This is a genomic window from Marichromatium gracile (genome assembly GCF_004343155.1).
In the GTDB taxonomy this organism is placed as follows: Bacteria; Pseudomonadota; Gammaproteobacteria; order Chromatiales; family Chromatiaceae; genus Marichromatium; species Marichromatium gracile.
In genome coordinates, this window is sequence record NZ_SMDC01000011.1 from 1 (window position 1) to 113,366 (window position 113,366).

Sequence of the window (113,366 nt, forward strand, 5' to 3'; positions counted from 1 at the left end):
ACATCTGTTTCGGCGTGTTCAAGAACCGTCGTCCCTACCAGCCCGATTACGCTTCCGCGGCTTGACGGGAAAGACGGTATCTTTGCGGTTCAATCTCCTGGCCGCTGGCCGCTGGCCGCTGGCCGCTGGCCGCTGGCCGCTGGTCGCTGGTCGAATGCCTTCACCTCGCGGGGCGCTTTGCGCTTCAATCCAGGCCTTGCCCGGTGCGTCCCGCGCCGGGTGCTCGTTCACTCGTACAAGGAAACCGAACTCATGCACGATCGATCCCGTACCGGCGCCTCGGGTGCCATTGTCTTGATGTTGGTCCTGGCGCTGGGGGCCTCGGCGGCCTGGGGGCAGGCGCCCTCGGCGGCGCTCTGGGGCTATGGGGTCAAGCCCTGTGGCGAGTTCCTGGCGGTGGCGCCCGGGGCAGCGGCACCGACGGCGCTGGCCGACCCCGAGTATCTGCACTATCGCGAGTGGTTCGCCGGGCTGATCTCGGGGCTGAACCTTGCCACCGGCGGTGACGTGCTGCATGGCGCCGCGCTGGATGCGGCGCTGGCGCGGGTACAGGCCTATTGCGAGGCCGATCCCAGACAGGACTTCTTCAACGCCGCGCTGCGCCTGCTGCGCACTCTTCAAAAGGGTCAGCAATCTGACGGCTGAGTTCGGTCGTCACGAAATGGTCATATCGCGTTCATGGAACGTGCATCGCCGCCGACCACAATACGGCGCTGCCATTCAACGCCCACTGGGAGCTTTCCATGAACAAGACGCTCGTCGCCGCGGCCGTCACCCTTGCCGCGGCCTCCCTGTCGTCACAGGCCATGGCCCGCGACTCCATCTATATCGTCGGGTCCTCGACCGTGTTCCCCTTCTCGACCGCGGTGGCCGAGACCTTCGGTCGCAATACCGACTTTGCCACCCCCAAGGTCGAGTCGACCGGTTCCGGGGGCGGGCTGAAGCTGTTCTGCGCCGGTGTCGGCGTCGATCACCCCGACATCACCAACGCCTCGCGGCGGATGAAGGCCTCTGAGTTCGAGCGCTGCCAGGAGGCCGGCGTCGAGGACATCACCGAGGTCAAGATCGGCTACGACGGTATCGCCCTGGCCAACTCCCGCGAGGCCGATCAGTTCGATCTGTCGCTGCGCGACATCTGGCTGGCCCTGGCCAAGGACGTGCCCAACGAGGCCGGCGAGCTGATCCCCAACCCCTACCAGACCTGGAACGAGGTCAACCCGGATCTGCCCGAGGTCGCCATCGAGGTGCTGGGTCCGCCCCCGACCTCCGGGACCCGTGACGCCTTCGTCGAGTTGGCGATGGAGGGCGGCTGCAAGACCTACGACTTCATCAAGGCGATGAAGAAAGAGGACAAGTCCAAGTACAAGGCGGTCTGTCACGGCATCCGTGAGGACGGCGCCTATGTCGAGGCCGGCGAGAACGACAACCTGATCGTGCAGAAGCTGGTCGCCAACCCCGATGCGATCGGCATCTTCGGCTTCAGCTTCCTCGACCAGAACGCCGACCAGGTGCAGGGCTCCAAGGTCGACGGCGTCGAGCCGACCTTCGAGAGCATCGCCGATGGCGACTACCCGGTCTCGCGTTCGCTCTTTTTCTACGTCAAGAACGCGCACGTCGGCACCATTCCCGGCATCGAGGAGTTCGTCGCCGAGTTCACCGGCGAGCAGGCCTGGGGCCCCGAGGGTTATCTGGTCGACAAGGGCCTGATCCCGCTGCCCGACGCTATGCGCGCCGAGGTTGCCAGCGCCGCTCAGTCGTTCGCGCCGATGTCCCGGCCCTGAGTCGAGTCCTGAGCATCGCGACCAGGGATGGTCGCCCGTCCTGAATCGGCGCCCCGCGGGGCGCTGATCGTCGTTCGTCTAGCCTGCCGGGAACCCAATGCAAGACTGGATCCTTCTCCTCGTGCTGCTCGCGGTCATGACCGCGGCCTATCATCTCGGACGTCGCCGCGCGGTCATCGGCGCCGGTGGTCCGTCGCAGGTCCACCGCCTGCATTCGCTGCCCGCCTACTACGGTCTCTATGCCGCGCTCTGGGCGGGGCTGCCGGCGCTGTTGCTGCTGGCGCTGTGGGTCGGTCTGCAGGACCAACTGGTGCTGATGCTGCTGCAGGCGCAGCTGCCCGAGGAGATGACCGCCGGGCTCTCCGAGGGACGGCTCGGGCTGCTGGTCAACGACATCAGGAATCTCGCCTCGGGGGCGATGCTCTCGACCGAGATCACCCCGGAGTTGCAGGCCGCCGCCGATCAGTACGCCCGACTCGACCAGCTGGGACAGTGGTCGATGTGGACCGCGGTGCTGGCCCTGGCGCTGACCGGCGGCTGGGTCGCCTGGGGACGCACGCATCCAGGGTTCAAGGCGCGCAACCAGGTCGAGACCATGGTGATGGCGATCATGGTGTTGTTCTCCTCGATTGCCATCCTCACCACCCTGGGGATCGTGCTCTCGGTGCTGTTCGAGTCGCTGCGCTTCTTCTCCATGGTCTCGCCGCTGGAGTTCTTCCTCGGCACCCTGTGGAGCCCGCAGACGGCGCTGCGTGCCGATCAGGTCGGCGCCAGCGGGGCCTTCGGCGCGGTGCCGCTGTTCACCGGGACGCTGATGGTCTCGGCGATCGCCATGCTGGTCGCCGTCCCCATCGGACTGCTCTCGGCGATCTATCTCTCCGAATACGCGCCACGACGTCTGCGCGCCGTGGCCAAGCCGGTGCTGGAGGTGCTGGCCGGGATTCCCACGGTGGTCTACGGCTTCTTCGCCGCGCTCACCGTCGCCCCCTTCATCCGCGAGCTGGGCCAGTCGGTCGGGCTCGATGTCGCCTCCGAGAGCGCGCTCGCCGCCGGGTTGGTGATGGGGGTGATGATCATCCCCTTCGTCTCCTCGCTCTCCGAAGACGTGATCAACGCGGTGCCGCAGTCGCTGCGCGACGGCTCCTACGCGCTCGGCGCGACCGAGTCCGAGACCATCAAGCGGGTGATCATCCCGGCGGCGCTGCCGGGCATCGTCGGCGGCGTCCTGCTCGCCGTCTCGCGCGCCATCGGCGAGACCATGATCGTGGTGATGGCCGCGGGGCTGGCAGCCAATCTCACCGCCAATCCGCTCGACAGCGTCACCACGGTCACGGTGCAGATCGTCACCCTGCTCACCGGCGACCAGGAGTTCGACAGCGCCAAGACGCTTGCTGCCTTCGCCCTCGGTCTGACGCTGTTCGCCGTGACCCTGGTGCTCAACGTCGTCGCCCTTCACATCGTGCGCAAATACCGTGAGCAATATGACTGATCAGACCCCGGCGAGCGCGCCGAACCAGCGCACCATCGATGCCGTCAACACCAGCCTCAAGCGTCGCCGCGCCAAGGAGCGCCGCTTCCGTCGTCTCGGCGCTGCGGCGGTGGCCCTGGGCCTGCTGTTCGTGGCGCTGCTGTTCACCGACATCATCGCCAAGGGCCATACCGCCTTCCAGCAGACCTATATCAAGCTGCCGGTCGCGCTCGAGCGCGCGCAGATCGACCCCGAGGGCAGCGGCTCGGCCGAGGTCATCGCCCGCGCCAACTATCTCGGCATCATCCGCGCTGCGCTGCGCGAGCACTTCCCCGAGGTCACGGCCCGGCGCGACAAGCGCGCGCTCTATCAGATGGTGAGCGTCGGCGCGCCGCAGCTGCTGCGTGACCGGGTACTCGCCGATCCGGCGCTGATCGGCACCACCGCCGAGGTCTGGCTGCTCGCCGACGACGACATCGACATGGTGGTCAAGGGCTATATCGATCGCGACCTGCCCGAGTCCGAGCGTCGGGTCAAGGATCGCACCCTCGGCTGGATCGAGCGGCTGGAGGCCGAGGGGCGCATCGCCAAGCGCTTCAACACCATCTTCTTCACCAATGGCACCTCGCGCGAGCCCGAGCTTGCCGGCATCGCCGGGGCGCTTGCCGGGTCCTTCTACACCCTGGCGTTGACGCTGCTGCTGTCCTTCCCGATCGGCGTGGGCGCGGCCATCTATCTCGAGGAGTTCGCGCCGAAGAACCGCTGGACCGATGTGATCGAGGTCAACATCAACAACCTCGCGGCGGTGCCCTCGATCGTCTTCGGTCTGCTCGGGTTGGCGGTGTTCATCGGCATCTTCGGGGTGCCGCGCTCGACCCCGCTGGTGGCGGCGCTGGTGCTGACCCTGATGACCCTGCCGACGATCATCATCTCCAGCCGCGCGGCGCTGAAGTCGGTGCCGCCCTCGATCCGCGAGGCCGCGCTCGGCGTCGGTGCCTCGCCGCTGCAGACCCAGTTCCATCACGTGCTGCCGCTGGCGCTGCCGGGCATGCTCACCGGCGCCATCATCGGTATGGCCCAGGCGCTCGGCGAGACCGCGCCGCTGCTGATGATCGGCATGATCGCCTTCATCGTCGACGTGCCCGCCGGGTTCACCGATCCGGCGACCGTGCTGCCGGTGCAGATCTTCCTCTGGGCCGACAGCCCGGAGCGCGGCTTCGTCGAGCGCACCTCGGCCGCGATCATGGTGCTGCTCGCCTTCCTGATCCTGATGAACCTCGCCGCGGTGTTGCTGCGTCGCCGGTTCGAGCGGCGCTGGTGAGCCGGTGCCCTGTCCTGAGTTTTCCCCGAGGCTAGACCCGCTATGATTACCACGGTAGAAGAGATCCAACGGAGCACCACCGCGATGCGCTCGGGCGAGCTGGCGCGCTCGCAAGAATCGCGCGAGACCGTCGGCGATTACAGCGTGCCCGATGCGCGCATGCGCTGTCGCGACGTCGAGGTGTGGTACGGTGACAAGCGTGCCATCCACGGCGTCAGCCTCGACCTGGGACGCAACGAGGTGCTCTCGATGATCGGTCCCTCGGGTTGCGGCAAGTCGACCTTCCTGCGCTGTCTCAACCGCATGAACGACACCATCGACGGCTGTCGGGTCAGCGGCTCGATCCAGCTCGACGGTGAGGAGATCTACGATCGCGCGCTCGACCCGGTGCCGCTGCGCGCGCGCGTCGGCATGGTCTTTCAGAAGCCCAACCCATTTCCCAAGTCGATCTACGAGAACGTCGCCTACGGGCCGCGCATCCACGGCCTGACCAACAACAAGACCGAACTCGATGCCCTGGTCGAGACCAGTCTGCGCAAGGCCGGGCTGTGGGACGAGGTCAAGGACCGGCTCGATGCCCCCGGCACCGGGCTCTCCGGCGGTCAGCAGCAGCGTCTGTGCATCGCCCGCACCATCGCCGTCTCCCCCGAGGTGATCCTGATGGACGAGCCCTGCTCGGCGCTCGACCCCATCGCCACGGCGATCATCGAGGAGCTGATCGACGAGCTGCGCGCCAACTACTCGATCGCCATCGTCACCCACTCGATGCAGCAGGCCGCGCGCGTCTCCCAGCGCACCGCCTACTTCCACCTCGGCGACCTGATCGAGGTCGGCGAGACCAATCAGATCTTCACCAACCCCCAGCACCGCTTGACCGAGGACTACATCACCGGGCGCTTCGGCTGATCCGGCAGGGCAGGGACGCATCCAGCCCCTCGCCCCGGTGTCCGCGTGGGCGCCGGGATCGCTTCCCCCGTCCGCTCGCACCACCATGAGGCCCCAGATGACAGAGCCGACCACCCAGGCCCCCGCGGACCTCGCCCGCGGCCATACCGTCAGCCGCTATGACCAGGAGCTGGCCAAGCTGCGCGGCATCATCCTCGAGATGGGCGAGCACGTGGTCGAGCAGATCCAGGGGGCGGTCTCGGCGCTGGTCTCGCACGAGGGGAGTCAGGCGTTCCGGGTGCTCGACCGCGAGCCGCAGATCGACTTCCTCGCGCTCGACGCCGACGAGGAGGTGTTCCGGGTGATCGCGCGGCGTCAGCCCACGGCGATCGATCTGCGTATCGTGCTGGCGCTCTCGAAGATCGCCGGTGACGTCGAGCGCGCCGGCGACAAGGCCGCCCGCATCGCCCGTCAGACGATCGAACTCGATGCCCTCGGGCGTGGTGAGGAGCTGCTCAGCGCCAGGCTGCGCGAGGCGCTGGGCGCGCTCGACGCCTGCGCCTGCTGCATGTTCGAGCACAGTATCAATGGGGTTGCTCGCTTCGATGTGCGCGTTGCGCTCGATGTCTTCGAGCGCGAGCCGGCGCTCTACGAGGCCTCGCACGCGGTGCGCGCGCTGCTCGGCGACGAGGGGCAGGAGGGGTTGAGCGCGCGCCAGACCGTCTGCGTGCTCACCTGCGCCCACGCGCTCGAACGTATCGGCAACCATGCCGCCAACGTTGCCGAGCAGGTGATCTATGTCGCCGAGGGTCAGGACGTGCGCTTTCGCAATCGCGAGATCCTGATCGAGACCTTGCGTCATCGGATGCTGTAGCAGGCCGCCTGATTGTGCCGGATCAGGCGATGTCGGTTTTGCTCAGTGACACCATTGTTTTTGCCATCTGCCACCCAGACAATGGTGGGCGGGCCGGGACGCGCCGGCGGTGTCGACGCGCCGTCCGACCACTGCACTCACTGCGAAACAGGGGAGTAAGCATTCATGTCGAGTGAAGGCTATCACGAGCCCATCGATGAGCTGAGCGACGAGACCCGCGACATGCACCGGGCCATCGTCTCGCTGATGGAGGAGCTGGAGGCGGTCGACTGGTACAACCAGCGTGTCGACGCCTGCAAGGACGACGAGCTGCGGGCGATCCTTGCCCACAATCGCGACGAGGAGAAGGAGCACGCGGCCATGGTGCTGGAGTGGATCCGTCGCCGCGATCCGACCTTCGACAAGGAACTCAAGGACTATCTGTTCACCGAGAAGCAGATCGCCCACCACTGATCCGGTCCCGGCCAGTGGTCGGGAGGATCGAGCCGGCGAGGCGCCTTGGTGCCGACTGGTTCAATGAAGACGCCCCTGGCGATCACGCCAGGGGCGTCTTCATATTCGCCCTTGCGCTGGCATCGGGCGTGTCCCGGGGCCATCTCCACCGACATGAAGAGGTCGCGAGCGAAGGCGGGCCGGGTCTGTGCTCGCCCGTTGCCGGTGGCGCCAGCACCGCCGTCAGCGCGCCATCTGCGCGCCTACCCTCGATTGACGGCTGACGGCTGACGGCTGACGGCTGACGGCTTGACGGCTGCGCGCTACTTCTCGCGCGGATAGGGCCAGGCGAGGATACCGCCCTCGAGCACCTTGACGTTGCGGAAGCCGTTGGCCTTGAGCGCCGCGGCGGCCTCATAGCCACGCATCGAGACCTTGCAGTAGAGGATGATCTCCTGCGACTTGTCCGCGGGCAGCTCGTCGAGCCGTGAGCGCAGCGCGCCGACCGGGATCAGGTGCTCGCCGATGCCGAGGCGCTCCTCCTCGTACTCCTGCGGGGTGCGGGTGTCGATGATGAAGCACTCGGCACCGCTGTCGACACGCTGCTTGAGTTCGGCGGCCGAGAGCCCCTGCATGAGCCCCTTGAGCTTGTTCTCGAGCACGTGTGCCGAGACGATCACATGATCGAGCGCGAGCGAGTAGGGCGGGGCATAGGGCAGGTCGGCGTTGGCCAGCTCCTCGATACCGAGTCCGCCGCGGATGGCCATCGCCACGGTCGCCACGCGCTTGCTCGCATCCCCCGGACCGATGCACTGGAAGCCGAGGATGCGACCGCTGGCGCGCTCGGCCACCATCTGGCTGATCAGCACCTTGCCGCCCATGTAGCCGGGGATGTCGAGCCCGGAGATGGTCACCGTCTCGATGTCGTTGATGCCACTGGCGCGGGCCTGCTCGGCGTTGAGTCCGGTAAAGCCGATGGTGTAGTCGAACACCTTGCAGATACCGGTGTGGGTGATGCCGGGGAAGCGGGCGCTGTCGGGCTCGATCAGGTTCTGGCCGATCACCCGACCCTGGAGGTTGGCCAGGTCGCCGTAGGGCGCGCGCACCGCCTCGCCGGTGATCAGCGAACGGCACTCGACACAGTCGCCGGCGGCGTAGATGTCGGGGTCGGAGGTCTGCATCCGCTCGTTGACCCTGATGCCGCCGAGCGCGCCGATCTCCAGTCCCGCGGCCTCGGCCAGGGCGACGTTGGGGCGTACCCCGACGGCGACCACCGCCAGCTCGCAGGGCAGCTCGGTGCCGTTGTCGAGCTTGACCCCGGCGAGCTTGCCGTCCTCGCCGAGGAAGGCGGCCACGCCATTGCCGGTGATGATATCGGCGCCCTGGCGGCGCACCTCGTTCTCGACCAGGTGGGCGAGCTGGCGATCGAGGAAGGGCAGGATCGAGTCGGTCTTCTCGATCACCGTGGTCTGGATCCCGGCCAGGTGCAACGCCTCGCACACCTCGAAGCCGATCAGCCCGCCGCCGACGATCACCGCCTTGCGCACCTTGCCGGCATCGCGGATGGCGCGCAGCGCATCGGCGTCACCGAGCGACTGCAGGGTGTGGATGCCCTCGAGCTCGGTCCCCGGCACCGGCGGGCGCAGCGGGGTGGCGCCGGTGGCGATCACCAGCCGGTCGTAGGAGAGGGTGCGGCTCTCGCCGCTCGGCAGGTGGGTGCAGGTGACGGTCTTGGCGGCGCGGTCGATGTGCGTCGCCTCGGTCTCGACCAGCGCCTCGATCGCCTTGGCCTTCTGGAAGAAGTTGGGATCGCGGACGATGCCCGCCGGGGTGCAGATGAGCTGGTTGCGGTCGTCGAAGACCCCGCCGACATAGTAGGGGAAGCCGCAGGAGGCCATCGACAGGTCGGCCTCCTTCTGGATCAGGGTGATGGCGGCGTGCTCGTCGAGACGGCGGGCCTTGGCCGCGGCCTTGGGGCCGGCGGCCGAGCCGCCGATGACCACGATCTTGAGCGGTTGCGAGGGCATTGTCGGATCCTTCGGAAGGTAGGTGGTGGAACGCGTTCGCGTCGGTGCGCGAGAGGCGGGGGAGTGTGCCCGCAGGTCACCGGGATCGACGTGACGAATCGCAATCGGTTCCCGCTGACCCGGCGGCGGGCTGACTCAGGTCATCAGATTCTTGTCCCTGAGTCGCCACTGGAAGTGACTGAGCAGGCGTGAGCGCACCTTCTTCTCCTTGTGCTTGGCGGCGGCGGCGAGGCGCTTCTCGGCGACCCCGGCGAGGATCTCCTGCGCCCCCTTGGTGTTGTCGTCGGGTGGCGTGCGCTGGGTGTAGTTGCCGTTGGCGTCCATGTCCCAGGCGGTGCGCGAGTCGGCGAGTTGGACGTCGAGGATCAGCCGCAGCTCCTGGCGCAGCTCGGGGTCGTCGACCGGGGCGTGGACCTCGACCCGGCTGTCGAGGTTGCGGCGCATCATGTCGGCCGAGCCGATGAAGTACTCCTCCTCGCCGTCGTTGTGGAAGTAGATGATGCGCGCGTGTTCGAGAAAACGCCCGACGATCGAGACCACCCGCGCGCGCGCGCTGACGCCCGGCAGTCCGGGACGGAAGCGGCAGGTGTCGCGGATGATCAGGTCGACCTGCACCCCGGCGCGGCTGGCCTTGTAGAGTGCGCGGGTGATCTCGGGGTCTTCCAGCGCGTTCATCTTCATCTGGATCAGCCCGTTGCCGGCACGCTGGTGGTGGCGGATCTCGCGGTTGATCTTGTCGACGAGCACGCGCTTGAGGGTATAGGGCGCGGCGAGGATCTTGCGGTAGCTCGGCGGTGGCGAGTAGCCGGTGAGATAGTTGAACAGCTCGGTGAGATCCTGACCGATCTCCTCGTCACAGCCGAGCATGCCCAGATCGGTATAGAGCTTGGCGGTGCCGGGGTGATAGTTGCCGGTGCCGACATGGTAGTAGCGACGCAGCTGCGAGTAGTCGCGACGCACCACGAAGATCAGCTTGCTGTGGGTCTTGAGTCCCATGACGCCATAGTTGACGTGGATGCCCTCGCCCTCGAGCCGGCGTGCCCACTGGATGTTGGCCGCCTCGTCGAAGCGTGCCTTGAGCTCGACCAGCACCGCCACCTGCTTGCCGTTGCGCGCGGCCTTGATCAGCGAGTCGAGGATGGCCCCGGCGGAGGTGCGATAGAGGGTCATCTTGATCGCCAGCACCTTGGGGTCCTCGGCGGCGGTGCGCAGGAAGCGCTCGACCGAGGTGCTGAAGGGCTGATAGGGGTGCTGGAGCAGGATCGGCCCGTTCTCGCGGATGATGTGGAAGATGTTGCGCCGGTCGTTGGCGAGCAGCGGGTGGTCGACCGGACGGTGCGGGCGATCGTGGAGTTCGGGGCGGTCGAGCGCGGCGATCTCGAAGAGGTCGCGCAGCGCCATCATGCCCTCGATCTCGAAGACGTCGGCGACCTCGTCGAGCCCCAGCTCGGCGGCGAGCATGCCGCGCTGGATCGGTTGCATGCCGGGGTCGATCTCGAGCCGCACGATGGGGGCGAAGTGACGCTCGCGCAGCTCGGTCTCGATCATCTCCAGCAGGTCGTTGGCGGCCTCGGCGTCGGGCTCGACGATGGCGTTGCGAGTGACCCGGAACAGCGCGCAGGAGTCGATCTCCATGCCCGGGAAGAGCATGTCGAGGTTGTTGACGATGAGGTCTTCGAGGGTGACGAAGGTGGTGCTGGCGTCGATCGCGATCAGTCGCTTGGAGACGTCCTTGTTCACCGGCACCTTGACCCGCGCCATGTAGACCTCGCCGCCGCCGGGGAAGCGCAGCGTCACCAGCAGGTTGAGGGTGAGGTTGGAGATGAACGGGAAGGGGTGGGCCGGGTCCACCGCCAGCGGCGTGAGCATCGGGAAGATGTTGGCGCGGAAGTGTTCGCGAAGCCGCTCGCGGGTGTCCGCGGCGAGCGCGTCGTAACGCACGATGCGGATGTCGTGTCCGGCCAGCTCCGTCATCAGGGTGTCGTGGATGCGCTTGATGTCTGCCTCGAAGGCGCGCACCGCCGCCTGACACTCCCGCAGCTGCTCGCTCGGGGTGCGCCCGTCGATGCTGGGGGTGTGTACACCGGCGGCGATCTGCTGCTTGAGCCCGCCGATGCGCTTCATGAAGAACTCGTCGAGGTTGTTGCTGGCAATTGCCAGGAACTTGACGCGCTCGAGCAGCGGGGTACGTGGGTCCTCGGCCTCGTGCAGCACCCGGCGGTTGAACGACAGCCAGGTGAACTCGCGATTGAGATACAGGGCGGGATCGTCGAGATCGACCTCTTCGTGGATCGCCGGTGGCGGCTCGCCGATCGTCTCGATCGGGATCTCGGCCTCGACGGCCTGCGGATCTGCGCTGGTGCTCATTGCGTGTTCCCTGGCGATGCGACGTGAATCATGGAATCCAATCCCCCATTTTATCGCGAAAGTCCATGACCGTTGGGTTACAGCCCCCTGCGCCGACATTCGGGTATACAATCGCGCCATGCAGCACAGCGATCCCGACGACCTCTTCGACCGCGCAGAGATGCCGGTCGCTCCCTTTGAATTCAATGCCGATGTCGCCCGTGTCTTCCCCGACATGGTGCGCCGCTCGGTGCCCGGCTATGCCGATCTGGTCGCGCTCTGCGGGCTGGTGGCGCGGCGCGTGGCGCGGCCCGGCACCCGTTGCTACGACCTCGGCTGTTCGCTCGGCGCGGTCAGTCTGGCGATGCTCGCCCGTACCCCGTCCGGGGTCGGGATCGTCGCCGTCGACAATGCCCAAGCGATGGTCGACGGACTCGCGCGCCGGCTCGCCGAGGTGCCCGGGGGCGAGCGGGTCAGGGTGTGCTGTGCCGACGTGCGCGAGGTCGAGATCGTCGACGCCTCGGTGGTGGCGCTCAACCTCACCCTGCAGTTCCTGCCGCCAGAGGAGCGTGCCGGGCTGCTCGCGCGTATCCGTGCCGGGATGGTCCCGGGCGGGGTGCTGGTGCTGGCCGAGAAGGTGCGCCTCGACGATGCCGCCGAGGCCGCCTTCGTCACCGCACTGCACGAGGACTTCAAGCGCGCCAACGGCTACAGCGAGCTGGCGATCGCCGGCAAGCGTGCCGCGCTCGAGCGGGTGCTGGTGCCGGAACGCGCCGAGATCCACGAGCAGCGCTTGCGCGAGGTCGGCTTCACCCGCGTCACCCGACTCTATCAACATCTCAACTTCGTCGCCTGGGCCGCATGGACCTGACCCCCTTCGCCCCCTTTCTCGATCATCTCGCCGAGACCCCGCTGGCGCCCTGGCGCACTGCGCTGGCCGAGCGGGTCGCGCAGCGTCTCGGGCGCGCTGCCCACGGCGATCTGCCGCGCTGGGAGGCGGCGCTGGCGCAACTCCCCGAGCTGCCGCCGGGCGAGACGCTGCTGGACGCCGCCCGCGTCGGGCTCGATGGCGCGACCCTCATGCCCGAGCAGCGCGCCGCACTGCGCGAGGCGTTGATGGCCCTTCATCCGTGGCGCAAGGGCCCCTACAGCCTGCACGGTCTGCACATCGACACCGAGTGGCGCTCGGACTGGAAGTGGGATCGGCTGGTCGATGCCATCTCGCCGCTCGAGGGGCGGCTGGTGCTCGATGTCGGTTGCGGCAACGGTTATCACGGCTGGCGGATGCTCGGCGCCGGTGCCCGGCTGGTGCTGGGGATCGACCCCACCCAGCTGTTCGTGATGCAGTTCCAGGCGATCAACCGCTATCTCGGCAGCGAGCGGCTGAGCGTGCTGCCGCTCGGCATCGAGCACCTGCCCGCGCACCTGACCGGTTTCGACACCCTGTTCTCGATGGGGGTGCTCTACCATCGTCGCTCGCCGATCGATCACCTGGTCGATCTGCGCCGGCTGCTGCGTCCGGGGGGCGAGCTGGTGCTCGAGACCCTGGTGCTCGAAGGGGAGGATCAGCAGGTGCTGGTGCCGCCGGGGCGCTATGCGGCGATGCGCAACGTCTGGTTCATCCCCACGGTGGCCGCGCTGCGGGTGTGGGTGGCGCGCTGTGGCTTCGACCACATCCGCGTCGCCGACGTCAGTCCGACCACGATCGAGGAGCAGCGCGCCACCGACTGGATGCACTTCCAGTCGCTCCCGGACCAACTCGACCCGGACGACCCGACCCTGACCCGGGAGGGCCACCCGGCGCCGGTGCGCGCGGTGCTGGTGGCGCGCCGCGCCGCTTGACGATGCTGCCTTCGGCCCGCTGGGGTCGTTGGTTCTCATGGAGGACGAGGATGTCGATCCCCGAGGTGGTGACGGCGCAGTGGCGTCATGATTTCGCTGCTCACGGTGTCCCGATGGCGGTACTGCCGGACGGGTGTCGCGACCTGATCTGCGTCCAGGCGCGAGGGTTCGCGCCGCGCTGGATGGTGACGCCGCTGTTCGATCGCGCACACCTGCCGCGTCTGATATGTGCCGAGACGCGCATGGTCGGCTATCGACTGCATCCCGATGTCCGGCTCGATCAGGGCGCCTTGCTCGGTGCGGTGGCCGGACGCGACCCCGCCGATCGCATGGCGGTGGAGGCGGCGCTCGCGGCGCATGCGTGCCGCGATCCCGCGCTCGCCGATGCGCTCGCCTGTCTCGCCGATGCGCCGCGTCCGCTCGCCCAGAGCGCGCGGCAGTGCGGCCTGAGCCTGCGCAGCCTGCAGCGGCTCGTCGGCGAGCGCAGTGGCCGCCCGCCGGTCTTCTGGCATCAGCTCGCGCGCATCCGCCGCGCCGGGCGGATGCTCGACGGCGAGCGGCCGCTGGCCGAGGTGGCGTTGTGCGCCGGGTTTGCCGACCAGGCGCATCTGAGCCGGGCGTGTCGTCGCTGGTTCGGGCTCTCGCCGGCACGGCTGGCGCGTGCCCCCGAGCTGCGTTGGCAACTCGGGCAGCCGGGCTACGACGGCATGGCGACCGGCGAGCAGAGTTCGACCAGATAGCCGTCGGGGGTCCGGACATAGGCCGTCGTCTGCCCCCAGGACTCCTCTCGCGGTTCCTGGACCACCACGGCCCCGGCGGTGCACGCGCGCTCCAGGGTCGCGGCGACGTCGGTGGTCTCGATGGCGATCTCGAACACCGGCGCGTTCGGCTCCGGGGTGCCCGGCATCTTGCCGAGCTGGCGCATCAGTGCCCGCGAGGAGAAGGCGAGCCGGGTTTCGCCGGTGTCGAGTTCGCCATAGTCGCCGCCCTCGTCGACGAAGCCGGAGTCGAACCCGAAGGCGTCGTGGAAGAAGGCGAGGCTGCGGGCGACGTCCTCGACGTAGAGGATGGTGTATGCAAAGCGCATGGTGGCGATCTCCCTGGTGACGATGGAGCGGTCAGTGGATCATCGTGTGGGGTGTCCAGGCTTGAACGAATGCGCCAAGGTTCCTGTCGACACTTGGCGCGAATCCTTGAGGTGTTCCCGATCGAGGTGGTGCCGATGAGCCGTTTCCCCGAACAACTCAGGCGCAAGGAGCAGGGCGAGGAGGACAGCTATTTCGCGCGGCGCGATCGCGAGCTGGTCCAGGCGCTCGCCGCCGCGCCCCGGGTGGTCTCCGGCGGCCAGAGCGGGGTCGATCGCGCCGCGCTCGATGCCGCGCTGGCGTTGGGGCTGAGCTGCGGTGGCTGGTGTCCGCGCGGGCGCCGCGCCGAGGACGGCGTGATCGCCGCGCGTTATCCGCTGCGCGAGACCCCGAGCGCGGACTATCCCGAGCGCACCGCCTGGAACGTGCGCGACAGCGACGCGACCCTGATCCTTTGTCGCGGCGCGCCGAGCGGCGGCACCGCGCTGACGCTGCGGCTGGCGCGCGAGCAGGGACGGGCGCTGCTGGTGTGTGACCTGGAGGGCGAGCCGGCGATCGCGCCGGTGCTCGACTGGTTGGTGGGCGAGGGGGTGCGGGTGCTCAACTGCGCCGGGCCGCGCGAGTCCGGTGCGCCCGGCATCGAGTGCGCGGCCCGGGCCTGGCTCGCGGACCTGTTCGCCGCCTGGCGCACAGCCCTCGAGCATGCCGCCGGGCGCTGAGGTCGGGCAATCAGTCGAACACGCCCTCGGGCAGTTGCATGGTGATGCAGTGCAGGCTGCCGCCCTGGCGGATCAGCGGGCGGGCGTCGATCGGGATCACCTCGCGGTCGGGGAAGCACTCGCCGAGCACGGCCAGCGCCTCGGCATCGGCCGGATCATCGTAGACCGGGACCAGCACCGCGCCGTTGATCACCAGGAAATTGGCGTAGCCGGCGGGCAGTCGCTCGTCGTCCTCGTCGTAGACCGGGCGCGGGCTCGGCAGCGGCACCAACCGGTAGGGGTGGCCCTCGGGGTCGCGCAGTGCCTGGAGTTCGCGCTCCATGGCGGAGAGTTCGGGGTAGTCGATGTCCTCGGGGTCGTTGCTGCGCGCGTAGCAGAGGGTATCGGGGGCGCAGAAGCGCACCAGGGTGTCGATGTGACCGTCGGTGTCGTCGCCGCTGATCGCGCCGTGCTCGAGCCAGAGGAAATGACGGATGCCGAGCCGGATCGCCAGCGCCTGTTCGATGTCGGCGCGCTGGTGGTCGGGGTTGCGGTGGGGGTCGAGCAGGGTGCGGCTGACGGCGAGCAGGGTGCCCCGGCCGTCGGTCTCGAGCGCGCCGCCCTCGACCACCAGCTCGCACTTCTCCAGCTCGCAGTCGCCGAAGGTGCCCTGGTCGGCGACCGCGCGGGTGATGCGGTTGTCGAGTCCGGCGGGGTACTTGCCGCCCCAGCCGTTGAAGCGGAAGTCGAGCAGCAAGGGGCGGCCGCGCCCGGTGATCACGGTGATCGGGCCGTGATCGCGCGCCCAGGTGTCGTTGCTCGGCGCGGTGGCCAGGCGCAGCCGCTCGGTCTCGGCGCCGGCCTGCTCGCAGCGGGCGCGCACGGCGGTGGCGTGGTCCGGGTCGCGACAGACGATCAGCACCGGCTCGAAGGCACTGATCCGCGCCGCCAGCTCCGCATAGAGCGTCTCGACCGCCGTGAGTTGATCCACCCAGTCGGTCTCGTCGTGAGGCCAGGTGAGCATGACCCCGCTCTGGGGTTCCCATTCAGCAGGCAGTCGGCGCATGGTCGGTGTCTCGGCTGTGTTCAGCGATGCCGCGTCGCGCACTCCCGGCGACGGGCGAGAGGGCCGCTGTGGCACGTGATCCGGTGCGGCCGGTGTTTGCAAAGATTGTGTGGATTCGACGCCCGCTTGTAAATCCCGGCTCGCCAGCCGCCAGCCGCCAGCCGCGGGAAGTTTGAACCGCAAAGCCGCAAAGGGCGCGAAGGGATTCAAGCTGCCAGCCATCAGCGGCCAGCCGCCAGTGGATGGTCGGCCTCGACGATAGCGCCACTCCCCATTCGCTGTCAGCGACCGGTTGGCGTGCGTTTCCGACCAACACTCGAAGACAGGCAGCCACTGGCGGCTGGAGGCTGATGGCTGGAAGCTCTTCTCTCCTTTGCGTCCTTTGCGGCTTTGCGGTTCAATCTTCTGGCCGCTGGCCGCTGGCCGCTGGCCGCTGGCCGCTGGCCGCTGGCCGCTGGCCGCTGGCCGCTGGCCGCTGGCCGCTGCTGTTCCTACGTCGTCGCGGGCTTTGTGGTTTAATCCATCCCCATGTTTCATCCCCTGTCACTCTACATCGGTCTGCGCTACACGCGTGCGCGCCGTCGCAACCACTTCATCTCCTTCATCTCGGGGATCTCGATGGTGGGCATCGCGCTCGGCATCATCGCCCTGATCGTGGTGCTGTCGGTGATGAACGGCTTCCACAAGGAGATCCAGCAGCGCATCCTCGGCATGGCCTCGCATGCGACCCTGAGCGATCCCTTCGGTGGCGGCCTCGGCGATTGGCAGCCGCTGCTCGAGCAGGTGCGCGCGCATCCCGATGTGGTCGGCGCCGCACCCTTCGTCGAGGTCCAGGGGATGCTCGCCAACGGCTCGCGGGTGAGCGGGGCGATGGTGCGGGGGATCCTGCCGCGCGAGGAGGATCAGGTCGCCGAGCTGCGTCGTGACATGGTCTCGGGCTCGGTCGACGACCTCGTCGACGGTGCGTTCAATATCGTCCTCGGGCGCGATCTCGCCGGTTATCTGGGGGTCGCGCCGGGCGACAAGGTCACCGTGGTCACCCCGCAGGTGAGCGCCACCCCGGCCGGGGTGATGCCGCGGCTCAAGCGCTTCACGGTGAGCGGGGTGTTCTCGGTGGGGATGGCCGACTACGATCGCAACGCCGCCTTCATCCACATGCGTGACGGCGCGCGCCTGCTCGGACTCGGCGACAACGTCTCCGGGGTGCGACTCAAGCTCACCGACATGTGGGCCGCGCCGCGGCTGGTGCGCGAGATCGCCTACGATCTCGGCGGCGCCTATCGCGTCGTCGACTGGACCCAGGTGCACAGCAACTTCTTCAGCGCGCTGGCGATGGAGAAACGGATGATGAGCATCATCCTCTTTCTGATCGTCGCCGTGGCCGCCTTCAACATCGTCTCGACCCTGGTGATGGTGGTCACCGACAAGCAGTCCGATATCGCGGTGCTGCGCACCCTCGGTGCCTCGCCGGCGCGGGTGATGGGGGTGTTCATGGTGCAGGGCACCGCGATCGGATTGATCGGCACCCTGGTCGGGGTGGTCGCCGGTGTGGTGCTGGCGCTCAACGTCGAGCCGGTGGTGGCCTGGATCGAGGGCGTGTTCGGGGTGCACTTCCTCGATCCCTCGATCTACTACATCAGCGCGCTGCCCTCGGACGTTCAGCTCGTCGACGTGCTGCGGGTGGGCGGCGCGGCCTTCGCGATGTCGGTGCTGGCCACCCTCTATCCGGCCTGGCGCGCGGCACGGACCGACCCGGCGGAGGCGCTGCGCTATGAGTGATCCACGGACACCGGAGGCGGTGCTCGAGACCGCCGCCCTGACCAAGACCTTCCGCCAGGGACCCGCCGAGATCGAGGTGCTGCGCGGGGTCGACTTCCGCGTCGGCGCCGGTGAGCGGGTGGCCATCGTCGGCGCCTCGGGCTCGGGCAAGAGCACCCTGCTGCAGTGTCTCGGCGGACTCGACCGGCCGAGCGCCGGTCGGGTGTGCTGGCGCGGTCAGGACATCGTCGGGCTCTCCGAGGCGCGGGTGGGGCGATTGCGCAACCGTCATCTCGGCTTCGTCTACCAGTTCCACCACCTGTTGCCCGAGTTCACCGCGCTCGAGAACGTCGCCATGCCGCTGCTGATCGGTGGCATGCGCCCGCGCCTGGCGCGCGAGCGCGCGCTCAACCTGCTTGCCCAGGTCGGGCTGGCGCATCGTGGCGCCCATCGTCCGGCCGAACTCTCCGGCGGCGAGCGTCAGCGCGCGGCGGTGGCCCGCGCCCTGGTCACCGAGCCCGATTGTCTGCTTGCCGACGAGCCGACCGGGAACCTTGACCGCAACACCGCCGCCGCCGTCTACGAGCTGATGCTCGAACTCAACCGCGACATCGGCACCGCGCTGGTGATCGTCACCCACGACCCCGAACTCGCCGCGCGGATGGATCAGCGCTGGCGGCTCGACGAGGGCGCGCTGGTCCCGGCAGCGGCGGAGGTCGCTGCCCGGTAGCGGGCACGTCGACGCTGGATCTCGCGTATCAGCTTCCAGCGCCACAGCGTCTGGATGGCGAAATAACCACTCACCGAGCACAGCGTGGCGCAGACCAGCGAGCCGAGCAGCAGCGGCGCGAGTACCGCCAGCCAGTTGCGCCAGTCGATCCAGAAGTGCATGTCGAAGCCGACCACCGGCTGGTCGAGCAGCCAGCAGCCGAGCGCATAGGCGCCGTAGAACATCGGCGGGATGGTGATCGGGTTGGAGATCCAGATCAGGGTCAGCGAGATTGGCAGGTTGACCCGGGTGGCGATCGCCAGCCCCGCTGCCATGAACAGATGACCGAGCGGCGGCAGGTACATCACGAACAGGCCGACCGCGACGGCGCCCGAGACCGAACGTCGGTTGAGATGCCAGAGGTTGGGATCCTGCAGTAGCTTTCCGAAGATACCGAGCTGCCGATTTTCCAGGATCTTCCGGGGGTCCGGCATGACCCGTTTCAGCGATTTCTTCACACGGAGAGTCCGACTGGTCTCAGGTGCCGACGCAGGCGCCAAGTATAGGCCAGACGGGTGGCGTGGTGTGCGGATTGTCTACCCGGTCGCCGCCCGCTGGTGCTGATCGCCGCAGCGCTCGCCTTCGTCCTCGGTGTCCTGGCGGCGCTGCCGCTGCCGGTGCTGCCGCCGCCGGGCTGGTTGGTGGTGGCGGCGCTGGTGCTGTCGCCGGGGTGGCGCCGCCCCCTGGTTCGTCTGGCCGGTGTCGCGCTGCTCGGTTTCTGCTGGTCGCTGTGGCAGCTCTCCGTGCCGCTCTGCCAGCCGTTTCCCGATGAGCTGGTGCGCGTCCCTCTGGTCGTCGAGGGGCGGGTCGATGCGCTGCCGGTGCGGCGCGGCGGCGCCACCCGCTTCACCTTCCTGATCGAGCACGCCTCCGCTGCCGGCGAGTCGGTCGAGTTCACTGGCCGGGTCAGCCTGTCCTGGTATCGTGACGCCCCGCTGCTCAGTCCCGGTCAACGCTGGCGGTTGCCGGTCCGGCTCAAGCCCGTGCACGGCTATGCCAACCCGGGCGGATTCGACTACGAGCGCTGGCTGTTCGCGCGACGGGTGGTGGCGACTGGCAATCTGCGCGTCGGCGAGCCGCCGCGACTGCTCGATCCCGCTCCGTCTGGCTATCGGCTGGCGCGGTTGCGTCAGCGCCTCGCCGATCATCTCGCCGCAACACTCGGCGAGCGCCCGGCGCTCGGTGCGGTGCAGGCGCTCACCCTGGGGTTGCGCGATGCCCTCACGCCGCGCGACTGGGAGGTGCTCACCCGCACCGGCACCAACCACCTGCTGGCGATCTCCGGGCTGCATGTGGCGGTGATCGCAACCGCGGTATTCTGGCTGGCACGCCTGCTGTGGTCGCGCAGTCGGCGCTTGAGCCTGTGGCTCGCCGCGCCCCGCGCCGCTGCACTGTTCGCAGCGGGCGCGGCGCTCGGTTATGCGGCGCTCGCCGGTTTCGCGATCTCCACCCAGCGCGCGCTGATCATGCTCGCGGTGGTGCTCGGCGCGCTGTTCTGGCGGCGGCCATTGCGTCCCTGGCAGGGGTTTGTACTGGCGCTCGCCGGGGTGGTCGCGCTCGATCCGCTGGCGCCGCTCGGGGTCGGGTTCTGGCTCTCCTTCGGCGCGGTCGCGGCGATCCTGCTGGCGCTCACCGGACGCCTGCCGAGCCGCTCGCCGTGGCGGCGCTGGGGGCAGGTGCAATGGGCGGTGAGCATCGGGCTGTTGCCCTTGCTGTTGTTGCTGTTCGCCCGTGCCTCGCTGGTCGCGCCCCTGGTCAACCTGGTGGCGGTGCCGCTGTTCTCGCTGCTGCTGCCGCTGTTGCTGGTCGCCGCGGTGTTGAGTCTGCTGCCCGGGCTGGCGGCGCCGCTGCATGCCGTCGCCTGGCTGCTCGAGCAGGGACTCGCTGGTCTCGGCTGGATCGCCGATCAGCCCTGGGCGGCCTTCGCGCTGGCGGCGCGTCCGCCCTGGGTGTGGCTGGCCGCGACCCTGGGCGTCGCGCTGCTGCTCGCCCCGCGCGGACTGCCGGGGCGCTGGCTGGGTCTGGTGGGGCTGGCGGCGCTGGCGCTGGTGCGCCCGCAGCCGCCACCGCCGGGCGCATTGTGGCTGACCCTGGTCGATGTCGGTCAGGGGCTGGCGGTGGTGGCGCGCACCCATGAGCACACCCTGGTCTATGACACCGGCCCAGGGTTCGCCAGTGGCTTCGAGACCGGCAGCGCGGTGCTGGTGCCGCTGTTGCGCGCCCAGGGCGTCGAGCGGGTCGACCGGCTGGTGATCAGCCATGCCGACCGTGACCATGCCGGCGGGCTGGCGGGACTGCGCCGCGGCGTGGAGGTCAGGCGCGTCGATTCGGGCGAGCCGGCTGCGCTCGGCCTCGACGGCGTCGGGCGCTGTCGGGCGGGGCAGGGCTGGTCGTGGTCGGGGGTGCGCTTTCGCTTCCTATACCCAGTGACCGGGGGGGGCTCGGGCAACGATGCCTCCTGCGTGCTGCGCATCGAGGTCGGGGATGTCTCGGTGCTGCTCACCGGCGACATCGGCGCCGCGGTCGAGCGCCAACTCGTCGCGCGCCATGGCGCGGCCCTGCGCAGTCGCGTGCTGGTGCTCGCCCATCACGGCAGCGCCAGCTCGTCGAGCGCGGCGTTGCTCGATGCGGTTGAGCCCGAGCTGGCGCTGGTCGCATCGGGCTATGCCAATCACTACGGCTTCCCTGCCGAGACGGTGTGCGCGCGCCTCATCGCGCGTGACATCGAGACGCGAGGGACGGCGCACGAGGGCGCGCTGACACTGCGTCTCGATGCCGAGGGCCTGTCGATCGAGCCGGGTTGGCGCGCCCGCCACGACCGGCTCTGGCGCCACCGCCCCGCAGCCGGCTGCGCCCCGCGCTGCCCCTGGGCCTGCGGTCGCGCCCGTACCCTCTCGGCCTGGTTCGTGCCGCTGCCGGCCCCGCTCACCGCGCCGACCTGTCGGGAGCGAGCGCCGGCCATCAGCCGGACGGATTGAACCGCAAAGACTCAAAGAGCGCCAAGGGAAGGGAGTGTTGCGCTTGCAGTGATTCGTGATCGCGCCTCAACAGAGCGCTCGCACTTAAATCCTTTGTCTCCTTTGGGTCTTTGCGGTTCGTATCGGCGGCCGATGCCCCGATGGCTGGAGGTCGAGGGCTTCGAGTATCATGAAGGGTCAGTCTCGGCCCATTTGGGGCGAGGCCTTCAGTCACAGTCCGCGCCGAGGAGTTCGCCCTTGCTAGATCTGATGTACGCCGGCGGCTGGTTGATGGTGCCGATCATCGCCAGCTCCGTGGTCGCCACCGCGATCGTCATCGAACGCGCCTGGATGCTGCGCCGTGCCCGCATCATGCCGCCGGGGCTGCTGGCGCGGATCTGGCAGCTCTACCGCCTCGGTCAACTCTCCGACACCCAGATCGAGGAGATCCGCTACGGCTCGCCGCTGGGGCGGATGCTCGCCGCCGGTCTGGCCAATCGGATGCACTCGCGCGAGGTGATGAAGGAGGCGATCGCCGAGACCGGTCGCCAGGTGGTCGTCGAGCTGGAGCGCTTTCTCAACACCCTGGGTACCATCGCCGCGGTGACCCCGTTGCTCGGCCTGCTCGGCACCGTGCTGGGCATGATCGATGTCTTCGCGGTGATCATGGAGGCCGGCGTGGGCAATCCCGGGGTGCTCGCCGGGGGCATCTCCGAGGCGCTGATCACCACCGCCGCCGGGCTCTCGGTGGCGATCCCGACGCTGATGTTCCATCGCTTCTACGACAACCGCGTCTCGCGTCTGGTGGTCGACATGGAGGAGTTGTCGCTGCGTCTGATCGAGGTGATCAAGGGCGAGCGCGAGGATACCGTGGAGGCCGGGGCATGAACCTCCGACCCCAGCGCAAGACCCCGATCGACATCAACCTGACGCCCTTGATCGACGTGGTCTTCCTGCTGCTGATCTTCTTCATGGTCTCGACCAGCTTCAAGGACGAGGCGCGGCTGCGGGTGCAGCTGCCCGAGGCCGAGGGGGTGGCGGCGCCAGCCGAGGAGCCGCCCGAGACCCTGACCATCGTGATCGACGCCGAGGGGGTCTTCTTCATCGGCGAGCGACGGGTGCTCGGTGCCGACGCCGCGACCCTGGGTCGCGCGATCGCCGCCGCGCTCGCCGGGCGCGACAGCGCGCCGGTGCTGATCCAGGCCGATGCCCGCACCCCGCACCAGGCGGTGATGACCGCGCTTGATGCCACCGCGCGCCAAGGACTCAATCAGGTCGCCTTCGCCGCGACCCGCAACGGGGAGGCGCCATGAGCGACCCGCAGACACCATCCCCGGCGCCCGCTGCGGCGAGCGCCATCTATCGCCGCCTGCTCGGCTACGTCCGCCCCTACTGGCGGATGTTCTCCGTCTCCATCGTCGGCATGCTCGCCTTTGCGATCACCGAGCCGCTGTTCGCGGCGATGATGCAGCCGCTGATCGACGGCAGTTTCGTCGAGCGCGACGAGACCGTGGTGCAGATGATGCCCCTGCTGCTGGTCGCGCTCTTTCTCGGGCGCGGTATCGCCGGCTTCGTCAACAACTACTGTCTGAGCTGGGTCGGACGGCGGGTGGTGGCCGATCTCCGCCAGGAGATGTTCGAGCACCTGCTGCGCGCACCGACGCGCTATTTCGACAACACCGGTTCGGGCCATCTGCTCGCCAAGCTCACCTACAACGTCGAGAACGTCGCCACCGCCGCGACCTCGGCGGTCACCACCCTGGTGCGCGACGGCTTCACCGTGCTCGGGCTGATGGCCTACATGCTCTATCTCGACGCCGAGCTGTCGGTGATCTTCCTGCTCATCGGGCCGTTGATGGCCGGCGCCATCAAGTACGCGACCAAGCGCTTTCGCCGTCACAGCAAGCGCATCCAGGACCGCGTCGGCGAGCTCACCCATGTCGCCCAGGAGGTGATCGACGGCCATCGGGTGGTCAAGGCCTTCGGCGGTCAGGCGCGCGAGGCGCGTCACTTCGGCGCGATCAACGAGAAGACCCGTTCGCTGCAGATGAAGATGATCGCCACCGAGGCGGCGAGCGTGCCGCTGGTGCAGCTGATCTCGGCGATGGCGATCGCGGTGATCGTCTATCTCTCGACCATGCAGGGGCTGCAGGACAACATCTCGGTCGGCACCTTCATGTCCTTCATCGTCGCCATGGCACTGCTGCTGCCGCCGGTCAAGCGTCTGACCTCGGTCAACGCCCATCTGCAGCGCGGCATCATCGCCGCCGAGAGCCTGTTCGAGCTGCTCGACGCCGAGGAGGAGGACGACCGCGGGCGCGGCGAGGTCGAGCGGGCCGCCGGACGGATCGAGTATCGCGGCGTCACCCATCGCTACAGCCCGGACAAGCCGCCGGCGATCCGCGAGCTGGAGCTGATCGTCGCCCCGGGCGAGAAGATCGCCCTGGTGGGGCGCTCGGGCAGCGGCAAGAGCACCATCGCCAGCCTGTTGCCACGCTTCTACGACCCCAGCGAGGGCGAGATCCTGATCGACGGCACGCCGATCCGCGACCTCACCCTGGGCTCGTTGCGCCGTCAGATCTCGCTGGTCACCCAGGACGTGGTGCTGTTCAACGACACCATCGCCAACAACATCGCCTATGGCCAGCCCGAGCCGCCGAGCCGCGAGCGGCTCGAACAGGTCGCCGAGAGCGCGCACGCGCTGGAGTTCATCCGCGCCCTGCCGCAGGGCTTCGACACCGTGGTGGGGGATCGCGGCGTGCTGCTCTCGGGCGGTCAGCGCCAGCGTCTGGCGATCGCCCGCGCGATGCTCAAGGACGCCCCCATCCTCATCCTCGACGAGGCGACCTCGGCGCTCGACACCGAGGCCGAGCGCCATATCCAGGCCGCGCTCCAGGAGCTGATGGAGGAGCGCACCACGCTGATGATCGCTCATCGGCTCTCGACCATCGAGCGTGCCGACCGCATCCTCGTGCTCGATGCCGGACGGATCGTCGAGCAGGGCAGCCATCAGGCGCTGCTCGAGCGCAACGGCTATTACGCGCGGCTGCACCGGCTGCAGTTCCACGACGGTCTCGCGGTCGAGGACTGATGCGCTGGATCGATCCGGCCCGCGTCTGGTACGCCCGACACTGGCTCGGCGTGCTGCTCGCGCCCCTCGGCGCGCTCTATTGCGCGCTCGCCATGCTGCGGCGGCTGGGTTTTCGGCGCGGCTGGCTGGCGAGCACACGGTTGCCGGTGCCGGTGGTGGTGGTCGGCAACCTCAGCGTCGGCGGCACCGGAAAGACCCCGGCGGTGATCGCCCTGGCCCGACTGCTGCGCGAGCACGGCTGGCGACCGGCAGTCCTCACCCGCGGCTATGGCCGGCGCGAGGACGGGGTGCGCCGGGTCGCGCCGAGCGATACCCCCGAGGAGGTCGGCGACGAGCCGCTGCTGCTCGCGCGCCACGCCGGCTGTCCGGTGGTGGTCGGCGCCGATCGGGTGGCGGCGGGGCGCTTCGCGCTCGATCGCTGCGACTGCGACCTGTTGCTCACCGACGACGGGCTGCAGCACTACCGTCTGGCGCGCGATATCGAGATCGCCGTGGTCGATGGTCGCCGTGGGCTGGGCAACCGCCGCTGTCTGCCGGCCGGGCCGCTGCGCGAGCCGCCGCGCCGGCTCGAGGCGGTCGACCTGGTGCTCCATAACGGCGGTGAGGCGCCGCCGGGGGCGGGGCGGATGCGACTGGTGCCGGGCGCGGCGCTGGCGCTCGATGGGTCCGGGCGCAGCCGTCCGTTGGCGGCCTTCCGGGACCGGCGGGTGTGCGCGGTGGCGGGGATCGGCAATCCCGATCGTTTCTTCGCCATGCTCGAGACGCACGGTCTGATGCTCGACCCGCGCCCCTATCCCGATCATCACGACTTCACCGCCGCCGAGGTCGCGGCCTGGCCCGCGGGGCCGGTGCTGATGACCGAGAAGGACGCTGTCAAGTGCGCCCGGTTTGGTGGCGGTGATCACTGGTATGTCCCCGTCGAGGCTGAGTTCGATGCCGACTCGCTGGCGGGGCTGTTGACTCGACTGGCAAGGGTGAAGAGGCATGGCTAAGGGTTTCAAGGTGGTGATTCCGGCGCGTTACGGTTCCTCCAGGCTGCCGGGCAAGCCGCTGCTGGAGATCGCCGGGGAGCCGATGATCCGGCACGTGGTGGCGCGGGCCTGCGCCAGCGGCGCCGACGAGGTGGTGGTGGCGAGTGATGACGCGCGCATCCTCGATGCCTGCGCCGGACTCGGTGCCGCGACCCAACTGACCGCGACGGAGCACCGCAGCGGCACCGAGCGGGTGGCCGAGGTGATCGCCGCGCGTGGTTGGGAGGCCGACACCGTGGTGGTCAACCTGCAGGGCGATGAGCCCTGCATGCCGGCGGCGCTGATCGACCAGGTGGCGAGCGACCTGGGCGGGTGCGCTGGGGCGGGGATGGCGACCCTGGCCTCGCCGATCCGGCGGGTCGAGGCGCTGTTCGATCCGCACGTGGTCAAGGTGGTGACCGATGTCGAGGGCTTCGCGCTCTACTTCTCGCGCGCGCCGCTGCCCTGGCATCGCGACGAGTTCCTCGGCAGCCGCGCGAGCCTGCCCGAGTCGGTGACCTTCCTCCGTCACATCGGGCTCTACGCCTATCGCGCCGGGTTCCTCGAGCGCTATCTCGCCTGGCCGCCGGCACCGCTCGAGGTCGCCGAGTCGCTCGAACAGCTGCGCGTGCTGTGGCACGGCGAGCGTATCCATGTCGGCATCGCCGAGCGCACCCCCGGCCCCGGGGTCGATACCCGCGAGGACCTGGGGCGTGCCGAGGCGTGGATGAGCGCCGACGACTGACGCGTCGCCCTCAGTGGCGCCGTGCGAGGGTCGGGGTGAGGGTGTCGAGCAGTTCGCGCAGCGGTGCCGAGGGGCAGCGGTGACGGTCGAACAGCGGTACCTGCAGCAGGGTATTGCGTCGCTGGCGCGGCCGGCCGTACTGGTCGGCCTGGATCTCGGCGGCGTGCTCGTCGTCCGACTCGAGGATCAGCAACTCCTCGCCGGGGAGCAGGTCGATCAGTCGCCAGGAGGCGCCGCGCAGCCGACAGCGGCGCCCGAGCAGTGTGCGGACCTGGTGCAGCAGCGCCTCGCGGTCGTGCCTGCCCTGTGGGGTCGTGGGTCTGGTGTGCATCGCGCCTCCCGGGTGGGTGTAGCCTGTCGCCGTCTTCTCGGCCTCCGTGCCGCGTCTGTCCCTGTGCTCGATGATGGCGCCACCGGGTTGAGCTTTCCAGTCGCGGACTCCAGCACCTGACCTTGCGGGTCAATCACGCGGACAGGCCGCTGGAGGTCGAGACCATGAGTGCACCGATCATCCGTACCTTCGTCACCGTCTTCATCTGGACGCTCGCCATGCCCGTAGTCGGGGCCGATGCCGCCGCGGTCGGTGCCGCGGAGGCTGCTGGTGCCGGCGGTTGGTTGCGACTCGAGGGCGCTGCCCGCGCACCCGCCGGTCGCCGCCCGGCGCCGACCCGGCAGACGGGCACGCGGCTGCTCGAGCAGCGCCAGGACGAGCGGCGCGCCTGGCAGTCGCTGCGGCGTGAGTCGCGCGCCGCTTCCCCGTCCCTTGACGCGCCGGCGCGCGACAGCGGCGGCTGGCGGTTGCGGCTCGAGCGCCAGAGCGCCGCCCAGGCACGCCAGCGCGAGGCGCAGCGGCTCAGACGCGAGCGTGCCGGCGACTGAGTCCGGCGTCGGGCGCTGCTATGATCGGGACGGTGTCAGCCAGCGATAGAGGGAGTAGCGAGGTGAAACACGAGATCAAGGCCAGGGTTCTGTTCGTCTGCATGGGCAATATCTGTCGTTCGCCGACCGCCCACGGCGTCTTTCGTCAACTGCTGCGCGCCCGTGGGCTCGAACAGCTCGTCGAGATCGACTCGGCCGGCACCCATGCCTATCACGTCGGCGCGCGCCCGGATCAGCGCGCCAGCGACACGGCGCGCGCCCGTGGCATCGATATCCGCGACCTGCGCGCTCGGTGTGTCGGCGCCGATGACTTCGAGCGCTTCGACTATGTGCTGGCGATGGATCAGGACAACTACGCGCATCTCGCCGCGCTCTGCCCGCCCGGGCTGGAGTCGCGCCTGGGGCTGTTGATGGACTTCGCCCCGGACTATTCGCAGCGCGAGGTGCCCGATCCCTACTACGGCGGTCGGCGCGGCTTCGATCAGGTCTTCGACATGGTCGAGGCGGCCGCGCGCGGTCTGCTCGAGGATCTCAACGCACGTTTTCTGTGACCCCGGCGCCGTCGCCTTCGTCGTGGTCCGGGCGGCGCTCGGTGAGCGCGGCATAGCGGCTGTGATGACGGTAGCGTCGCAGGTCCTGGCGCAGCGATTCGGCCAGACGCAGTTCGAGATCCCGTGGGTGGATGCCGATGCGCAGCCATCCCCGGGCGCGCGCGCGGCTGCGGTTGATGCGGTTCCACAGCCGGACCGCGCGGGCGCGCGCCGCGGTGTCGGCCTCGTAGCCGAGCATCGGCACCGGCGCGAACAGTCCGCTCTCGGCCGAGAGCACCCCGGAGAGGTACTCGTAGCGCTCGAAGGGCAGCTCGGCGAGCGCCGAGCGCGCGATCCGGCCCATCGCCCAGGCCGGGGGTACATAGAGTTCGGGCGCGTCCAGCCCCTGATCGCCGAACCAGGCGTGACAGCGGTTGACCAGCGCGCCGATGCCCTCGGCATCGAGCGCCAGGTGCTCGGCGACGTCACGCGAGATGAGGCGCGCGTGCAGGCGGTGATACCAGCCGCCGTAGCGCTCGACGCGATGGTGCCAGCCGTGTCCGGCCAGCTCGTGGCCGCGTCGCTGCCACTGGCGTAGCCGCGCGAGGGCGGTGCGATCCCAGGCGCCGCCGGGGATCACCAGCAGGGTGACCGGATAGACCCGCTCGGCCTCGAGCAGGGCGAGCAACCGCTCGACCTGAGGCAGGGTCTCGGGCATCACATCATGCACCGAGACCAGGGTCCTGGGGGTGGTGTCGTCAGTCGCGCATGTCGACGCTGTGTCCATGATCGCCCGAGAGTACCGATAGCCAGTGTTGAAGGTTGCGGCGGTTGATCTCGATCGCCGCCGCGCGTGCCAGGTGCGCCTTGCGCTCGCGCAGTGCCGGGTCGAGCGCGCGGACCCGCGCCAGTGCCTCGGCGAGCGTCTCGTCCTCGCCGATCGCGTGCAGCCCGCGTCCGAGCAGCTCCCAACTGAGGATACCGCATGCCGAGGAAACCACCACGGTGCGCGCGCGCGCCATCGCCTCGAGCGCGATGGTGCCGAAGGACTCGACCCGGGAGGGCAGCACCAGGGCGTCGACCGAGTCGAGCAGGGCCATGATCTGGCCGCGCCGCACCCAGCCGAGGTGTCTGAGGTTGGGATGCTCGGCGCAGCGTTGCTCGAGCCAGGGGCGCAGCGGCCCGTCGCCGGCGACCAGGAATTCGATCTCGGGGAGTCGTTGTGCGGCCTCGACGATGCTCTCGAGGTTCTTCTCCGGGGCCAGTCGACCGGCGAACAGGACCCGCCCGAGTCGGGGTGCGACCGGTCGCGGCGGGCAGTCGAGAAAGCGCTTGGCGATCGGCGTGGCCATCAGCGCTGCGCGGTCGGCGCCGATGCGTCGTGCCACCTCGACCATCTCGTGGGAGTTGGCGAGCACCAGCTGGCTGCGGCGGAACAGCATGCGGTGGCAGGTGCCGAGATAGGCGTTGGCCACGCGCGCGCGCAGGCCGCTCCACTCGGGGAAGAGGTCGGTGAGCGCCTCGAAGTGGGTGTGGAAGCCGACCACCAGGGCGATATCGCGCCGCCCGGCCAGGTGCATGCCGAGCATGCCGAAGGGGCCGGGGGTGGGGACGACGATGGCGTTGGGACGCAGCCGGCGCAGTCGGCCGCTGACCAGCGGCCAGGAGGGCAGCAGCAGCCTCTGGGTCGGGTCGCCGGGGAGCGGGAAGGTCAGTCCGCCGTGCCAGCTGCCGCGGCGATAGCGTGGCGCGATCAACTCGACCCGGGCGCCGGCGGCGCGCAGATGATCGGCGAGGTCGCGATAGTAGGCGCCGACCCCGTTACGCTCGGGGGCGGCGTCGGAGAGGATGGCCACGCGTAGCCCCGAGGCGTCGATCGGGTCGGACTGCGCGGTGAGCTGGTCTGGGCACGAGGTGCTCAACATGGCAACGCGGTTTCCGTGGTTCGCGTGGGTGCCGGGGGTGCGGCGGATGGCGGCGCGTCCCGATCATCGATGGCACGCGCACACAGACGACGATAGCAGGCGCCGAGCTCGTGTTCGATACGCTCGGCGTCGAGTCCGAACTGCGCGAGGCTGTACTGGTGCGCGCTGCGATAGCGTCGGGCATGGCGCTGACGCTGCTGGAGGCGGGCGCGGTAGTCGGCGTCGAGCGTGAGTCCGAGCTGGTTGTAGATGGTCTCGATGCTCGGGCCGAGCTGCCCGCGCAGCTGCGTCATGGTCACCCAGGCACAGCGCTCGACCGGGACCTCGGCGAGGGTCTGTTCGAGGTTGTGGTAGTAGAAGCCGAGCTGCTCGATCATGCGTCGCGCGAACGCGGGCTCGACCGCGCCGACGCCGAACAGCTTGGCGCCGCCGGCGATCGAGCTCAGTTGCGAGGGCAGGGTCTCCTGCGGGGCGCGCAGACAGACCACGAAGCGGGCGTCGGGATAGCGCGCGCGCAGCGCCCCGGCGAGCGGGGCGAAGGCGGCGTTCTTCGACAGCAGTCGCTTGTCCGTGCCGTGGACGTAGAGATGGCGCTGCAGACAGCGATGATGGTGCTCGAGGAGCTGGCTGCGCAGCGGCTCGGGCATGTCGCGGTCGAAGCTGCCCATCCGCCACAGTCGGCTCGAGTCGGGGAAGGGGAGGATGAGGATGAAGCAGGCGAGCGCCGGCAGCAGTGCGAAGTAGTCCTCCTCGGGGTCATCGAGGCGCATGCTGTGGACCGCGTCCAGGGCGCCGAAGGCGTGGCGCTCGATCCGGCGCAACAGCCGGGCGAGCGGGGCGCCGAGCCGGGCGTCGAGTCGGCCGAGGCCGAGCCAGAAGCGGCGGGCGGTGATCGAGAGCGCGAACAGACACTCCCAGGTGGTGAAGGTGGTGACACCGGGATCCTCGGCCAGCACCCGGTGGAGATGGGTGGTGCCGCTGCGCGGTACGCCGAGGATGAACAGCGGCTCGCGGACCTGGACCCGGCGATAGTCGGGGTAGAGTAGCTCGTCGAGCGCCAGCCCGAGCCAGTGGATCAGCTGGACCAGGGCGAACAGCGGCACGAAGCCGAGCATCAGCAGGGGGCGGAGATAACCCGCCCGGCCGGCGCCGCGCCTGGGGAGGAGGGCGCGCAGGGCGAGCCCGAGGAGGTGCAGCTGGCTGGAGATGAAGAGTCTGAACATCGTCCGTCCTCAGCCCGGGCGCCGCCACGAGTGCGCCTGCGGGCTCCGGTGGTGCATGCGTGCGGGTCGCCGATGACGACCCGCACGGGTTCAGGGTAACCGCAGCAGGGCGGACCCTAGCACGCACGAGGTGACGATCGCGACCTCAGTCGCCGTCTTCCTGCGTGATCCGTTTCTCGCTCTCGACGGTGGCCGCGGGTCGCGGGGCGCGCTCCGGCGCTGCCGCTGGCGCCTCGGTGGCGGGTTTGGGCGCCGCGGGGGGCGTCTGTGGTCGCGACTCCGGGGGCGGTGTGGGCGCACTCGTCGCGGTCTCTGAGTGAGACTGCGCCTCGCGGGTCGGTTCGGACCTGCTCACCGTGGCGCTCTTGTGCTCGCCGCTCTCGGGTTTCGAGGTCGCCGCGGGTTGCTCCCCGGCGGGCTTCGGCCTGGGCGCCTCGGCAGTCGGCTTGTCCTTGCCCGACTCTGACTCCGGCTTGGCTGTCTCGGCGACCGGCTTGTCCTTGCCCGGTTCAGGCTTGGCTGTCTCGGCAGTCGGCTTGTCCTTGCCCGACTCCGGCTTGGCTGTCTCGGCAGCCGGCCTGTCCTTGCCCGGTTCAGGCTTGGCTGTCTCGGCGACCGGCCTGTCCTTGCCCGGTTCAGGCTTGGCTGTCTCGGCGACCGGCCTGTCCTTGCCCGGTTCAGGCTTGGCTGTCTCGGCAGCCGGCCTGTCCTTGCCCGGTTCAGGCTTGGCTGTCTCGGCAGTCGGCTTGTCCTTGCCCGACTCCGGCTTGGCTGTCTCGGCAGTCGGCTTGTCCTTGCCCGCTTCAGGCTTGGCTGACGCGGCGGTCGACTTGTCCTTGGCAGTCTCCGGCTTGGGCGCTGCGGCGCTCGATTGGCCCTGGGACGGCTCCGACTTCGCCCTCGCGGACTGTCTGTCGCTGTCCGACTGCTTGGCCTCGGCACCTGTCTGGGGCGCGGGCAGGAGCGCCTGTGGCTTGTGCCGGGTCTCGGTGGCCGGTGCCTCTGTCTCCGTCGCTGCATTGTGCTCGACGCGTGACTGGGTCGGTGCGCGTTCGCGGTCGTTGCCGTTGGGCTGCTCGTTGCCGCCGTTGGTGGGGGTGCTGCGGCGGCGGTTGCGTCCGCCGCGTCGCCGCCGGGTCGAGCGCGGTCGTTCGCCGGCACCATCCTGTTGTGGCGTCGTGTTCTCGCCGTTGCCCTTGGCCGTCTCCGGTGCCGACCGCTCCGTTCTCGCCTCGGTGCTGCGTCTGGACTGTTCCTGGGCCTCGTCGGCATCGCTGCGCTGCGGCTTGTTGGATTCACCACCCTGGGGTTGTTGCGGCTCGCGCGTGCGCTCGTCGTCACCCTTGCCCTTGGCGGCGCGACCGCCGTTCTCGTTGCGGCGGGGACGATTGCGTGTGCTGCTGCGTCGGCTGCGGCCCTCGCCGTTGCGCGCGCTGCGGCCGCTCTCCTCGCCTTCGCCGCCGCGCCCCTCCGGAGGGGTGCTGCGCTTGCGCTCGCGGGACTTGCTACCCTCGCCCTCGCCGCGGGGCTTGGCGTGGCCACGCTCGGAGTGGTGTTGAGATTCGCTCTGGGGGCTCGCCGGGGCCTCGATCTGGCGCGGTGCAAACAACCCGGTCCAGATCCGTTTGATCAGGCTCTCGGGCTCGCTGCGCTCGGGCTCCTGAAGTCCGGCCGGGGTCTTGGGCGTCGTCCGCTGCGGGTTCGGGCGCTGCTGCGGCACCGGGGTGGCGGGGGTGACCTGCTTGACCGCCGGCTCCTCGATACGCGGTGGCGCGGTCAGTCGGGTATAGCGCGACTCGGCCTCCGGCTCGGGCGGGGCCGCGGCGATCTCGTAGCTCTGTCGGCCCTCGTCCTGCTTGGTGACATCCTGGGTGCGGATGCGCTCGATCTGGTAGTCGGGGGTGAGCAGGTGTTCGTTCGGGACCAGCAGGATCTCGACCTCCTGGCGCTGCTCGATGTCGACGATGGTGCGGCGTTTCTCGTTGAGCAGGAAGGTGGCGACGCTGACCGGCAGGTGGGCGAGGATGCGCTGGGTGTTGTCCTTCATCGCCTCCTCTTCGATTATCCGCAGGATCGACAGGCCCAGCGAGTCGACCCCGCGGATGGTGCCCTGACCCTTGCAGCGCGGGCAGACCTGCTGGCTCGATTCGCCGAGCGAGGGACGCAGTCGCTGGCGCGACATCTCCAGCAGTCCGAAGCGCGAGATCCGCGCTACCTGGACGCGGGCGCGATCCTGCTTGAGCGCCTCGCGCAGCCGGTTCTCGACCTCGCGCTGGTTCTTCGGCGGGGTCATGTCGATGAAGTCGATCACGAACAAGCCGCCGAGGTCGCGCAGGCGCAGCTGGCGAGCGATCTCGTCGGCCGCCTCGAGGTTGGTGTTGAGCGCCGTCTCCTCGATGTCGGCGCCCTTGGTGGCGCGCGCCGAGTTGATGTCGATGGCGGTGAGCGCCTCGCCGTGGTCGATCACGATCGAGCCGCCCGAGGGCAGGCGCACCTCACGCTGGAAGGCCGACTCGATCTGGGTCTCGATCTGGTAGCGGGTGAACAGCGGCACCTCGTCGTCGTAGCGGCGCAGTTTCTTGATGTTCTGCGGCATCACCTGACGGATGAAGGTCTCGGCGCGTTCGTAGACGGCGGCGTCGTCGATGACGATCTCGCCGATGTCGGCGCGCAGATAGTCGCGGATCGAGCGGATGATGACATCGCTCTCCTGATAGATCAGGAAGGGCGCCTTGCGCTGCTCGCCGGAGGTCTCGATCGCCTTCCACAGCTGCAGCAGGTAGTCGAGATCCCACTGCAGTTCCTCGACGCTCTTGCCGACGCCGGCGGTGCGCACGATCAGCCCCATGTCCTCGGGGATCTCGAGCTGGCTCATGGCGTCGCGCAGCTCGCTGCGGTCCTGGCCCTCGATGCGGCGCGACACCCCGCCGGCGCGCGGGTTGTTGGGCATCAGCACCAGATAGCGCCCGGCCAGCGAGATGAAGGTGGTGAGCGCCGCGCCCTTGTTGCCGCGCTCCTCCTTGTCGATCTGCACCACCACCTCGCGGCCCTCGCGTACCGCCTCCTTGATGTTGATGCGCGAGCCGGGCTTGACCGAGTCGGGCTCGAAATAGGCGCGGGCGATCTCTTTGAGGGGGAGGAAGCCGTGGCGCTCGGCGCCATAGTCGACGAAGGCGGCCTCGAGGCTGGGCTCGACGCGGGTGATGGTGCCCTTGTAGATGTTGGCCTTCTTCAGTTCCCGGCCGGGGGATTCGATGTCGAGGTTGTAGAGCAGTTGACCGTCGACGGTCGCGACGCGCAACTCTTCCGGCTGAGTTGCGTTGATCAGCATTCTTTTCATGTTGTTCCTTCTCTCACCACGGCGCGTGTCCCGTCATGGGGGACGGTTCGCCGCGGACCCCCGGTGGCTGACCTGGGGGCGGCTCGGCGCGTTGCCGTTCGTCCCACGGTGAGCAAGGATCCGACGGCATCAGCACTGTCCGTTCGGTCGCCTCCAGACGGGACCCGGAACGGGCACGCGCGCATGAACTATCGTTGACGGGCGCTGGCGGGCGCCCGCGGGTTCTTGTCCCCGTCCATGCGGAGGGGGAGGTGTTCGGAGCGGCGAGGGTGGTGCCGGATGCGTTGGCCTGCCTTGGCGCACGGCGCGCGGAACGCAGAGGGTGTAGAATGCGCGATTGCTCGCTGCTCGAGTCCGCGCGCGATACCCAATGCTGCCCTCGGGCAGGCGTGGCTAAGATGTCGAAAGACGGCTTCCGGCGCGAAGGCGTCGTCCCGGCCGGTTTCGAGTGGGCGCGGACCAACCTTCGGCTGCGCTCGCCGCTCCCGGAATGATCGATATTCCACAGGCCAGCGCAAGCGATTCATGGTAGCAGCGAAGACTATTAGCATCAATTGAGCCAACAAGGCAAGGCTATCCCCTTTGAGTCCACCAGATTCCCATCCAGATCCCGCGTCCGCCAAGGGCGGTGCGGATACCGGGCCGCGTCTGGTCCGCGTCGATGCCGAGTCCGACGGACAGCGTATCGATAACTTCCTGCTCCGTTTCATCAAGGGCGTTCCGCGCAGCCATCTCTATCGCATACTCCGTCGTGGAGAGGTGCGGGTGAACAAGGGGCGGGTCAAGGCCAGCCATCGGCTGCGCGCCGGGGACATGGTGCGCATCCCGCCGCTGCGTCTGCCCGAGCAGCGCGCCCCGGCGCGCGCGCCCGAGGGCTGGCTGGCGCGGCTCGAGGGCGCGGTGCTCTACGAGGACAACCGGCTGCTGGTGATCGACAAGCCCTCGGGGCTGGCGGTGCACGGCGGCAGCGGACTGAGCTTCGGGCTGATCGAGTCGCTGCGCCAGCTCCATCCCGGGCGCGAGCTCGAGCTGGTGCACCGGCTCGATCGCGACACCTCCGGTTGCCTGGTGGTGACCAAGCGGCGCAGCGCGCTGCGCGAGCTGCACCGGATGATGCGCGAGGATGGCATCGAGAAGCGCTATCTGGCGTTGATCGGCGGCGAGCTGCCGCGCGCCGAGATGACCGTCGACGCGCCGCTGCGCAAGAACGTGCTGCGCGGCGGCGAGCGCATGGTCAGCGTCGATCCGGTCGAGGGCAAGGCCTCGCGCACCCGCTTCCGCCGGCTGCGGCGCTTGCGCGCCGGGTCGCGGGTGGCGACCCTGGTCGAGGCCACCCTGGTCACCGGCCGCACCCATCAGATCCGCGTCCATGCCGCCCATCTCGGCGCGCCGCTCGCCGGCGACCCCAAATACGGTGACGATGACTGGAACCGGGAACTCAGGGCGCTCGGGCTCGATCGCTTGTTCCTGCACGCCGCGGCGCTGAGCTTTCGCGCCGAATACATGAGTCGGCCGCTGCACGTCGAGGCGCCGCTGCCGGAGACGCTGCAGCGGCTGCTGGACGCACTGGAGGAGACCGCGTGAGTTTCGAGCTGATCGTGTTCGACTGGGACGGCACCCTGATGGATTCCGAGGCCCATATCGTCGATTGCATGCAGCGTGCCTTCGTCGAGCTGGGCCTGGAGCCGCCGCCGCGCGAGGCGGCGCGCGAGATCATCGGGCTGAGCCTGGAGCGGGGCACGCGGGAGTTGCTGCCGGGGGCCGAGCCCGAGGTCTATGAGGCGCTGATCCTCGCCTATCGGCGTCGCTTCCTCGGTGCCACGCCGAACGCCTCGGCGTTGTTCGCGGGCGCCGCCGAGGTGCTCTCGACGCTGACCGAGCGCGGCTGTCGGCTGGCGGTGGCCACCGGCAAGAGTCGCGCCGGGCTCGACAAGGCGCTGCGCGAGACCGGGCTGGGCGGTTTCTTCCATGCCACCCGTTGCGCCGACGAGACCTTCTCCAAGCCCCACCCGCAGATGCTCCTGGAGCTGATGGACGAGCTCGGTGCCAGTGCCGCCGAGACGCTGATGATCGGTGATACCGAGTTCGACATGCAGATGGCGCGCAACGCCGGGGTGGCGGGGTTGGCCGTGAGCTACGGGGTTCACCCCCCGGAGCGACTGCGCGCGCACCAGCCGCTGGACTGTCTGGACGCGGTGAGCGCGATCCCGGAGTGGCTGGCCGCGCGTGCGATGACCGAGATCTGAAGCAGGACGGAGACCGAGACCATGCAGTGGCGATTCTGGAAACGCTGGCGCAAGCCGCCGATGCCCGACCCCGACCAGCCCGGCTGGGAGCGGGCGCTGATCAACCATCTGGCGCTCGACTACATGCGTGAGCGCCGCCGCGCGCGGCGCTGGGGGCTGGTGCTCAAGCTGTTGATCCTGCTCTATCTGGTGGGGCTGGTGGTAGCCGCCTCGGTGCGCGACTGGGATCGGCGCATGGAGCTGACCGAGCCGCACGCGGCGCTGATCGAGATCGACGGGGTGATCGCCGCCGACAGTGACGCCAGCGCCGATCGGGTGGTCGGGGCGCTGCGCAAGGCCTTCGACAACGACAAGGTCGAGGGGGTGATCCTGCGTATCAACAGCCCCGGCGGCAGTCCGGTGCAGGCCGGTTACATCAACGACGAGATCGCTCGGCTCAAGGCGAAATATCGCGAGGCCCATGATGGCGACGACCTGCCGGTGTACGCAGTGGCCGCCGATCTCTGCGCCTCGGGGGGCTATTACATCGCCGTCGGCGCCGATGCCATCTATGCCGACAAGGCCAGCCTGGTCGGCTCGATCGGGGTACGCATCGGCAGCTTCGGGCTCGATCGCCTGCTCGCCGACCTCGGCATCGAGCGCCGGCTGCTCACCGCCGGCGCCAACAAGGGTATTCTCGATCCCTTCTCGCCGCTGCCCGAGTCGCAGCGCGTCTTCATCCAGGGGGTGCTCGATACCCTGCACCAGCAGTTCATCGCCGAGGTCCGGGAAGGCCGTGGCGATCGTCTCCAGGGCGGCGACGAACTCTTCAGCGGGCTGTTCTGGAGTGGCGAGCAAGCGCTCGAGCTGGGCCTGATCGATGGTCTGGCGAGCGCCGGGACGGTGGCGCGCGAGCAGCTCGGCACCGAGACCGTGGTCGACTACACCCAGAAGCGCGACCTGCTCGACTCCTTCGCCGAGCGGCTCGGTGGCGGCATGGCCGGGGCGCTCGGCGCCCTGTTCGGCGGGCTCGACGCCGGGGTGCTGCGCTGAGACCACCCCGGCGACGCGCACCGCGCATCGCCGGGGCAGACCGCGATCAGTTGCCCAGCGCCTCCTCGATCGCATCGAAGTCGAGCTGCTTGAGATAGTCCTCGAGCGCGCCCTTGTCATCCAGCCCCGTCCCCTGGGCCTGGACCACCAGCCGACTGCCGACCATCAGGGTGATCTCGTAGTCGCGCGTGCCGGAGGCGTGTTCGACCATGCCGCGATGGCCGGCGAGGGCATAGGGTTTGAGCTCGGGGTTGCCCTGCATCATCATCGGCATCGACAGCGCCATGGTCAGCATCGGCATCATCGGCGAGTCGGCCATCAGGCTGAGCGTCAGGTCGCTGCCGTCCTCGCGATAGTAGCGACGGCTCAGGTGGGTACCGGTGATCATGCTCGCCATGCCGCCGGACTCGGCCACCGCCTCATCGGCCTGCCAGCCGGAGAGCGGCTCGGGCAGCAGTTCGAGCAGGCCCGCGCTGATCTTCTCCTGGACCTCGGCGATGGCCGCCTCGAGGTGACCGATGGCCCCGCGCAGGGCGCCGTCCTCGTAGGCCGTCTCGGCCGCCTCGATCTGCTCGATCACCGGGTCGGCGGCGGCACTCGCCGTCAGGGGCAGGCCGAGGGCGAGGAGGGCGGCGTACAGCGGGCTGGTTTGTTTCATGCGATGGTCTCCATGGCGTGTTTCGCCACCCGATTATCCACCGAACCCGTGTCGTCGGCAGCCCTCCGTCAGACCTCGCCCGTTCGCATCCGCCCGGCCCAGTCGCGCGCGAACTGCCAGGCGGTGCGCCCGCTGCGCGAGCCGCGGCGCAGCGCCCATTGCAGTGCGGCGCGTTCGATCTCGGGCCAGTCCTCGTTCAACCCAGCGTGCTCCAACCGTTCCAGCCAGTGGCGCACCACCGCCAGGTACTGCGTCTGGCTGAAGGGGTGGAAGGAGACCCACAGTCCGAAGCGATCGGACAGCGAGATCTTCTCCTCGACCGATTCGCCCTGGTGCAGCTCGCCGTCGACCACCCGCGCCTCGCGGTTCTCGGAGTGGAACTCGGGCAGCAGGTGGCGGCGGTTGGAGGTGGCGTAGATCAGCAGGTTCTCGGGGGTGGCGGCGATCGAGCCGTCGAGCGCGGCCTTGAGCGCCTTGTAGCTCGACTCGCCGGGCTCGAAGGAGAGGTCGTCGCAGAACAGGATGAAGCGCTCGGGGCGATCGCGGATCAGCGCGAGGATGTCGGGCAGCTGCAGCAGGTCGTCACGGTCGACCTCGATCAGCCGCAGGCCCTGTTCGCGCAGCGCATTGAACACGGCCTTGACCAGCGATGACTTGCCGGTGCCGCGCGAGCCCCACAGCAGCACATTGTTGGCGCTGCGCCCGGCGAGAAACTGCTCGGTGTTGCGCAGGATCTCCTGCTTCTGCCGCTCCAGGCAGAGCAGGTCGTCGAGCGCGAGCCGGTGCGGCGCGGGCAATGCCTGCAACTCGCCGCCGTGGTCGCCGCGCCGGCGCCAGAGGTAGGCGTGGGCCGACCAGTCGGGTGTCGGGGTGTGGGGGACGAGCACCCGCTCGAGACGATCGATCAGGGTCTCGGCACGGGCGAAGAGGTGTTCGAGTTCGGACATGGGCATTCCTGGGGTGTGCGACGCCCGCCCGGGTGGGCGGGCGCCCGGTGTCGGATCTGCCCGGACGACCGGCGCCGTTGTGGCGGCGCCGGGGCGGGTCAGGCCGAGAGCTTGCGGTACTTGATGCGGTGAGGCTGGTCGGCGTCGGTGCCGAGTCGGCGGTGACGGTCGGCCTCGTAGTCGGCGTAGTTGCCCTCGAACCAGGTCACCTGCGAGTCACCCTCGAAGGCGAGGATGTGGGTGGCGATACGGTCGAGGAACCAGCGGTCGTGGCTGATCACCACGGCGCAGCCGGGGAAGGTGAGCAGTGCCTCTTCGAGCGCGCGCAGGGTCTCGACGTCGAGGTCGTTGGTCGGTTCGTCGAGCAGCAACAGGTTGCCGCCGCGCTTGAGCAGCTTGGCCAGGTGGACGCGATTGCGCTCACCGCCGGAGAGGTCGCCGATGCGCTTTTGCTGGTCGGAGCCCTTGAAGTTGAAGCGGCTGCAGTAGGCGCGCGAGGGCATCTCGTAGCGACCGACGACGATGTTGTCGGCGCCGTCGGAGATCTCCTCCCACACCGTCTTGCTGTCGTCGAGGGTGTCGCGGCTCTGGTCGACGCAGGCGATGTCGACCGTCTCGCCGACGCGCAGGGTGCCCGAGTCGGCCTGTTCCTGGCCGGTGAGGATGCGAAACAGCGTGGTCTTGCCCGCGCCGTTGGGACCGATCACACCGACGATGCCGCCCTTGGGCAGGTTGAACGAGAGGTTCTCGTAGAGCAGCCGGTCGCCGTAGCCCTTGCGCAGGCCCTCGGCCTCGACCACCAGGTCGCCGAGACGCGGGCCCGGCGGGATGTAGATCTCGTTGGTCTCGTTGCGCGACTGGAACTCCTGCGACTGCAGCTCCTCGAAGCGGGCCAGACGCGCCTTGCTCTTGGCGTGACGGCCCTTGGGGTTGCTGCGCACCCACTCGAGCTCCTGCTTCATGGTCTTGATGCGCGCCTGCTCCTGCTTCTGCTCGAGCTCCAGACGCTTCTCCTTCTGCTCCAGCCAGCTCGAGTAGTTGCCCTCCCAGGGGATGCCGTGACCGCGGTCGAGCTCGAGGATCCAGCCGGCGACGTTGTCGAGGAAGTAGCGGTCGTGGGTGACCGCGACCACGGTGCCGGGGTAGTCGTGGAGGAAGCGCTCGAGCCAGGCGATCGACTCGGCGTCGAGGTGGTTGGTCGGCTCGTCGAGCAGCAGCATGTCGGGGCTCGACAGCAACAGCCGGCACAGCGCCACGCGGCGGCGCTCGCCGCCGGAGAGCTTGGTGACGTCGGCATCCCAGGGCGGCAGGCGCAGCGCCTCGGCGGCGACCTCGAGGGTGTGGTCGAGGTTGTGACCGCCGCTGGCCTCGAGCAGGTTCTCGAGCTCGGCCTGCTCCTGGGCGAGGGCGTCGAAGTCGGCGTCGGGCTCGGCATAGGCGGCATAGACCGCCTCGAGACGCTCGCTCGCCTGCTTGATGTGGGCGAGCGCCTCCTCGACGTTGCCGCGCACGTCCTTGTCGGGGTCGAGCTGGGGTTCCTGGGGCAGATAGCCGACCTTGATCCCCGGCTGCGGACGCGCCTCGCCCTCGATCTCGGTGTCGAGCCCGGCCATGATCTTGAGCAGGGTCGATTTGCCCGCGCCGTTGAGGCCGAGCACGCCGATCTTGGCGCCGGGGAAGAAGGACAGGGAGATGTCACGCAGGATGGTACGCTTGGGCGGCACGATCTTGCCGACCCGGTTCATCGTGTAAATGTACTGAGCCATGAGGTCCTTGCGGTCGTTGTCGAGAGTCGGGTGATGGTCCGGGCGCGGTGGGGCGCCCGGGCCGAGGTGTTGCGCCCCGGACGAGGCACTCATTCTGCGCTGGCACCCGGGAAAAGTCCAAGCGCAGACGACCGCTCGCGACCGCTGTCCCGAGGAGTGAACGCGATGGCAGTAGCAACCCCGCCGGTACTCGGCTTCGTCGCCCCCAGCGGCAGCGGCAAGACCACCCTGCTGTGTCGGCTGTTGCCGCTGCTGCGCGCGCGCGGGCTGCGGGTGGGCTGTCTCAAGCACGCTCATCACCGCTTCGAGGTCGATCATCCCGGCAAGGACAGCTTCGAGCTGCGCGCGGCCGGCGCCGAGCAGGTGCTGGTGGCCTCGCGCCGGCGCTGGGCGCTGATGGTCGAGACTCCGGAGGCGGACGCCGATCCCGATCTCGACACCCTGCTCGCGCGGCTCGATCCGAGCGGTCTCGACCTGGTGCTGGTCGAGGGTTTCAAGCATGCCGACTATGCCAAGATCGAGGTCCATCGCAGCGCGCTCGGACTCGCGCCGCTCTATCCCGAGGACCCGGCGATCATCGCCGTGGCCAGCGACCGGCCTTCACTGCCGGCCCCGGCGCCGCCCCGGCTCGCGCTCGACGACCCGGAGGCAATCGCCGGGTTCGTGCTCGAGTGGTTGGCCGGGCTGGGGGGGCGGTGAACGGGGCAGGTCGGGTCAGCGCAGGTACTGACGCGCGAACTCGGCGGTCGGCAGTGGACGGCTGAACAGATAGCCCTGGTAGGCGTCGCAGCCGGCCTGACGCAGGAAGTCGCGCTGGGCCTCGGTCTCGACGCCCTCGGCGAGCACCCGCAGGTTGAGGTTGCGTGCCATGGCGATGATGGTCGCGGCGATCTCGGCATCGTTGCGGTCCTCGGGGATGCCCTGGACGAAGCTCTTGTCGATCTTGAGCTTGTCGATCGGCAGCCGCTTGAGATAGGCCAGCGAGGAGTAGCCGGTGCCGAAGTCGTCGATCGAGAGCGCGATGCCGAGCGCGCGCAACGCCTCGAGGATCTCCATCCCGCGTCGGTTGTGCTGCATGATGGTGCTCTCGGTGAGCTCCAGCTCGAGGCGTTCGGGGGAGAGACCGGAGGCGGTCAGCTCGCGATCGACATGGAGCGCCAGGTCGGGCTGAGCGAACTGGTGACTGGAGATGTTGACAGCCAGGGTCAGCGGCGGGGCGCCGGCGTCGATCCAGTCCTGGAGCTGGCGACAGGCGGTGGCCAGTACCCAGGCGCCGAGCGGGATGATCAGCCCGGTCTCCTCGGCCAGGGGGATGAAACGGTCGGGCGGGATCAGCTCGCCGTCCGGGGTCTCCCAGCGCACCAGCGCCTCGATCCCGGTGAGCCGGGTGGTGTGCATGTCGACCTGGGGCTGGTAGTGCAGTACCAGCTCCTCGCGCTCGAGCGCGCGCCTGAGGCGTGATTCGAGCGAGAGTCGCGCGTTGGCGGCGCGGGTGAGCGATTCGGTGTAGTAGCGGTAGGTATTGCGCCCCTGCGCCTTGGCCTGGTACATCACGGTGTCGGCGTTGCGCAGCAGTTGGGTGGTATCGGTGCCGTTTTCCGGGTAGAGGCTGATGCCGATGCTGGCGCCGAGATAGATCTCGCGTCCGCCGGAGAGACGGAAGGGCTCGGCCATCAGATCGATGATCTGCTGGGCGAGGTTGCCGGCCTCGTCGGGGCGCTCGATCGACTCGAGCAACAGCACGAACTCGTCGCCGCCGAGCCGCGCCAGGGTGTCCTCGGCGCGGATGCGCGCGCGCATCCGCGCGGCGACGGCCTGCAGCAGTTCGTCGCCGACCGGGTGGCCGAGGCTGTCGTTGACGTTCTTGAAGCGGTCAAGGTCGATGAACAGCACCGCGACCTTGCTGCGCTCGCGCTCGGCGCGGTGGATGGCGTGTTCCAGGCGCGAGAGCAGCAGCAGCCGGTTGGGCAGGTCGGTGAGCGCGTCATAGTGGGCGAGGTGTTCGAGCCGGGCCTCGGACTGCTTGACCTGACTGATGTCGGAGAAGATGCCGACATAGTTGGTGGTGGCGCCGCGCTCGTCACGCACCCGGCTGATGGTGAGCCAGGCGGGAAAGATCTCGCCGTTGCGCCGACGGTTCCAGATCTCGCCCTGCCAGTGTCCGGTCTGCAGGATCGAGGCCCACATCGCCTGGTAGAACTGACGTTCGTGTCGGCCTGATTTCAACAGGTTCGGGGCATGCCCCAGCGCCTCATCCTCGTGATAGCCGCTGATCTCGGTGAACGCCTGGTTGACCGCGATCAGCCGATCGCCTCTGGCGTTCGAGACCATGATCCCTTCATGGGTGTTGTCGAGTACCGCAGCGGCCAGCCGCAACCGCTCCTGGTCGCGCAGCCGCTCGGTGATGTCCTGGCCGACGCCGGCGATACCGATCACCGCTCCCTGCTTGTCGCGCACCGGGACGCCGTTGTAGCGATAGCTGCGAATCCCATTGACGGTTCGGGTGCGTCCCTCGATTTCGCAATAGCCCTGTTCGAGCGCGGCCTGGATGGCGCGTCTGAGCCTGGGGGCGTCGGTGTCGACGAACAGCCGCTCGATCGGCAGTTGGCGCAGGGCCTCGGCCGTATATCCGGTCTCGGCCTCGACGCGCTTGTTCCACCACAGCAGCCGGCCTTCGAGATCGACCATGTAGAGGGTGTCGCGTACTGCCTCGGTGATGGCGCGGCTCTCGCCATAGGCGCGCAGCAGTTCCTGTTGCGCGCGCTTGGGTTCGGTGATGTCGCGCACCGACTCGATGGCACCGACGATGACGCCCGCGCCGTCGCGCAGCGGCGAGGCCACCGAGCGCAGATAGATCCCCTGAGCCTGGCCGATATGGGTGTTGAAGACCTCGGCGGTGAGCTGGTCGCCCTCCAGGCGCTGGAGGTTTTGATAGTGCTCGGGGTGGTGGTCGTCGGGGGCGAGGATGAGGTCGACCAGCAGCGCGCGGCGCTCGCCGTAGAAGGCCTTGGCATAGGCCTGGTCGCCCTGGCCGATGATCTGCTGACTGGCGATCCCGGTCATGCGCTCGACGGCGAGGTTCCAGACGATCACCCGGCCCTGGGTGTCGATGGCGAAGGTGGCGTCGGGGAGGAAATTGATGATATCGGTCATGCGCCGCTCCGAGGCGCGCAGTGCCTCCTGGGCGCGGGCGCGCTCGGTGATGTGGCCGTATTCACGCAGCGCCCGTTCGAGCAGGCGGGGCATCTGGGTGAAGGTCTCGGGTGACTTGACCACATAGTCGAGTGCGCCGGCCTTCATCGCCTGTACCGCCATCTGCTCGTCGCCCTGACTGGTCATCACCAGCACCGGATAGCGGATGTCTTGCACCGCGCCGGGGAGCAGTTCGTAGGCCTTGCCGTCGACCAGGTTGAGGTCGGCGACCACCGCATCCGGTGGCTGCTGCGCGATCGCCTGCAGGGCCTCGGCCAGGGTCTGGGCCACGCGTGGATCGGCGAACTGCTCACTGTCCTCGAGCGCGCGCGCGACCGCCTCGGCATGCGCCGGGTCGTCCTCGACGATCAGCACGGAGATCGGTGTTGGGGGCATAGGATGTCAACCGGGATAGCGGTTCCAGGCCAGCCAGTAGTGCCCGAGCGAGTCGAACAGCCGGGCGAAGGCATCGTAGTCGGCCGGCTTCACCAGATAACTGCTGGCCTGGTTGGAATAGGCGCCCTGGACATCGGGGTCGGCCGCCGAGGTGGTCAGGACCACGACCGGGATGCGCCGGAGCTGATCGTCGGCCTTGATCCGACGCAGTACCTCGAGCCCCTCGACCTTGGGCAGACGCAGATCGAGGAGGATGAGGTCGGGACGTGGGCTGCTCTCGGGGTCGCTGAAGCGGCCCTGACGGAACAGGTAGTCGAGCGCGGCCTGACCGTCCTCGACATGTTCCAACCGCGCCGGTAGTGCATTGGACTCGAGTCCGCGTCGGGTGATCTCGGCGTGTGCCGGATCGTCCTCGACCAGCAGCACCGAGAGTGTCTGTTCTTGCATGGCCTCCTCCGTTGCGGTGCGCCGGCTCGGTCGCGCCGCTACTGTAGTACCGCTCAGCCGCCCGCGCCGAACTTGAACTGGCCGATGAGCTGGCGCAGCGTCTCGCTCAGCTGTGCCAGCTCCTGGCTGGCGGCGGCGGTGTGCTGGGCGTTGTCGGCCGACTCTTCCGAGAAGTCGGAGATCTTGATCACGCTGTGATCGATCTCGGAGGCCGCCGCCGCCTGCTCCTCGGCGGCGCTGGCGACATGGGTGTTCATGTCGCGGATGGTGGTGATGGCGCCGCCGATCTCGGCGATCGCCTCGTGCGCCTGGCCGGCCTGCTCCAGGGTCTCGCGGGTGAGATGCTCGCCGCGATCGATGGCGGTGACCGCCTCCTGAGCGACCGCCCGCAGGTTCTGGATCATCTGTTGGATCTCGGTGGTCGAGGCCTGGGTACGGCTGGCGAGGGTGTGGACCTCGTCTGCGACCACGGCGAAGCCGCGTCCCTGTTCGCCGGCGCGTGCCGCCTCGATCGCGGCGTTGAGTGCGAGCAGGTTGGTCTGCTCGGCGATGGCGCGGATCACGTCGAGCACGCCGCCGATCGAGACGCTCTCCTCGCTGAAGCGGCGTACCGCATCGGCGGCCTGGGCGATCTCTTGGGTGAGCGTCTGGTTGGACGCCTGCACCTTGTCGACCGTCTCGCCACCCTGGCGGGCGCTGTCGTCGGCGCTGAAGGCCGAGGCTGCTGCGTCCTCGGCGCTCTTGGCGATCTCCTTGATGGTGGCGGTCATCTCGGTGACCGCGGTGGCCACCTGCTGGATCGCGCCACGCTGGCGCTCGATGCCGTCGTTGTTGGACTGGGTGATGGTCGAGAGCTGCTCGGCGGCGGCGGCGATCTGTTCGGTGGCGCGGGCGACCGCGCCGATGGTGCGCTCGGTCTTGTCGGCGAACTCGTTGAAGCCCGCCGCCATGTCGGTGATCTCGTCGCGCCCACTGGTGTCGAGGCGCTGGGTGAGGTCGCCATCGCCCTTGGCGATCCGGTGCATCGCCCGCGCCGCCTCACCGATCGGAACGGTGATCGAGCGTGAGGTCAGCGCGATCAAGGCCATGACCAGGAGCAGCATGGCCGTGCCCAGCCCCCCCATCAGCGTGGCGTGACGCCAGAAGGCGGTGTCGACGTCGTCGATGTAGATCCCGCTGGAGACGATCCAGCCCCAGGTCGGCTCGCGCTGGGCGAAGGTGAGTTTGGGTTCGGGATGCTCCGCGCCCGGCTTGGGCCAGACATAGTGCACCGAGCCGCGGCCATCGCGCTCGACCTGCTCAAGCAGCTCGGCGACGAAGCGCTTGCCGTTGGCGTCGGTCTGCTGGCGTCCGTCGTTGCCGACCAGCTCGGGTTTGATCGGGTGCATCAGCATGAAGCCGCGGCGATCACGTACCCAGAAATAGTTGTTACCGTCATAGCGCATCGTGCGCAGGGCCTCGAGCGCGCTGCGTTCGGCCTCTGCGCGGGGGAGTTCACCGGCCTCGGCGAGTCCCTGGTAGTGCTTGACGACGCTATGCGCGGTCTCGACCAGTTTCTGGACCTGGGTGAACTTCTCCTGCACCAGGATCGACCTCACCTCGAACAGTGCCAGCGCGACCCCGGCGATGATCCCGAACAGCACCAGGGCCGAGAGCATCAATAGACGCTGCTTGATGGTGAGTGACCGCATCAGCTTCATGCCTGTACCTCTGTCGTCTTGCGTGCGTTGCTATGCTTTGTCGTCAGTGAAGGAATCACTGGCGGGGTAATCGTTGCAAGGTGCCGTGGTCGTCGGCCGACCTGTCCGTCGACACCGTCGCCGTCTCGTGCCCTGCCTTAGGAATGGACGCAGGTGATGCCTTAATCAATCGTTCCCGTTCGGGAAATCATCGGCGGATGTCGACGGCTTCACCGAAATCCTCCGGCCCTGTGCACCCCCCTTGGCCGACTTGCAGCTGTCCTGTCAGCGCCGGCGTCGACACCCCAGTGGCCGGGGTGTGTCACCCCCGGCTTGTTGTCTCCAGCGAGGTGGATGGAATGGATAATGAACCCAGTTCGGCATGTTGCATGGATGACGGCGTCGGTGCGGTGGTGGTCGACGAGGCGGGACGGATCTGTCAGGTCGATGCCGACTGGAGCGCATCGCTCGGTCTGTCGGTGGCGTCGCTGCTCGGTCGGACGCTCGATGTCCTGCTCGACCCACCGCCGTCCTGGGAGCTGCTGAGTGCGCCGCGCCCCTGGCGCGGCAAGCTGCGGCTGCGTCTCGGTGAGTCCGGTGGGCGGTGGTTTCGCGCGCACCTGGTGCCGGTGCTTGGTGCTGCAGGCCGGATGCACTGCTGTACCCTGATGTTCGAGCCGCTGCCGCCAGTACCGCCGAACGAAGGTGTCGAAGGAGGGAGTCGGGCACGGCTGCTCGAGTCGGTCGCCGACTCGGCCTCCGATGCCATCGTGGTCGCCAGGCTCGAGCAGCTGGAGGTGATCTATGCCAATCGCGCCGCCCATCTACTGTTCGGCTGTGACCCGGAGTCGCGCGACATGATCGGTCGCGCCGGAGGGTGCTTCTGGCCGGAGGACGGCCTCGCCATGCTCGAGGTGCTGCTGCCCGAGGCGCTCGCCGGTGGGTGGCGTGGCGAGCTGCGCCAGCGACGGCTCGATGGCAGCGAGTTTCTCGCCGACGCAACCATCTTCGCGCTGCCCAGCCCGATCGGGGCGCCCGAGCTGGTGGCCGGTATGTTGCGCGATCTCAGTGCGGGTCAGCGGGCGGAGCGTCAGCGGCGACTGACGCACTTCGCCCTGGAGCGCTCGGGGGACGAGGTCTTCCTGCTCGATGCCGAGGCGCGCTTCGTCTATGTCAATGAAAGCATGCATGAGACGCTCGGCCTGAGCCGCGAGCGGCTGTTGACCATGTCGGTGCCGGACATCGATCCGCTGTTCCCGCCGCAGCGATTGCAGGAGGTGTTTGCGCGATTGCTCGAGGAGTCGTCGATTCGACTCGAGACCATCCATCAGCGTGGTGATGGTTCTCGCTTCCCGGTGGAGATCCTCGCCAGTCATTTCGTTGTCGATGGCGAGCCTTACTACAGCTGCATCGGGCGCGATATATCCGAGCGCGTAGCGGCCAAGCGCGCGCTCGAGGAATCGCGGGAATATCTCGACACCCTGATCGATGTCTTGCCGGATGCGCTTTTCGCGATCGATGGCGAAGGCGTGGTGACCATCTGGAACCGGGCCATCGAGCAGATGTCCGGGGTGCCCAGGGAGCAGGTGCTGGGGAGAGCGGGGCGCGTCTATGCGACGGCCTTCTATGGTGAGCAGCGACCCATGCTGATCGACATGGTGTCGGCCGCCCCCGAGAAGTGTGAGGAGATCATGCGTTGCTACGACCATGTTCATCGCGACGGCGATGTGCTGCTGGCTCAGCTGCATCTGCCGCGGGTCTACGGTGGCCGCGGGGCCTATGTCTGGGGGAAGGCGGTGCCGTTGCGCGATACCGCTGGCAGGGTCTTCGGCGCGCTCGAGATCATCCGTGACATCTCCGAACTCAAGGAGGCCGAGCGGGCGCTGCGCCTGAGCGAGGCGCGTTTCCGCTCGGTGGTGAGCAATACCCCGGTGATGATCTTCGAGTTCGACGCCGACGGCGTCTTCCGGCTCTGCGAGGGCAGCGGCCTGGAGTCGCTGGGGCTCGAGCCCGGCGCCCTGGTCGGGCAATCGGTGGCCGGTTTTCTCGGTGCCGACTCCGGGGTCGAGACGCACATCGCCCGGGCGATCGGCGGCGACAAGGTACAGTTCACCGCCGCACTCGGTCGACAGGTGTTCGAGACCTACTTCAACCCGGTGCGCGATCCCGGTACCGACAGCGGGGTGTCGGTGATCGGGGTCGCGGTCGATGTCACCGAGCGCACCGAGCGCGAGGCCGAGCTGCGTCAGCGCACCGACGAGTTGACCCGCTTCACCTATACCGTCTCGCACGACCTCAAGAGCCCGCTGGTGACCATCCGCACCTTCCTCGGCTTTCTCGAACGCGACATCGCCGCCGGCGACGAGGCGCGCATCGCCAAGGACCTGGGGTTCGTGCGCAAGGCCTCGGAGCGGATGACGCGCTTGCTCGATGAGCTGCTGGAGTTGTCGCGCATCGGTCGGCTGGTCAACGACCCGACCGAGTTCAGTCTGCGCGAGGTGGTCGATGAGGTGCTCGAGTTGGTCGCCGGACGCATCGTCGAGCGCGGGGTCGAGGTGACGGTGAGCGATGCGCCGGCATGGATCCTGGGGGATCGCCCCCGCCTGACCGAGGTCTTCCTCAACCTGATCGACAATGCGGTCAAGTTCATGGGCGATCAGTCGGCGCCGCGTATCGAGATCGGACTCGAGAGGTTGGACGACGCGCTGGTGGTGGTCGTTGCCGACAACGGCAAGGGGATCGACCCGCGCCATCTGCACAAGGTCTTCGGGCTGTTCGAGCGCCTCGACCTCGAGGGGGACGGGACCGGCATCGGTCTGGCCTTGGTGCAGCGCATCGTCGAGGTCCACGGTGGGCGGATCTGGGCCGAATCACCGGGGCCCGGGCAGGGGGCGCGCTTCTGCTTCACCCTCGCCGGACTCGAGCTGCGCCCCGCCGGTTGAGCCTCAGCGCTGCCAGAAGGTGGGGGTGAGCAGCACCAGCAGGGTGAAGATCTCGAGCCGGCCGAGCAGCATGGCAAAGCAGAGGATCCACTTGGCCGGGTCGTAGATGTCGGCGAAGTGCGGGCCGACCATGGCCAGCCCTGGACCGAGGTTGTTGATACAGGCGGCGACCGCCGAGAAGGAGGTCAGCAGGTCGAGTCCGGTGGCCGCCAGCATCAGATACATCAGCACGAAGCAGGCGACATAGAGCGAGAAGAAGCCCCATACGGCATCGACCACCCGGTGATCGATGCTCTTGCCGCCGATGCGCACCGGGATCTGCGCGTTGGGGTGGATCAGGCGACCGATCTCGCGCACGCCCTGCTTGATCAGCAGCAGGAAGCGGATGACCTTGATGCCGCCGCCGGTGGAGCCGGCGCAGCCGCCGACGAAGCTGGTGAACAGCAGCAGGATCTGCAGGAAGGGCGGCCAGAAATAGAACTCGGCGGTGGCGAAGCCGGTGGTGGTCCCGATCGAGACGGCCTGGAACAACCCCTTGGTGAAGGCGTCGTCCCAGGTGATGAAGGTGTCGGTGCGATAGAGCGCGACCGTGGCGATGGCGGTCACCGTCACCATGATCAGCAGATAGAAGCGCCACTCGCTGTCGTGGAGATAGACCCCGAGGCTGTGGCGGTGTACCGCCACGAAGTGCAGCGCGAAGTTCATCCCCGCCAGCAGCATGAACACCACCGCGATCATCTCGATCAGGGTGCTGTCGAAGTGACCCATGCTGAGGTCATGGGTCGAGAAGCCGCCGATGGCCACGGTCGAGAAGGCGTGACCGATGGCATCGAACAGGGTCATGCCCGCGCCCCAGTAGGCCAGTGCGCAGGCCACCGTCATCCACAGATAGATGTACCACAGCGCCTTGGCCGTCTCGGTGATGCGCGGGGTGAGCTTGGAGTCCTTCATCGGTCCCGGCATCTCGGCGCGATAGAGCTGCATGCCGCCGATGCCGAGCATCGGCAGCACCGCGACGGCGAGCACGATGATCCCCATACCGCCGAGCCACTGCAGCTGCTGGCGATAGAAGAGGATCGACTTGGGCAGGTCGTCGAGTCCGACGATCACGGTCGCGCCGGTGGTGGTCAGCCCCGAGATCGACTCGAACACCGCATCGGTTGGCGACAGTACCGGGTCGGGGGCGAGCAGGAAGGGCAGGGCACCGGCCAGCCCCAGGGTGGTCCAGAACAGCACCACCACCAGGAAGCCGTCGCGCAGCCGCAGCACCGCCTGATACCGCATCACCGGGAGGAAGATCAGCAGTCCGGCGCTGAGCAGGATGGCGAAGGCGACCAGGAAGGGCCAGGCCTCACCGTCGGCATAGATCAGCTCCACGACCACCGGTGGCAGCATGGCGAAGCTGAACACCGCCAGCAGCAGGCCCAGCACCTTCTGTACCGCAGCGAACTTCATCATGGCGCTAGAGGAAGGTGACGCCGACCTGGAACAGACGCTCGACCTCGGGGATGCGGCGCTTGTCCTGGAGGAAGAGGATGACGTGGTCCTCGGACTGGATCCGGGTGTCGTGGTGGGCGATCAGCACCTGGTCGCCGCGCACCAGTGCGCCGATGCTCGCCCCCTTGGGCAGACGGATCTCGGCGATGGAGCGTCCGATCACCTTGCTCGAGGTCTCGTCGCCGTGGGCGATGGCCTCGATCGCCTCGGCCGCCCCGCGGCGCAGCGAGTGCACCATCACCACGTCGCCGCGGCGCACGTGCTTGAGCAGGCTGCCGATGGTCGCCTGCTGCGGCGAGATGGCGACATCGATCGCTCCCGACTGCACCAGGTCGACATAGGAGGGGCGGTTGATCAGCGCCATCACCTTGCGCGCGCCGAGGCGCTTGGCGAGCATCGCCGAGAGGATGTTGGCCTCGTCGTCGTCGGTCACCGCGCAGAACACGTCGGTGCTCTCGATGTTCTCCTCGAGCAGCAGGTCCTGGTCGGCGGCGTCGCCGTGGAGCACGATGGTCTTCTCCAGGTCCTCGGCGATGTGCTTGCAGCGCTTCAGGTCACGCTCGATGATCTTCACCCGGAAGCTGCGCTCGAGCGCGCCGGCCAGCCGCGTGCCGATGTTGCCGCCGCCGGCGATGATCATCCGTCGGTAGGTCTTGTCGAGCCGGCGCAGCTCGCCCATCACCGCGCGGATGTGTTCGGGGGCGGCGACGAAGAAGACCTCGTCGTCGACCTCGATGACGGTGTCGCCCTCGGGCTGGATGGCGCGGTCCTGGCGATAGATCGCCGCCACCCGCGCCTCGATGTTGGGCATGCGCTGGTGCAGGGTGCGCAGCTCCTGACCGACCAGCGGGCCGCCGTAATAGGCCTTGACCGCCACCAGACGGATGCGCCCGCCGGCGAAGTCGAGCACCTGCAGGGTGCCGGGGTTCTCGATCAGACGGATGATGTAGTCGGTGACCAGCGCCTCGGGGCTGATCGCGACATCGATCGGCAGCGCGTCGGTGCCGAACAGTCGCGGCTGGTCGAGGAAGCTCTGGGCGCGCACCCGGGCGATCTTGGTCGGGGTGTGGAACAGGGTGTAGGCGACCTGACAGGCGACCATGTTGGTCTCGTCGCTGTTGGTCACCGCGATGATCATGTCGGCGTCCTCGGCGCCGGCGCGTGCGAGCACGTCGGGGTGGGCGCCGTGACCGTAGACGGTGCGCAGGTCGAAGCGGTCCTGCAGCTCGCGCAGCAGCGCCGGGTTGTGATCGACCACGGTGATGTCGTTGGCCTCGCTGACCAGGTTCGCCGCCACCGAGGTGCCGACCTGGCCGGCGCCGAGGATGATGATCTTCATGCCGCGCTCGGCCCTCGGTCGGGCGCCAGCGGCCAGCTGCCAGCTGCCAGCCACCAGCGGTCAGTCGCCAGTGGCCAGCCTCCAGTCGCCAGCTTCCAGCGGTCTGTCGGTCCCGGGCGCCGTGGCGCGCGCGCCGCCGCCCCGCGGCTGGTGGCCGAGCGCTGGTGGCTGGCCGCTGGCTGCTCGATCCTCATCGCCGTTCCTTGATCTCGATGCCGAGCGAGCGCAGCTTGCGATAGAGATGGGTGCGCTCCATCCCCGCCTCCTTGGCCATCTTGCTGACGTTGCCGCCGTGCTTCTCGAGCTGGTAGTCGAGATAGGCCTTCTCGAACTGCTCGCGCGCCTGACGCAGCGGCTGGTCGAAGGAGACCAGTCCCTCGAGCGCCTGGGCCTGCACCGGTGGCGGCGCGCCGAGCGCGCTCTCGACCTCCTTCTGGCTGATCTCGTCGCCGGCGCCGAGGATCAGCACCCGCTGCACCAGATTCTTCAGCTCGCGCACGTTGCCCGGCCAGGTGTAGTTGCGCAGGAAGTTCTGCGCGCCGACGCTGAAGCGCCGATAGGGCAGCTTCTCGTGGGTGGCGAAGTAGTCGAGATAGAAGTTGAGCAGGTCGGGGACGTCCTCGGCGTGCTCGCGCAGCGGCGGGACGTGTAGCGGCACCACGTTGAGATGATAGAAGAGGTCCTCGCGGAAGCGCCCGGCCTGGACCTCTTCCTCGAGGTTGCGCTGGGTGACGGCGATGATGCGCACGTCGATGCGCACCGGTTCGCTGCCGCCGATGCGCAGGAAGGAGCCGCTGTCGAGCGCGCCGAGGAGCTTGGCCTGGGCGTCGAGCTCCATGTCGGCGACCTCGTCGAGCAACAGGGTGCCGCCGGCGGCCTTCTCCAGGCTGCCGTAGTGGATGTGCTCGCCCTCCTCGGTGCCGAACAGCTCGCGTGCGGCGTTGCCGCCGGCCAGGGTGGAGACGCTGAGGTCGACGAAGGGGCGCTCGCGTCGCGCGCTCTGCGAGTGCAGATAGCGGGCGAAGGTCTCGCGACCGCTGCCGGCGTCGCCGGTGATCAGCACCCAGGTGTCGTGCTGGGCGATGCGCTTGACCTGTTCGCGCAGGCGCAGCATCGCCGCGCTGCGCCCGACCGGCTCGTGGACCAGCGGGGTTCGGCGCTTGAGCCCGATGTTCTCCTGATGGAGCTTGTCGGCCTCGAGCGCGCGCTCGACGGTGAGCAGCAGCTTGGCCATCGACAGCGGCTTCTCGAGGAAGTCGTAGGCGCCGAGCCGGGTGGCCTCGACGGCGGTCTCGACGGTGCCGTGCCCGGACATCATGATCACCGGGCAGGGCAGGCTGTCCTCCTCGGCCCACTCCTTGAGCAGGGTGATGCCGTCGAGGTCGGGCATCCAGATGTCGAGCAGGATCAGGTCGGGACGACGGTCGCGCAGCGCATGTCGGGCCGCCTCGCCATTCTCGGCGCCGGCCACGGTGTAGCCCTCGTCCTCGAGAATGTCCTGGACCAGGCCGCGGATGTCGGGCTCGTCGTCCACGACCAAGATATGGGTTGCACTCATGTCTCTGTGTGTGTTCCTCGCGCTTGAGCGTCCCGGCCGGGGGGCTGCCAGACGGGCAGTCGGATCTCGATCCGAGCGCCGGAACCGGTGTTTTCGACGACGATGATACCGCCGTGTTCCTCGATTATCCTCTTGACGATCGCCAGCCCCAGGCCGGTGCCCTTGGCCTTGGTGGTGACATAGGGCTCGAACAGTCGCTCCATCAGGTGAGGCTCGAAGCCGGGACCGTTGTCGCTGATCTCGAGCCAGACGCCATGCTGCTCGCCCGTCTTGCGCACCCCGGTGGCGACGCGGATGCGGCCGTCGGGGCTGCCTTCGAGCGCCTCCTGGGCGTTCTTGATCAGGTTGTGCAGTACCTGGCGCAGGCGCAGCGCATCACCGTTGATCTGGTGCTCGTCGGCGCCGAGCGCGACCTGCAGTGCGCCGGCCCCGGCGCTGCGATAGAGGTCCAGCACCTCGCGCACCAGACGGTCGAACACCAGCGGCTCGGGGCGCAGCTGCGGCGAGCGGGCGTAGTCCGAGAAGTCGTTGACCATCGCCTTCATCGCCTCGACCTGCTGGATGATGGTGTGGGTGGCGCGGTCGATGACCCGGGCGTCGGCCTCCTCGGCCTTGCGCAGCAGCTTGTGGCGCAGCCGCTCGGCGGAGAGCTGGATCGGGGTCAGCGGGTTCTTGATCTCGTGCGCCAGACGCCGCGCCACCTCGCCCCAGGCCGCCTCGCGCTGGGCGGTGATCAGCGAGGTGATGTCGTCGAACACCACCACGTGCCCGGGGGCCTCGTCGTCGCCGCCGGGCAGCGGGCTGCCGCGACACATCAACGTCTGGCTGCCCTCCTGGCGCTGCAGCTGTACCTCGGCGCGCCAGGCCTGGCCGCTTGCGACCTGTTGGCGCACGGTCTCGGTCCAGGGGCTGAGCCAGGGATGGTATGCGGCGATCTGGTCGAGATCCACCGCCGAGGCCTCGGCGATCTCGAGGTCGAGGATCGCGCGTGCGGCCGGGTTGGCGGTGCGCAGGCGGTGCTCGGCATCGAGCGCCGCGACCCCGGAGGAGAGCCGACCGAGCACCGTCTCGAGATAGTTGCGCTGGGTCTCGACGGCCTGCTGGCTGCGCTCGGCCGCGTCGCGGGCGCGGGCGATGCGCCGCGACATGGCGTTGAACGAGGCGACCAGGAAGGCCAGCTCGTCGTCGTGACGTGGCAGCGGGATCTGCTGGCCGTAGTCGCCCTCGGCGATGGCGCGGCTGGCGCGGGCGATGTCGGCCACCGGGGCGACCAGTCGCCGCGCGGTGTGGAAGGCGACGATCAGCGCCGCCATCAGGCTGAACAGCAGCACCAGCGAGAGCGTCAGCGAGAAGCTCAACTTGAGCGAGTTGCGCAGATAGGCCAGCTCGGTATAGCGGTTGTAGGCCGCCTCGAGCTGATCGGAGAGCTCACCGATACGCGCCGAGGTGGGGAAGATCGCCTGCATCTGCATCGGTCGCCCGAGCGGGTCGTTGACCAGCACCCGCACCACCAGATCGGCGCCCGGCACCGAGTCGAGTCCGACGTAGTTGTTGCCCGCGCGCACGCTCTGCTGGATCTCGCGCTCGGCGTGGTTGGGCACCAGCTTGGTCGGGTCCTCGCTGGCGTTGGCCAGCACCTGGCCGTTGCCGCCGTAGACGGTCAGCTCGATCGCCCCGGCCTGGCGGCGCAGGCTGTCGAGGCTCAGCGCGATCGCCGTCGAGGAGCGATCCTCGATGCTCACCAGCAGCTGTTCGGTGTATTTGCTCAGTACCCGCTGGTTGAGGTCGAGCGAGGCCTGGTTGAGCACCAGGGCGTCTTCCATCGCCTGGCCGATCTCGACGTCGAACCAGCTGTCGATGCCGCGCAGCAGGAAGCCCAGGGAGAAGTAGTAGACGGTGCCCACCGGCAGCAGCGAGAGCACCGCGAACAGCGCCACGATCCGTGCCGTCAGCCGCGACCCGGCGGCCTGCTGGCGATAGCGCCGGACCAGGCGGACGACGTTGAAGCCGACCAGCAGCGCCAGCATCCCGAGCCCGGCGAGCACCACGAAGAGCAGCGGTACGAAGGCCCGGCTGAGCGCCTCGGAGTTGGCCACCGAGTCGCGCATCAGCACCAGCACCACGAACAGCGCGGCGATCAGGATCGCCACCGGCAGGGTGCCGAGCCCGAGTCCGCGCAGTCGACTCACGGTTGCAGTGGCCATTTGGTCCACCCGCTCGAGAGTTTCCAGGCCGGTTTGAGGTAGGCCATCGGGCGCAGCGGCAGCGGTAACGCCTCGATCTCCAGGGTGGTGCGCAGCTGCACCTCGTAGTCGCTGTCGGGAGCGAGTCGCGCGGCGCCGAGCAGCCGCAGGTCGATGAGTTCGCCGAGCGCGCGCAGCGCCGCCTCGCGCGAGACGAAGCTGCGCCCCTCGGTGTCGGGCAGGGTGTAGACCTGATAGCGCTCGGAGAGCGGCTTGTAGCGGATGACGCGGCGCAGCTGGAGGTCGGCGAGGCTGTCCTCCCACAGCCAGGCGCCGCTGCGGCGGACCTGGATGTGGATCAACACCGTCAGCGGTACGCCGTTGTCGAGCGCCTCGAGCGCCTCGGCGCTGAAGTCGTAGTCGATCTCGGCGCTGAGACGGTAGCCGCGGTCGTCGTCGAGTCGGGTGTCGAGACGCTGTACCCGGAAGTCATCGCCGGCGATCGCCAGCGAGACCCAGGCGAGCAGGAGACCGAGGACCAGAGCCGTCGATGGGGTACGCAGGCGCCGTGCCCTCATGAGGCCGGTTTCTCGAGCAGGGCGTAATAGAAGCCGTCACTGCCGCCGCTGCTGGGTAGCAGCTGTCGACCATGGGGTCGGGCGACGCCGGGGGCACCGGGCAGCGGACACTCGCGGACCTCGGGGTGACGCTCGAGGAAGGCGGCGATCTGGCGATGGTTCTCGTCGCCGAGCAGCGAGCAGGTGGCGTAGAGCAGCCGGCCGCCGGGGGCGAGCAGCGGCCAGATCGCCTCGAGGATGGCGCGCTGCTGGTCGCAGAGCGCGGCGATGTCCTCGGCGCGCCGCAGCCACTTGATGTCGGGATGGCGGCGGATCACCCCGGTGGCCGAGCAGGGTACGTCGAGCAGGATGCGCTCGAAGCCGGTCGCGGCCCAGTCGCCCTCGGGGCGGGCGGCGTCGGCCTCGACCAGGGTCGCGCGCAGTCCGAGTCGGTCGAGCAGCGTGGCGACCGACTGCAGCCGCTCGCCGTCGACGTCGAGCGCGGTCAGCGCCAGTTCGCCGCCGGCGCGCTCGAGGATCGCTGCGCTCTTGCCCCCGGGCGCGGCGCAGGCGTCGAGCACCCGCATCCCGGGCGCGGCCTCGAGCAGCTCGGCGGCGAGCTGGGCGCCGGCGTCCTGTACCGACACCCGCCCCTCGGCGAAGCCCGGCAGACGTTCGGTCGGGCGCGCGTGGGCGAGGGTCAGGCCGTGTGGACAGCCGGCGACGGGTGCGGCATCGACCCCTTCGGCGGCGAGTTCGGCGAGATAGTCGGCGCGGGTGCCGCGCAGCGGGTTGACCCGCAGGGTCATCGGCGCGCGGGTGTCGCTGGCGGTGATGATTTGCTCCCAGTCGTCGGGCCAATCGCGGCGCAGCTGCTCGCGTAGCCACTCGGGCACCGGCCAGCGCACCCGGGGGTCGTGCTCGATCGCCGCGAGCAGGCTCTCGCGTTCGCGCAGGAAGCGGCGCAGCAGGGCGTTGACCAGCCCGGCCTTGCCCGGTCGCGAGAGTTGGCGGGTGGCCTCGACCGTGGCCGCGACCGCGGCGTGCGGCGGGGTCTTCATCGCGGTGAGCTGATAGAGCCCGATCAGGATCAGCGCCTGGAGCTCGGCCTCGCGCTTGGGCAGCGGACGATGCAGCAGCTGCCCGGCGAGTGCCTCGAGCCGTGGCAGGGTGCGCAGTGCGCCATAGGTCATCTCCTGGACCAGGGCGCGATCGGCGGCCTGGTCCGGCAGTCGCAGCCGTTGCAGCACCCGGGTGAGCGACTGACCGCGATCACGGACCTGGTGCAGCGCGCGCGCTGCGGTGGCGCGCGCGGCGGCGCCGCTGCCGTCGGGACGGGGGGCGGAGCGGGGATCAGCCAAGCAGGACACCCTCGAGATTGCGGGCGTTGATGAAGGCGGCGGCCTCCATCGGGCGCTTGCCGGAGGGCTGGAGCCGGGTGATGCAGAGCAGCCCCTCGCCGGTGGCGACACGGATGCCGTGCTTGTCGGCGCCGACGACGCGACCGGGTTCGGCGGTGGTGGCCTCATCCAGCGCGCGGGCGCCCCAGACCCTGAGCTGCTCGTCATCGAGCCGGGTATGGGCGACCGGCCAGGGATCGAAGGCGCGGACCTGACGCTCGATCGCCACGGCCGGGGCGCTCCAGTCGATCAGCGCCTCGTCCTTGGTGAGCTTGTGGGCATAGGTCGCGGCGGCATCGTCCTGGGTCTCCGCCGGGCGGCTGCCGTCGGCGATCCCGGGCAGGGCCTCGACCAGGGCGCGCGCGCCGAGTTCGGCGAGCCGGTCGTGGAGGCTGCCGCCGGTCTCGTCGGCGGCAAGCGTGGTCTCGAGCCGATGGTAGACCGGGCCGGTGTCGAGTCCGGCTTCCATCTGCATGATGCAGACCCCACTGGTGGGGTCGCCGGCGAGCACCGCGCGCTGGATTGGCGCTGCGCCGCGCCAGCGCGGCAGCAGCGAGGCGTGGACATTGACGCAGCCCAGGCGCGGCGCATCGAGCACCGCTTGGGGCAGCAGCAGGCCGTAGGCGACCACCACCATCAGGTCGGCCTCGAGCGCGGCCAGCTCGGCGACCGCCGCCGGGTCGCGCTTGAGGCTCTGGGGCTGATGGACGGGGATCGCGTGTTCGAGCGCGAGCTGTTTGACCGGGCTGGCCTGGAGCTTGCGCCCGCGTCCGGCGGGGCGATCGGGCTGGGTGTAGACGCCGACCACCTGGTGGCCCGCGGCGATCAGCGCGGCGAGGCTCGGACAGGCGAAGTCGGGCGTTCCGGCGAAGATGATTCGCAGTGCACGCATGGGAGAATCGGTCTGGGTCTGGGTTGATGTCGAGGCGACGGCTGGGGACGTCGGCATCAGATCGCGGTCCGGTGCGCCGTCTCGGCGGCACCGTGGTGGCGCTTGCTGACCTTCTCGAGCTTGCGGCGGATGCGCTGGCGCTTGAGCGTGGAGATGTGATCGACGAACAGCTTGCCGTCGAGATGGTCGAGTTCGTGCTGGATGCACACCGCCAGCAGGCCCTCGGCCGCGAGGGTGAAGGGCTTGCCGTCGCGGTCGAGCGCCTTGATCCGGACCCGCTCTGCACGGATGACCGGTTCGTAGAACCCGGGCACCGACAGGCAGCCTTCCTCCATCTGCTCCTCACCCTCGCGCTCGAGGATCTCCGGGTTGATCAGACACAGCGGCTGGTCATGATCCTCGGAGATGTCGATCACCACGATGCGCTTGTGAACATTGACCTGGGTGGCGGCGAGTCCGATTCCCGGAGCGGCGTACATGGTCTCGAGCATGTCGTCGATCAGCCGACGCACGGCATCGTCGACCTGGTCGACCGGTTTTGCTGCCTTGCGCAGCCGGGGATCGGGGAAGGTGAGGATTTCGAGCATGGCCATGGTTCGTTGAGTGTCAGGTCCGCGAGTGGAAGAGGGCGCCTGGACTGCGCTACTATCGGAATCAATACTATACCCCGTATTGGGGGCGGGTGAATCCCGTTTCGACCGTCACGGAGGGTCCATGCGCGCTCCCCGCTCGCTTCGTGTGCTGGCACCGCTGTTGCTCGTGCTCCTTGTCCCCGCGCCGACACGCGCCGAGGTGACACTTGCCCCCGATGCCCCCGCCCGCTACGTGGTGCGCTCGGGCGACACCCTGTGGGACATCGCCGGGCGCTTCCTCCGCGACCCCTGGCGCTGGCATGCGCTGTGGCGCGCCAACCCCGGGATCACCAACCCCGATCTGATCTACCCCGGCGACCTGCTCGAACTCGTCGAGGTCAACGGCGCGGCGCAGTTGCAGCTGACCCGCGGGGGCGGTGACCGGACCCTCGGCTATCAGGACGGGATGCGCGTGGTCAAGCGCTCGCCCCAGGCCCGCGTGACCTCGCTCGAGGATGCCGTGCCGGTGATCCCGATCGCCTCGATCGCCCCCTTCCTCACCCAGCCGCTGGTGGCCGACTCCGATCAGGTCGAGCGCGCGCCCTACGTGGTCGGCTTCCCCGACGAGCACCTCGTCGTCGGCACCTTCGACTCGATCTATGTGCGCCGGCTCGCCCAGACCGACTCCTCGCGCTACCAGGTGGTGCGCCCGGGCAAGGCGCTGCGCGACCCCGACTCCAATGAGCTGCTCGGCTACGAGGTCGAGTTCGTCGCCACCGCCGCGCTCGAGCGCCCGGGCGACCCGGCCAAGCTGCGTATCGCCCGCGCCGAGCGGGAGGTCGCGATCGGCGACCGGGTGATCCCGGCCGAGCAGGAGCGCTCGCTCGAGAACTTCTATCCCGAGCCAGGCCCCGCCGGGGTCCGTGGGCGCATCCTCTCGGTGCTCAAGGGGGTGTCGCAGATCGGTCAGTTCGATGTCGTGATCCTGAACAAGGGGGAGCGTGACGGTATCGAGGCAGGCCATGTGTTCGAGGTCTTCATCGGCGGCGAGACGGCGCCGGATCAGGTGCGTCGGGGCGGCTTCGACTGGAACTGGCGCGACGACTCCCCGCTCGACAGCGATTTCTGGTTCGGTGATTTCTCCTTCGAGGGGTGGCGCGCCGATCCGCCCGGAGAGGACGGCATGCCGCTGCACGCCGACATGCGTCGTGACCGCGACACCTATCTCCGACCCTATGAACGGGCGGGCGTGTTGATGGTGTTCCGCGTCTTCGATCGGGTTAGCTTTGCGCTGGTGCTCGAGGCCTACCGCGCCATGGCGGTCGGCGACCGGGTCGCCCCGCCGCCGGCCTGAGCGAGGTGGCGTTGAGGCACGAGGCGCTCGAGCCCTGGCTGGCCCTGGTCAATGCCCCCGGGATCGGTCCGCGGACTGCCGCCCAGTTGCTCGAGCGCTACGGCGATGCGGAGGCGATCCTCGCCCAGCCCGCGCGCCAGCTCACCGCCGCCGGGCTGCGCCCGGAGACGGTCGCGGCACTCGCCAGTCCGGCGCGCGAGCCGATCGAGCGGGTGCTGCACTGGGTCGAGCAGCCGGGTGCCTGGGTGCTCACCCGCAACGATCCGCGCTATCCGCGGCGTCTCGCCCAGCTCGACGACGCCCCGCCGCTGCTCTACGTACGCGGCGATCCGACACTGCTCGCCGAACCCCAGGTCGCCGTCGTCGGCAGCCGCAACCCGACCCCGGGCGGCGCCGAACTCACCCATGCCTTCGCCCGCGAGCTGGCCGGTTACGGGTTGGTGGTGACCAGCGGGCTGGCCAGCGGGGTCGATGCCGCCGCCCATCTCGGTGCGCTCGAGCGCGGGCGCACCATCGCGGTGCTCGGCACCGGGCCGGACCGGGTCTATCCGGCCGCGCATCGCGAGCTGGCCCACCGCATCGCCGCCAACGGCGCCCTGGTCAGCGAGTTCCCGCCCGGGGTCGAGCCGCTGGCGCGCAACTTCCCCAGGCGCAATCGTCTGATCAGCGGTCTGTCGCTGGGCGTGCTGGTCACCGAAGCGGCGCTCAAGAGCGGTTCGCTGATCACCGCGCGACTCGCCCTCGAACAGGGGCGCGAGGTGTTCGCGGTGCCGGGCTCGGTGCGCAACCCGCTGGCGCGCGGCTGTCACGCGCTGATCCGCGATGGCGCGCGGCTGGTCGAGGAGGCCCAGGAGGTGCTCGTCGAACTCGCGCCCCAGCTGCGTGCGCTGATCGATCCGGTGCCCGCCGGGGCGCAGCCGGGACCGGCCACCCCGAACGGGCTGGATGACACCGCCACGCGGGTGCTCGAGGCGATGGGTGAGGATCCGGTCGCCCCGGACGAGCTGAGCGCCCGCACCGGATTGCCGGCACAGCAGATCCTCTCGACCTTGTTGGTCCTGGAACTGGACGCTCATGTATCATCGCTGCCGGGTGGTCGCTATTGTCGTCGCGGCGTCGCCGAGCGCGGTGACGCGCCGCCGTCCGTGTAAGCGACGCGTCGCGAGGCCAGTGACGACCCCCAGGGCGCATCCAGGCGCCGCTTCCCGCCAGTCGCCCGGCTGGCGCCGCCCACGAGGTTGGCTGATGTTCGAAAACATGGTCGATGTTCTGATCTATCTCTACGAGAATTATATGGACGGTGGGGAGCGCGCCCCCATCGACTCGCACGTGCTCGAGGATGAACTTTCCGAGGCAGGCTTCAACAGCGACGAGATCGAGCAGGCGCTGCGCTGGCTCGACGAGTTGGCCGACGAGGTCGAGGCCCCGCAGTATGCTCCGCAGGACCTGGGCCACGCGGCCGGTTCGCTCCGTGTCTATGCCGAGCAGGAGTGTGTCAAGCTCAGTGCCGAGGCGCGCGGCTTCCTGCTGGCGCTGGAGCAGAACGGGATCCTCGACCCGCTCGGCCGGGAGCTGGTGATCGACCGTCTCTTGGCGACCCATCTGCCGCAGGTGACGGCCGATGAGGTCAAGTGGGTGGTGCTGCTGGTGTTGCTGAACCGACCCGGTCAGGAGGACGCCTTCAGTCAGATGGAGGAGATGGTCTACGATGGGGGGCAGGCCTACCTACACTGAGGATCAGCGCACCGGATCGGACCCGGTGCCGATCGCCGCGTGCGCTCTGGCCCCCTTGTGGGGACTCCGAGCGCACCGCTAAACTGCCCGCATTCCGCGCCGGACCTGGCCCCTGCGTCGGAGGCTCTCCGCGCCGCCCGTGTCCGTCTGCGCCGTCCCGTCGTGCTCCTGCGCGGCAGTGGCGGTGTCACCTCCACCACCTTGACCCGATGACCTGTATCCCGGCAGGCTTCAGTCACACCCACATGGCCGACCAAGACCACAGATGAATCTCGTTATCGTCGAATCACCTGCGAAGGCAAAGACCATCAAGAAATACCTCGGCCCGGACTTCGACGTGGTCGCCTCCTACGGCCATGTCCGCGATCTGGTGCCCAAGGAGGGGGCGGTCGATCCCGAGCATGGCTTCGCGATGAAGTACCAGGTGATCGAGCGCAACGAGAAACACGTCCAGACCATCGCCAAGAAGCTCAAGGGGGCCGATGCGCTGTATCTGGCCACCGACCCCGATCGCGAGGGCGAGGCGATCTCCTGGCATCTCTTCGAGCTGCTCAAGGGGCGCCGCCAGCTCGGCGAGCGGGCGGTGCACCGCGTGGTGTTCAACGAGATCACCAAGCGCGCAGTGCAGGAGGCGGTGGCCAATCCGCGCGAACTCTCGCTCGACATGGTCAACGCGCAGCAGGCACGGCGTGCGCTCGACTATCTGGTCGGCTTCAATCTGTCCCCCTTGCTGTGGAAGAAGATCCGTCGTGGTCTCTCGGCGGGGCGGGTGCAGAGCCCGGCGCTGCGGCTGATCTGCGAGCGCGAGTCCGAGATCGAGCGCTTCGAGCGCCAGGAGTACTGGAGCATCGAGGCCGATCTCGACAGGGACGCCAAGCGTTTCGTCGCCAAGCTGATCCAGCTCGATGGGGTCAAGCTCGAACAGTTCTCGATCACCGACGGCGAGCGTGCCGAGACGGTACGCCAGCAGCTCGAGCAGGCCGCCGCCGGCACCCTGGTGGTCGAGTCGGTCAAGCGCAAGCAGCGCAAGCGTCATCCGGCCCCGCCCTTCACCACCTCGACGTTGCAGCAGGAGGCCGCGCGCAAGCTCGGCTTCACCGCCCAGCGCACCATGCGCGTGGCTCAGCAGCTTTACGAGGGTGTCGATGTCGGCGCCGGCGCCGTCGGTCTGATCACCTACATGCGCACCGACTCGGTCAACCTCGCTCAGGAGGCGCTCGAGGAGATCCGCCAGTGCGTCGCCGATCGCTACGGCGCCGATCACCTGCCGCCGCAGCCGCGCTTCTTCAAGACCAAGTCGAAGAACGCCCAGGAGGCCCACGAGGCGGTGCGCCCGACCTCGGTGCTGCGCGACCCGGCCTCGCTCAAGCCCTATCTCAACCAGGAGCAGCAGCGTCTCTATGAGCTGATCTGGAAACGCACCCTGGCCTGCCAGATGGCCCATGCGCTGATCAACCAGGTGGCGGTCGATCTCAGCGCCGGTGATGGCAACCTGTTCCGCGCCACCGGCTCGATGGTCGCCGAGCCGGGCTTCATGCGGGTCTATCTCGAGGGGCGCGACGATGCCAAGGGCGGGGACGACGACGAGGAGCGGATGCTCCCGGAGATGAACGAGGGCGATCACGTGACCCTGCTCGGGATCCGCCCTGAACAGCATTTCACCGAGCCGCCGCCGCGCTACACCGAGGCCTCGCTGGTCAAGGCGCTGGAGGAGTTCGGCATCGGTCGCCCCTCGACCTATGCCACCATCATCTCCACGCTGCAGGATCGCGAGTACGTGGTGCTCGACAAGAAGCGCTTCCTGCCGACCGACGTCGGTCGGGTGGTCAACCGCTTCCTCACCGAGTACTTCACCTCCTATGTCGACTACGACTTCACCGCCCGGCTCGAGGACGACCTCGATGCCATCTCGCGCGGCGAGGTCGACTGGATCCCGCTGCTCGAGCGCTTCTGGCAGCCCTTCAAGGAGCAGGTCGACCACACCCAGGCCAACGTCAAGCGCAGCGACGTCACCCAGGAGCGTATCGACGAGGTCTGCCCCAAGTGCGGCGGTCAGCTCTCGATCCGGCTCGGTCGCAACGGTCGCTTCATCGGCTGCACCAACTATCCCGACTGCGACTATACCCGCGACCTCAACCCCGATCAGGGCGAGGCCGAGGCCCCCGAAGTGGTCGAGGGGCGCAGCTGTCCCGAGTGCGGCTCACCGCTGGAGATCAAGCGCGGGCGCTATGGCAAGTTCATCGGCTGCAGCGCCTACCCCAAGTGCCGTCATATCGAGCCGCTGGAGAAACCCGAGGACACCGGCGTGCCCTGTCCCAAGTGCGGCAAGGGCACCCTGCAGAAGAAGAAGTCGCGCCGTGGCAAGATCTTCTACTCCTGCTCGACCTATCCCAAGTGCGACTATGCGGTCTGGGACCAGCCGCTCGATGAGCCCTGTCCGCGCTGTGGCTGGCCGGTGCTCACCCTCAAGGTGACCAAGACCAAGGGCGCCTCCAAGGTCTGTCCGCAGAAGGAGTGCGGCTATCGTGCCCCGGTCGAGCAGCCCGGCGGCGAGGACGAGGGCGGGTGAGCACGGTGCTCGGCCCCGCCCAGCGTCATCGGGTGCGACTCGCCGCCGCCTGGCTGCGCGCCGGCGCGGTGGTGGGCTATCCCACCGAGGCCGTCTACGGGCTCGGCTGCGATCCGCGCGATGCCGTCGCGGTCTCACGCATCCTCGAGATCAAGCAGCGCGATCCGGCCAAGGGGCTGATCCTGATCGCCGCCGACTACGCCCAGCTCGCCCCCTATGTCGAGGTCGAGTCGCTCGATACCGCGCGCATGGCCGAGGTCCGGGCGAGCTGGCCCGGACCCAACACCTGGTTGCTGCCGGCGCGCCCGAGCACCCCCGACTGGCTCACCGGTCGCTTCTCCACCCTGGCGGTGCGGGTCACTGCCCATCCGCTGGCCGCGGCGCTGTGCCGTGCCTATGGCGGTGCCATCGTCTCGACCAGCGCCAACCGTGCCGACCGCCCGCCGGCCACAACCGCGCGGGCGTTGCGTCTGGCGCTCGCCGGCGACGCTCCCGACTACCTCCTCTATGGCGCCTGCTGCGGCGCCGACCGCCCATCGACCATTCGCGACGCCGCCAGCGGTCGTATCCTGCGCGGCTGATCGGTCGCCGGGGCTTGTTGTTCGGCGCTCACGCCGATATCTCACCGAAATGGTCGGAAAAATCCGGGTGGGGAGGCGTGGATGTTCAATGCCACAGCGACGGCGATTCGTTGGGTCGAGCAGGGGCTGGTGCCGGACGGGGTGACGCGCGGTGGTATTCGCGCGCTGCTGCGTCAGCGCCTGGCGAGCCTGCCGCAGGACGACTGCGAAGCGGCCCTGGCGCAACAGCAGGCGCTGATCGCGCGGATGGATGACTCGGCCGTCGCCGAGGTGCCGCAACGCGCCAACGAGCAGCATTACGAGCTGCCGGCGGCCTTCTTTGCCACCGTGCTCGGACCACGGCGCAAGTACAGCTGCTGCTACTGGCCCGAGGGCGTCGACCGGCTCGAGCGGGCCGAGGAGGCGTCGCTCGCCACGACCCTGGAGCGCGCCGACATCCGTGACGGTCAGCGCGTGCTCGAGCTCGGCTGTGGTTGGGGTGCCTTCAGCCTCTATCTGGCCGAGCACCTGCCGGGCTGTCGCATTACCGCCGTCTCCAACTCATACGCGCAGCGCCGCTTCATCGAGGCCGAGCGCGATCGGCTCGGGCTCGACGGGCTCGAGGTGATCACCGCCGACATGAACGACTTCCAACCCGACGGGCGCTATGACCGCGTGGTCTCGCTGGAGATGTTCGAGCACATGCGCAACCATCGTCGCCTGCTCGGACGCATCCACGACTGGTTGCACCCGGGCGGGCGGATGCTGATGCACATCTTCTGTCACCGCCACCACCCTTACTTCTTCGAGGACGACGGTCCGAGCGACTGGATGAGCCATTACTTCTTCGCCGGCGGGCTGATGCCGAGCGACGACCTGCCGCTGTCTTTTCAGGACCGGCTGCGCCTGATCGATCGCTGGCGCTGGAACGGGCTGCACTATGCCCACACCCTGGAGGCCTGGCTGGCGCGCATGGATGGCGCGCGCGAGCAGGTCTGGCCGCTGCTCGAGCAGACCTACGGGGTGGCGGACGCGCCGCTGTGGTGGCGGCGTTGGCGGCTGTTCTTCATGGCCTGTGCCGAGCTGTTCGCCTTCCGCGATGGTCAGGAGTGGTACGTCGGGCACTATCTGTTCGAGCGCCCGGCGTGAGACCCTGAATCGTCACGCTCGGGCGAGGGCGGGAGAGCGCTGCTTCAGAGCTTGAGCCCGGCGGCGAGGCCGGCGAGGAAGGCGGCGGTGCCGGAGAGGTTGGCCGCGACCAGATCGAAGAGCGCCTGGGCATGTGCGCTGGTCCAGGCGCTCCAGGTGTCATAGTGCCCCTCGAGCCCGGCCCAGTTGATCTCCACCACGCCGATCGATTGCAGCCCGACCAGGGCGATCAGGATCACCCCGCCCACCACCAGTGCCACCTTGAAGGCGAACTTGAGCGCGAAACCGAGCGCCAGCCCGACCATGAAGGAGAAGCCCAGGGTGAGAAAGAAGCCCTGGTCGAACAGCTCGCCGGCCTCGGCGCTGAGCGTCGCGGGGGACTGCGCTCGGGCGCCTCCGGCCCCCCAGAGCAGTGGCAGCAAGGGCAGCGCGCGCAGGTGACCAGTGCGGGACGAACGGATCGGGTCGGACATGCGGGGTCTCGGTCAATACGGTCAGCGGAAACCGGGGCATTATCCGGGGAACGCTGGTCAGTCGCCAGTCGCCAGTCGGATGAGCGCAGGAGAGCGTCGAACCGCAAAGCCGCAAAGATCGCGAAGGAAAGGACGGTCGTGTGCCGGGTTGGCGGCGACATCGACGTCGACGCCTACCGACGAACCTCGCCGCTCACCTCCGGTGGGTACGCTGCACTTTCCTCCCCCTTGGCGTCCTTTGTGACTTTGCGGTTCGACCTTTGCGGTTCAATCTTTTGGCGGCTGGCCTCCGCCGCCCTCGGTCTCTGCCTGGAAGAGTTCCAGCCGTGCGGCCTGGCTGACGGCGACGACGGCGGGGTGGCGCAGGCGGCGCTCGGCGGAGATCGCGTAGTAGCGCTCGCGCACCGCCTCGGTCGCGCCGATCGTCTCGACTCCGTGCTGGCGCCGGGTCTCCTCGGCGATCACGCTGGGCGAGACGAAGACCCCGACCCCGGCCTGGCCGAAGGCCTGCATCAGCGCCCGGTCCTCGAACTCGCCGACGATCCGCGGGCGGATGTCGAGCTGGTCGAGCCACTGCATCAGCGCGCCGCGCAGCGCGGTGTTGAGCGCCGGGACCAGCATCGGCGCCTGGTGCAGTGACTGCGGGAAGCCCGCGCGATAGCGCGCGGCGAGCGCCGGGGCGGCGAAGAAGGTGATGCCGCACTCGCCGAGCGGATGGTTGAAGGCGCGGACATTGAGCGCTCCGGCCAGTGGGGTGTCGGCGAGCACCATGTCGAGCTTGTGCACCGCGATATCGGCGAGCAGGGCCTCGAGCTTGCCCTCGCGACAGTGGATACGCACCGGCTCGGCCAGGTGCAGCGCCGGCTCCAGCAGCCGGTAGGCGACCATCTTCGGCACCACGTCGACCACCCCGACGGTGAACTGCAGCGGTCGGCCGCTGGTCCGCCCCTGCAGCGCCTCCTCCATCTCCGCGCCGAGACGGAAGATCTCGTCGGCGAAGTTGAACGCCAGCCGCCCGGTCTCGGTCAGCGTCAGCCCGCGTCCGCGCCGGTCGAACAGTCGGGTGCCGAGCTGCTCCTCGAGCACCCGCAGCTGGCCGCTGATGGTCTGCGGGGTGAGGTGCAGCGCCTCGGCGGCGCGGACCACGCCACCCTCCTTGGCGACCATCCAGAAGTAATAGAGGTGCTTGTAATTGCTGCCGCGCATCGCCTTCAGTTCGGTTTTTTCGAACTCTTATCTAGAAAAGATTCGAATTATATTGATCGAAACCTTGTCTTACACTCTGTTGTCACTGGCAGTGGAAGACACCGTCGCGTGACGGTGCGTGACCACCGAATGAACATCACGAGGTAATCCGCAAGATGAATGCACAGGACCAATCCGCGATCGAGGGTCTGTTTCAGCGCCTGCAGCAGGCCGAGACCCAGTCCGGCCAGCGTGACCCCGAGGCGGAGAAGCTGATTCAGGACATGATCGCCCGTCAGCCGGCGGCCCCCTATCTGATGGCCCAGGCGGTGCTGGTGCAGGAGCATGCCCTGCAGAACCTGCAGGGGCGCGTCGAGGAGCTCGAAAAGCAGCTCGCCGAGCGTCCGCAGCAGAGCGGCGGTGGTTTCCTCGGCGGTCTGTTCGGCGGCGGCGCGCAGCAACAGCAGCAGGCGCCTGCCCGTCAGCCGCGTCAGTCGAGCGGTGGTGGTTGGGGCGCCGGGCGTGGCGCGCAGCCGCAGGGCCAGGGCGCGGCCCCCTTCCAGCAGGGCCAGGCCGGTGGCGGCGGCTTCCTCGCCGGCGCGGCGCAGACCGCGATGGGCGTGGCCGGTGGCGTGCTGCTCGGTAACGCCATCGCCGGCATGTTCGCCGACGACGCCGAGGCCGCCGATATCCCCGCCGAGCCGGAGGTGCCGATGGAGCCGGAGATGATGCAGGACCCGATGGAGGCGATGCCCGAGGACGAGGGCGCCTTCTTCGACGACTTCGGCGGCGAAGAGGAGTTCTGATCCCGCCTCAGCCGGACGGGTTGCCGGGCCTTCAGGCCCGCGCCGTCCGGCGCAGCAGGCGGCGGCCATCGGTCGCCGCCACCACCGCGATGAATCCCGCCAGGATGGCTGCGCCCACCGCCACCGACGACCAGCCCCGCGTCTCGGTCAGCCATTCGCCGAGCAGATAGAGCCCGATGCCGAAGGCGAGATAGCCGAGTACCCGCCCGACCTCGTAGGGCACCGGGTAGTAACGCCGTCCGAGCAGATAGGACAGCGCCACCATGCTCGCGTAACACACCAGGTGCGCCCAGGCCGCGCCGACATAGCCGTGAATCGGCACCCACCACCACAGCAGCACCACCGTGATCGCGGCGCCGATCAGCGATACCCCGGCGCCGAGCAGGGTGCGATCGGTGAGCTTGTACCAGATCGAGAGATTGACATAGACCCCGAGCAGCATACCGGCGATCAGCAGCACCGGGACCACACCGAGTCCGGCGCGGTATTCTGGACCGACGAAATAGCCGAACAGCTCCAGGAACAGCGATACCATCAGGAAGATGAAGACGCAGCAGATCACGAACCAGTTGAGCACCAGGGCGTAGACTGCGCGGGCGTCGCGCTCGCGGGCGTAGGCGAAGAAGAAGGGTTCGCCGGCATAGCGAAAGGCCTGGATGAACAGCGCCATCAGGATCGAGAGCTTGTAGCAGGCGCTGTAGATGCCGAGCTGGGCGAGGTTGGTGGCGTCGTCATAGGGCAGCAAGTACTTGAGCGCGGCACGGTCGAGCATCTCGTTGACGATCCCCGCCAGCCCGATCACCACCATCGGCGCCGAGTAGCGGATCAGGCGGCGGAACAGGTCCCCCTGGAATCCACCGAGCCCGTCGCGCAGCTGTGGTGCGAGTAACCCGAGCTTGAGCAGGCTGGCGATGAGGTTGGCGATGAAGACGTAGCCGATGCCGATCGCCGGGTCCCACAGCGCCCCCAGGAACGAGTTGGGGTCCTGCTCGAAGGCGGGGCGACAGAGACCGATGAAGAACACCGTCAGCCCGATATTGGCGCCGATCTCGAGCAGCTTGATCGCGGCGAAGCGCGCCGCACGCTCCTCGGCGCGCAGTCGCGCGAAGGCCGCGGCGCCGAGCGCGTCGGTGGCGAGGATGGCCGCGCACCACCAGATGTACTCGGGGTGTTCGGGATGGCGCAGCAGCGCCGCCAGTGGCTCACTCACCAACAGCGCGCCGAGCAGAAACAGCAGGTTGCCGACGAGCAGGGTCTGTACCACGGTGCCATAGACCCGTTCGGGTGCCCAGGTGTCGCCGTTGCGGAAGCGGAAGTAGCCGGTCTCCAGCCCGAAGGTGAGCACCACCGCGAGAAAGCCCATGTAGGCGTAGAATTCAGCGACCACGCCGTAGGACTGGGGCGCGAAGCTGTAGGTCAGCAATGGCACCAGCAGATAGTTGAGAAAGCGCCCGAGGACGCTGCTGACGCCGTAGATGGCAGTCTGCGAGGCGAGTCGTTTCAGTGGGTTCAAGATCGATGCTCTCGGCTTGTGCGGGCAGGGCGCATATTCTAAACCCTGTCGTCGGTCCGTGATGTCGGGGGCTGCTGTCTGGATCCCTGTTGGTTTTCGTGAATCCTGAACGGTGCGATCGAGGCCGGATCATGGTGCAATAACCATGATTTCAAGCGGTGGATACCTGGATGTACGATTTCTCTCTCGCCCTTGCGCTCTACAACCTGCTGCCCGTGGCCGTCACCGGTCTGGCCCTGTGGTGGCTGACCGGCTATGTCCGCGATCGCGACGACACGCAGCTGGCCATGGTCCGGCTCGGTGCCGTGCTGGTCTTTGCCGCGGGGGTGGTCAAGGCGAGCTGGAAACTGCTGGTGGTGACCCTGGGGATGGACATCCCTTGGCTGGCTGCGGCGCTCTTTCCCTTGTTGGGGCCGGGGTTCGCGTTGCTGGCGGTGGCGCTGTGGTCGACGGTGCGACCGCCATTGCGACATCCCTGGCGGCTGGTCCTGGGGGTGCTGGCGCTGGTTGCCGCCGTCGCCGCGGCGCGGGTCGAGCTGCTGGGGATCGCACGTGGCTGGTTCCTGCCGCTGCTGACGCTGGCCTCGATCGCTAAGCTGGCGTTGAGCGCTCTGCTGCTGACGGCGGCGTTGCGGCTGCGACGCTGGGGGGTGGGGCTGCTGCTCGCGGTCGATCTGGCGGTGGTGCTGATCCTGCCCTCGCTGGCCATCACCGAACCCAAGCCGGTGTCGCTGCACTGGACCGAGCAGTCCCTGACCCTGTTCGGCGCGGCCTGTTTTGCGCTCGGGGTGCGTGGTCTGTGGCGCGCGACCCGCCGCGCCACCATCCGTGCCCGTCAGGCCCGGCTGCGCCAGCGGGCACGTCATTGAGGATGGGGGACCTCTGGGTGAGACCGACGCGGCGCGATGAGGTCGAGGTGCTGCCCGGGATCGAGCGCTCTGCCGGTGCGTTGTTCAGGACCGTCCCCGAGCTGGCCTGGATCGCCGATGATCGGGTCTTGCCGGTCGCAGCGCACCTGGAGGCGGTCCGGGCAGGGACCTCCTGGGTGGTCGGAGATGGCGCCGACCCCGCTCCCTGGGGCTTTCTCTGTGCCGAGCCGGTGGAGCAAACCCTGCATCTCAGCCAGCTGGCGGTCCGGCTGGCGCAGCAGCGTCGCGGCGGTGGTCGGGGGTTGGTGCAGACGGCGATCGCCTGGGCGCGTTCGCGTCACTACCACGCGCTCACCCTCACCACCTTCCGCGATCTCGGCTGGAACGCCCCCTTCTACGCCACCCTGGGGTTCCGGGTCCTGGAGGAGGACCAACTCGGGTCGCGGCTGTGCGCGGTGCTGCGTCACGAGGCCGAGCACGGTCTGGCGCCGGAGCGTCGTTGCGCGATGCGGCTGTCGTTGACCGAGACCTCGGGGAGCGATCCCGACTGAAGCGTGCGACGGGGGTGAAGGTCCGCCGGATGGGCCGTCTTGCAAAGGAGGATGGCTCGGCTAAGGTGACGGTAGGGGCTGCTGTCACCGCCCCGTCATCCTGGCACAGGAGGGCACATCATGCAGATCGAACACTGGCATGCCCGGCGCGACGGCGCGCTCACCGAGGCGAGCATGCGACGCAAGCTCGAGGCTCGCGGTTTCCAGACCCGACTCGACATCTATCCCCCCGGGACCTTCCTCCCCGACCATGACCACGGCATCGATCATATCGATGGCGTCATCTGCGGTCGGATGCGGGTCGGGATCGGCGAGCGCAGCCTGGTGCTCGGCCCCGGCGACCTGGTGGTGATCCCCAGGCACACCTTCTACCAGGCCGAGGTGATGGGCGATGAGCCGGTGGTCAGCCTGGCCGCCGAGCGCATGCGGGCGGCCTAGCCGACCCCGGGCTCAACCGATCCACAGGGTCTTGAGATTGAGGAACTCGGCGATGCCGGGCGCGCCGAGTTCACGACCATAGCCCGAGTCCTTGATCCCGCCGAAGGGCAGGCGCGGATCGCTCTTCACCAGTCCGTTGACGAAGACCGCGCCGCAGGCCATGGCACGCGCAAAGCGCTCGGCGCGCGCGATGTCGGTGCTCCACACGCTGCCGCCGAGCCCGAAGCGGGTATCGTTGGCCACACGCAGCGCCTCGGTCTCGTCGGCCACCCGGATCACCGTCGCCACCGGTCCGAACAGCTCGTCCTCGTAAGCGGGCATCCCCGGTCCGACCCGGTCGAGCAGGGTCGGCGCATAGAACCACCCCGCTCCCGGTAACGGTTGTCCGCCGCAGCGCAGCTCGGCGCCGGCGGCGCGACTCTGCTCGACCTGCTGGTGCAGGGTCTCGCGCAGGTCCTCGCGGGCCAGTGGCGCAAGCGTGGTGTCGGGGTCGCGGGGGTCCCCCGGCACCAGCGCCTCGACCTGGGACTGGAGCCGCGCGACGAAGTCATCGGCCACCGCCTCGACGACGATGAAGCGCTTGGCAGCGATACAGCTCTGTCCGGCGTTGATGAAGCGCGAGCGGGCACCGATCTCGGCGGCGCGCTCGAGGTCGGCATCCTCGAGGATCACGCAGGCATCGGCGCCGCCGAGCTCGAGCAGGCTCTTCTTGAGGTTGGCCCCGGCGATCCCCGCCACCCGGCGTCCGGCGCGCTCGCTGCCGGTGAGGCTGACGGCGCGCACCCGTGGGTCGGCGACCACCTGCTCGGCGGTCTCGGCATCGATCAGCAGGGTCTGGAACACGCCCTCGGGGGCATCGACGGCGGCGAACAGGTCGGCGATCGCCAGCGCGCAGCGCGGCACGTTGGATGCGTGCTTGAGCAGCACCACGTTGCCCGCGGCCAGCGCCGGGGCAGCGCAGCGAAAGACCTGCCAGAAGGGGAAGTTCCAGGGCATCACCGCCAGTACCACGCCGAGCGGCTGGTGGGCGAGCAGGCTGCGGCTGGCGTCGGACGCGAGCGGGATGTCGGCGAGCTGGGTCGCGGCGTGCTCGGCGTAGTAGTCGCAGACCAGTGCGCATTTGTCGATCTCGGCCTCGGCCTCGGCGATGAGCTTGCCCATCTCGTCGGTGATCAGTCGGGCGAGCCGGGCGCGCTCGGCGCGCAACCCTTCGGCCAGGGCGCGCAGCAGTGTCACGCGTGTGGCGAGTGGCTGGGTGCCCCACGGGCCGGCAGCGCGGCTCGCGCTGGCGAGCGCCTGCTCGAGCATCGCGGCGGTGGCCGGCTCCAGGGTGGCGTGGAGGGCGCCGGTTGCGGGGTCGATTGATCTCAGTGGCATCGATGGCTCCTGCGGCTGGGGGGGCTGGTGGCGCATCGCCGAGCGGGGCGGCCCCCGATGTACGCCACTCGCTGGCGTCGTCGAGACGCATCGCCGTGAGTGTCGGTGCGGGGCCAGGATGGATCAAGCCGGCCTCGCGCGCCCGCCCGCATCGGCGGGACCGGGGGCGGCCGTGCCTCGCAGCGCCTGACCGATCGTGTCGGCGGGGCTCGCTCGATGCAGGAACGGGGCCTAGAAACCGAACTCGGAGAGCAGGTCGTCGACCAGATCCTGCTTGAGTGCCTCCGGGGTGCTCGACCCGTTGACCTCGCGCAGCAGCTGGGCCTTCTGCTCGACGTTCTCGATCGAGCTGTTTTGCTGGATGTTGAGGATCACCAGCACCTCAACGAGCCAGTCGCGGATCTGGTCGAGGTCTTCGACCAGTTGTTCCATGCGCTGTCGGGCGACGTCCTGGTAGGACTGCGAGGCGACGATGTCGAACAGGTGGTGCTTGATCTGGCTGAGACGCTGCTCGTGCTCGGGAGCCGAGGCGGTATCGCCCCGCAGCTGCCCCTCGAGGCTCTCGATCTCCTGGGAGAGCCGGTCGGCGTTGTCGAGTACCTGGCCGGTGGACTGCGACATCAGTTCGATCACGTTGCGCGCGTGACTGACGGCGTTAGGCGCCTGTTCGCCGGCGTTGGTCAGCGGGGTCTCGGCGCTCTTCATGTTGACCACCAGCGCGTTGATCTTCTGCGCCAGCACCGAGAGCATGCCCTCGGCGTCGATATCGATGTCGAGACGCTCGTATTCGCCGTTGAGGATGGATTCTGTGGCCTTGACCAGTGAGGCGATGTTCTTGTCGATGTTCTGCGGCTCTGCCATGGGTCCCTCGCGACGATACGATCGCAGCTATCTGTTGTATTTGTGATCTTTGTAGAAGGCCGCCTTGGCGGCATACATGCGTGCGTCGGCGGTCTTGAGCAGCGACTCCGGCGGGGTGCGATCGGTCCCGCAGGCACCGAGGCTGAGGCTGACCGGGAAATGCTCGTGCGGGGCAACCTCGATGCTGGCCCCGGAGAACACGTTCCGCTGGAGATGGTCGACCAGGGCCTCGGCGTCGGTCTCGGTGGATCCGGGGAGTAGAATCACGAATTCGTCGCCGCCGGTCCGGGCGACGAGGTCGCAGTCGCGTACCGCCTGGGTGATCCGCTCGGAGACGGCCAGTATCAGCCGATCACCGGCCTCGTGTCCGTAGCGGTCGTTGGCCTGCTTGAGTCGGTTGACGTCGGCCAGTACCAGGGCATGTGGTATGGCCCTGGTTGCATGATCATGCCGCGCCGTCTCCAGCGCGGCATGCAGATAATCCCGATTGTATACGCCGGTGAGTGCATCGGTGCTGGCCTTTTCCTCGAGCTGGCGCATCAGCCGCCGGTTGTGCAGATAGGCGCCGAAGGGTTCGAAGAAGAGGCTGGCGAGCTCATCGCCGCCCTCGATGGTGCCCGGTCGCCACCAGACCTCGCCGACCCGTCTGCCGTCGCCGCCGACGATCTCCAGCCGGGACTGGTCGGGGCTCGGCTCGGCTGGCGGGTCGCCACGGCGGATCGGGTCGCTCGGGCCGTCGTCGAGGCGCAGCGCGACGGCCTCGCTGCCGCAGGCCGACATGAACAGCGCCAGGAGTTCGTCGGCGACATCCACGGGAGTGGCGGCGTGGCGCATCAATGACTCCAGGCGTAACAGTCCGGAGAGGATGTCGTTGTTGCGGGTGATGGTGGCGCGCTGTGCCCGGATCTCCTCGATCAACCGGATCTCGCGGGTGGTGTCGCGAAACAGCAGCAGGCCGTTGCCGTCGCCGGTGTCGATCAGCTGCTCGGTGTAGTAGCGACCGCCGAGCCGGTGCTTGGTCTTGCACGTGGAGCCGAGGGGGAAGCCGCCGTGGGCCGGGCAGTCCGGACAGGGTGCGTCATGGCCGAGCAGCCCGTGGCAGCTCTCCGCCGTCTCGCCCGTGGCGAACCACTGACGGGCGGCGGCATTGCGTCGCAGGATGCGGTGGTCCGAGGAGATGGCTACCAGGGCATCGGGGAGATCATCGATGAGCTGGCTGAGTCCGCGCTGCTCGAGCAGCGCCTCGCGGTGCTGGCGCTCGAGGATGATGCGCTTGGCCTGGGCCTCCTTACGACCGAGATCGGCGCGTCTGAGCGCCTCGATCTCGCGGCTGATGTCGACCAGGGTGAGTACCAGGCCATCCGGGCCGTGGGTCAGTGACTCCTTCAGGTAGTGCTCGCGACCTTCCGCGTCGCGAATGTTGCGCGCCAGCGCTGATGCGGGGTGCGCGTGCGTGGACGGACAGTTGGCGCACGCAGCCGTCTCGCCGGCGAGCAGCGCGAAGCAGTGTTCACCGACGGGATCGCGACCGAACAGCGCCGTTGCCGCCGGGTTGGCGGTGTGGATGCGGTGGCTGTCGTCGATCACCAGCACCGGCACGCCGACCGCTGTCAGCAACGACGCGTCGGGGCTGTCTGTATCGAGATGATCGCGATCCGGTTGGGCGTGTGATGGCATTGCGGATAACAGGGGTCGAGACTGATCGATGTCTGTGTAGACCAGACGAATGCGGGTGCAACTCCATGGAGGAGTGCACCGACACTGCAGGATACCCGCAATACATGATGGATGCCGCGTCAGCCGCGCGATCGGTCGTTTCAGCGTGCTGGGCGGCGATAGATCAGGGCGCCGGCGAGTGCGGTCAGGGGGGCGACCGCGACCAGGGCAAAGCTGCCGACGATGACGTTGAGCACCTCGGCGGCGACGAAGTGGATGTTGAGCACCTGGGAGAGCGCCAGCCCCTGGCTCATGAACACCATCAGCATGGTGGTGTAGCCGCCGGAGTAGGCCAGCAGCAGGGTGGTGGTCATGGTCCCGACCACCGAACGGCCGACCGCCATGCCGGAGACGAAGAGCGCGCGCGCGTCGAGATCGGGGCGCTTGGCGCGCAGCTCGTCGAGCGCGGCGGCGATGTCCATCGCCAGGTCCATCACCGCACCCGAGCAGGCGAGGATGATCCCGGCGAGGAAGATCGCGGTGAGGTCGAGACCGGCGAACCCGGCATAGAGCAGGTTCTCGGTGAAGGGGCGCACCACGCCGTGGAGAGCGAAGCCGGTGGCGAAGATGCGCGCCAGCGCATAGGCGAGCAGCAGGCCGCCGAGCGCGCCGAGACAGGCGGTGAGGCCGCGGCGGTTGAGTCCGCCGATCAGCAGGCTGACCGCGGCGGTGAGCCCGGCGACCACCGCGAGGGCGACCAGCACGGGGTCGGCCCCGCGCAGCAACAGCGGGATCAGCACCTTCCACAGCGCCAGTGCGGCGAAGACGAAGGAGAGCAGCGCCTTGACCCCGGTCCAGCCGGCGACCAGCACGAGAAAACCGCAGAACAGCCCGAGCAGCAACAGTTGGTGGTCGAGACGGTAGTGACCGCGCGCATAGGCCAGGCCGATCTCGCCGTCGCGTAGACGGTACTCGACCAACAGGCGCTCGCCGGGGCGGTAGAACTCGTCGAACTCGAGCTTGCCGGTGAGCGCGTTGGTGACGCGCGCGCGCTGTCCGCGCTGCGCGCCGTCGAGCAGCTCGACGGTGAGCGTCTGGGTGCCGGTGCGCACCACGCCGTGCTGGCGCAGATCGGCGTCGTCGCTGGCGATCACCCGTGCCTTGGCGAGCAGACTGCCCTCGGGACGGCTGTGCTCGAAGCCGGTGGGCGCCAGCCACAGCAGCAGACAGAGCAGGGCGAAGAGTGACACGGTGAGGAGGTCTTTTTTCATCGTTGCTGCGCGACCGGTGGCGGGCGCCCCCGTCAGGGGGACGCCCGTCGGGCTCACTGATCGAGCTCGACCCGCATGGCCGCGGCGATACGCCGTGCCACCTCGGTGTTGTCGTAATAGCCGCCGAAGCGCCAGGCCTCGGCGCCGGTGGCCAGCACCGGCACCGGCACCGCGGTGTGCGAATAGGAGGTCCAGGCGATCCCGGCGCGGCGGTTGAGCAGGTGGGTGAGGGTCACCGAGAACGGGTTGTAGCCGCCGTAGAGCAGGGTGTCGGCCTCGGCGGCGTTGTCGCTGTGGTTGTGTGCGGTCTTGTCGTAGGCGGCCTCGAGGAGTCCGAGCTCGTAGTCGCTGAGATCATCCTCGAGGGTCTCGGTGAGTCCGGCGCCGTCGAGTCCGAAGTAGGTCGAGACCAGCCCCCAGAGGGTTGCGTCGATGTTGGGCGGGGCGGTGTCGAACTGGGCGAGATAGGCCTCGAACACCCGGTCGTCGAAGTCGTCGTAGGCGAGCTGCTGAGCGGCGAGCACCTCGAAGTAGGTGTCATAGGCGGTGCCGGCGAAGCCGAGCGTCATGCCGCCGCACTCGTGATCGCCGGTGACCACGATCAGGGTCTCGTCGGGGTGGCGGGCGCCGAAGTCGGCGGCGACCCGGATGGCGTCGTCGAAGGCGATGGTCTCCTCGATCGCGGCGCGGGCGTCGTTGGCGTGCGCGGCCCAGTCGATCTTGCCGCCCTCGATCATCATGAAGAAGCCCTGCGGGCCGTCGAGTACGGCGATGCCCTTGGCGGTGAACTCGGCGAGGCTGATCGAGCCCTCGTAGGGCCCGCCGGGGTAGTCGCCGGCCTTGCGATTGAGCGCGTAGGGGATGGCGTTGGAGCCGTCGAGATAGGGGTTGATGGCGATGGTGCGCAGCCCCGGGGCGAGGGCGTCGAAGGTGGCGCGGTCGTCGGCGTACTGGAAGCCGCGGGCGCGCGCCCACTCGCGCACCAGGGTGTAGCGCTGGGCGTTGCTCAGGTCGGCGTACTGCTCGCTCTGCCACTTGTTGACTCGCAGGCCGCCGCCGGCGAAGTAGTCGAAGTCGCTCGCCAGCAGCGCCTGGTCGATCTGCTCGTAGTTGTTGCGGCTCGACTCGTGGGCATAGAACACCGCCGGGGTGGCGTGATCGAGCGAGACGCTGCTGATGATGCCGACCTTCATCCCCTTGCGCTTGGCCAGCTCGGCGAGCGTGGTGTAGGGCTGAGTGGCGCTCGGGTCCATGGCGATGACCCCGATGTTGGTCTTGAGTCCGCAGGCGAGCGCGGTGCCGGCGGCCGCCGAGCCGGTGATCAGGCGGTTGTTGGCATAGCTCGTCTGCATCCCCTGGACCGGGAACTGGCTCATGTGCAGCGCCACCGACTTGGTCCCGCCGGGCTCGGCGTCGTCCTGCTGCAGGGCGCCGAGATAGGCCTCGGTGGCATGGATCTGCGGGCTGGCCATGCCGTCGCCGATGAAATAGAAGACGTATTTGGGCGCGGCGCTCGCGCCGGCAGCGCCCAGTGCGCACAGCCCCAGGAGCAGGGCGCGGGCCAGGGTGCGTGGCTTGCTGTCGATCATTGCTACGGATCCTCGCGATATGGCGGTGGCGGGGTGTCTCCGCTCACCGGCTTCCTTGGGTTCGGTATCGACCTTGTCAGCGTGGGGTTTCCCCTCAAGCGCGCGATTTCACCAGACGGGGATGACGATTCGTGGACAGCGCTGTGACGTCGAGCGTCATCTGTGGTGCGCGCCGGTGGCCGATGGCCCTGCGCGGACTACCGTTTACGCGATCGCCGTCTACCTTGTGTAGGGCAGGGGCGCAGCCTGACTGCGCACCCCCAATCCGACCACCGATGCTGGAGGTTGCGATGGACGATTCGACCCCGTGCCATCAGGACCTATTCGACGAGCAGGGATTTCTCGAGGACCCCGAGCTGTGGAGTCGCGACCTGGCGCTGGCGATCGCCGCCGAGCTACGTCTCGGCGAGTTGACCGAGACGCACTGGGACCTGATCGATCGGCTGCGAGGTGATTATCTGGAGGGGCATGCGCGCGCCGATCCGTGTCGCGCGCTGGGACTTCCGGCGGATTGTGCCGAGCGTCTGTTCGGGGATATGCGGACAGCCTGGCGGATCGCCGGCCTGCCGGCCGCGGACTCGCCTCGCCGTGCGCCCTTGGTGCCCGGCGGTGGGGCGGTACGCCAGTTACGCTGACGCCTTCGTCCCGTAGCGCTGCCGTGGCGGGTGCCGGGGGGGGGCAGGGCCCGGCAGGCCGGGCCCCGGGGTGTCAGCGCTCGCCGTTGTCCTCGAGCTGGTCGGTCGCCTGCTCGACCCGGTCCCCGGCACCCTCGAGTGCCTCGGTGACGGCGTCGCGAGCCTGCTCCAGCTGCTGACCGATCTGTTCGGCCTGTTGGTCGATCTTGCGTCCGGCCTCCTCGGCCGGTCCCTCCTGTTCACAGCCGGCGAGGATCGGCGCGCCGAGCAGGCCGATGGTGAGCGCGAACGCGATACGGGGCGATGGGATGGTCATCTCTACACCTCCTGTGCTGTCTCGGTGAGACGGTGTCGGGCGCTTGAGGATAGCGCCAGGATGTCGGTACATGGGGGCCTTGAAGATAGGCGGCGGGTCATTTCGGCCCGCCCGTCGAACTAGATAGGGACGTTTTTTTGCGCTGCAACATGATGAGCGGTCGTTGGAGTGGTCCCGCCGCCCTGTACTCTTGCTTCAGGTCCAGGGACGGAATTGCTGTAGGCGACCGATCGGATCGCTCGATGGGCTGTTCCGCATGTGCGATCCGCTGCGCAATCAGACCACGGAGATGCACGATGACCGAAAATGACTGCTCAGGGGGCGACGCACCCCCCGCTGCACCCTGTGTCTTTCGTTGCTGGAGATGTACCCAGGCATCGTCCGGCGTCCGTTGGAGACATGGCTCGCGTTCGCCATCCGCGTTGCCCCTGCAGCGTCGCGCGGGCCTACGCAAGCCGCCCGATGGTGATGAGCTGGGGTGCGAACTCGCCCGGGCCTGGCTCGCCGCGACCCGGGCGGGGCGCTGGCGTCTGTCGGTACAGACACGGGCCGCGCTCTGTCTGTTGGGTGGAGATGCCTCGCCATGGGAGACACTGATCGCCAGCAGTTTCGCCCGTTCCGGCGGTCGGCTGCGTTGGCATGGCTGATGACGTGCGCGTCTTGTCTCCTGCGGGAGTACATCGACCGATGAGCTTGCAATGGTTGGTGCACGGATGGCGTGTGATGATGGGGGCGCTGTCGCTGACGGTGCTGCTCGGTCTGACCGATGTCCTGGCCCAGGATGGACTGCTGCTGACACCGGGAGAGCGCCAGGGCATCGGTTATGTGAGCGGTGGGGTCGGACTCGACGAACGTCGTTATCTCGATACACGCCTCGGCATCGACTACAACCTCAAGCTCGAGTTCGCGCTGCACGACGGTCGCTATCTCGGCGACGTCGCGGTCGAGATCCTCGGCGCCGATGGCGGGCCGCTGGTGTCGCTGCATTCCCCCGGGCCCTGGCTGCTGCTGCGCCTGCCGGAAGGGCGTTACCGGATTCGTGCCCGGACGCTGTCGCGCTCCTTCGAGCAGTCGATCAACCTGGAGTCAGACACCCCCGGAACTCTGATCTTCAATGGCTGGCGGGACACACCCGTGCCTTGACGTCGCGCGCAAGCGCGGCCATGTCGTTCAGCCTCCGCTCCTCCTCCTTCCGCTGTCGCCGCCCCGTCGAACCCTTGGTCGGCCTTGCGACCCGGATCACCCCTTGACCTCGTTGGCGGATGCCGCTCTGGTGATCGCCGTGGCGTGGGATTGTCATCGGTGATTCGGGGTTGAACAGCGCCCGCGCCTTGTCGCAGGATTCCATCAATCATCGCCGCATGTGGCCTTGCAAGGCCCATGGACGGGGGCGTGATGCTCTGGATGCGAGACGGTGCCCGGCGGGTCCATGCGTGCCCCGTGCCTGTCGTCTCGTTCCGTTGGCCAAGGCCGTCGTCCGGGATGTGGCGGCCCCGAGGAGTGAAGAAGATGACGACGATGCAGTATGAGTCCCTGGCCGACTTCGTGCGCGCGCTCGATTTCGCCGCCGACAAGCACCGCGACCAGCGCCGCAAGGACGAGCGTGCCTCGCCCTATATCAACCACCCGATCGCCCTGACCCGGGTGCTGATCGACGAGGCCGGGGTGACTGACCCCGTGGTGCTCTGTGCCGCGCTGCTGCACGACACCATCGAGGACACCGCCACCACCGAGGCCGAGCTGATCGAGCACTTCGGGGATACCGTCACCGCCGTGGTGCTCGAGGTCAGCGACGACAGGTCGCTGGCCCAGCACGAGCGTAAACGGCTGCAGATCGAGCACGCCCCGCAGCTCTCCGAGCAGGCCCGCTTGGTCAAGCTCGCCGACAAGATCTGCAACCTGCGCGACATCCTCGACTCGCCCCCACCGGACTGGAGCCGTGAGCGCCAGCGCGCCTATTTCGACTGGGCCGGACAGGTGATCGACGGCCTGCGCGGGACCCACGCCGCGCTCGAGGCGGTCTTCGATCAGGTCCATGCCCAGGGGCGCGAACTCTGAAGCGGTGTCTACGACAGCGCCGCCAGTGCCTGCTCCAGCCGGCCGAAGCCAGCCCTTATCCAGCTGCACTCTTGGTTGCGGGTGGGGCGCTTGCCGGTATCTCGGTGCACTGAGCGCCAATGCCTCAGAAGACGAGACATATCCGCGCTTCCGTTCGGACGCGTCTGTAGAGCCTCTCCCGAGAAACGACGCAGCTCCTTGAGCTGATGCCCGTGCGCTATGGGTTGGAATGCCTGCTTTACTGCCCTGGCGTGCGAGCCCTCTCTGACCGATTCGTGCTCATTCGAGAAAGACGTCGAGGATGGCATCGATTTCGATTCGAACGCCGTATGTGTCGACCAGATCCAGGAGTAGGCCGAGTACGGTGGGTTGCGGTTGTATACGAGCGCGTCGATCAATGGTGGCGCCATTGTGGGTAGCCGTTGGCGATCCATGCGGTTTCGGTGGCGTTGAAGGGCCGTAATGCGACAGCCTGCTATAGCGGCGCCTCGTGACCTGATCGGGGTGTTGCGGTGTCTGCCAGGCGTCATGGCGTCACCTTCATCGGCCGGGCGCTGGATCTGCCCAAGCGCTAACTGAATGCCTCGGTGCGCTGTGCCGAGGTCGACGCCCCGGAGCAGCAGCGACCGCTCTGGACCAAGCCGGCACCGCTCAGCACGATACTCGAGCGCGCGCTCGATATCGGGACGCCTACGGCGTTGCGGGTATGGTTCGGCACGGTGTGCCCGTGGCCTGGGTGCCGGGGAGGCTCGTGTGGGCGCTGATTCGTGAGCAAGGCCTGCGGGGGAGGGCACCTGCAGCACTGCCAGCTCGTGAACGATGTGATCTCCGCGCAACAAAAAAGGCCAACCATGACTGGTTGGCCTTTGCTGCTTGCTTGGTGGAGGCGGCGGGAATCGAACCCGCGTCCGCAAGCCCTCTGCCCTCGGTCCTACATGCTTAGCCCACTCTATTGTTTTTAGCCTTCTGCCGCCCGAAGGGCAGGGCGATCAGTCGGCGATTCCGTTAGGTTTTAGTGGATCAGGTCCGGACTCCCGTCACCACGATCCTGTGTGAGGTTACCCCTGGAATCCGCCGCCCACAGGCAAGTGACGGTCAGAGGCCCGCTGGGATTAAGCAGCGAGAGCGTAGTTGTCGTCGTTGGCAACTATAAGTTTGCGGAGGGTTTTACGAGGTCAACCGCACCTCGGCATGCACCTTAGGTTTCGCGACCCACGTCGAAGCCAGTCGCCCCCTTAAGTGAAAGGACACTATAGAAGAGCCGGGGTTCCCCGGCAAGTGCGGTGTGCCGGGGCGGGGCACGGATCGCCGCGGCTCAGTTGCCCTTGAACAGCCGCTCCTTCTCGCGTTGCCAGTCACGATCCTTCTCGGTGGTGCGCTTGTCGTGTTGCTTCTTGCCCTTGCCGAGGCCGATCTCGAGCTTGGCGCGACCGCGCTTCCAGTACATGGCCGTGGGCACCAGGGTGAAGCCGGCGCGCTCGGTCTGGCCGATCAGGCGGTTGAGTTCGTGGCGCTTGAGCAGCAGCTTGCGCGATCGCGTGGGGTCGGGGTTGATGTGGGTGGAGGCGGTCTGCAGCGGCGAGATGTGGGCGCCGATCAGGTAGCCTTCGCCATGGAGGATCTTGACGTAGCTCTCCTTGAGCTGGATGCGCCCGGCGCGCAGGCTCTTGACCTCCCAGCCCTCGAGTGCCAAGCCCGCCTCAAGGCGTTGCTCGATGAAGTAGTCGTGGCTCGCCTTCTTGTTGAGCGCGATGGTCGAGCCGCCGTCGGTCTTGTTCTTCTTTCCTTTAGCCATGTCGCGAGTGTAATCGATAGTCGAGGTAGGGCGGTACGGGAGGCGAGCGCCTGTCCAGCCCCCATGATACGCACATCCACGCCCTTTGGCTTGCAAGGGATAGGCTAAGCGGGTAGATTACCCGGCTCGATCAGGACGGAGTCTTTGCCATGCGAGCGCCACTGATTGCAGGGAACTGGAAGATGAACGGCAGCAAGCGCGACGCGCAGCTGCTGTTCGGCGGTGTATCAGCGGGAGCCGCCTCGCTCCAAGGGGTCGAGGTCGCGGTCTGTCCCCCTTTCCCCTATCTGGCGCTCGGTGAGGCCGAACTCGCCGATGGCGTGGTGCGTCTCGGCGCCCAGGACGTCAGCGCCGAGTCCGCTGGTGCCTATACCGGCGAGATCGCGGCAGCGATGCTGGCCGAGTTCGACTGTCGCTACGTGATCTGTGGGCACTCCGAGCGCCGTGAGTATCACGCCGAATCAGACGCCCTGATTGCGCGCAAGCTGCAATCGGTCATCGCCAGCGGGATGCGTCCCATCCTCTGCATCGGCGAGACGCTGGAGCAGCGCGAGCGCGGCGAGACCGAGGCGGTCATCGCCGCACAACTCGATGGCGTGCTCCAGGTTGCCGGCATCGAGGTCTTCGCTGCGCTCGACATCGCTTACGAGCCGGTCTGGGCGATCGGTACCGGCAAGACCGCGACTCCCGAACAGGCGCAGCAGGTCCACGCCTTCGTGCGCGCAAGAATTGCTGACTCGGATCAGCGTATTGCGCAGAAGCTGCGGATTCTCTACGGTGGCAGCATGAAGCCCGGTAACGCAGCCGAGCTGCTGGCGCAGCCGGATATCGACGGTGGACTGATCGGCGGCGCGTCGCTGGACGTTGATGATTTTCTCGCGATCTGTCGCGCCGCAGAGGCCGCGGCAGGTTAGCCCAGGGTAACGAGTCAGGCATGCAAACCATTTTGACAATTGTCCAGGTCTTCCTGTCGTTGGGCCTGATAGGCTTGGTCCTCATTCAGCACGGCAAGGGCGCTGACGCTGGAGCCGCTTTCGGAAGCGGTGCATCGCAGACCGTCTTCGGTTCGCAGGGGTCAGGTTCCTTCCTGACGCGAGCGACCGCGATCCTCGCGACACTGTTCTTCCTGACCAGCATGGCGCTGGCCTATTTCGCGACCCAAGTCAGCGAGCCGGAAGGCTTCATGGAAGACATGGATGATGCCGTGCTGATCGAGGCCGCGCCGGAAACCCTGGTGCCGTCCGACGTGCCCTCGGTCCCTGGCGTGGACGCCGGTGACAGCGCCGCTCCGGGCGCTTCCGACATCCCCGCTGCGCCTGCAGCAGAAATTTCTGTTGACAACGACGAAAATTCTGCTAATGTAGTGGGACACGCTGACGGGCAGGCAGATGATGCATCTGTCGAGACCGGTAACAGCGAATAAAATTTATTGCCGACGTGGTGAAATTGGTAGACACGCTATCTTGAGGGGGTAGTGGCGAAAGCCGTGCCAGTTCGAGTCTGGCCGTCGGCACCAAACAGCAAACGGCATACCAGTATCTGGTATGCCGTTTTTTTATGCCGGGATCGATATTCTAAGGGATTGAAAATCCTAATATTTTTGATTGAGCGCCGGGTTGACACTGTCGTTGACGCTGCACTAGACTCAATCTTCCGGCTTTATAAGCAAACCATGAAACACGGGGGTCAAGGTGCTCGAGAACTATTTGCCCATCCTGATCTTTATCCTCGTGGGGATCCTGGTGGGTGTCGGGTCGCTCGGGCTCGGGTACCTGTTGGGACCGCGCCGACCGGATCAGGAAAAGGACTCCCCCTACGAGTGCGGCTTCGAGGCCTTCGAGAACGCACGTCTGAAGTTCGACGTCCGTTACTACTTGGTCGCAATCCTCTTTATCTTGTTCGATCTGGAGATCGCCTTCCTCTTTCCCTGGGCGGTCGTACTGGATGACCTTGGGGTGTTCGCCTTCTGGTCGATGGCGATCTTCCTCGGCATCCTGGTGGTCGGCTTCATCTACGAGTGGAAGAAGGGCGCACTGGAATGGGAATAGAAGGGGTTCTTGAAGAAGGCATCGTCACCACGACGGCCGACAAGCTGATCAACTGGGCGCGCACCGGCTCGATGTGGCCGATGACCTTCGGTCTGGCCTGCTGCGCGATCGAGATGATGCACGCCGGCGCCGCGCGTTACGACCTTGACCGCTTCGGCATCATCTTCCGCCCGAGTCCACGTCAATCCGACGTGATGATCGTCGCCGGCACCCTGGTCAACAAGATGGCCCCGGCGTTGCGCAAGGTCTACGATCAGATGGCCGAGCCGCGCTGGGTGATCTCCATGGGCTCCTGCGCCAATGGTGGCGGTTACTATCATTACGCCTATTCCGTCGTGCGCGGCTGCGATCGCATCGTGCCGGTGGATGTCTACGTGCCCGGCTGTCCGCCGACCGCCGAGGCGCTGCTCTACGGCATTCTGCAGCTGCAGAACAAGATCCGCCGAACGAACACCATCGCCCGCTGAAGCAGTCTCCATAATCCATGTCTACAGAGCACCTGACCCGCAACGCCAGGCTGGATGCGCTCGCCGCTACTCTTCGCGAGCAGTTCGCGGAACACGGCTGTGAGCTGCTGGAGCAGTTTGGTGAGCTGACCCTGGTGGTACCCGCTGAGCGTCTGCTCGACGTGTGCCTGACCCTGCGCGACCACGAGGCGTTGCGCTTCGAGCAGCTGATCGACGTCTGCGGCGTCGATTACGCCGCCTACGGCGAGTCCGAGTGGGAGACCGAGACGGCCTCCTTCACCGGCTTCGGGCGCGGCGTCGATCGCGATCCCGAACTCGAACTCGACGACCCCAAGCGCTTCGCGGTGGCCTACCACCTGCTCTCGCTGGCCTACAACCGCCGGTTGCGGTTGCGGGTCCATGCCGGTGGCGCCCAGCCGATGGTCGACTCGGTGGTCGATCTCTGGCCGGCGGCCAACTGGTTCGAGCGCGAGGCCTTCGACCTCTACGGCATCCTCTTCCGCGGTCACCCCGACCTGCGTCGCATCCTCACCGACTACGGCTTCGTCGGGCATCCCTTCCGCAAGGACTTCCCGCTGATCGGCCAGGTCGAGATGCGCTACGACCCCGAGCAGGCCCGTGTGGTCTACGAGCCGGTCTCGATCGAGCCGCGGGTGCTGGTGCCGCGCGTGATCCGTGGCGAGGCACCCGCCGGGTCCGATCCCAGCCAGGAGCCAGGTGATGCCTGAGATTCGCAACTACACCATCAACTTCGGTCCCCAGCACCCCTCGGCCCACGGCGTGCTGCGTCTGGTGCTCGAACTCGACGGTGAGGTCATCCAGCGCGCCGATCCGCACGTCGGCCTGCTGCATCGCGCCACCGAGAAGCTCGCCGAGAGCAAGCCCTACAACCAGAGCATCGGTTACATGGACCGGCTCGACTATGTCTCGATGATGTGCAACGAGCACGGCTACGTGCGCGCCATCGAGCAGCTGCTCGGGGTCGAGGTGCCGGAGCGCGCGCAGTACATCCGCACCATGTACGACGAGATCACGCGCATCCTCAACCACCTGATGTGGTTGGCCGCGCATGCGCTCGATATCGGCGCGATGAGCGTGTTCCTCTACTGCTTCCGCGAGCGCGAGGACCTGTTCGATTGCTACGAGGCGGTCAGCGGCGCGCGCATGCACGCGACCTACTATCGTCCGGGCGGGGTCAACCGCGACCTCCCCGAGCGCATGCCGCAGTTCGACAAGGCCGGCTCCAAGTGGCACGGCGCCAAGGAGATGGCCCGGCGCAACGCCAATCGCCAGGGCTCGCTGCTCGACTTCCTCGAGGACTTCACCGAGCGCTTCCCCAAGCACGTCGACGAGTACGAGACCCTGCTCACCGACAACCGCATCTGGAAGCAGCGTACCGTCGGCATCGGCGTGGTCTCGCCCGAGCGCGCCCAGGCCCTCGGTTTCACCGGGCCGATGCTGCGTGGCTCGGGGATCGCCTGGGACCTGCGCAAGAAGCAGCCCTATGCCGCCTACGACAAGGTCGACTTCGACATCCCGATCGGCATCAACGGCGACTGCTACGATCGCTATCTGGTGCGCATGGAGGAGATGCGCCAGTCCAACCGCATCATCCGTCAGTGCATCGACTGGCTGCGCGCCAACCCCGGTCCGGTGCGCATCGACGATGCCAAGGTGATCGCGCCCTCGCGCGAGCGGATGAAGGCGGACATGGAAGCCCTGATCCATCACTTCAAGCTCTTCAGCGAGGGCTATTGCACCCCGCCCGGCGAGGTCTATGCCGCGGTCGAGGCGCCCAAGGGCGAGTTCGGCTGCTACATCGTCTCCGACGGCGCCAACAAGCCCTACCGGCTGAAGATCCGCGCCCCCGGCTTCCCCCATCTGGCCGCCCTTGACGAGATGTCGCGCGGTCACATGATCGCCGACGTGGTGGCCATCATCGGGACGCTGGATATCGTCTTCGGGGAGATCGATCGCTGATGAGTTTTCGTACCACACCGCTCACCGTCGCGCACGATCGCGACAAGTCGACCCTGTTCACCGCAGAGCTGCGCGAGGCGATCGATGCCTTGCTGACCCGCTACCCCGAGGACTGGCAGCAGTCGGCGGTGATGCCCGCACTGACCCTGCTGCAGGACGCCAACGGTGGCTGGCTCACCCGCGAGCTGATGGACGACCTGGCGGCCTATCTCGACATGCCCGAGGTCGCCGTCTACGAGGTCGCCACCTTCTACGGCATGTACGACCTCGAACCCCAGGGGCGGCACAAGGTCTGTGTCTGCAACAGCGTCTCCTGCATGTTGCGCGGCTCCGAGACGCTGATCGAGCACGTCGGTGAGAAGTACGGGGTGGGGCCGGGCGAGACCACCGCCGATGGTCGCTTCACCCTCAAGGAAGTCGAATGTCTCGGGGCCTGCCGCCATGCGCCGGCGGTGCTGGTCGACAAGACCTACCACGAGAACCTCTCGCCGGAGGCGCTCGACGAACTCATCGACGGGCTGGAGTGAGACCATGGTCGAGAACCAGAACACCGTATGCTTTCGCACCATGCACCTCGAGGCCGCGACGCGGCACAGCCTCGAGGCCTATCGCAGCGTCGGCGGCTATGTCCAGTGGGAGCGCATCCTCCGCGAGCGCCCGGATCCCAATGACCTGATCGAGGAGGTCAAGCGCTCCAACCTGCGCGGACGCGGTGGCGCGGGCTTCCCCACCGGACTGAAGTGGAGCTTCATGCCGCGCACCGCGCCGGGGCAGAAGTACATCGTCTGCAACTCCGACGAGGGTGAGCCGGGCACCTGCAAGGACCGCGACATCCTGCGCTACAACCCGCACCAGGTGATCGAGGGCATGGCCATCGCCGGCTACTGCATCGGCGCCACCGTCGGTTACAACTACATCCGCGGCGAGTTCTACGAACCGATCGCGCGCTTCGAGGAGGCGCTCGGCGAGGCCTATGAGGCCGGGCTGCTGGGGCGCGACCTGCTCGGCTCCGGGGTCGACTTCGATCTCTATGTCCATTGCGGTGCCGGCGCCTACATCTGTGGCGAGGAGACCGCGCTGCTCGAGTCGATCGAGGGCAAGAAGGGACAGCCGCGCTACAAGCCGCCGTTCCCCGCCCAGCAGGGTCTCTACGGTTGCCCGACCACCATCAACAACACCGAATCGCTGGCCTCGGTGCCGGTGATCCTGGAGCGTGGCGGGCAGTGGTTCCTCGAGCAGGGACGGCCCAACAACGGTGGTCCCAAGCTGTTCTCGGTCAGTGGCCACGTCAACCGCCCGAACAACTTCGAGGTGCCGCTCGGTACCCCCTTCCGCGATCTCCTGGAGATGGCCGGTGGGGTGCTCGACGATCGCCCGCTCAAGGCGGTGATCCCCGGCGGCTCCTCGGTCCCGGTGGTGCCGGGCGAGATCATGATGCAGACCGACATGGACTACGACTCCATCGCCAAGGCCGGCTCCATGCTCGGCTCGGGCGCGGTGATCGTGATCGCCGAGGGCACCTGCATGGTGCGCGTGCTGCACAACCTCTCGCACTTCTACATGCACGAGTCCTGCGGTCAGTGCACGCCGTGTCGCGAGGGCACCGGCTGGCTGGCGCGGGTGCTCAAGCGCATCCTCGACGGTCAGGGGCGCGCCGAGGACCTGGAGCTGCTCGAGAGCGTGGCCGGACGGATCGGCGGGCGCACCATCTGCGCCCTCGGCGATGCCGCGGCGATGCCGGTGCAGAGCTTCCTCAAGCACTACCGGCACGAGTTCGCGTACCGGATCGAACACGGACGCAGCATGGTCGCCTGAGCGGCCGCGCCCTTCGAGCCATCCTCTGTCGGCCGGCGGCCCGTGTCGCCGCCGACCGTGAATCCATGAGCAGACGGTGTCCGCCGCGGCGGACATCCTGGCGCCCCGTAGCGAGTGCACCTCGGGCGTCTCAATGCGGCCCTCTGGAGGCCGCGTCACTGGTGCCGATCGAGAGACCTTAATGACGGACAAGATCACCATCGAGATCGACGGCCGTGCCTGTGAGGCAGCGCCGGGGGAGATGATCATCGCGGTCGCCGACCGTGAGGGCATTACCATTCCCCGCTTCTGCTATCACAAGAAGCTGTCCATTGCGGCGAACTGTCGGATGTGTCTGGTCGAGGCCGAGGCCGGCGGTCGTCCCTTCCCCAAGCCGGTGCCGGCCTGCGCGACCCCGGTCAGTGACGGGATGAAGGTGCAGACGCGCTCGCCCAAGGCCATCGATGCCCAGGAGGGCACGATGGAGTTCCTGCTGATCAATCACCCGCTCGACTGTCCGATCTGCGATCAGGGCGGCGAGTGCGAGCTGCAGGACGTGGCCATGGGCTACGGCGGTGACGTGTCGCGCTACAGCGAGCGTAAGCGGGTGGTCGAGGACGAGGACCTCGGCCCGCTGATCGCCACCGAGATGACCCGCTGCATCCACTGCACCCGCTGCGTGCGCTTCGGCGCCGAGATCGCCGGGGTGCGTGAGCTTGGCGCCACCGGGCGCGGCGAGACGATGCGCATCGGCACCTTCACCGCCGTCGCCGTGGAGCACGAACTCTCGGGCAATGTCATCGACCTCTGTCCGGTCGGTGCCCTGACCTCCAAGCCCTATCGCTTCCAGGCCCGCGCCTGGGAGCTGACCGGTCGCGACAGCATCTCCCCGCACGACGGGGTCGGCGCCAACCTGCGCCTGCACGTGCGTCGCGACCAGGTGCTGCGGGTCCACCCCAACGACAACGAGACGGTCAACGAGACCTGGATCGCCGACCGCGACCGCTTCAGCTACGAGGGCCTGTATGCCGCCGATCGGCTCACCCAGCCGATGATCAAGCGCGACGGCGCCTGGCAGGCGGTGGCCTGGGGCGAGGCGATGACCCTGGTGGCCGAGCGGCTCAAGGCCGCCGATCCGGCCACCAGCGGTTGGTGGCTGGCGCCCAACGCCACCCTCGAGGAGCTCTATCTCGCGCAGCGGGTGGCGCGTGGACTCGGCGTCGCCGACATCGACAGCCGACTGCGTCAGCAGGACTTCCGCGACGACGCGGTGGCGCCGCTGCGCCCCTGGCTCGGCTGCACCATCGCCGAGCTCGAGACCCGGCGTGCGATCCTGGTGATCGGCAGCGACCTGCGCCAGGAGCAGCCGCTGCTCGCCCATCGCATCCGCAAGGCCGCGCTCGCCGGCGCCGGGGTCGGTTGCGTCAATCCGCTCGAACTCGAACTCAATCACGCCGCCACCCAGCTGGTGGTCGATCCGGCGGCCTTGCCCGCGGCGCTGGCGGCGATCGCCAAGGCGCTCGACTGCGCTCCAGAGGGCGCGGGCGCGGCGCTGATCGCCGCCGCCGAGCCCGACGAGGCGCAGCGCGCGCTCGCCGAGCTGCTGCGCGCCGGTGAGGCCGGGCAGGGCGGTCTGGTCGCGCTCGGCGCGCTCGCCGTCGCCCATCCCGATTACGCGCTGATCCGCGCCCTGGCCGAGACCATCGCCACGACCAGCGGTTGCGCGCTCGGCTGGCTGCCGGCGGCGGCCAACAGCGTCGGTGCTCATCTCGCCGGCGCCTTGCCCCAGGTCGGCCCCGGTGGCGTCGCGCTGGAGCGGCCCGGGCGTGCGCTCGATGCGATGCTCGCCGAGGCGCCGCGCACCCTGGTGCTGTGGGGCGTCGAACCCGATCGCGATCTGATCGATCCGGCGCGGGCGATGGCCGCCTGCGAGCAGGCCGAGTTCGTCGTCGCCTGCTCGGCCTTCCGCTCGCCGTCGCTGGAGGCGGGCGCCGACGTGCTGCTGCCGATCGGCGCCTTCGCCGAGACCTCCGGCACCTTCGTCAACGCCAGTGGCGTCTGGCAGTCGTTCCAGGGCGCGGTGGCGCCCCCGGGCGAGGCACGCCCGGGCTGGAAGGTGCTGCGGGTGCTCGGCAACCTGCTCGACCTGCGCGGCTTCGACTATGTCAGCGCCGCCGGGGTCCGTGAGGAACTCGCCGAGTGCTGTGGTGAGGCCGTGCACGACAACGCCGCGCGCGCGGCGCTCGGCGCGCTCGAGCCGCGTCTCGCCGAGGGCGGGCTGGCGCGGGTCGGCGGGGTGCCGATCTATGCGCTCGACGCCCTGGTGCGACGCGCCCCGGCGCTGCAGCGCACCGCCATGCCGCGCGCCGCCCTCGCGCTCTATCTGCACCCGGAGCGGGCCGCCGCGCTGGGGCTAGAGGAGGGCGCCGAGGCGACCCTGAGCCAGGGCGGCCGGACGCTCGACTGCGAGGTGCGGCTCGATGCACGGCTCGCCCCCGGGTGTGCCTGGGTGCCGGCCGCGGTCGCGGGCAGCGAGCGGCTCGGCGCGCAGATCGGCCCGATCGAGATCACCGCCGCCGGCGCCCAGAGAGGATGATGCGACTATGATCGAACTGTGGAACAGCCTCCCGGTGGTGATCCAGATCCTGCTCAAGATCACCGCCATCCTGGTCCCGCTGCTGCTGCTGGTGGCCTATTACACCTATGCCGAGCGCAAGGTGATCGGCTATATCCAGGTCCGCATCGGCCCCAACCGGGTCGGTTGGCGCGGCCTGCTGCAGCCGATCGCCGATGCGCTGAAGCTGTTGCTCAAGGAGGTGGTGATCCCCTCCAAGGCCGACAAGGCGCTCTTCCTGATGGCCCCGGTGATCACCATCGGCCCGGCGATGGCCGCCTGGGCGGTGATCCCCTTCGACGCCGGGCTGGTGCTCTCGGACATCAACGCCGGGCTGCTCTATGTGCTGGCGCTGACCTCGCTCGGGGTCTACGGCGTGATCATCGCCGGCTGGGCCTCCAACTCCAAGTACGCGCTGCTCGGCGCGATGCGCTCGGCGGCGCAGATCGTCGCCTACGAGATCGCCATGGGCTTTGCCCTGGTCGGGGTGCTGGTGGCCGCCGGTAGCCTCAATCTCGGCGCCATCGTCGAGGCCCAGGCGGGTAACCTGTTCACCTGGTACTGGCTGCCGCTGCTGCCGCTGTTCGGGGTCTATCTGATCTCGGGCGTGGCCGAGACCAACCGCGCGCCCTTCGACGTCGCCGAGGGCGAGTCGGAGATCGTCGCCGGCTTCCACGTCGAGTACTCGGGGATGGCCTTTGCGGTCTTCTTCCTCGCCGAGTACGCCAACATGATCCTGATCTCGGCGCTGACCGCGGTGCTGTTCATGGGCGGCTGGCTGTCGCCGCTGCCGCAGTCCTGGGTCGACGGGGTGGCGCTGCTCGACGACGGCTTCCACTGGTTCGCGTTGAAGACCGGCTTCTTCATGTTCCTGTTCCTGTGGCTGCGCGCGACCTTCCCGCGCTACCGCTACGACCAGATCATGCGCCTGGGCTGGAAGGTGTTCATCCCGATCACGATCGTGTGGATCCTGGTCGTGGCGCTGGCGGTGGTCTACCGGCTGCCGCCGTGGTGGTCGGCGTGATTGTGGAGGAGGCAAGATGCTGAAACACGCGCGAGAGTATGTGCAGAGCCTGCTCCTGGTCGAGCTGTTCCGGGGGATGCGGGTCACCGGCGGTTATCTGTTCAAACGCAAGTTCACGGTCCAGTACCCGGAGGAGCGCGCGCCGATCTCGCCGCGCTTCCGTGGGCTGCATGCGCTGCGTCGCTATCCCAACGGCGAGGAGCGTTGTATCGCCTGCAAGCTGTGCGAGGCCGTCTGTCCGGCGCTGGCCATCACCATCGAGGCCGAACCGCGCGAGGACGGCTCGCGGCGCACCACGCGCTACGACATCGATCTGTTCAAGTGCATCTATTGCGGCTTCTGCGAGGAGTCCTGCCCGGTCGACTCGATCGTCGAGACCGGGGTCTACGAGTATCACTTCGAGAATCGTGGTGAGCACATCATGACCAAGGACAAGCTGCTGGCGATCGGCGACAAGTACGAGTCCGAGATCGCCGCGGCGCGGGCGGCCGATGCGCCCTATCGATGAACGGGATCACGCGCCGTCTCGCGCATCCAGGAGACTAGGGATCAACCATGGGCTTTGAAAAGTTTCTCTTCTACGTCTTCGCCGCCATCACCCTGGCGGCGGCGGGGATGGTGGTGACGCGGCGCAATCCGGTGCACGCGGTGCTCTATCTGGTGCTCGCCTTCTTCTCCAGCGCCGCGCTCTGGCTGCTGCTCGAGGCCGAGTTCCTCGGGCTGGTGCTGGTGCTGGTCTATGTCGGCGCGGTGATGGTGCTGTTCCTGTTCGTGCTGATGATGCTCGACATCGACCTGGCGACGTTGCGCGCGGGCTTCATCCGCTATCTGCCGCTCGGCGCGGTGATCGCGGTGGTGATGGCCGCGCAGATCCTGCTGGTGGTGGGGCCCGGCAACTTCGGTGCCGAGCAGTTCCCGGCACCGGCCGCGGCGTCGGCCGAGGCCTCCAACATCGAGGAGGTCGGGATGCTGCTCTACACCGCCTATGTCTATCCCTTCGAGCTGGCCGCGGTGATCCTGCTGGTGGGCATCATCGCCGCCATTCGTCTGACCCTGCGCAAGCGTCCCGATACCAAGTATGTCGATCCCAAGCATCAGGTCGAGGTGCGCAAGGGGCCGGACCGGGTGCGTCTGGTCTCGCAGGTCTCCACGGCGGGGCTACGCGAGGAGCAGGGCGCGCGGGGTGTTGCACAATCGCAAGAGGAAGGGTCCGCATGATCGCGCTCTCCGACTATCTGATCCTCGGTGGTCTGCTGTTCTCGATCTCGGTGGCCGGGATCTTCCTGAACCGCAAGAACCTGATCCTGCTGCTGATGTGCATCGAGCTGATGCTGTTGGCGGTGAACATGAACTTCGTGGCCTTCTCGCACTTCCTCGGGGATGTCACGGGACAGGTGTTCGTCTTCTTCATCCTCACCGTCGCGGCCGCCGAGGCGGCGATCGGACTGGCCATCCTGGTGGTGCTGTTCCGTAACCGACGGTCGATCAATGTGCAGGATCTCGACGTCCTGAAAGGGTAGGGCGCGCGCGGGCGCCGAGGCGCCGGCGGTCCCTGGGAATCGTCGTTGCGGCGCGCGCGGCGGCGCGCGGAGGCCCTCGGGCGCCGCCGCCTCACCGCGGTCGGCACCCGTGGACACGGCAAATAGAGCGAAAGAGCAGAAATCAAGATGGAAAACGTCTACCTGACCATCGTGCTCGCGCCCCTGGTCGGCGCCATCGTCGCCGGCTTCTTCGGCGGCAGGATCGGCCGCGTGGGCGCGCACTCGGTGACCATCGCCGGCGTGGGCCTCTCCACACTCCTGTCGTTGTGGGTGCTGGGACGCTTCATCTGGGCGGAGCAGGCGGTGTTCGATGGCACCGTCTACACCTGGCTGGTCTCCGACGGCATGCGTTTCGAGGTCGGCTTCCTGGTCGACAAGCTCACCGCGATGATGATGGCCACGGTGACCTTCGTCTCGCTGATGGTGCACATCTACACCATCGGCTACATGGCCGACGACGAGCACAACTGGCCCGAGGGTGCGCTCACCGGTCGCAACAGCTATCAGCGCTTCTTCAGCTACATCTCGCTGTTCACCTTCTCGATGCTGATGCTGGTGATGGCGAACAACTTCATGCAGCTGTTCTTCGGCTGGGAGGCGGTCGGTCTGGTCTCCTACCTGCTGATCGGCTTCTGGTCGACCCGCGAGAGCGCGATCTTCGCCAACCTCAAGGCCTTCCTGGTCAACCGCGTCGGCGACTTCGGCTTCCTCCTCGGCATCGCCGCGGTGGCGATGTATTTCGGCACCCTCGACTACGCCGAGGTGTTCGCCGCCGCCCCGGGGCTGGCCGATACCGAGGTGGCGCTGTTCGGCGGCATCTCGCTGATGACCCTGATCTGCGTGCTGCTGTTCATCGGCGCCATGGGCAAGTCGGCGCAGGTGCCGCTGCACGTCTGGCTGCCCGACTCGATGGAGGGCCCGACCCCGATCTCGGCGCTGATCCACGCCGCCACCATGGTCACCGCCGGTATCTTCATGGTTGCGCGGATGTCGCCGCTCTACGAGCTCTCCGAGGCGGCGCTGAGCTTCGTGCTGATCATCGGCGCCACCACCGCCTTCTTCATGGGGCTGATCGGTCTGGTGCAGAACGACATCAAGCGGGTGGTCGCCTACTCGACGCTCTCCCAGCTCGGCTACATGATCACCGCGCTCGGCGCCTCGGCCTATGCCGCCGGCGTCTTCCATCTGATGACCCACGCCTTCTTCAAGGCGCTGCTGTTCCTCGCCGCCGGCTCGGTGATCATCGCGATGCACCACAAGCAGGACATTCGCGAGATGGGCGGTATGCGCAAGTTCATGCCGATCACCTGGATCACCGCGCTGATCGGCTCGCTGGCGCTGATCGGCTTCCCCGGCTTCTCCGGCTTCTTCTCCAAGGACGCGATCATCGCCGCGGTCAACGAGACGGCGATCTTCGGCGGTGGCTACGCCTCGGTGCTGCTCACCCTCGGCGTGCTGGTGACCGCGCTCTACAGCTTCCGCATGTACTTCCTGGTGTTCCACGGCAAGCCGCGGATGGACGAGCATACCCGCGAGCACCTGCACGAGACGCCCTGGGTGGTGACCGTGCCGCTGGTGATGCTGGCCATCCCCTCGCTGTTCATCGGCTGGTTCGCAATCGAGCCGATGCTGATCAACGACTGGTTCGCCTCGGGTGACTGGAGCCCGATCATGGTCGCCCCCGAGCACGACACCCTGGCGCATCTGCGCGAGCACTGGCACGGCCAGAGCGCCTTCGTGATGCACGCGCTCGGCACCCCGACGCTGATGCTCGCGCTCGGTGGTCTGGTGCTCGCCGCGCTGATCTGGTGGGTGGTCGCCGCGCGCAAGCCCGACATCGACGCCAAGCTGCTCGCCCTCGGCGGGCCGCTGACCCGGTTGCTGCAGAACAAGTACGGCTTCGACGACTTCAACCAGCGCTTCCTCGCCGGTGGCGCGCAGCTGCTCGGTCAGACCTTCTGGAGCCGTGGCGACCGGGCGCTGATCGATGACGGTATGGTCAACGGCTCGGCGCGTAGCGTGGGCCGCATGGCCGGCGTGCTGCGTCTGCTGCAGACCGGTTATCTCTACCATTACGCTATCGCGATGATCGTCGGTCTGGTCGGCCTGATGACGATCTTCGTGACCCTCTGACGCGCACAGGGAGACGCCCCGCATGTATCAGTTTCCGCTGCTGACGCTGCTCATCTGGCTGCCGATCGTCGGCGGTATCGCCGTGCTGGCCAGTGGTGACAGGTCGGCCTCCACCTCCAAGTGGACCGCGCTCGGCTTCGCCGTGCTCACCTTCGTCTCCAGCCTGTGGCTGTGGTTCGGCTTCGATCCGGGCACCGCCGAGATGCAGTTCGCCGAGCGCGTGGCCTGGATCCCGACCTTCGACGTCTACTACGCGCTCGGGGTCGACGGCATCTCGATGCCGCTGATCATCCTCACCACCTTCATCACCATCTTCGTGGTGATCGCCGGCTGGGAGGTGATCAGCTACAAGCCGAGTCAGTACATGGCCGCCTTCCTGATCATGGAAGGCGTCATGATCGGCGTGTTCTCGGCGCTCGACGCGGTGCTCTTCTACGTCTTCTGGGAGGCGATGCTGATCCCGATGTTCATCATCATCGGGGTCTGGGGCGGGCCGAACCGGGTCTATGCGACCATCAAGTTCTTCATCTACACCTTCTTCGGTTCGGTGTTCATGTTGGTCGCGCTGATCTACATGTACTTCCAGGCCGACAGCTTCAGCATCCTCGACTTCCACGGCCTCGAGCTGGGGATGACCGCGCAGACGCTGATCTTCATCGCCTTCCTGCTCGCCTTCGCGGTCAAGGTGCCGATGTTCCCGGTGCACACCTGGCTGCCCGACGCCCATGTCGAGGCGCCCACCGGCGGTTCGGTGGTGCTGGCGGCGATCATGCTCAAGATCGGCGGCTACGGCTTCCTGCGCTTCTCGATGCCGATCGCCCCGGACGCCAGCGCCGCGCTCGCCTGGCTGATCATCGCCATGTCGCTGATCGCGGTGGTCTATATCGGCTTCGTCGCTCTCGCCCAGCGCGACATGAAGAAACTGATCGCCTATTCCTCGATCGCCCACATGGGCTTCGTCACCCTCGGCTTCTTCATCGTCTTCGCCATCGTGCAGAACTCGACAGCCGGTGCCGGTGCGGTGATGGGCGTCGAGGGCGGCATGGTGCAGATGATCTCGCACGGCTTCATCTCCGGCGCGCTCTTTCTCTGTGTCGGTGTGCTCTACGACCGGGTGCACTCGCGCGAGATCGCCGATTACGGCGGCGTGGTCAACACCATGCCCTGGTTCGGCGCCTTCTTCGTCTATTTCGCCATGGCCAACTCGGGGCTGCCGGGCACCTCCGGGTTTGTCGGTGAGTTCATGGTGATCCTCGCCACCTTCCGTGCCAACTTCTGGTGGGCGCTGCTGGCGGCCACCACCCTGATCCTCGCCGCGGCCTATACCCTGTGGATGATCAAACGGGTGGTGTTCGGCCCGGTGGCCAACGACAAGGTCGCGGCGCTCACCGATCTCAACCGGCGCGAGGCGCTCAACCTCGGCGTGCTCGCCGCGGCGGTGCTGGCGCTCGGTCTGTGGCCGGCGCCGCTGCTCGAGGTGATGCACACCTCGGTCGAGCATCTGGTCGCCCAGGTGACCACCTGCAAGCTGCCGGCCGACGAGATCGGCGCCTGTGTGCTCGCGCGCCCCGAGCCGCTGGCCACCGTCGTCCAACCCTGACCCCTTGTCGCGTGCAGGTCCGGGGCGGTTGAGCACCGCCCCCGCCCCGGGCGCCGCGAACGCGGATCTACTCTCACTGGAAGATTCACATGCACTTCGACGCCGCCAACCTCTTGCCGATCCTGCCCGAGATCGCGGTGCTGCTCACCGCCGCCATCGTGCTCGTGGTCGATCTCTACATCGCTGAACGTCATCGCGAGGTGATCCACGGACTGACCCTGATCGGTCTGGTGGCCGCCGTTGCCCTGACCGGCGCGGTCGGTGGTGGCGCCACCGAGCTGGTGTTCGACGGCAACGTCGTGCGCGACTCGCTGGCCGATCTGCTCAAGGGGGCGATCCTGGTGGTCAGCCTCTTGGTGTTCATCTATGCCCGTCCCTGGCTGCGCGATCGCGACATGCTGGTCGGCGAGTTCTACATGCTCGGGCTGTTCGCGGTGCTCGGCATGTTGGTGATGGTCGCGGCCAACAGCTTCATCACCGTCTATCTCGGTCTCGAGCTGCTGGCGCTGAGTCTCTATGCGCTGGTCGCCTTCGATCGCGACTCCTCGCGCGGGGCCGAGGCGGCGATGAAGTACTTCGTGCTCGGCGCCCTGGGCTCGGGCATGCTGCTCTACGGCATCTCGATGGTCTACGGCGCCACCGGCTCGGTCGAGTTCGGTGCGGTGGCCGAGGCGCTCGCCAGCCAGGGCATGGAGAACAAGGTCCTGGTCTTCGGTCTGGTGTTCATGGTCATCGGCATCGGCTTCAAGTTCGGCGCCGTGCCCTTCCACATGTGGGTGCCCGACGTCTACGAGGGCGCCCCGACCCCGGTGGTGCTGCTGCTCGGCAGTGCGCCGAAGATCGCCGCCTTCGGGCTTGCCATCCGTCTGCTGGTCGATGGCCTGGGCAGCCTCCATGCCGACTGGCAGGGCATGCTGCTGATCCTCGCGGTGCTGTCGATGGGGATCGGCAACCTGGTGGCGATCGCCCAGCGCAACATCAAGCGGATGCTCGCCTACTCGACCATCTCGCACGTCGGCTTCATCTTCCTCGGTCTGCTCGCCGGCACCGAGCAGGGCTATGCCGCGGCGATGTTCTACACCATCACCTATGCGGTGATGGCCACCGGCGCCTTCGGCATCCTCATCATCCTCAGCCGCAAGGGCTTCGACGCCGAGCGCATCGAGGACCTCAAGGGCCTCAACGAGCGCGACTCCTGGTACGCGGCGATGATGGCCCTGGTGATGTTCTCGATGGCCGGGGTGCCGCCGCTGGTCGGCTTCATGGCCAAGCTGCTGGTGCTCGAGGCGGTGGTGCGCATCGGCTTCGTGTGGCTGGCGGTGGTGGCGGTGATCTTCTCGATCATCGGCGCCTTCTATTACCTGCGGGTGGTGCGCTACATCTATTTCGACAAGCCCGAGGAGGATGCGCCGGCGCTGGTCAGCAGCGGCGGGGTGCGGGTGGCGATGTCGCTCAACGGGCTGGCGCTGCTCGCGCTCGGGATCTTCCCGGCGAGCCTGCTGGCCGTCTGTCAGGCGGTCTTCGGCGCCTGATGTGGTGCGCGTGCCGGTGAGCACCGGCGCGCGGACTCGACATTCCCCGTCTCGTGGCGAGGTGGCATGGCGCGCTGGTTGTCTCGACGCGTTCGCGCAAGCTACCATGGCCGCTTTGCTCTAATGGAGTCCACGCATGTTACGCGGCAGCATCGTTGCGTTAGTCACGCCCATGCACGCCGATGGCACGGTCGATGAGGAGAGCCTGGGCGCGCTCATCGACTGGCATGTCGAGTCCGGGACCACGGCGATCGTCGCCGTCGGCACCACCGGCGAGTCGGCCACCCTCGACGAGGATGAGCACTGTGCGGTCATCCGCCGTTGTGTCGAGTTCGCCGCCGGGCGCATCCCCGTCATCGCCGGTACCGGTGCGAACTCGACGCGCGAGGCCATCGCGCTGACCCGTTGCGCCCAGTCGGCCGGGGCCGACGCCGCGCTGCTGGTCACCCCTTACTACAACAAGCCGACGCAGGAAGGGCTCTATCTGCACTTCAAGGCGATCGCCGAGGCGGTCGACCTGCCGCAGATCCTCTACAACGTCCCCGGTCGCACCGCCTGTGACATGCACAGCGATACGGTGGCGCGCCTGGCCACGATCGACAACATCGTCGGCATCAAGGATGCCACCGGAGAGCTCGAGCGGGTGACGGCGTTGCGCGAGGGCTGCGGGCCGGACTTCGCCCTCTACAGCGGCGATGACGCCACCGGTTGCGAGTTCATGCTGCGCGGCGGTGACGGGGTGATCTCGGTGACGACCAACGTCGCCCCGCGCGAGATGCAGGCGATGTGCGCCGCGGCGCTCGCCGGCGAGCGCGAGCAGGCCGTCGCCCTCGATCAGCCCCTCGCCGGTCTGCATGCCGAGTTGTTCGTGCAGTCCAACCCGATCCCGGTAAAATGGGCCGTCTCCGAACTGGGGCGCAGCCCGCGCGGGATCCGGTTGCCGTTGACCTGGCTCTCCGATGAATATCACGGACGTGTCAGGGCCGCCATGGAGCGGGCCGGCATCCTCTGATCGTCACGCCTGGGCCGGGGGAGGGCGCCGCAGCGCTACCCCCGGCCGGCGCCCACACGTCCCCCAACTCCACTGAGAGGTTGCTGACGTTGAGAGCAAGTTTCTGGCTGCCCGGTGTCTGTGCCGTGGCGATCCTGGTCCCCCTGATGGCCGGCTGCAGCATGTCCGCCGTCAACGACGCGCTGCCCGACCAGCGTCTCGCCTACAAAAAGCAGCGCGAGGCCGGCGAGAACCTCGAGGTTCCGCCGGATCTGGTCGGCAGCAGCTTCGACGATGCGCTCGATGTGCCCGGGGTCGTGGCCGGTACCACCACCTATTCCGAATACTCCGGCTCGCGCGCGGCGCGGGCGCGGATCGCCGCCTCGGGGTCCACCGAGGTGCTGCCCGAGGTCGCCGACGTCGAGCTCAAGCGTCGCGGTGACGAGCGCTGGCTCGAGGTCGAGGGTTCGCCGCAGCAGGTGTGGTCGCGGGTCGTCGCCTTCTGGCGCGAGCAGGGGATCCTGCTGCTCGACCAGAACCCCGCCATCGGGGTGATGCGCACCGACTGGCTCGACAACCGCGCCGAGATCCGCAAGGACTTCGTCACCCGCATGCTGAGCAAGGTGGTCGAGGGGGTCTATGCCACCTCGACGCGCGATCAGTACCGGGTGCGCATCGAACGTGGCACCGGCGCCGGCACCACCGATGTCCATCTCAGCCATCGCGGCATGGAGGAGAAGCTGGTCACCAACGCCCTCGGCGACAGTGCCGGGACGGTGTGGGAGCCCAGCGGTCGTGATGCCGGCAAGGAGGCCGAGATGTTGCGCCGGCTGATGATCTATCTCGGTGCCTCGACACAGCGTGCCGCCACGGCGGTCGCCACACGTGGCGATACGGTTGCGCCGCAGCGGGCGCGACTGACCGAGGACGGCGGTGTCCAGGTGCTGGCGATCGACGAGGAGTTCCGTCGCGCCTGGCGCCTGACCGGCTCGGCGCTCGATCGCGCCGGCTTCGCGGTCGAGGATCGCGACCAGAGTCGTGGGCTCTATTACGTTCGCTACGGCGGCGAGGGCGGGCGTGCGGTCGAGGAGGAGAAGCGCGGCATGTTCTCGCGTCTGGCCTTCTGGCGTGGCAAGGGCGACTCGGAGGAGGGGGTGCGTCAGTACCTGATCCAGGTCGAGGGCGATACCCAGAGATCCCGCGTCCGGGTGCTCGACGACAAGGGGCGGATCGACGACTCGGCCAGCGCCGAGCGCATCCTCGGTCTGCTGCAGGCCGAGATCCGCTGACAGCCCTGGCCTTGCCAGTGGCCCGTAGGTTGGGTTGCCGCTTCTTGGCAACCCAACGTCTGCTGCGATGTCCGATCATCGACCTTGACCGCCTGTGCTGAACCGAGGTGGCTCTTGGTGTCAGTTGCCGATGTCGATGTCGGGCTGTCCGTCGATGCGCCCTGGCGAGTTGTCGATGGGGTGATGTCTGGGCAAGCCATGCCCGACCTGGAAGCCGATGCATCTGCCCCGCCCGTGTCTCCTCGGCGCCCTGGCGATTGGCATCAGCCTTGAGCGATCCGAGGCGGGGCGCAGCTGCTCATGACCAGCGGTTTCAGGTCGGGCGAGGTCCTGGCGGTCCAGCCTCTCTCAGTCCTCGGCCTCGCTCAGCCAGCCTTGCAGCGCGTCGACCAGTGACTGCGCCTGGGCGCGGCTGGAGATGTTGAACTTCGACTGCTGTCGATACTCGCCGCTGCGTTTTTGATAGCGGCGGATGGTGAACTTGTCCGGGCCGTAGCAGTTCTTGGCGCGGTCCCAGTCGCGATAGCGGAAGACGATGGTCGTCCAGCTCCCCTTGGAGAGGATCACCTTGTCGAGTTGCTGCGTGGTTTCGATCCCGTCCTCGACATAGCTGACGGACAGGTCTTCGACCGTTTCGGTCATTGATTGAATCTCCTTGCTGATGATGGACCGCGTTCAGCGGTTTGCGCGCGCACCATTGCGCAGCAGCAATCGCTCGATGGTCCCGGCGTCCGGGCCGATTCCGGGTTGGCGCGCCAGTTCCAGTGGCAGATGGCCCTTGCCGTCGACGCGGTTGACGTCAGCGCCATTGTCGATGAGTCGGGAGACGGCGTCGAGATGGCCGCCGGCGATGGCCAGGTGCAGCGCGGTCCGTCCCTGCGCGTCGGGTTGGTCGATGACCGCGCCCTGTTCGAGCAGGAAGGTATGGACGTCGCGGTCGGCGTTGCCGGTGGCGGCCTGCTCGAGCAACAGCCGTTGGGGATCGAAGGCGGCGCCGGCCTCGATCAGCATCTGTGCGAAGAGGATCTTGCCGTTGGCCAGGGCGACCTCGAGCGGGGTCTGGTCAGCGCCGTTGCGACGTTCGGGGTCGGCGCCGTGTTCGAGCAGAGCGCGACCGATGCTGACCCGATTGGTACGGGCGACGATGTGCAGCGGGTAATCACCGGCGCTGTCGGGGCGGTCGGTCCCGTCCTCCCAGTAAAGGTGGCGCTTGACCTGGTCGAGGTCGCCGATCTCGAGCGCGCGGAACAGGTTGAGCGTCGGCGGTGGCGGTTCGCTACAGGCGCCGAGTACGGCAACGAACAGGATGGGCAGTAAACGATGCATCGGATGATGGGCGAGATCGCCGGCGACAAGGCTCGGTTGATGGTAAGGCCTGCCCTCGGGAAGGCGCAAGCCGTGTGTCAGGACATGGGGGCAGGACGATGATCGGCAAGCTGGTGCTGACCCTGGCGGTGATCGCCGGGGCCTATCTGGTGGTGCGCGCGCGCTGGCGGGGCGACACCGCTCCGGGGATGCGTCCAGGGCTGCCCTCGCGCGCACTGCGCTGGACGGCTGCGGGGCTGGTGGTGGTGATGCTCGGGGCGAGCGGCTTCTATCTGCTGCATGACTGGCAGCGGGGGCGCGAGGTGGTCGAGGTGCGGGTGCTCAATGTCGCCAGCGGCGCCGAGACCCGCTATCTGGCGCGCCGAGGCTCGGTCGAGGGGCGGCGCTTCCGCACCCTCGACGGGATCGAGGTGCGCCTGGCCGACGTCGAGCGGATGCTGCTCGCGCCCGCTCAGGCCGATGTCGCGGCGGGTCCATAACGCACGCCGCCGCTGGCGACATAGGCCTCGAGGACGGCAATCGCGCGTGGGCGCAGCAGGTCGCGGGTGACCGCGATCCCGCGGTGCGCATAGTGCGCCACCCAGTCGGCGGGCTTGTCCCCCTCGTCGAAGCCGATCGCGCGCACGTCGCTGTCGCGAGCCCCGCAGTACAGGGCATCGACCCCGCTCCAGGGGATCGCGCCCATGCACATGGCGCAGGGCTCGGCGCTGCTCACCAGCACGCAGCCGCCGGGACAGGCACGCCCCAGATCATCGTCGCCGAGCCGCTGCTGGGCGCTCGCCAGCGCCAGCATCTCGGCATGGGCGAGCGAACAATGACTGGCACTGACCCGGTTGACCCCGGCGCCGAGCAGCCGCCCGTCGGCGCGTGCGAACACCGCCGCGCCGAAGGGGCCGCCACTGCGCTGGCGTACATTGGTCTCGGCCAGGGTGAGTACCAGCGCCATCTGCGCCTCGGGGTCGGGCAGGGGCGTGGCGTGGGACGCGAGCAGTCCGTCCAGCCAGTCGGGATGGGGGATGTGGATCGCTTGCATGCTCGATGTCTGTGGTGGTGGTCGGTGCCGGGAGGGTGACATGGCGCGTGGCATCGGGACAGCCCGGGGCTTGAATTTTGCCAGCCGCCCATAACCTCTCTCCCTGATCGCGCCGCGCCCTGCGGTGCCTGGACCCATGATCCTCTGCATAGGGAGCGTACGAATGCGTCATTCGATCCTTGCCCTGGGCTGTAGTGCCCTGCTTGCCGCGACTCCGGTGCTCGCCGACTGGACCCTTGATCCTGAGCGCTCGCACTTGGCCTTCGTCTCGATCAAGTCGGGCGATGTCGCCGAGATCAACACCTTCGAGGAGGTGCATGGCGTGGTCGGTGAGCAGGGCGATGTCACCGTGACGCTGATGCTCGACAGTGTCGAGACGCTGATCCCGATCCGCAACGAGCGCATGCGCGAGATGCTGTTCGAGACTGCCGATTATCGCGAGGCGCTGCTCGAGGCCAAGGTCGATCCCGAGCAGCTCGCTGCGCTCGAGGTCGGGTCGATGATGCCGCTGATCGCCGAGGGGCGGCTGTCGCTGCACGGTGAGACCCAGCCGATGACCATCAGCATGCAGGTGGCGCGGCTCGACGAGACCACGCTGATGGTGGCGAGCACGAAGCCGTTGATCGTCGATGCGGAGAAGTTCGGGTTGAGTGACGGTGTGGAGCAACTGCGCGAGATCGCCGGGCTCGAGCGCATCGCCCGGGCGGTGCCGGTGACCTTTGTCGTGACCTTCGTCGCCCAGCCGGAGTGAGTCGGTCCGGCGGGTGCGTGGCTTGACTTGTCCGTGGTGAGTTCGGACACTCGGGGGAACGCGGCCGAGCCGCGCGTCGACAGCGTGTCGGTGCGTGGGGTCAGACCCCGGGGCATGGTGCCCTGGGGCGCGGTCGCGAGCGTGACGAGGTTCGTTCAACCATGAAGTGGTATGCCATCCTGCTGGGTGCTGCGATCGGTGCGATCAGCGGTGTCGCGGTGGGTTATTTCCTGATCCCGCACCTGTTTTCCGGCAACTCCGGCGCCCAGTCGCTCGAGGGTGCGGTGCAGAGTCCTCTGCCCGCAGTCGCCGTGGTCGCGACGGTGCCCGTGCAGCCCGCCTGATTTCATCCTCTCGCCGCCGGACGACGACCGTCGATCCGGCGGCGTGTCAGCCGCTCAGAATCCCTCGGTCGAGGTGAAGAGCCCCACGCGCAGATCCTTGGCGGTGTAGATGGTGCGACCGTCGACCTGGACGATGCCGTCACCGATGCCGAGCACCAGCTTGCGCGAGATCACCCGCTTCATGTCGATATGATAGGTGACCTTGCTCGCCTCGGGCAGCACCTGTCCGGTGAACTTGACCTCGCCGACGCCGAGTGCGCGACCGTGGCCGGGGTTGCCGATCCAGGCCAGATAGAAACCGACCAGCTGCCACAGTGCGTCGAGACCGAGACAGCCGGGCATCACCGGGTCGCCGGGGAAGTGGCACTGGAAGAACCACAGGTCGGGGTTGACGTCGAGTTCGGCGAGGATCTCGCCCTTGCCGTTGGCGCCGCCGAAGTCGGCGATGCGCAGGATGCGATCCATCATCAGCATGTTGGGGACCGGCAGCTGGGCGTTGCCCGGGCCGAACATCTCCCCGCGGCCGCAGGCGAGGAGTTCTTCCCTGTCGAAGGAGGCTTCTTTGGTCATGATCGTGATTCTGCTGTCAGGAATGGGCGGGAGCGACGCCTGTCGTCGGCGTCGCCGCTCGGGGACGGCGCCGGGACGGGCCGTCGGGGACGACGGGGCGCGTTCGCCCCGCCGCCGGATCAGGCGCTCGGCTGCAGCCGCTCGCGGATGAAGTCGACGATGGCATCGACTGCGACGAGCTGCATCTCGGCGTCGCATCGGCCCTTGTACTCGACCATGCCCTGATCGAGGCCCTTGTCGCCGACGACGATACGGTGCGGGACACCGATCAGCTCCATGTCGGCGAACATGAATCCGGGGCGGGCGTCGCGGTCGTCGAGCAGGACGTCGACCCCGGCCTCGCGCAGCGCGTCGTAGAGCTGCTCGACGGTCTCGCGCACCCGGTAGGACTTGCCCATGCGCATCGGCACCAGGGCGACCTCGAAGGGGGCGATGGGCGCCGGCCAGCAGATGCCCTTGTTGTCGTGGTGCTGCTCGATGGCGGCGGCGACCACGCGCGAGACGCCGATGCCGTAGCAGCCCATGGTCATGGCCGTGGCGCGACCGTCCTCGCCGAGCACGGTGGCCTTCATCGTTTCGCTGTACTTGCGTCCGAGCTGGAAGATATGACCGACCTCGATGCCGCGGGCGATGGTGAGGGTGCCCTGGCCATCGGGGCTGGGGTCGCCCTCGACCACGTTGCGCAGGTCGGCGACCTCGGGCAACGCCAGATCACGCTCCCAGTTGAGCCCGAACCAGTGCTTGCCGTCGCTGTTGGCGCCGGCGGCGAAGTCGGCGGCGACCGCCACCGCGCGGTCGACGACGCAGGGGATCGGCAGCTCGCGCGGGCCGAGCGAGCCGGGGCCGGCGCCGATCGCGGCGCGGATCTCGGCCTCGCTGGCCATGCGCAGCGGGCTGGCGACCTGGGGCAGTTTTTCGGCCTTGATGGCGTTGAGTTCGTGATCGCCACGCACCACCAGCGCGACCAGCTCGGCCTCGCTGTCCTCGGCCGCGGCGACCACCAGGGTCTTGACGGTGCGCTCGATCGGCAGCCCGAAGCCCTCGACCAGATCGGCGATGGTGCGGGTGTCGGGGGTGTCGACCAGGCGCGCCTCCTCGCCCGGCGCGGGGCGCGCGGCGCGCGGCGCCACGGCCTCGGCCAGCTCGACGTTGGCGGCATAGTCGCTGGCATCGGAGAAGGCGATGGCGTCCTCGCCGGAGCTGGCGAGGACGTGGAACTCGTGCGAGGCGCTGCCGCCGATGCTGCCGTTGTCGGCCTGCACCGGGCGGAAGTCGAGCCCGCAGCGGGTGAAGATGCGGCTGTAGGTGGCGTGCATCTCGCGATAGGTCTGCTCGAGCGAGTCGTCGTCGAGATGGAAGGAGTAGGCGTCCTTCATCAGGAACTCGCGCGCACGCATCACCCCGAAGCGGGGACGGATCTCGTCGCGGAACTTGGTCTGGATCTGGTAGAAGTTGACCGGCAGCTGCTTGTAGCTCTTGATCTCGCTACGTGCCAGATCGGTGATGATCTCCTCGTGGGTGGGGCCGAAGCAGAACTCGCGCTGGTGACGGTCGCGTAGCCGCAGCAGCTCCGGGCCGTACTGCTCCCAGCGCCCCGACTCCTGCCACAGCTCGGCCGGCTGCACCGCCGGCATCGAGACCTCGAGCGCGCCGCTGCGGTCCATCTCCTCGCGCACGATGCGCTCGACCTTGCGCAGCACCCGTAGCCCCAGCGGCAGCCAGGTGTAGAGGCCGGCGGCGAGCTTGCGGATCATGCCTGCGCGCAGCATCAGCTGGTGGCTGGCGATCTCGGCGTCGGCGGGGGTTTCTTTGACGGTGTGCAGAGGGAATTGGGATGTGCGCATTGGGCAAGGGGCCAGGACGTAAAATACGCGAGTTTAGGGTGCAACGGTGACGAGCACAACGGGGCGCTGGGTTGCCGGGCGATTGTCTGCGATTGCTTGCCTCCGGCTGGCACCTTGGTCATTGTGTCGAGCCGAACGCGTTCCGCACAGGACGTGCAATCTATAATTGAACGGATAATCATGATGCGCGGTCCTTGTCGAAGGTCGTGCACCGACGCAGCCAGATCCCCCCGATGAGCAAACACGCAGAGTCCAGTTTCCACGAGCGCCGCACCCAGGCACGCATCAGTGCCGAGATCCCCATCAAGGTCAGGCTGCCGGGGCGTGACCAGCCCGTCTCGGCACTGAATCAGGATCTCTCCTGGGGCGGTGCGCGATTCATCGTCAGCGGCAAGTCGCTCGGTGGCCAGCTGCCGACCCGCGAGGCCGGGCCGCTGACGCTGCTGCTGCCCTGGACCGGTGGCGGCCAGATCACCGCCGAGGCCGAACTCGCCCGCGCTCAGCGTCTCGCCGACGGACGCTACCAGGTCGCCGTCCGCTTCCAGAGTCTGTCGCCGCGCAGCCAGGCCCGGCTCGAGAAGCTGCTCAACATGCTCTGTCCCCGCGATGGCGTCGACGGGCCGGCGCTGGTGCGCGAGCTCAACATCACCATGGCCGATGCCAGCGACATGCGCCACACCCTCAAGCAGGTCGTCAGCGGCGAGGTGACGCTGAGCGCCTTCGAGGCCTATGCGGTGGATCAGAGCATCCGCCTGGTGATTCGTGGCGATGGCGATCTGCCCTCGTTGCGGCTGCGCGCGCGGGTGCGCGAGGTGACGGCGGCCCGCGCGGCCGATGGCAACTGGCCGGCGCTCTATTCGCTGCGGTTCGCGATCGAGCATCCGCGTCCGATGCTCAAGAAACTCGTCGAGCTGCTCCTCGAGCAGCTGCCGAGCGACTGGAAGGCCGCGACGTCGAGCTATGCCGAGGCGCCGGACTGGCTGCGTGGCGCGCATCTGGCAAGCCCCAGCGAGGTCCTGCCGCCCTCGAGCGATGGCGGCTCGACGCTCGAGATGCGCTACCCCGATGCGCTCAACTATCTGGCGCTGGTCTGGGGCGACCCCGAGGCCTTCGATCTGCGTTTCCAGGATCTGATCATCGGGGAGCATGCCGAGCCCGGTGGCTGGCCCGAGGACGCCTGGGAGGAGCTGGGACTGCTCCAGGATGTCCACGATCAGGCCTATGGGGTGCCGAGCGTGCGCGACAACCCGCTGCGCGGCGGGCGGGTGACCTGAATCCCGGCCTGGCTTGACCCCCGTTCGGTATGCCTGTAATTTCGATCCCTTTTCAACCAATTTCACCTGTTCCCTGGTATCGGCCCCGGATCCGTGCCGCCCGGCCGCTTCCGGTCGCGGGGCGCGTACGCGCTCCGTCGAGTGTCGCAGTATCAAGGTGGGTGATCGGAGGTCGTAGAGGTGACACTGTCAGTGGAGCCGGATGAGATGGGCGCGGACGCGGCCGAGGGGCCGTCTGGACCGCTGTTGAGTGGCGGCGAGATCGTCGTCCAGGCGCTGGCCGACGAGGGCGTCGAGTGCGTATTCGGCTATCCCGGCGGTGCCGTCCTGCACATCTACGATGCACTCTTCCGTCACGGCGCGCTGCGTCACATCCTGGTGCGTCATGAACAGGCCGCGGCCCATGCCGCCGATGGCTATTCCCGCGCCACCGGCAAGTGCGGCGTCTGTCTCGTCACCTCGGGGCCGGGCGCGACCAATGTGGTCACCGGTATCGCCACCGCCTATATGGACTCGATCCCGATGGTGGTGCTCACCGGCCAGGTGCCGACCCCGGTGATCGGCAGCGATGCCTTCCAGGAAGTCGACACCGTCGGCATCACCCGGCCCTGCGTCAAGCACAACTTCCTCGTCAAGGATGTCAACGAGCTGGCGCTGACCATCCGCAAGGCCTTCTATATCGCGACCTCGGGGCGGCCCGGGCCGGTGGTGGTCGATATCCCCAAGGATGTCACCGACCCCGGCATCAAGGTGCCCTATGCGTATCCGCGCGAGGTGCGGATGCGCTCCTACAGCCCGATCGAGAAGGGCCATTCGGGGCAGATCCGCCGCGCCGTGGAGCTGATGCGCGCGGCCAAGCGACCGGTGTTCTACACCGGCGGCGGGGTGGTGCTCGGCGAGGCCTCGGGGCAACTCACCGAGCTGGTGCGCGAGTCGGGCTTCCCGATCACCAGCACGCTGATGGGGCTGGGTGCCTATCCGACGAGCGATCGTCAGTTCCTCGGCATGCTCGGCATGCACGGGACCTACGAGGCGAACATGGCGATGCACGAGACCGATGTGCTGATCGCCATCGGTGCGCGCTTCGACGATCGCGTCACCGGCAAGATCGAGCACTTCTGCCCGAACGCCAAGATCATCCATGTCGACGTCGACCCCTCCTCGATCTCCAAGAACGTCAAGGTCGACGTGCCCATCGTCGGTCAGGTCGGCAAGGTGCTCGAGGAGATGCTGCGGCTCTATCGCGAGCAGCCGGCGGTCTCGGGCACCGATACGGCGCTCGCCGCCTGGTGGGAGCAGATCGCACAGTGGCGTGCGCTCGACTGCCTCCAGTACGATCGCACCAGCAGCACGATCAAGCCGCAGTTCGCCATCGAGACCCTGCACAAGGTCACCAAGGGTGATCTCTATCTGACCTCCGATGTCGGTCAGCATCAGATGTTCGCGGCTCAGTTCTACGGTTTCGACAAGCCGCGGCGCTGGATCAACTCCGGCGGGCTCGGCACCATGGGCTTCGGCCTGCCGGCGGCCATCGGCGTCCAGCTCGGTCATCCCGATGCCCAGGTCGCCTGCGTCTCGGGTGAGGCGAGCATCCTGATGTGCATCCAGGAGCTGGCCACCTGCATGCAGTACGGGCTGCCGATCAAGGTGATCCTGCTCAACAACGGCTACATGGGCATGGTGCGCCAGTGGCAGGAGTTCTTCTACGACGGCCGTTACGCGCACTCCTATGTCGACGCGGTGCCCGACTTCGTCAAGCTCGCCGAGAGCTTCGGCCATGTCGGCATGCGCGTGGAGCGCCCGGAGGAGTTGGAGTCGGCGATGCAGGAGGCGTTCGCGATGACCGACAGGTTCGTGTTCCTCGACGTGGTGGTCGATCCCACGGAGAACGTCTATCCGATGATCGCCGCCGGCAAGGGCCAGCACGAGATGCAGCTCTCGCCGAGTCTGTCCGATCGAGAACTGGCCTGAGCGCCGCGCCGACACAAGACGAGAAGATCACATGAGACACATCATCGCCGTGTTGCTGGAGAACGAGGCGGGCGCGCTGTCGCGTGTCGCCGGACTGTTCTCGGCCCGTGGCTACAACATCGAATCCCTGACCGTCGCCCCGACCGACGACCCCACGCTCTCGCGCATGACGCTGGTGACCACCGGCAACGACGACATCGTCGAGCAGATCAAGAAGCAGCTCAACAAGCTCGTCGACACCGTCAAGCTGCTCGATCTCTGCGAAGGCCCGCACATCGAGCGTGAGATGATGTTGGTCAAGGTGCGCGCCGAGCGGCGCGACCGCGAGGAGCTCAAGCGTCTGGTCGACATCTTCCGCGCCAAGATCATTGATGTCACCGACACCAGCTATGTCATCGAACTGACCGGGGCGACCCACAAGCTCGACGCCTTCATCGATACCGTCGCCGAGGAGCTGATCATCGAGGTCGTGCGCTCCGGGCCGACCGGGATCTCCCGTGGCGAGAAGGGTCTGACCATCTAGCCTTCGGTATCCATGTGGCGTCCGGGCGGTATCGCCCGGACGCCTTCCGCTTCCATATCCGTCGCCGCGCGGATATCACCATCCGATAGGATCCACACCCATGAGCATCAACGTTTACTACGACAAAGACGCCGATCTGTCCCTCATCCAGGGCAAGCAGGTCGCCATCATCGGCTATGGCTCGCAGGGCCATGCCCATGCCAACAACCTCAAGGACTCCGGCGTCTCGGTCACCGTCGGTCTGCGCGAGGGTTCGGCCTCGGCGGTCAAGGCGGCCAACGCCGGTCTGGCGGTGAAGTCGATCGAGGAAGCCGTTGCCGGCGCCGACGTGGTGATGGTGCTCGCCCCCGATGAACACCAGGGCGCGCTCTACCGCGACCAGATCGCCCCCAACATCAAGCAGGGTGCGGCGCTCGCCTTCGCCCACGGCTTCAACGTCCACTTCGGCCAGATCGAGCCGCGCGAGGACCTCGACGTCATCATGATCGCGCCCAAGGGCCCCGGTCACCTGGTGCGCTCGACCTACACCCAGGGCGGCGGCGTGCCGAGCCTGATCGCCGTCTACCAGGACGCCACCGGTCAGGCCCGCGACATCGCCATGGC

At 68.0% G+C, this 113,366-nt stretch carries 103 protein-coding genes, 1 tRNA gene and 1 other RNA gene (1 of these 105 running past the window's edge); 65 read left to right on the top strand and 40 right to left on the bottom strand.

Annotated elements, in window-relative coordinates; all coding sequences use genetic code 11:
* Positions 1-252: 252 nt before the first annotated feature.
* The 7 genes from EDC29_RS13720 to EDC29_RS13750 all read left to right on the top strand — a co-directional run bounded on the left by EDC29_RS13720 (position 253) and on the right by EDC29_RS13750 (position 6,782).
* On the top strand, positions 253-645 hold the full coding sequence (locus EDC29_RS13720; RefSeq protein WP_123142364.1) for a hypothetical protein: 393 nt from the start codon (positions 253-255) through the stop codon (positions 643-645).
* Positions 646-743: 98 nt separating this feature from the next.
* A complete protein-coding gene (locus EDC29_RS13725) occupies positions 744-1,781 on the top strand; it encodes a PstS family phosphate ABC transporter substrate-binding protein (protein ID WP_132230349.1) in 1,038 nt (345 codons plus the stop codon).
* A 97-nt stretch (positions 1,782-1,878) separates the two neighbouring features.
* Positions 1,879-3,270 (top strand): phosphate ABC transporter permease subunit PstC, encoded by a 1,392-nt coding sequence (pstC, locus tag EDC29_RS13730; protein ID WP_132230351.1) that lies wholly within the window; start codon positions 1,879-1,881, stop codon positions 3,268-3,270.
* Positions 3,263-4,570 (top strand): phosphate ABC transporter permease PstA, encoded by a 1,308-nt coding sequence (gene pstA / locus EDC29_RS13735; protein WP_132230353.1) that lies wholly within the window; start codon positions 3,263-3,265, stop codon positions 4,568-4,570. Before pstC ends, pstA begins: the two co-directional genes overlap by 8 nt.
* Before the next feature lie 42 nt (positions 4,571-4,612).
* The gene (pstB, locus tag EDC29_RS13740) at positions 4,613-5,476 is read left to right on the top strand and encodes a phosphate ABC transporter ATP-binding protein PstB (RefSeq protein ID WP_062274156.1); all 864 of its coding nucleotides are present in this window, start codon (positions 4,613-4,615) and stop codon (positions 5,474-5,476) included.
* A gap of 97 nt (positions 5,477-5,573) precedes the next feature.
* Complete coding sequence (gene phoU / locus EDC29_RS13745; protein WP_132230355.1) at positions 5,574-6,329, top strand: phosphate signaling complex protein PhoU; 756 nt, start codon at positions 5,574-5,576, stop codon at positions 6,327-6,329.
* Positions 6,330-6,494: 165 nt separating this feature from the next.
* Positions 6,495-6,782, top strand: a complete 288-nt coding sequence (locus EDC29_RS13750) for an encapsulin-associated ferritin-like protein (protein ID WP_123139891.1) — start codon at positions 6,495-6,497, stop codon at positions 6,780-6,782.
* Between the two features lie 302 nt (positions 6,783-7,084).
* On the opposite strand, the gene EDC29_RS13755 is transcribed toward EDC29_RS13750, so the two are convergent.
* Positions 7,085-8,788 carry an FAD-dependent oxidoreductase gene (locus tag EDC29_RS13755; protein WP_132230357.1) on the bottom strand — a complete coding sequence of 568 codons (1,704 nt, stop codon included), beginning with the start codon at positions 8,786-8,788 and terminating at the stop codon, positions 7,085-7,087.
* Between the two features lie 135 nt (positions 8,789-8,923).
* Positions 8,924-11,155, bottom strand: coding sequence for a polyphosphate kinase 1 (ppk1, locus tag EDC29_RS13760; protein WP_132230359.1), 2,232 nt, complete (start codon positions 11,153-11,155; stop codon positions 8,924-8,926).
* A 118-nt stretch (positions 11,156-11,273) separates the two neighbouring features.
* On the opposite strand from ppk1, the gene cmoA reads away from it, so the two are divergent.
* The 3 genes from cmoA to EDC29_RS13775 are packed head-to-tail and all read left to right on the top strand — an operon-like array spanning position 11,274 to position 13,716.
* Positions 11,274-12,005, top strand: coding sequence for a carboxy-S-adenosyl-L-methionine synthase CmoA (gene cmoA / locus EDC29_RS13765; protein WP_132230361.1), 732 nt, complete (start codon positions 11,274-11,276; stop codon positions 12,003-12,005).
* On the top strand, positions 11,996-12,976 hold the full coding sequence (gene cmoB, locus EDC29_RS13770; RefSeq protein ID WP_132230363.1) for a tRNA 5-methoxyuridine(34)/uridine 5-oxyacetic acid(34) synthase CmoB: 981 nt from the start codon (positions 11,996-11,998) through the stop codon (positions 12,974-12,976). Before cmoA ends, cmoB begins: the two co-directional genes overlap by 10 nt.
* Positions 12,977-13,026: 50 nt before the next feature.
* Positions 13,027-13,716, top strand: coding sequence for a helix-turn-helix domain-containing protein (locus EDC29_RS13775; protein WP_165913534.1), 690 nt, complete (start codon positions 13,027-13,029; stop codon positions 13,714-13,716).
* On the opposite strand, the gene EDC29_RS13780 is transcribed toward EDC29_RS13775, so the two are convergent.
* Positions 13,674-14,063, bottom strand: coding sequence for a VOC family protein (locus tag EDC29_RS13780; protein ID WP_123139885.1), 390 nt, complete (start codon positions 14,061-14,063; stop codon positions 13,674-13,676). The two genes, EDC29_RS13775 and EDC29_RS13780, sit on opposite strands and share 43 nt — an antisense overlap.
* Before the next feature lie 93 nt (positions 14,064-14,156).
* Between EDC29_RS13780 and EDC29_RS13785 the strand changes: the two genes are divergently transcribed.
* The gene (locus EDC29_RS13785) at positions 14,157-14,780 is read left to right on the top strand and encodes a putative molybdenum carrier protein (RefSeq protein ID WP_223806068.1); all 624 of its coding nucleotides are present in this window, start codon (positions 14,157-14,159) and stop codon (positions 14,778-14,780) included.
* Between the two features lie 10 nt (positions 14,781-14,790).
* Here EDC29_RS13785 and EDC29_RS13790 read toward each other — a convergent pair whose 3' ends face one another.
* Positions 14,791-15,849, bottom strand: a complete 1,059-nt coding sequence (locus EDC29_RS13790; protein WP_132230431.1) for an agmatine deiminase family protein — start codon at positions 15,847-15,849, stop codon at positions 14,791-14,793.
* Between the two features lie 504 nt (positions 15,850-16,353).
* Here EDC29_RS13790 and EDC29_RS13795 point away from each other — a divergent pair.
* Both EDC29_RS13795 and lolD read left to right on the top strand, forming a co-directional pair.
* The gene (locus tag EDC29_RS13795; RefSeq protein ID WP_132230367.1) at positions 16,354-17,604 is read left to right on the top strand and encodes a lipoprotein-releasing ABC transporter permease subunit; all 1,251 of its coding nucleotides are present in this window, start codon (positions 16,354-16,356) and stop codon (positions 17,602-17,604) included.
* Positions 17,597-18,313 (top strand): lipoprotein-releasing ABC transporter ATP-binding protein LolD, encoded by a 717-nt coding sequence (lolD, locus tag EDC29_RS13800; protein ID WP_123139883.1) that lies wholly within the window; start codon positions 17,597-17,599, stop codon positions 18,311-18,313. The genes EDC29_RS13795 and lolD overlap by 8 nt, the downstream gene beginning before the upstream one ends.
* Here lolD and EDC29_RS13805 read toward each other — a convergent pair.
* Positions 18,250-18,786, bottom strand: a complete 537-nt coding sequence (locus EDC29_RS13805; RefSeq protein WP_123139882.1) for a DUF2062 domain-containing protein — start codon at positions 18,784-18,786, stop codon at positions 18,250-18,252. The two genes, lolD and EDC29_RS13805, sit on opposite strands and share 64 nt — an antisense overlap.
* A 123-nt stretch (positions 18,787-18,909) precedes the next feature.
* Here EDC29_RS13805 and EDC29_RS13810 point away from each other — a divergent pair, with 123 nt between their 5' ends.
* The 6 genes from EDC29_RS13810 (at position 18,910) to kdsB (ending at position 26,155) form a co-directional block, all read left to right on the top strand.
* Positions 18,910-21,330, top strand: a complete 2,421-nt coding sequence (locus EDC29_RS13810) for a DNA internalization-related competence protein ComEC/Rec2 (RefSeq protein ID WP_243695652.1) — start codon at positions 18,910-18,912, stop codon at positions 21,328-21,330.
* Positions 21,331-21,567: 237 nt separating this feature from the next.
* Positions 21,568-22,197 carry a MotA/TolQ/ExbB proton channel family protein gene (locus tag EDC29_RS13815; protein ID WP_123139881.1) on the top strand — a complete coding sequence of 210 codons (630 nt, stop codon included), beginning with the start codon at positions 21,568-21,570 and terminating at the stop codon, positions 22,195-22,197.
* Positions 22,194-22,622, top strand: a complete 429-nt coding sequence (locus tag EDC29_RS13820) for an ExbD/TolR family protein (RefSeq protein WP_123139880.1) — start codon at positions 22,194-22,196, stop codon at positions 22,620-22,622. The genes EDC29_RS13815 and EDC29_RS13820 overlap by 4 nt, the downstream gene beginning before the upstream one ends.
* A complete protein-coding gene (msbA, locus tag EDC29_RS13825) occupies positions 22,619-24,400 on the top strand; it encodes a lipid A export permease/ATP-binding protein MsbA (RefSeq protein WP_123139879.1) in 1,782 nt (593 codons plus the stop codon). The genes EDC29_RS13820 and msbA overlap by 4 nt, the downstream gene beginning before the upstream one ends.
* Positions 24,400-25,392, top strand: a complete 993-nt coding sequence (gene lpxK, locus EDC29_RS13830; protein ID WP_132230369.1) for a tetraacyldisaccharide 4'-kinase — start codon at positions 24,400-24,402, stop codon at positions 25,390-25,392. The genes msbA and lpxK overlap by 1 nt, the downstream gene beginning before the upstream one ends.
* Positions 25,385-26,155, top strand: a complete 771-nt coding sequence (gene kdsB, locus EDC29_RS13835; RefSeq protein ID WP_132230371.1) for a 3-deoxy-manno-octulosonate cytidylyltransferase — start codon at positions 25,385-25,387, stop codon at positions 26,153-26,155. The genes lpxK and kdsB overlap by 8 nt, the downstream gene beginning before the upstream one ends.
* Positions 26,156-26,165: 10 nt before the next feature.
* On the opposite strand, the gene EDC29_RS13840 is transcribed toward kdsB, so the two are convergent.
* A complete protein-coding gene (locus tag EDC29_RS13840; RefSeq protein WP_005224395.1) occupies positions 26,166-26,486 on the bottom strand; it encodes a hypothetical protein in 321 nt (106 codons plus the stop codon).
* A gap of 164 nt (positions 26,487-26,650) precedes the next feature.
* Here EDC29_RS13840 and EDC29_RS13845 point away from each other — a divergent pair, with 164 nt between their 5' ends.
* Both EDC29_RS13845 and EDC29_RS13850 read left to right on the top strand, forming a co-directional pair.
* Positions 26,651-27,034 carry a hypothetical protein gene (locus EDC29_RS13845; protein ID WP_132230373.1) on the top strand — a complete coding sequence of 128 codons (384 nt, stop codon included), beginning with the start codon at positions 26,651-26,653 and terminating at the stop codon, positions 27,032-27,034.
* A 62-nt stretch (positions 27,035-27,096) separates the two neighbouring features.
* Positions 27,097-27,585, top strand: coding sequence for a low molecular weight protein-tyrosine-phosphatase (locus EDC29_RS13850; RefSeq protein ID WP_123139875.1), 489 nt, complete (start codon positions 27,097-27,099; stop codon positions 27,583-27,585).
* Here the strand turns inward: EDC29_RS13850 and EDC29_RS13855 are convergent.
* The 4 genes from EDC29_RS13855 to rne all read right to left on the bottom strand — a co-directional run bounded on the left by EDC29_RS13855 (position 27,566) and on the right by rne (position 34,052).
* A complete protein-coding gene (locus EDC29_RS13855) occupies positions 27,566-28,294 on the bottom strand; it encodes a DUF2334 domain-containing protein (protein ID WP_338086183.1) in 729 nt (242 codons plus the stop codon). The two genes, EDC29_RS13850 and EDC29_RS13855, sit on opposite strands and share 20 nt — an antisense overlap.
* Positions 28,295-28,322: 28 nt before the next feature.
* Positions 28,323-29,489 carry a glycosyltransferase gene (locus EDC29_RS13860; protein WP_123142377.1) on the bottom strand — a complete coding sequence of 389 codons (1,167 nt, stop codon included), beginning with the start codon at positions 29,487-29,489 and terminating at the stop codon, positions 28,323-28,325.
* A complete protein-coding gene (locus EDC29_RS13865) occupies positions 29,483-30,712 on the bottom strand; it encodes a sulfotransferase (protein ID WP_132230375.1) in 1,230 nt (409 codons plus the stop codon). The genes EDC29_RS13860 and EDC29_RS13865 overlap by 7 nt, the downstream gene beginning before the upstream one ends.
* 145 nt (positions 30,713-30,857) lie before the next feature.
* Positions 30,858-34,052 (bottom strand): ribonuclease E, encoded by a 3,195-nt coding sequence (rne, locus tag EDC29_RS13870; protein ID WP_132230377.1) that lies wholly within the window; start codon positions 34,050-34,052, stop codon positions 30,858-30,860.
* Positions 34,053-34,634: 582 nt separating this feature from the next.
* Between rne and EDC29_RS13875 the strand changes: the two genes are divergently transcribed.
* From EDC29_RS13875 to EDC29_RS13885, 3 genes are read left to right on the top strand one after another with little or no spacing between them, the layout of a single operon-like run.
* Positions 34,635-35,636, top strand: a complete 1,002-nt coding sequence (locus EDC29_RS13875) for an RluA family pseudouridine synthase (protein WP_190288044.1) — start codon at positions 34,635-34,637, stop codon at positions 35,634-35,636.
* Positions 35,633-36,298, top strand: a complete 666-nt coding sequence (locus tag EDC29_RS13880) for an HAD-IA family hydrolase (RefSeq protein WP_132230379.1) — start codon at positions 35,633-35,635, stop codon at positions 36,296-36,298. The genes EDC29_RS13875 and EDC29_RS13880 overlap by 4 nt, the downstream gene beginning before the upstream one ends.
* 21 nt (positions 36,299-36,319) lie before the next feature.
* Complete coding sequence (locus tag EDC29_RS13885) at positions 36,320-37,330, top strand: S49 family peptidase (protein ID WP_123139869.1); 1,011 nt, start codon at positions 36,320-36,322, stop codon at positions 37,328-37,330.
* 46 nt (positions 37,331-37,376) lie between these two features.
* Here the strand turns inward: EDC29_RS13885 and EDC29_RS13890 are convergent, their stop codons facing one another.
* From EDC29_RS13890 to ettA, 3 genes are all read right to left on the bottom strand, one after another.
* The gene (locus EDC29_RS13890) at positions 37,377-37,988 is read right to left on the bottom strand and encodes a hypothetical protein (RefSeq protein WP_123142382.1); all 612 of its coding nucleotides are present in this window, start codon (positions 37,986-37,988) and stop codon (positions 37,377-37,379) included.
* A 68-nt stretch (positions 37,989-38,056) separates the two neighbouring features.
* A complete protein-coding gene (locus EDC29_RS13895; protein ID WP_123139867.1) occupies positions 38,057-38,935 on the bottom strand; it encodes an ATP-binding protein in 879 nt (292 codons plus the stop codon).
* 98 nt (positions 38,936-39,033) lie between these two features.
* Positions 39,034-40,701, bottom strand: coding sequence for an energy-dependent translational throttle protein EttA (gene ettA, locus EDC29_RS13900; protein ID WP_132230381.1), 1,668 nt, complete (start codon positions 40,699-40,701; stop codon positions 39,034-39,036).
* 165 nt (positions 40,702-40,866) lie between these two features.
* Here ettA and mobB point away from each other — a divergent pair, with 165 nt between their 5' ends.
* The gene (mobB, locus tag EDC29_RS13905) at positions 40,867-41,400 is read left to right on the top strand and encodes a molybdopterin-guanine dinucleotide biosynthesis protein B (RefSeq protein ID WP_132230383.1); all 534 of its coding nucleotides are present in this window, start codon (positions 40,867-40,869) and stop codon (positions 41,398-41,400) included.
* 15 nt (positions 41,401-41,415) lie between these two features.
* On the opposite strand, the gene EDC29_RS13910 is transcribed toward mobB, so the two are convergent.
* The 3 genes from EDC29_RS13910 to EDC29_RS13920 are packed head-to-tail and all read right to left on the bottom strand — an operon-like array spanning position 41,416 to position 46,436.
* Positions 41,416-44,289 carry an EAL domain-containing protein gene (locus EDC29_RS13910; protein WP_123142352.1) on the bottom strand — a complete coding sequence of 958 codons (2,874 nt, stop codon included), beginning with the start codon at positions 44,287-44,289 and terminating at the stop codon, positions 41,416-41,418.
* Between the two features lie 6 nt (positions 44,290-44,295).
* Entirely contained in the window at positions 44,296-44,736 is a 441-nt protein-coding gene (locus EDC29_RS13915; protein ID WP_123142351.1) for a response regulator, read from the bottom strand.
* 53 nt (positions 44,737-44,789) lie between these two features.
* Complete coding sequence (locus EDC29_RS13920) at positions 44,790-46,436, bottom strand: methyl-accepting chemotaxis protein (protein ID WP_123142350.1); 1,647 nt, start codon at positions 46,434-46,436, stop codon at positions 44,790-44,792.
* 338 nt (positions 46,437-46,774) lie between these two features.
* On the opposite strand from EDC29_RS13920, the gene EDC29_RS13925 reads away from it, so the two are divergent.
* Positions 46,775-49,357: a PAS domain S-box protein gene (locus EDC29_RS13925; protein WP_165913535.1), complete on the top strand. Its 2,583-nt coding sequence runs from the start codon at positions 46,775-46,777 to the stop codon at positions 49,355-49,357.
* Positions 49,358-49,360: 3 nt separating this feature from the next.
* Here EDC29_RS13925 and EDC29_RS13930 read toward each other — a convergent pair whose 3' ends face one another.
* The 8 genes from EDC29_RS13930 to def all read right to left on the bottom strand — a co-directional run bounded on the left by EDC29_RS13930 (position 49,361) and on the right by def (position 59,376).
* On the bottom strand, positions 49,361-50,812 hold the full coding sequence (locus EDC29_RS13930) for a TrkH family potassium uptake protein (protein ID WP_123139904.1): 1,452 nt from the start codon (positions 50,810-50,812) through the stop codon (positions 49,361-49,363).
* Between the two features lie 7 nt (positions 50,813-50,819).
* Positions 50,820-52,193 (bottom strand): Trk system potassium transporter TrkA, encoded by a 1,374-nt coding sequence (gene trkA / locus EDC29_RS13935; protein WP_123139860.1) that lies wholly within the window; start codon positions 52,191-52,193, stop codon positions 50,820-50,822.
* Between the two features lie 190 nt (positions 52,194-52,383).
* Positions 52,384-53,751, bottom strand: a complete 1,368-nt coding sequence (locus EDC29_RS13940; RefSeq protein WP_062273965.1) for a sigma-54-dependent transcriptional regulator — start codon at positions 53,749-53,751, stop codon at positions 52,384-52,386.
* Positions 53,748-55,955, bottom strand: a complete 2,208-nt coding sequence (locus EDC29_RS13945) for a sensor histidine kinase (protein ID WP_132230387.1) — start codon at positions 55,953-55,955, stop codon at positions 53,748-53,750. Before EDC29_RS13945 ends, EDC29_RS13940 begins: the two co-directional genes overlap by 4 nt.
* The gene (locus EDC29_RS13950) at positions 55,937-56,512 is read right to left on the bottom strand and encodes a DUF4390 domain-containing protein (protein WP_132230389.1); all 576 of its coding nucleotides are present in this window, start codon (positions 56,510-56,512) and stop codon (positions 55,937-55,939) included. The genes EDC29_RS13945 and EDC29_RS13950 overlap by 19 nt, the downstream gene beginning before the upstream one ends.
* A complete protein-coding gene (gene rsmB, locus EDC29_RS13955; protein ID WP_132230391.1) occupies positions 56,509-57,852 on the bottom strand; it encodes a 16S rRNA (cytosine(967)-C(5))-methyltransferase RsmB in 1,344 nt (447 codons plus the stop codon). The genes EDC29_RS13950 and rsmB overlap by 4 nt, the downstream gene beginning before the upstream one ends.
* Positions 57,845-58,783 (bottom strand): methionyl-tRNA formyltransferase, encoded by a 939-nt coding sequence (fmt, locus tag EDC29_RS13960; RefSeq protein WP_123142348.1) that lies wholly within the window; start codon positions 58,781-58,783, stop codon positions 57,845-57,847. The genes rsmB and fmt overlap by 8 nt, the downstream gene beginning before the upstream one ends.
* Before the next feature lie 56 nt (positions 58,784-58,839).
* Positions 58,840-59,376, bottom strand: coding sequence for a peptide deformylase (gene def / locus EDC29_RS13965; protein WP_123139856.1), 537 nt, complete (start codon positions 59,374-59,376; stop codon positions 58,840-58,842).
* A 121-nt stretch (positions 59,377-59,497) separates the two neighbouring features.
* Here def and EDC29_RS13970 point away from each other — a divergent pair, with 121 nt between their 5' ends.
* The 6 genes from EDC29_RS13970 (at position 59,498) to EDC29_RS13995 (ending at position 66,721) form a co-directional block, all read left to right on the top strand.
* Positions 59,498-60,709 (top strand): LysM peptidoglycan-binding domain-containing protein, encoded by a 1,212-nt coding sequence (locus EDC29_RS13970; protein ID WP_123139855.1) that lies wholly within the window; start codon positions 59,498-59,500, stop codon positions 60,707-60,709.
* 11 nt (positions 60,710-60,720) lie between these two features.
* Complete coding sequence (gene dprA / locus EDC29_RS13975; protein ID WP_123139854.1) at positions 60,721-61,860, top strand: DNA-processing protein DprA; 1,140 nt, start codon at positions 60,721-60,723, stop codon at positions 61,858-61,860.
* Between the two features lie 94 nt (positions 61,861-61,954).
* Positions 61,955-62,443, top strand: coding sequence for a Smg family protein (locus EDC29_RS13980; RefSeq protein WP_062273949.1), 489 nt, complete (start codon positions 61,955-61,957; stop codon positions 62,441-62,443).
* 265 nt (positions 62,444-62,708) lie between these two features.
* Complete coding sequence (topA, locus tag EDC29_RS13985) at positions 62,709-65,012, top strand: type I DNA topoisomerase (protein ID WP_123139853.1); 2,304 nt, start codon at positions 62,709-62,711, stop codon at positions 65,010-65,012.
* Positions 65,009-65,593: an L-threonylcarbamoyladenylate synthase type 1 TsaC gene (gene tsaC / locus EDC29_RS13990; protein WP_123142347.1), complete on the top strand. Its 585-nt coding sequence runs from the start codon at positions 65,009-65,011 to the stop codon at positions 65,591-65,593. Before topA ends, tsaC begins: the two co-directional genes overlap by 4 nt.
* An 81-nt stretch (positions 65,594-65,674) precedes the next feature.
* Positions 65,675-66,721: an SAM-dependent methyltransferase gene (locus tag EDC29_RS13995; protein ID WP_132230393.1), complete on the top strand. Its 1,047-nt coding sequence runs from the start codon at positions 65,675-65,677 to the stop codon at positions 66,719-66,721.
* A gap of 44 nt (positions 66,722-66,765) precedes the next feature.
* Here EDC29_RS13995 and EDC29_RS14000 read toward each other — a convergent pair whose 3' ends face one another.
* Entirely contained in the window at positions 66,766-67,194 is a 429-nt protein-coding gene (locus EDC29_RS14000; protein WP_123139850.1) for an FUN14 domain-containing protein, read from the bottom strand.
* 267 nt (positions 67,195-67,461) lie between these two features.
* Positions 67,462-68,400, bottom strand: coding sequence for a transcriptional activator NhaR (gene nhaR / locus EDC29_RS14005; RefSeq protein ID WP_132230395.1), 939 nt, complete (start codon positions 68,398-68,400; stop codon positions 67,462-67,464).
* A gap of 155 nt (positions 68,401-68,555) precedes the next feature.
* On the opposite strand from nhaR, the gene EDC29_RS14010 reads away from it, so the two are divergent.
* Positions 68,556-69,185, top strand: a complete 630-nt coding sequence (locus EDC29_RS14010) for a DUF2076 domain-containing protein (RefSeq protein ID WP_123139848.1) — start codon at positions 68,556-68,558, stop codon at positions 69,183-69,185.
* Positions 69,186-69,216: 31 nt separating this feature from the next.
* Here EDC29_RS14010 and EDC29_RS14015 read toward each other — a convergent pair whose 3' ends face one another.
* Positions 69,217-70,698 (bottom strand): polysaccharide biosynthesis C-terminal domain-containing protein, encoded by a 1,482-nt coding sequence (locus tag EDC29_RS14015; protein WP_123142344.1) that lies wholly within the window; start codon positions 70,696-70,698, stop codon positions 69,217-69,219.
* A 170-nt stretch (positions 70,699-70,868) separates the two neighbouring features.
* Here EDC29_RS14015 and EDC29_RS14020 point away from each other — a divergent pair, with 170 nt between their 5' ends.
* From EDC29_RS14020 to EDC29_RS14030, 3 genes are all read left to right on the top strand, one after another.
* Positions 70,869-71,567 (top strand): hypothetical protein, encoded by a 699-nt coding sequence (locus EDC29_RS14020; protein ID WP_123139846.1) that lies wholly within the window; start codon positions 70,869-70,871, stop codon positions 71,565-71,567.
* A 17-nt stretch (positions 71,568-71,584) separates the two neighbouring features.
* On the top strand, positions 71,585-72,118 hold the full coding sequence (locus EDC29_RS14025; protein ID WP_200189280.1) for a GNAT family N-acetyltransferase: 534 nt from the start codon (positions 71,585-71,587) through the stop codon (positions 72,116-72,118).
* Between the two features lie 120 nt (positions 72,119-72,238).
* Positions 72,239-72,556 (top strand): cupin domain-containing protein, encoded by a 318-nt coding sequence (locus EDC29_RS14030; RefSeq protein ID WP_123139844.1) that lies wholly within the window; start codon positions 72,239-72,241, stop codon positions 72,554-72,556.
* A gap of 12 nt (positions 72,557-72,568) precedes the next feature.
* On the opposite strand, the gene EDC29_RS14035 is transcribed toward EDC29_RS14030, so the two are convergent.
* From EDC29_RS14035 to EDC29_RS14055, 5 genes are all read right to left on the bottom strand, one after another.
* Entirely contained in the window at positions 72,569-73,933 is a 1,365-nt protein-coding gene (locus EDC29_RS14035; protein WP_132230399.1) for an NAD-dependent succinate-semialdehyde dehydrogenase, read from the bottom strand.
* 231 nt (positions 73,934-74,164) lie between these two features.
* The gene (locus EDC29_RS14040; RefSeq protein ID WP_123139842.1) at positions 74,165-74,794 is read right to left on the bottom strand and encodes a protein phosphatase CheZ; all 630 of its coding nucleotides are present in this window, start codon (positions 74,792-74,794) and stop codon (positions 74,165-74,167) included.
* A gap of 27 nt (positions 74,795-74,821) precedes the next feature.
* A complete protein-coding gene (locus EDC29_RS14045) occupies positions 74,822-76,411 on the bottom strand; it encodes a sensor domain-containing diguanylate cyclase (protein ID WP_165913536.1) in 1,590 nt (529 codons plus the stop codon).
* 200 nt (positions 76,412-76,611) lie between these two features.
* Positions 76,612-77,721 (bottom strand): YibE/F family protein, encoded by a 1,110-nt coding sequence (locus tag EDC29_RS14050; protein ID WP_123139840.1) that lies wholly within the window; start codon positions 77,719-77,721, stop codon positions 76,612-76,614.
* A gap of 53 nt (positions 77,722-77,774) precedes the next feature.
* Positions 77,775-79,310 carry an alkaline phosphatase gene (locus tag EDC29_RS14055; RefSeq protein ID WP_132230403.1) on the bottom strand — a complete coding sequence of 512 codons (1,536 nt, stop codon included), beginning with the start codon at positions 79,308-79,310 and terminating at the stop codon, positions 77,775-77,777.
* 290 nt (positions 79,311-79,600) lie between these two features.
* Between EDC29_RS14055 and EDC29_RS14060 the strand changes: the two genes are divergently transcribed.
* Positions 79,601-79,945: a TusE/DsrC/DsvC family sulfur relay protein gene (locus EDC29_RS14060; RefSeq protein ID WP_165913537.1), complete on the top strand. Its 345-nt coding sequence runs from the start codon at positions 79,601-79,603 to the stop codon at positions 79,943-79,945.
* 73 nt (positions 79,946-80,018) lie between these two features.
* Here EDC29_RS14060 and EDC29_RS14065 read toward each other — a convergent pair whose 3' ends face one another.
* Entirely contained in the window at positions 80,019-80,261 is a 243-nt protein-coding gene (locus tag EDC29_RS14065) for a hypothetical protein (RefSeq protein WP_123139837.1), read from the bottom strand.
* A 723-nt stretch (positions 80,262-80,984) separates the two neighbouring features.
* On the opposite strand from EDC29_RS14065, the gene EDC29_RS14070 reads away from it, so the two are divergent.
* Entirely contained in the window at positions 80,985-81,404 is a 420-nt protein-coding gene (locus tag EDC29_RS14070; RefSeq protein ID WP_132230407.1) for a hypothetical protein, read from the top strand.
* Positions 81,405-81,770: 366 nt separating this feature from the next.
* A complete protein-coding gene (locus EDC29_RS14075; protein WP_190287890.1) occupies positions 81,771-82,319 on the top strand; it encodes an HD domain-containing protein in 549 nt (182 codons plus the stop codon).
* A gap of 878 nt (positions 82,320-83,197) precedes the next feature.
* Here the strand turns inward: EDC29_RS14075 and ssrA are convergent.
* Positions 83,198-83,554: a transfer-messenger RNA gene (ssrA, locus tag EDC29_RS14080) on the bottom strand.
* 80 nt (positions 83,555-83,634) lie between these two features.
* Positions 83,635-84,114, bottom strand: a complete 480-nt coding sequence (gene smpB, locus EDC29_RS14085; protein ID WP_005220205.1) for an SsrA-binding protein SmpB — start codon at positions 84,112-84,114, stop codon at positions 83,635-83,637.
* A gap of 149 nt (positions 84,115-84,263) precedes the next feature.
* Between smpB and tpiA the strand changes: the two genes are divergently transcribed.
* The 19 genes from tpiA (at position 84,264) to bamC (ending at position 103,127) form a co-directional block, all read left to right on the top strand.
* Complete coding sequence (tpiA, locus tag EDC29_RS14090) at positions 84,264-85,028, top strand: triose-phosphate isomerase (protein WP_132230409.1); 765 nt, start codon at positions 84,264-84,266, stop codon at positions 85,026-85,028.
* 20 nt (positions 85,029-85,048) lie between these two features.
* A complete protein-coding gene (gene secG, locus EDC29_RS14095) occupies positions 85,049-85,537 on the top strand; it encodes a preprotein translocase subunit SecG (protein WP_123139830.1) in 489 nt (162 codons plus the stop codon).
* 8 nt (positions 85,538-85,545) lie between these two features.
* Positions 85,546-85,630: transfer RNA gene (locus tag EDC29_RS14100), tRNA-Leu, on the top strand.
* Between the two features lie 175 nt (positions 85,631-85,805).
* Positions 85,806-86,162, top strand: a complete 357-nt coding sequence (locus EDC29_RS14105; protein WP_025275102.1) for an NADH-quinone oxidoreductase subunit A — start codon at positions 85,806-85,808, stop codon at positions 86,160-86,162.
* Positions 86,153-86,629 (top strand): NuoB/complex I 20 kDa subunit family protein, encoded by a 477-nt coding sequence (locus EDC29_RS14110; protein ID WP_005220209.1) that lies wholly within the window; start codon positions 86,153-86,155, stop codon positions 86,627-86,629. Before EDC29_RS14105 ends, EDC29_RS14110 begins: the two co-directional genes overlap by 10 nt.
* Positions 86,630-86,646: 17 nt before the next feature.
* Positions 86,647-87,357: an NADH-quinone oxidoreductase subunit C gene (locus EDC29_RS14115; protein ID WP_123139829.1), complete on the top strand. Its 711-nt coding sequence runs from the start codon at positions 86,647-86,649 to the stop codon at positions 87,355-87,357.
* Positions 87,350-88,609: an NADH-quinone oxidoreductase subunit D gene (locus tag EDC29_RS14120; protein ID WP_132230411.1), complete on the top strand. Its 1,260-nt coding sequence runs from the start codon at positions 87,350-87,352 to the stop codon at positions 88,607-88,609. The genes EDC29_RS14115 and EDC29_RS14120 overlap by 8 nt, the downstream gene beginning before the upstream one ends.
* Positions 88,609-89,136, top strand: coding sequence for an NADH-quinone oxidoreductase subunit NuoE family protein (locus EDC29_RS14125; RefSeq protein WP_123139827.1), 528 nt, complete (start codon positions 88,609-88,611; stop codon positions 89,134-89,136). Before EDC29_RS14120 ends, EDC29_RS14125 begins: the two co-directional genes overlap by 1 nt.
* Positions 89,137-89,140: 4 nt before the next feature.
* Positions 89,141-90,424 carry an NADH-quinone oxidoreductase subunit NuoF gene (nuoF, locus tag EDC29_RS14130; protein WP_190287888.1) on the top strand — a complete coding sequence of 428 codons (1,284 nt, stop codon included), beginning with the start codon at positions 89,141-89,143 and terminating at the stop codon, positions 90,422-90,424.
* 181 nt (positions 90,425-90,605) lie between these two features.
* Positions 90,606-92,999: an NADH-quinone oxidoreductase subunit NuoG gene (nuoG, locus tag EDC29_RS14135; RefSeq protein ID WP_132230413.1), complete on the top strand. Its 2,394-nt coding sequence runs from the start codon at positions 90,606-90,608 to the stop codon at positions 92,997-92,999.
* Positions 93,000-93,006: 7 nt separating this feature from the next.
* Positions 93,007-94,041: an NADH-quinone oxidoreductase subunit NuoH gene (gene nuoH / locus EDC29_RS14140; protein ID WP_123139825.1), complete on the top strand. Its 1,035-nt coding sequence runs from the start codon at positions 93,007-93,009 to the stop codon at positions 94,039-94,041.
* 16 nt (positions 94,042-94,057) lie between these two features.
* Entirely contained in the window at positions 94,058-94,549 is a 492-nt protein-coding gene (gene nuoI, locus EDC29_RS14145; protein ID WP_005220216.1) for an NADH-quinone oxidoreductase subunit NuoI, read from the top strand.
* Between the two features lie 47 nt (positions 94,550-94,596).
* The gene (locus tag EDC29_RS14150; protein WP_132230415.1) at positions 94,597-95,259 is read left to right on the top strand and encodes an NADH-quinone oxidoreductase subunit J; all 663 of its coding nucleotides are present in this window, start codon (positions 94,597-94,599) and stop codon (positions 95,257-95,259) included.
* Positions 95,256-95,561: an NADH-quinone oxidoreductase subunit NuoK gene (nuoK, locus tag EDC29_RS14155; protein WP_062276709.1), complete on the top strand. Its 306-nt coding sequence runs from the start codon at positions 95,256-95,258 to the stop codon at positions 95,559-95,561. Before EDC29_RS14150 ends, nuoK begins: the two co-directional genes overlap by 4 nt.
* A gap of 147 nt (positions 95,562-95,708) precedes the next feature.
* Entirely contained in the window at positions 95,709-97,715 is a 2,007-nt protein-coding gene (gene nuoL / locus EDC29_RS14160) for an NADH-quinone oxidoreductase subunit L (RefSeq protein WP_123139823.1), read from the top strand.
* A 22-nt stretch (positions 97,716-97,737) separates the two neighbouring features.
* A complete protein-coding gene (locus EDC29_RS14165; protein ID WP_005220220.1) occupies positions 97,738-99,315 on the top strand; it encodes an NADH-quinone oxidoreductase subunit M in 1,578 nt (525 codons plus the stop codon).
* 89 nt (positions 99,316-99,404) lie between these two features.
* A complete protein-coding gene (gene nuoN, locus EDC29_RS14170) occupies positions 99,405-100,847 on the top strand; it encodes an NADH-quinone oxidoreductase subunit NuoN (RefSeq protein ID WP_123139822.1) in 1,443 nt (480 codons plus the stop codon).
* 136 nt (positions 100,848-100,983) lie between these two features.
* Positions 100,984-101,859, top strand: coding sequence for a 4-hydroxy-tetrahydrodipicolinate synthase (gene dapA / locus EDC29_RS14175; protein ID WP_123139821.1), 876 nt, complete (start codon positions 100,984-100,986; stop codon positions 101,857-101,859).
* An 89-nt stretch (positions 101,860-101,948) separates the two neighbouring features.
* Positions 101,949-103,127 carry an outer membrane protein assembly factor BamC gene (gene bamC, locus EDC29_RS14180; RefSeq protein WP_132230417.1) on the top strand — a complete coding sequence of 393 codons (1,179 nt, stop codon included), beginning with the start codon at positions 101,949-101,951 and terminating at the stop codon, positions 103,125-103,127.
* Between the two features lie 348 nt (positions 103,128-103,475).
* Here bamC and EDC29_RS14185 read toward each other — a convergent pair whose 3' ends face one another.
* Together EDC29_RS14185 and EDC29_RS14190 are read right to left on the bottom strand one after the other, a co-directional pair.
* Positions 103,476-103,769, bottom strand: a complete 294-nt coding sequence (locus tag EDC29_RS14185) for a hypothetical protein (protein ID WP_123139819.1) — start codon at positions 103,767-103,769, stop codon at positions 103,476-103,478.
* A 33-nt stretch (positions 103,770-103,802) separates the two neighbouring features.
* Positions 103,803-104,453 carry an ankyrin repeat domain-containing protein gene (locus tag EDC29_RS14190; protein ID WP_123139818.1) on the bottom strand — a complete coding sequence of 217 codons (651 nt, stop codon included), beginning with the start codon at positions 104,451-104,453 and terminating at the stop codon, positions 103,803-103,805.
* A 98-nt stretch (positions 104,454-104,551) separates the two neighbouring features.
* Here EDC29_RS14190 and EDC29_RS14195 point away from each other — a divergent pair, with 98 nt between their 5' ends.
* The gene (locus EDC29_RS14195) at positions 104,552-104,932 is read left to right on the top strand and encodes a hypothetical protein (RefSeq protein WP_123139817.1); all 381 of its coding nucleotides are present in this window, start codon (positions 104,552-104,554) and stop codon (positions 104,930-104,932) included.
* Here EDC29_RS14195 and EDC29_RS14200 read toward each other — a convergent pair.
* Entirely contained in the window at positions 104,905-105,486 is a 582-nt protein-coding gene (locus EDC29_RS14200) for a nucleoside deaminase (RefSeq protein WP_132230419.1), read from the bottom strand. The genes EDC29_RS14195 and EDC29_RS14200 overlap by 28 nt on opposite strands.
* Before the next feature lie 163 nt (positions 105,487-105,649).
* On the opposite strand from EDC29_RS14200, the gene EDC29_RS14205 reads away from it, so the two are divergent.
* Both EDC29_RS14205 and EDC29_RS14210 read left to right on the top strand, forming a co-directional pair.
* Positions 105,650-106,237 (top strand): YceI family protein, encoded by a 588-nt coding sequence (locus EDC29_RS14205; protein ID WP_123142330.1) that lies wholly within the window; start codon positions 105,650-105,652, stop codon positions 106,235-106,237.
* A gap of 161 nt (positions 106,238-106,398) precedes the next feature.
* The gene (locus tag EDC29_RS14210) at positions 106,399-106,581 is read left to right on the top strand and encodes a hypothetical protein (RefSeq protein ID WP_123139814.1); all 183 of its coding nucleotides are present in this window, start codon (positions 106,399-106,401) and stop codon (positions 106,579-106,581) included.
* Between the two features lie 54 nt (positions 106,582-106,635).
* Here EDC29_RS14210 and fabA read toward each other — a convergent pair whose 3' ends face one another.
* Both fabA and EDC29_RS14220 read right to left on the bottom strand, forming a co-directional pair.
* The gene (fabA, locus tag EDC29_RS14215) at positions 106,636-107,151 is read right to left on the bottom strand and encodes a 3-hydroxyacyl-[acyl-carrier-protein] dehydratase FabA (protein ID WP_062276685.1); all 516 of its coding nucleotides are present in this window, start codon (positions 107,149-107,151) and stop codon (positions 106,636-106,638) included.
* Positions 107,152-107,270: 119 nt separating this feature from the next.
* A complete protein-coding gene (locus EDC29_RS14220) occupies positions 107,271-108,995 on the bottom strand; it encodes a proline--tRNA ligase (RefSeq protein WP_132230421.1) in 1,725 nt (574 codons plus the stop codon).
* Positions 108,996-109,228: 233 nt separating this feature from the next.
* Between EDC29_RS14220 and EDC29_RS14225 the strand changes: the two genes are divergently transcribed.
* The 4 genes from EDC29_RS14225 to ilvC form a co-directional block, all read left to right on the top strand.
* Entirely contained in the window at positions 109,229-110,269 is a 1,041-nt protein-coding gene (locus tag EDC29_RS14225; protein WP_123139812.1) for a PilZ domain-containing protein, read from the top strand.
* Between the two features lie 207 nt (positions 110,270-110,476).
* Positions 110,477-112,240 carry an acetolactate synthase 3 large subunit gene (locus tag EDC29_RS14230; RefSeq protein ID WP_123139811.1) on the top strand — a complete coding sequence of 588 codons (1,764 nt, stop codon included), beginning with the start codon at positions 110,477-110,479 and terminating at the stop codon, positions 112,238-112,240.
* 31 nt (positions 112,241-112,271) lie between these two features.
* Positions 112,272-112,763: an acetolactate synthase small subunit gene (gene ilvN / locus EDC29_RS14235; RefSeq protein ID WP_005220234.1), complete on the top strand. Its 492-nt coding sequence runs from the start codon at positions 112,272-112,274 to the stop codon at positions 112,761-112,763.
* A gap of 106 nt (positions 112,764-112,869) precedes the next feature.
* Positions 112,870-113,366, top strand: the 5' portion of a protein-coding gene (gene ilvC, locus EDC29_RS14240; RefSeq protein WP_025275104.1) for a ketol-acid reductoisomerase. 520 nt of this gene lie beyond the right edge of the window; 497 of the gene's 1,017 nt are visible here — the first part of the coding sequence; its start codon is at positions 112,870-112,872; its stop codon lies beyond the right edge, outside the window.

Bases quoted from the DNA above. Each gene is read 5' to 3' on its own strand.
- EDC29_RS13940 (WP_062273965.1), bottom strand. From the start codon at position 53,751: ATGAGTGCAACCCATATCTTGGTCGTGGACGACGAGCCCGACATCCGC.
- EDC29_RS13780 (WP_123139885.1), bottom strand. From the start codon at position 14,063: ATGCGCTTTGCATACACCATCCTCTACGTCGAGGACGTCGCCCGCAGC.
- ppk1 (WP_132230359.1), bottom strand. From the start codon at position 11,155: ATGAGCACCAGCGCAGATCCGCAGGCCGTCGAGGCCGAGATCCCGATC.
- EDC29_RS14120 (WP_132230411.1), top strand. From the start codon at position 87,350: ATGCCTGAGATTCGCAACTACACCATCAACTTCGGTCCCCAGCACCCC.
- EDC29_RS14185 (WP_123139819.1), bottom strand. From the start codon at position 103,769: ATGACCGAAACGGTCGAAGACCTGTCCGTCAGCTATGTCGAGGACGGG.
- mobB (WP_132230383.1), top strand. From the start codon at position 40,867: ATGGCAGTAGCAACCCCGCCGGTACTCGGCTTCGTCGCCCCCAGCGGC.
- EDC29_RS14150 (WP_132230415.1), top strand. From the start codon at position 94,597: ATGGGCTTTGAAAAGTTTCTCTTCTACGTCTTCGCCGCCATCACCCTG.
- EDC29_RS14230 (WP_123139811.1), top strand. From the start codon at position 110,477: ATGGGCGCGGACGCGGCCGAGGGGCCGTCTGGACCGCTGTTGAGTGGC.
- EDC29_RS13750 (WP_123139891.1), top strand. From the start codon at position 6,495: ATGTCGAGTGAAGGCTATCACGAGCCCATCGATGAGCTGAGCGACGAG.
- ettA (WP_132230381.1), bottom strand. From the start codon at position 40,701: ATGGCTCAGTACATTTACACGATGAACCGGGTCGGCAAGATCGTGCCG.
- EDC29_RS13805 (WP_123139882.1), bottom strand. From the start codon at position 18,786: ATGCCGGACCCCCGGAAGATCCTGGAAAATCGGCAGCTCGGTATCTTC.
- EDC29_RS13950 (WP_132230389.1), bottom strand. From the start codon at position 56,512: ATGAGGGCACGGCGCCTGCGTACCCCATCGACGGCTCTGGTCCTCGGT.
- EDC29_RS14020 (WP_123139846.1), top strand. From the start codon at position 70,869: ATGTACGATTTCTCTCTCGCCCTTGCGCTCTACAACCTGCTGCCCGTG.
- pstA (WP_132230353.1), top strand. From the start codon at position 3,263: ATGACTGATCAGACCCCGGCGAGCGCGCCGAACCAGCGCACCATCGAT.
- EDC29_RS13980 (WP_062273949.1), top strand. From the start codon at position 61,955: ATGTTCGAAAACATGGTCGATGTTCTGATCTATCTCTACGAGAATTAT.
- EDC29_RS13775 (WP_165913534.1), top strand. From the start codon at position 13,027: ATGTCGATCCCCGAGGTGGTGACGGCGCAGTGGCGTCATGATTTCGCT.
- EDC29_RS14070 (WP_132230407.1), top strand. From the start codon at position 80,985: ATGATGGGGGCGCTGTCGCTGACGGTGCTGCTCGGTCTGACCGATGTC.
- EDC29_RS14075 (WP_190287890.1), top strand. From the start codon at position 81,771: ATGACGACGATGCAGTATGAGTCCCTGGCCGACTTCGTGCGCGCGCTC.
- EDC29_RS14060 (WP_165913537.1), top strand. From the start codon at position 79,601: ATGGACGATTCGACCCCGTGCCATCAGGACCTATTCGACGAGCAGGGA.
- EDC29_RS13820 (WP_123139880.1), top strand. From the start codon at position 22,194: ATGAACCTCCGACCCCAGCGCAAGACCCCGATCGACATCAACCTGACG.
- EDC29_RS13995 (WP_132230393.1), top strand. From the start codon at position 65,675: ATGTTCAATGCCACAGCGACGGCGATTCGTTGGGTCGAGCAGGGGCTG.
- EDC29_RS13890 (WP_123142382.1), bottom strand. From the start codon at position 37,988: ATGAAACAAACCAGCCCGCTGTACGCCGCCCTCCTCGCCCTCGGCCTG.
- secG (WP_123139830.1), top strand. From the start codon at position 85,049: ATGCAAACCATTTTGACAATTGTCCAGGTCTTCCTGTCGTTGGGCCTG.
- EDC29_RS14125 (WP_123139827.1), top strand. From the start codon at position 88,609: ATGAGTTTTCGTACCACACCGCTCACCGTCGCGCACGATCGCGACAAG.
- nuoK (WP_062276709.1), top strand. From the start codon at position 95,256: ATGATCGCGCTCTCCGACTATCTGATCCTCGGTGGTCTGCTGTTCTCG.
- EDC29_RS14030 (WP_123139844.1), top strand. From the start codon at position 72,239: ATGCAGATCGAACACTGGCATGCCCGGCGCGACGGCGCGCTCACCGAG.
- dapA (WP_123139821.1), top strand. From the start codon at position 100,984: ATGTTACGCGGCAGCATCGTTGCGTTAGTCACGCCCATGCACGCCGAT.
- EDC29_RS14195 (WP_123139817.1), top strand. From the start codon at position 104,552: ATGATCGGCAAGCTGGTGCTGACCCTGGCGGTGATCGCCGGGGCCTAT.
- EDC29_RS14055 (WP_132230403.1), bottom strand. From the start codon at position 79,310: ATGATCGACAGCAAGCCACGCACCCTGGCCCGCGCCCTGCTCCTGGGG.
- EDC29_RS14225 (WP_123139812.1), top strand. From the start codon at position 109,229: ATGAGCAAACACGCAGAGTCCAGTTTCCACGAGCGCCGCACCCAGGCA.
- EDC29_RS13845 (WP_132230373.1), top strand. From the start codon at position 26,651: ATGAGTGCACCGATCATCCGTACCTTCGTCACCGTCTTCATCTGGACG.
- EDC29_RS13885 (WP_123139869.1), top strand. From the start codon at position 36,320: ATGCAGTGGCGATTCTGGAAACGCTGGCGCAAGCCGCCGATGCCCGAC.
- def (WP_123139856.1), bottom strand. From the start codon at position 59,376: ATGGCCATGCTCGAAATCCTCACCTTCCCCGATCCCCGGCTGCGCAAG.
- rne (WP_132230377.1), bottom strand. From the start codon at position 34,052: ATGAAAAGAATGCTGATCAACGCAACTCAGCCGGAAGAGTTGCGCGTC.
- lpxK (WP_132230369.1), top strand. From the start codon at position 24,400: ATGCGCTGGATCGATCCGGCCCGCGTCTGGTACGCCCGACACTGGCTC.
- EDC29_RS13915 (WP_123142351.1), bottom strand. From the start codon at position 44,736: ATGCAAGAACAGACACTCTCGGTGCTGCTGGTCGAGGACGATCCGGCA.
- pstC (WP_132230351.1), top strand. From the start codon at position 1,879: ATGCAAGACTGGATCCTTCTCCTCGTGCTGCTCGCGGTCATGACCGCG.
- EDC29_RS14035 (WP_132230399.1), bottom strand. From the start codon at position 73,933: ATGCCACTGAGATCAATCGACCCCGCAACCGGCGCCCTCCACGCCACC.
- smpB (WP_005220205.1), bottom strand. From the start codon at position 84,114: ATGGCTAAAGGAAAGAAGAACAAGACCGACGGCGGCTCGACCATCGCG.
- phoU (WP_132230355.1), top strand. From the start codon at position 5,574: ATGACAGAGCCGACCACCCAGGCCCCCGCGGACCTCGCCCGCGGCCAT.
- EDC29_RS13920 (WP_123142350.1), bottom strand. From the start codon at position 46,436: ATGAAGCTGATGCGGTCACTCACCATCAAGCAGCGTCTATTGATGCTC.
- EDC29_RS13720 (WP_123142364.1), top strand. From the start codon at position 253: ATGCACGATCGATCCCGTACCGGCGCCTCGGGTGCCATTGTCTTGATG.
- EDC29_RS14190 (WP_123139818.1), bottom strand. From the start codon at position 104,453: ATGCATCGTTTACTGCCCATCCTGTTCGTTGCCGTACTCGGCGCCTGT.
- msbA (WP_123139879.1), top strand. From the start codon at position 22,619: ATGAGCGACCCGCAGACACCATCCCCGGCGCCCGCTGCGGCGAGCGCC.
- EDC29_RS14010 (WP_123139848.1), top strand. From the start codon at position 68,556: ATGAATGCACAGGACCAATCCGCGATCGAGGGTCTGTTTCAGCGCCTG.
- nuoH (WP_123139825.1), top strand. From the start codon at position 93,007: ATGATCGAACTGTGGAACAGCCTCCCGGTGGTGATCCAGATCCTGCTC.
- EDC29_RS14065 (WP_123139837.1), bottom strand. From the start codon at position 80,261: ATGACCATCCCATCGCCCCGTATCGCGTTCGCGCTCACCATCGGCCTG.
- EDC29_RS14115 (WP_123139829.1), top strand. From the start codon at position 86,647: ATGTCTACAGAGCACCTGACCCGCAACGCCAGGCTGGATGCGCTCGCC.
- EDC29_RS14040 (WP_123139842.1), bottom strand. From the start codon at position 74,794: ATGGCAGAGCCGCAGAACATCGACAAGAACATCGCCTCACTGGTCAAG.
- ilvN (WP_005220234.1), top strand. From the start codon at position 112,272: ATGAGACACATCATCGCCGTGTTGCTGGAGAACGAGGCGGGCGCGCTG.
- EDC29_RS14200 (WP_132230419.1), bottom strand. From the start codon at position 105,486: ATGCAAGCGATCCACATCCCCCATCCCGACTGGCTGGACGGACTGCTC.
- fmt (WP_123142348.1), bottom strand. From the start codon at position 58,783: ATGCGTGCACTGCGAATCATCTTCGCCGGAACGCCCGACTTCGCCTGT.
- nuoG (WP_132230413.1), top strand. From the start codon at position 90,606: ATGACGGACAAGATCACCATCGAGATCGACGGCCGTGCCTGTGAGGCA.
- nuoF (WP_190287888.1), top strand. From the start codon at position 89,141: ATGGTCGAGAACCAGAACACCGTATGCTTTCGCACCATGCACCTCGAG.
- topA (WP_123139853.1), top strand. From the start codon at position 62,709: ATGAATCTCGTTATCGTCGAATCACCTGCGAAGGCAAAGACCATCAAG.
- nuoI (WP_005220216.1), top strand. From the start codon at position 94,058: ATGCTGAAACACGCGCGAGAGTATGTGCAGAGCCTGCTCCTGGTCGAG.
- EDC29_RS13895 (WP_123139867.1), bottom strand. From the start codon at position 38,935: ATGTCCGAACTCGAACACCTCTTCGCCCGTGCCGAGACCCTGATCGAT.
- EDC29_RS13865 (WP_132230375.1), bottom strand. From the start codon at position 30,712: ATGTTCAGACTCTTCATCTCCAGCCAGCTGCACCTCCTCGGGCTCGCC.
- EDC29_RS13970 (WP_123139855.1), top strand. From the start codon at position 59,498: ATGCGCGCTCCCCGCTCGCTTCGTGTGCTGGCACCGCTGTTGCTCGTG.
- EDC29_RS13910 (WP_123142352.1), bottom strand. From the start codon at position 44,289: ATGCCCCCAACACCGATCTCCGTGCTGATCGTCGAGGACGACCCGGCG.
- EDC29_RS14220 (WP_132230421.1), bottom strand. From the start codon at position 108,995: ATGCGCACATCCCAATTCCCTCTGCACACCGTCAAAGAAACCCCCGCC.
- fabA (WP_062276685.1), bottom strand. From the start codon at position 107,151: ATGACCAAAGAAGCCTCCTTCGACAGGGAAGAACTCCTCGCCTGCGGC.
- EDC29_RS14165 (WP_005220220.1), top strand. From the start codon at position 97,738: ATGTATCAGTTTCCGCTGCTGACGCTGCTCATCTGGCTGCCGATCGTC.
- trkA (WP_123139860.1), bottom strand. From the start codon at position 52,193: ATGAAGATCATCATCCTCGGCGCCGGCCAGGTCGGCACCTCGGTGGCG.
- lolD (WP_123139883.1), top strand. From the start codon at position 17,597: ATGAGTGATCCACGGACACCGGAGGCGGTGCTCGAGACCGCCGCCCTG.
- nuoN (WP_123139822.1), top strand. From the start codon at position 99,405: ATGCACTTCGACGCCGCCAACCTCTTGCCGATCCTGCCCGAGATCGCG.
- nhaR (WP_132230395.1), bottom strand. From the start codon at position 68,400: ATGCGCGGCAGCAATTACAAGCACCTCTATTACTTCTGGATGGTCGCC.
- pstB (WP_062274156.1), top strand. From the start codon at position 4,613: ATGATTACCACGGTAGAAGAGATCCAACGGAGCACCACCGCGATGCGC.
- EDC29_RS14000 (WP_123139850.1), bottom strand. From the start codon at position 67,194: ATGTCCGACCCGATCCGTTCGTCCCGCACTGGTCACCTGCGCGCGCTG.
- EDC29_RS14205 (WP_123142330.1), top strand. From the start codon at position 105,650: ATGCGTCATTCGATCCTTGCCCTGGGCTGTAGTGCCCTGCTTGCCGCG.
- EDC29_RS13930 (WP_123139904.1), bottom strand. From the start codon at position 50,812: ATGAAGTTCGCTGCGGTACAGAAGGTGCTGGGCCTGCTGCTGGCGGTG.
- EDC29_RS13755 (WP_132230357.1), bottom strand. From the start codon at position 8,788: ATGCCCTCGCAACCGCTCAAGATCGTGGTCATCGGCGGCTCGGCCGCC.
- EDC29_RS13925 (WP_165913535.1), top strand. From the start codon at position 46,775: ATGGATAATGAACCCAGTTCGGCATGTTGCATGGATGACGGCGTCGGT.
- EDC29_RS14110 (WP_005220209.1), top strand. From the start codon at position 86,153: ATGGGAATAGAAGGGGTTCTTGAAGAAGGCATCGTCACCACGACGGCC.
- nuoL (WP_123139823.1), top strand. From the start codon at position 95,709: ATGGAAAACGTCTACCTGACCATCGTGCTCGCGCCCCTGGTCGGCGCC.
- tpiA (WP_132230409.1), top strand. From the start codon at position 84,264: ATGCGAGCGCCACTGATTGCAGGGAACTGGAAGATGAACGGCAGCAAG.
- EDC29_RS13795 (WP_132230367.1), top strand. From the start codon at position 16,354: ATGTTTCATCCCCTGTCACTCTACATCGGTCTGCGCTACACGCGTGCG.
- EDC29_RS13945 (WP_132230387.1), bottom strand. From the start codon at position 55,955: ATGGCCACTGCAACCGTGAGTCGACTGCGCGGACTCGGGCTCGGCACC.
- EDC29_RS14210 (WP_123139814.1), top strand. From the start codon at position 106,399: ATGAAGTGGTATGCCATCCTGCTGGGTGCTGCGATCGGTGCGATCAGC.
- cmoB (WP_132230363.1), top strand. From the start codon at position 11,996: ATGGACCTGACCCCCTTCGCCCCCTTTCTCGATCATCTCGCCGAGACC.
- EDC29_RS13860 (WP_123142377.1), bottom strand. From the start codon at position 29,489: ATGTTGAGCACCTCGTGCCCAGACCAGCTCACCGCGCAGTCCGACCCG.
- kdsB (WP_132230371.1), top strand. From the start codon at position 25,385: ATGGCTAAGGGTTTCAAGGTGGTGATTCCGGCGCGTTACGGTTCCTCC.
- EDC29_RS13840 (WP_005224395.1), bottom strand. From the start codon at position 26,486: ATGCACACCAGACCCACGACCCCACAGGGCAGGCACGACCGCGAGGCG.
- cmoA (WP_132230361.1), top strand. From the start codon at position 11,274: ATGCAGCACAGCGATCCCGACGACCTCTTCGACCGCGCAGAGATGCCG.
- EDC29_RS14050 (WP_123139840.1), bottom strand. From the start codon at position 77,721: ATGAAAAAAGACCTCCTCACCGTGTCACTCTTCGCCCTGCTCTGTCTG.
- EDC29_RS13725 (WP_132230349.1), top strand. From the start codon at position 744: ATGAACAAGACGCTCGTCGCCGCGGCCGTCACCCTTGCCGCGGCCTCC.